We start from the raw sequence: 113529 nt of genomic DNA, 5'->3' as shown, positions 1-113529 counted from the left end.
TAGAGCTATTTTGGGTTTAGAATTGGGAGATACTATGCTTTTACATCCTACCATTATGTATAATATTTTAGGTCCAAAAAATTTTGAAGGTGAATACAGTACATTGAATATTTCTAAAGAAAATGTTTTTCTTAAAATGTATGGCAAAAAAATTTCTAAACCATTAAGAAAATTAGGTCATTTGAATATTGTTGGAACAAATAATCAGACTATTGATCAACTATTGAATGAATTATCTCAGATCAAAGACAAAGTAAAAGTAAAATCTATCTGATTGGTTTAAATGTTGTAAATGGCGATTTCCAACATGGCAATAAAAGTAGCAATGATAATAACGGGAATATCTATTGTATTATTGGCGTTATACGGTGCAGACGTTGCAGTTTCAATGGGCAATGCAGATCGTGATGGATTTTTACCATTAAATGATATGCAACGAGGCATGGGACTAGGAGGTCCAGCAATAATTTTACCGATCATAGCATTTTTCATTACTCTTAGAGAAAAATCAAAAGGATTGGGCGGTCTAATAATTATCTCAGGAGTTTTAATTCTAATTGGTGGGTTAGCAATGATATTTACTCCTGCTCCTGAAGGAGTAGAAAGAAATCCTCTTATGCTATTTGCACCAGCAATTATTCAAATTGCATTAGGTGCAATTAAGATAGTGAAAAACTAGAGGATTATAATTATGCCAATTTGCGCAAAATGCAATAACGATGTATCGAAGGTTTATGATTGTGATCATACAAATGATCAAGAATATTGTACTGAATGCTATACTGAACTGCATTATTATTTGACGGAAGAAAAATAATTTGAATGAAATAAACACATTCATTCAATGGATAGTTTCACTAGTTGCTGAGAACCTTTATCCTGGTGTATTTCTAGCTGCTTTGTTAGAAACAGTTTTTCCACCAATTCCAAGTGAGGCAGTATTTCCTTTAGCAGGATACAGTATACTAAAAAATGATATGAATGTATTTCATATTTTTGGAGTCGGAATAACTGGAGGATGTGGTGCAACAGTTGGTGCTTTTGTAATTTACATGATAGCAAAAAAAGTGGGGCGAATTGGATTGATAAAATATCTCAAATATGCAAGAATCAAAGAAAAAAGTTTAGAAAAAGCTGATAATTGGTTTGCAAAATATGGTGATAAATCTGTCATCATAGGGAGATTGATTCCAGGGATTCGTGAACTGGTATCGATTCCAGCTGGAATTTTCAATATGCCTCCATTAAAATTTCTTATTTTCACTTTGATTGGGTCATGCATATGGAGTACTGCATTAACGGCAATCGGATATTATTTTGGAATGGCCACGTTTGATTTTTTCCAATATGTGACAATACAAAATCATGTGAATTGAATAAAATAACCAAAATTCTAAAAACATCATAGTTATGGAAAAATCCAAAAATCATACACGTCATTATTGGATTAGACATAAAGATGGGTATCTTTTTTGTGGAATTTGTAAAAAGAAACGATACTATACATCAAGAAAAATTTTAAAAAAATGATTTAACAGGTCCAATTAAAGTTATAACGTCTATCTTATCATGACACTTCAATGCATGCAATAATTTTGGCTGGTGGAAGAGGAAAACGTTTACGACCTATTACCGATTATGTTCCAAAACCCCTTGTGCCTCTAAATAACATTCCAATCATAGAATGGCAAATATCATATCTCAAAAAATTCGGGGTAAAAGAAATTACAATTTGCACAGGTTACAAGACAGAAATGATTCAAAATTTTCTTGCAGTAAAAAATAATTTAGATGTAAAGATAAAATTTTCAGTAGAAAAGACACCATTAGGGACAGGCGGAGCAATTAAACAAGCAGGATTATCAATAAAAGATAAATCATTTTTTGTTTTAAATGGTGATACAATCACAAACATTGATCTTGGAAAATTAGTAAAAAAACAAAACTCAATTGCATCAATTGAATTAAAAACAAAATTTGGAGTTGTGGAGATAGATGGAGACAAGATAACACAATTCAAAGAAAAAAAAGAGATTCCTAACGTATGGATGAATGCAGGAATATATCATTTACAAAAAGAAATACTACAAGATTTGCCAAAAAAAGGAGATATAGAAAAAACAGTTTTTCCAGATTATGCAAAAAAAAGGAAACTATCAACAGTAAAATTCAAAAATGTAATATGGCATTCTATTGATTCATTCAAAGATATTGAAGAATGTTCATTAGAGATAAACAAAATAATAAAATAATTAATTTCTTTATGCCCCAGTTCTGTGAAGTGTTACCATCATGTATGCTATCTCACTTACAAATGACTCATCTACATTTGCAGACGCAGCATATTTTGTGGCATCGTCCCAAAATGTTCCTTCTGAACTAGGTTTTTCTTCGAAAATTTGCTCACTCAACGATTATGATTAGAAATTAATTTCATAATAAACAACCTCAATCATAATTAACACAATGCTAAAAGAGTTGGACAAAACATTAGTCACAAAACTTTAGGCTCATGAATATGATGTTAACTGTTGTGCTTAAATCCAAATTATGCAATAAGCATTGTAGATGATGTGCAATTGTCCGTTTTGCAGTGAGCTGGAAAACTCAAAAAAAGAGTTCCTAGAAGCATCTGAATACGAAGAGTGACCAAATTTTCTAAAATATCGGAAACACTAGAATATCCAATCGTATGAGTTAATCCATGCGTATAGCATATAGTTTAGGCTCTCTTCTTACAGTAAATCAAGTCTTAGAATGCTCAGAAATACTATCACATACTGATGTAGATACAATATGGATTCCAGAAACATGGGGGATGGAGAATTATTCAATGTTAGGTGCAGTATCACAAAAAGCATTGAAACCAAAAATAGGCTCATCAATAATTAATATTTTTTCTAGGAGCCCATCGTCTATTGCCATGGGTGCTGCAACTGTGGACACATTATCAAAAGGACGTTTGATTTTGGGTCTTGGAACAAGCAGCACGCCAATTGTAGAAGGTTTTCACGGATACAAATTTGAAAATCCTGTTTTAAGAATGAAAGAATATGTCGAAATTATAAGACTTGTTTTATCTGGAAAACAAGTTAATTATTCTGGAAAGATATTCAATTTGAAAAACTTTTCTTTGCTGATAACACCACCAAGAAATAAAATCCCAATATACCTGGCAGCAGTTAATCAAAAAATGATAGAGTTGACATGGGAGATTTCAGATGGAGTAATTTTTTATTTAAGACCACTAAATGAGATGAAAAAAACAATTCAAAAAATGCAATCAAAAAGAAAAATTGATGTAACATGTCAAATTATTACTTGTGTATCTCACGATGAGGAAATTGCAATAAATAGAGCTAAACAAACTCTGGCATTTTACATATCTGTTGGAAAAATTTATCGGGAATTTTTATCAAAAAATGGATTTGAGAGTGAAACTAAGAACATATATGAAGAGTTTAAAAAATCTGGATTTAAAACAAATCATGAGTTGGTCTCAGATAGCATGCTAAAATCATTAACAATTGCAGGCACTCCTGATCAATGTCTATCGCAACTGCAAAAATTTAGAGATACTGGAATTAACTTACCAACAATACAATTCAATCCTGTCGGTGATGTAATTGATTCTTTTAAATTATTTACAACTACATTTTCAGAGGAAAGATGATGTCCAAAGTAGGAATTGCATCATACGGATTAACAAAATTCTCAAAAGACGACTCAAAGATTGAATCCGTGCTTTTACAATCTACAAAAAAACTATTTGATGTCAGTCCTAATTTGAGTAGAAATGACATTGATGCGGTATTGGTTTCTACTAATAATAACTCAAAATACCTGTCTGCAGTTTTATCAGAAATGTCTGGAATTGAGCCTAAAATTGCCCATTCTGTAGAAAGCTTGTGCAATTCTGGAACAAATGCAATCGCATCTGCATATTCTTACATCTCAGCAGGATTGGCAGATGTGGTTTTAGTGTGCGGTGCTGAAAGATATGACAGTCCTGGGCAAATTTTGGAATGGGATAATTCAAGAGGAGAGTTTAAACATCCAATTTTTTGGGCAAGTATATTTACAAAAGCATACAAAAGAGAATTTTCTATTACTGATGAAGATTTAGCAATCGTGCCAGTAAAAAATCACAAACAGTCAAAGAATAATCCAAATGCACTTTCAGAAAAAACATATTCGTTAGATGAAGTAATAAATTCTAAAAAATTAACTGATGATCTTAGATTACATGATTGTTCAAGACCATGTACAGGAGGGGCATCAATTTTACTTGCATCTGAAAATATATGTAAAAAATATACTGATACACCTATCTGGATTTCAGGAATTGGGCAAAAAACAACCTCAGCTGGATTTACAAAAAATACAACGTTTAGCTCAATGGAATCATCAAGGATTGCTGCAACATCAGCATTTCAAATGTCAAAACGAAGTGTAAGAGATGTAGATGTGGCAGAAGTTCATGATGCATTTTCTGTTTGTGAACCAATGGCTTTAGAATCGCTAGGCTTTACTGATAAAGGAGAAGGAATGAACATGATAAAAGAACTACATACAACCGATAATTTTAAAATAAATCCAAGAGGTGGTTTAATTGGGGCAGGACATCCACTTGGAGCAACAGGGATTGCACAAACAATTGAAATAACACAACAATTGCAATCATCTGCAGATAAAAGACAGGTAAACAATGCAGAGATAGGTCTAGTTCACAACATGTCTGCAGCGTCAACATCTTCGACTGTTCTGGTATTGGAAAGATGAATTTTGATGCTGAATTAAGAAACGGAAATTTTATGGTAGCAGAATGTAACCATTGTCAAAAAGTTGTATGGCCTCCATCTGATTTTTGCAACAAGTGTTTTAGAGATGTATCATGGCGAAAAGGAGCCCATGAAGGTAAAATTATCGAATTTTCAAGGAAAAACAATTCTTATTTTTGTCTAATTGAAATAGAAAAAAGCATCAGAATAATCGGAAAACTATCTAGAGGGATTCCTGTAGAAGGCCAACATATAAAGATAGAAAAATGTGGAATTGAAAATAATAATTATAATTTTGAAATCTCTTTAGTATGATTAATTAAATTTTGTATAGATGTACGGAGTATCTGACATCTGATCAAAAGTCCAAATGGTTGGAAGTAAAACCGTTTTAATTACTTGTAAACGGTGACTGTCAATCAATGAACTCCATCCCCCTATCGATTGGTTTCCTGAAAGTTGTCTTTTTGAATGCGTTCCAGCAAAAACAATGCATGTATTTTTTTTAAGGTTTGTAGTGGATATTTTATCAATGATGTTTTTTGCTAAAACATCACCTCCCATCTGAGGTAGTCCTCCAATAAAAAATACTGGAAATGATAAATTTAATGCAGAATAATCAAATTCAATCGCATCAGCACATACTGGATTGAAATTAATGTTTGTTGAAGATAAAATATTATTTTGTAATTCCACCAACACATCATCAATTTCAATACTAGTTGCTTTCAAATCTAAAATTTTTGCACAGTATGCAATTCTGCCATCTCCTGAACCTATATCGATTAGTTCTTTGTATTGGAGAGTTTTTGCAATTGATGTTGCAATGTATGCTGAAATAACCCATGTTGGATAAAATGGCTGGCAGCTAGACCCATGTTTGATGCTGTTAAGCCAATATTCGTTAATGTCTCCTTCATAAACTGTACATAATGTGTCAGCAATTTTTTTTTCATAAGAATTATGATAGATTGGATTTTTTTCAATAAATTTATGCAATAATTTTAAATGAAATTCATCTATTGGAAAAAACTCTGATGAACAGCTAGGAATTATCTCTTGAATGTGACTGTGACCATCATATGTTTTTACAAATTCTTGTTTTAATATGCCTAAATTTTTGGCCAGTCTATCTAGCATGTCAAATATCTCTAAAATGGGATTCTTAAACTCATTGCGACTTAATTAAAAATAAAAAATAGTAATTTAACACTTGTAATGGTTATTGATTTTCAAATAATTTGTCTAGTCATCTTATAATATATGTGAAAATGATTAACAGTATGTTCCTTAATCTTTACGGAGTATTTTTACAATCAATCCAAAAAATTGATACTCCTACATTAGCAGTAATAATTAGTTCAATTACTGCAACAATCTTTGTAATTACACTGATTTTAACTTGGAGAAACCTCCGAGAAAATACCAAAGTAACATATTCTCAATTACTGAGAGGGTTTCACGAGGATCTCACAAATAGACTAGATAAAAATTCAATTCTAAAAACTACAGAAGACTGCCACAGATATGCAAATGATTATCTAAACACTGTAGATGAGATTGCGTTTTTAGCATTACAGAAAAAAATTCCTGTAGGCATTGCTCAATATCTTAATCGGTTCTTTGCATATGGTTTGACAATAATTGATTGGTATGATCATATGATTGGTGAGGATTTCAAAAGAATAGCAAAAAATAACTGGCCAAATTATTTTACGTATTGCCAAAAACACAGCATAACCCCAAACCCTGACGACAAACTGCCAAAAATAATGTTGGATTATAATCAATTACGAGATAAAGAATCAAAAGACAGTGCCAAAAATTCTTGAGATTAAACAACGTTACAACCTAAAAAAATCTTGTTTGAAAATATTCATCAATTGTTACATTCTTCTTTAGCATATGTGTTCAATAATTTATAATTGAAAATAGTCACATGATGCTTTGTAATGGTTATTTTGTAATTACCTACTTTACTATACCCAAATTATGTACAAAGAAATATGAGTAGTAAATTGACTTCAATTTCAATAATAAAACAAAAACAGGCTAAAGACAATAAAAAAATTGCACGTACACGTAGACAACGAGGGTATAATTGGGAAGATACGCTGGTAAAAAGGTTCAACTCGGTAGACCACTGGAAAGCATTCAGATTAGGATCACCAAGTATCGCATTACCTGATGTCTTGGCAGTAAACACTCAATCTAGTATGATTTTTAGCATAGAGGCAAAGTCTGGAACAAGTACATCCCTTCCTGTACCTGCAGATCAGATTGAGAGATGTCAAAAATGGATTACAACATTTGACATATACAAAGAAAGAAAAGTCATATTGGCATTCAAATTTCTTTCAAAAAAAAGGATTGGGCAGGGACTGTATGAAAATAGGGAATTAAGAGAATTTTACAAGATTTGGGATGAGTCAAAAAAAATAACAGATTGTGTTTGTACATATGATGGTGAAATATTTGCAAAAATTGACGGTAAAAGAACAAATCTTCATCTTGAAGAACAAACGATGCCATTTAAGAACAAACATAGAACTAGTGCCTAACTGACAAATTTAACAGCACAGCGTTTTTTAATGATTGATGGTAATTCATAACATGACAGAAGATAGTGTTGAAAAATCACAATCGGATAATGATGAAAGTGAATTTCAATCAAAATCATTATTGGAAACTGTATCTGAAGCAAAGGCAACAAAATCACGAGTAAGTTTTGAAGAATTTACAGATGAAAGAACTTTGATCAGCTATGATGCATTTGGAAACAAACAGATGAAGATTAAAGTTTTAGAAGTTTCTGATGAAAACCCTCCATCAAAGTGGAAATTTGGTGATCGAGTTAAAGTCAGTAAAATACTAGTCACAATAAAACACCTTTCTTCTCAAGAAGTAGAAGAAGGAGAGTTTGACATAGAAGCAATAGAACGAGAATTAGCTGAGAAAAGACACTATACTTCAACAAACAGATGGGTTCCAGCAAACGATATCAAGAATGGTTATGTTTTAGGTTCAAGACACACCACTCTGATTAGCGATGCGGCAGCTTTGGACTATATTGTATTCTAGTATAATGAATTGACGCACCAAACATCAACATATTTCAACTAAAAACCTTTAAGGAACAGAAATTGAAATCTGAACTATGATTACTAAGATTATTGAAGTTAATGGAACAGAGTTCCGACTCACATTAACGGATCAAGTAGTAAATCATGTAAATAACCTCAAGAGCCTGTATAATGCAGCATACGAAGATCCAGAGAGCTTTGAGGAAGTTAGTGCTGAAATTTCAAGTACCATCAACGATATTGCAACTGCAGTTGACCCCGAACCTTCAGACAGTGATCTTGATGGGTTAATACAAGAGATCATCAAAGTGGTTGACAATAAAGCCGCAGAGATGGAAAAAGAGTTGGAAGGTAAACCCGATAAACCTACAACAAAAAAACAAAAGTCAAAAAAATAAGAACCATTTGACCTGAAAATCAGAAAAATTTGCAGTATTAGTTATATTGTAAATATGTTATAGAAATGCATGGCAAGCGGTTGTGAATGTGGGATATGTGATCACAGAACAGAAGAAGAATGCAGAAAAAAAGAATGCAAATGCTGCTTAAATTTCCACGAAAGATCAGGCCCTAAAAGAAAATAGCAATTAATTATTTTTTAAATCAACTTTCAACATGACAACTGCATTTTTTTGCAATATGACGCGAACATCCGATTAATCGATGATCCTTACACCCACATAAAATACATTTTTTATCTTTTTTTTCCATGTTTTAGATTTTATCTAAAATATACTCTATATCATCCATTAATTTTTTGTCTGATAGTGATTCTAAAATTTTTAGTCGCATGTTTTTTAATCGATTAGAATCATTGGCATATAATGGAGCCATAGTTTCTATCTCCTTTTCAAATGAATATGTATCCAGATAATACTCAAACTTGGATTTTAGTTCTGTAAAATCAGATATTTGATTATTTTCGTTATCGGTTTTAGTAACAAAGACCTGAAAGAATCCCTTTATCTTTGATATTTCTTTTTTAATGGTGTCAAGATCACCTGGTTTATCCTCGAGTTTTTCAAGTGTACTATATGCAATTTGGACCTTTTCTAGTATCCCTTTCAAATAGTCATTATAAGTTACCATGATTAATTTTCGATTGCATTAATCTAATCTAAAAGTTTAGAATCTAAGATTATACTCTTCAGCTTTTTTTAATTCTTCTTTTGTAAGAGCCGGAATACCAACACGATGTATTGGTATTATTCCATGACTAACAAGAAGTTCACGGTATTGCTGAAAATATCTGCCTAGTTCCTCTTTTAAAAATAAAGCATGATCTTCAAATTGTTTGGATTCGGCAATATTGAGCTCATTTCTTAGCCTTTGGGATTTGATTTCTACTTCATTGATAATTTTTTGTCTTCTTTTAAATCCGGTAATGATAAAGTTTGAAGAGGTCATCAAAAATCACTAATTTTCTTCAAAAATAATAAAATTAAAGATTTACGCAGAGTTTTGAATATGAGGATTGTTTTTAATAATTTTGCTGATTTTCATCAGTTCTACAATCTTCACAAGGACAATGCCAATGACACTGAAGATTCTGGCGTTGTTTCAAATCCTTTTTCTTTCGTGCCATGATTTTAATCTAAAATCTACGAACTTAAGCTTGTTGGAATTTAGAAATCAAATTAATTTCCACTATGAAATCCATTCTTAACTTTAAATTATCACTGATTCCGCTAACTGACAATGCAAGGTGACGCATATCTCAAGTGTATTGACCCTCATTGTGGATTAGAATATCCTATAATGAGTACTAATGTAGAATGTGAAAAAGGTCATCTATTAGATGTAAAATATAAAAACAAACCTTCAGATCAACTAAAAAAAACATTTTACCAGAGGCGAGACTCTCAAGAAAATATATTTAATGAAAGTGGAGTTTGGCGATTTAGAGAACTTCTTAATTTTTGCCAAATAGACACAGAAAATGTTGCCGAGTGTTCAAAGTATTTAGTTTCACTAGACGGTTCAGAAGGAAGACAATCAAAGCCTTATCAAATGTCAAAAGCAGCAGAATTTGTAGGGATTGCAAATAACAAATTATGGTTGCAGCCAGAAGGATACAATCCAAGTGGGTCATTCAAAGATAACGGAATGGCAACTGCAGTAACCCATGCAAAAATGGTGGGAGCAAAAAAAATTGTTTGCGCATCAACTGGAAATACTTCCGCATCTGCTGGCATGTTTGCTGCAAATGAAGGAATCAACTGTGACGTATACATCCCATCAGGTCAAATTGCTCCAGGTAAGCTAAGTCAAGCGTATCAATTCGGAGCTCAAATTATTCAGGTAGATGGAAATTTTGATGATGCGTTAAAACAATCTCTTGATGACGCAAAAAACCATAACGGATACACAGTGAATTCCATAAATCCATTTAGAATAGAAGGGCAAAAAACAATTCCGTTTAGAGCTTTAGAATATCTGAGATGGGAAGCTCCGGATTGGATTGTATATCCTGGCGGTGCACTTGGAAACACATCTAGTTGTGGAAAAGCATTGATGGAGTTATACGAATGGGGATGGATTAAAAAAATACCAAGAATTGCAGTGATTAATTCTGAAGGTGCAAGCACATTATCTGATTTGTATAATGGGAAATTTGAAGGAGAAGAACTACGTTGGAATAAAGGAAATACAAACACAGAATTGATTTCAAGATATTATGATCATTTAGACAAAGAAGGCATTAGGCCGAAAACTAAAGCTACTGCAATTCAGATTGGAAGGCCTGCCAATATTCTAAAAGGATTACGTGCATTAGAATTTACAAATGGTGTTGTAACAACCGTCTCAGATTCGGAGATGTTAGACGGCATGGCAGTAGTAGGTTTGAATGGATTTGATTGTGAAATGGCTTCAGGGGCATCAGTTGTAGGAATTAAAAAATTGATAAACGAAGAAATTATCAAAAAAGATGATGTGGTAGTAGGCATTCTTACAGGCAGGCAAAAAGATGCAATGCTTCCAGTAGAATATCACAATAATCCAAAAAATAAATTTGCGATTCCACCTAAGAACTAGCCTCAATTAAACAATTTTTTTATTATTTATGCTGTTTAGACATTAATCCTTAAAAGAGGGGTTTACAAAATATTATCAACCAAGAGATGGTGCATAAAAAATAAAATGAAGAACAAATATTGTTCTAACAAGATTTTACGGGGTATGAAATGGTAGAACTTTGGGTTGAACTTACAGCGTTAGCTGCGCTAATAGGATTATCTGGATTTTTCAGTGGTCTGGAAGTTGCGTTAGTAGGAACTAGAAAGTCAACTGTCAACCAACTACTAAAACAAAAAGTAAAGGGGGCTAATGCACTTTACAAAATAAAATCTAATCCAGGATGGATGATGTCAAGTGTAAATCTAGGAAATAATATAGTAAATGTGGGGTCTTCGGCATTTGCAACCAGCATTGCATTAAGAGTATTTGGAGATAATGGTCTGGCAATAGCCGTTGGAATAATGACATTTCTTATTTTGGTATTTGGCGAGATTACCCCTAAAACATATTGTAATGCAAATGCAACAAAAGTGGCTCTAAGATTTGCACCGGTTTTGCTGATTTTTGGCTATGCGTTTTGGCCAGTTGTTAAAATGTTGGAAATAATTACAGTGTCGATAGTAAAATTAACTGGTAGTAGTCACCATGGTCCGTTAATCACCGAAGAAGAAATTAGAGGCATAGTTGAACAAGGATTTGCAGACAAAGCATTAGAAAAAGATGAAAGTGATTTGGTTCACAGTGCATTAGAGTTTGATGATACCGTAATTAGGTCAGTGATGACCCCTAGAACAAAAATGTTCTCACTTCCTGCAAAGATGTTATTAGTTGATGCTCTTCCTTTAATTAATGAAAACCCTCATTCAAGAATACCGATTTTTGGAGAATCTCAAGATGATATTGTAGGATTTGTACATGTAAGGGACATACTGACACACATTGAAAAAGAAGAAAGGATGGTCACATTGGAACAAGTTGCAAGAAAGCCAGTGTTTGCTTCTCAAGAAAAAATGGTAAGTGCTTTACTAAAAGAGATGAAAGGCAGAAAAACACACATGGCAATCGTGATTGATGAACATGGTGGGGTAGAAGGATTGGTCACGTTTGAAGATCTAATCGAGGAGATAGTGGGCGATATTGAAGATGAAACAGACAACATACCACCAAAAGAATTTGAGTCAATTGATAAAGAGACGATAATTACAAACGGAGACATTGAAATTTACAGACTAAATCAAATTTTCAAATCAGATTTGCCTGAAGGAGACGATTACTCTACACTGAACGGGCTTTTACATGAAAGATTACAAGACATTCCTCGAGAAGGAGATAAACTTGAATTTGAGGATGTTAGAATAGTCGTTGAAAAAGTAATTAAAAACAAACCTGTAAAAATCAGAATAGAAAAAATAAAGAAATAAAATTAATTTTTTCTTGCAAAATGAGATTCTAGTTTTTGTTTTCTTTCTTTCATGTTAAATATTGATTCAGTATGAGAAAATGCATTCTTGTATGATTTTCCAAACAGCATTGCCTGCATCAGCATATGATTTTCAGGAATAACAATTCCTGTTTGATCATCAGAATACATCATTTGAACTGTATCGCCAATTGATACTGTCATGTTTGCATGAATGTGAATCATGTTTGTGTCTGTAAAATTAAATCCCATGTTTTGGGCATAATCCCTAATGTCCTTTGTTCCCTTTGCAGTCCATAAAACTGCCACACCAAATTCGTTTGTAAAAATCTCATGAATTTCTGAAGGAGTTGGTGCTTTATCATTAAAACGTATATCCATAATGTGAAGATGCATTTGCCTGGTTGGAACTTTAATTGCACGGACAAATAACGGGGCATCTTTTCCAAAATACATTTTTACATCATCACCGTGATGAGGTTTTTCAGTCATTTCGATAGTATCGATTACTTGTTTATCTGTTTGTTCAATGTCTGCCCATCTTCTAACTAACGTAACATCAAATCTGACTAGTTTGTTTGAAAATTTGTTTCTTAACGGTTCCAAAATGCGTCCCATGCCAGTAACGTTGCAGCTGCCCTGCATGACATGTTTTTTTCCAATGGCCAAGTCATAATTTGCCCTTGAGTTAAACAACAAATCAGAAACTGCCTCATCACCCATAGTAGTCTCACCACCTTGATAAATTACTGATAGGTTTTTTGGATCATAGAGATTTTTTTTATTCTTGTAACCATGGCCTCCTGGAGATGCATCTATTACTAGATCACAGTCGTTAAGAGCTGACTCTATGGTTCCAGTAATTTTGAAATTCTTAAAATCGTTTAATTTTCTTTCTGGTACATAGACGTTTAACCCACGAGAAATTGCTATATTGACATCATCATCGGGGGAATACTTTCCCACGCCAATCACTGAGATTTCAGGATCATCTTTTAGAAAAGATGTGATTCTGCTCCCAATAGAACCATAACCATTAACAAAAACTTTCTTCATATTTTTTCTAAGAATGCCCCATTTATTTAGATTTGACCACGATTAGACATCATAAAACCATAAGAAACTTACTTTACTTTTAGAATTTGTTGCTCAATTAAGAATTTCAAAGCATTTGATGCCTCTGTTTCAGAAATTCTATTTTGTTCATACCATAAAAAAATATTTTTTATCCAATCTTGATTTTTAGCCATTTCAAAATTAAAATCTTTAAGAATATTTTTTTGCGGTAAATATAACATATTATCTACAACACATACAGAATAGTCATCACCTGTGATTCTAAATGCTTCTTTTCTAGCATCTAGTCCAACACCAGTATACACATCAATATGCTTTCCAATAATGGCCGGACCTACATCATTTGAACTAAACACGATTTTATTCCAAGGGGAAGGAGAGTTTGGAATTGTGATTTTTGAATTCATTTTTATAATTTCAGGATCAACTGCAACAGTACCAATAATCAATTCATTATCGTTTGCATCCAATGGAATAGGATTAAAATAGAATTTTTGTTCATTCCAACCTAAAAAATCTCCAAAAACTGTTTTCCCCCATCCTTGAACCTTTACTTCGTTCAAAAAGTCAATTGGAAACCCATACCACTTTCCATCAATATTGACAGGAGTGACATCTGATGAATATTCAGTTTCTAATGGAAGAAAATATCCTGTCACATACCACCCATCAGTGCAATTCTCTGTCTGAATTTGTAATGATTCATCTTGAATTAAAGTTGGGAGTGAAAAAGATACAGGGATAATTGAAATTACAATTAAAACAACCATTAAAGATGTAAAAATAACTTGCATCGGAGTTATTTTTGATAGCTAACTTTGTTATTAAAAATTATTGAAACAGATGTGAGAAAAATTTAAGACTTGTGCATGGATAAAATGGACAGTCAAATTTTTTACTATTTGTAAAAATATTTTTTATTGCGAAAAAACTTCTAAAACCTAGTTTAGATACAGGCTTGAATAGAATGAGAAATTAACTAAAAAAATAGACAGATTAGAGAATAAACATGACAAGTTTACATTTAAGAGCAAAAATAGTCTAAACAAATTAACAGAATTGGACAAAAATTACATTATTTCAAAACTCAGCTATGCTATTACAAATAACATAGGAGATTTTGGAAGAAACCAATATCTTCTAAAAAGGATCAAAGAAAAAGAAATTATTTTTGAATCCGATAAGAAATACCTAAAAAAAATTTTAGGAATAGACAGTATTGAGATAAAAAAAGATAAACAAACAGATATGCTAAAAAAAGAATTATCAGTATTCCTAAATCCAAAGCTAACTAAATGCTCGCTATGCAACAGAGATATTCAATTAAATGAGAAATCTACAAGACAAGATAAAGAATGGTTTCATTCAGATTGTTTTAATGCTCTCTCTAAAGTTAAAGAGGAAAAATCACACATAAAAAACACATATGAAAATACAGAGAGTACATCTAACGTACCATCTAAAATAAAAAAAGACCCTGTACAAATTCTACTAACAGCTACAATCTTTATTTTCTTAATTGTGACAGTCTATTTTCTTTTAGGACCAATAAGCATGATTGCTATGGGATTGGGTGGATTCATCACACTATATCATGTTCTTGGAGCAAGTAAAAAGTTATACTCTAAAAATATTTCAGGAATGCGTGCACCGTCAATATTTTTAATATTCTTACTTGGTTCTCCGTTTCTTATTGCAACATTGATTGCATATGAAGGATACACATTACTAGAATCCCCAATCAGAATAATTTTACTGTGGGCAATGACAATTTCATTTTGGTCGACAATGTTGTTTGTGCCAATGGCAGTTCTAAGTAAGCACAGAGAGAATAACCAGGCAGACATAAAGGAATTTCCCACTATCTCAATAATAATTCCGGCATATAATGAAGAAAAAGTGATTTCACACACAATAGAAGGACTGCTAGAAACAATCTATCCGAAAAAAGAGATCATATTTGTCGATGATGGAAGCAAAGACAAGACATTATCCATTGCAATGGAATACAAAGACAAGATCAAAGTACTGCATAAAGAAAATGGCGGAAAGGCATCTGCGTTAAATTATGGTCTAGTGTATGCAACTGGAGAGATTATTGTAATAGTTGATGCAGACACAATTATTGGAAGGCATTCCTTAAAAGAAATTGTAAAAGGATTTGAAATAAACGAACACGTTGCAGCTGTTGCAGGTAACATCAAAGTAAGAAACAGGGTTAATTGGATTACAAAGTGTCAAGCCTTAGAATACATCACTGGAATTCAAATAGTTAGACGAGCTTTTGATGTGTTTGGATCAATTACCATTGTTCCGGGAGCATTAGGTGCTTTTAAAAAATCATATCTTGCAGAAGCTGGAATTTATGGCAAAGAAACAATAGTTGAAGACTTTGATCAGACAATTAAATTATTAAAAGCAGGTTTGATTACTCAGGGAAGCTCAAAAGCTACTGCATATACTGAGGCACCAAATACTCTGCATGATTTTGTAGCTCAAAGAAAAAGGTGGTATCGTGGAAACATCCAGGTCTTGAAGAGACATTCAGATGCATTGTTTAATCCGCGATTTGGATATCTGCAAAGATTGTCGTTGCCGTATCTGTTTTTGGGGATGGTAATTACGCCAATTATTGGGTTTACGGCTACCGCAAATGCGATTTTGGGAATAATCTTGGGGGATGGATTGTATGTTTTGCAGGTATCTTTGATTTTTGTCGTAGTTCACTATCTAATGTCTGCGTTAGCTATTAGGATAGATGGTGAAGACCCTAAATTGTTATGGCATGCAGGCTTTTTGGTTTTTGGCTTTAAACAGATAATAGACTTTTTGCTACTAAAAGCAATACTGGAACAACTACGAAAGAAAAAGGCCACATGGACAAGCGCTAAAAGAATAGGCGTGTAAAAAAATACCGCGTATTTTCAAACCAAAATAATAATATCATCTAGATTTATTGAAATTATATCTAATGTATGGTGAAATTAATTTACAACTATATTAATACAAAACATTAAACAAATAATCAATATCCATGCAAATCAATCTAAAAATTTTAATATTGTTGACAATATTTTTGGCATCATTTTCAATATCTATTGAACAAACATTTGCAGAAATCACTGGAAACATTGATCTTTTATTAAAATACGATAATGGAAACAAGGCAAGCATCGAATCAACATCATTAAAAATCTACAAAGATTTTGATAAAAATCCAATAACCGAAATTCAAGTACAAAGTAATCCAGTACAAATAACAAATCTACCATTAAACCACAAATACAAAATTGAACTGTATTACAATGATCATTTCCAGAGTGTAGATTATTATGATCTAAAAAAGACAGCCAACAATTTTGAGATGAATGTAAAATTACCTGGAGGGATAAAATTAGGAGTTTTTTACCAAGATGGGCAGACTCCAATATCTGATGCCAGCATATTTTTTAAAACAATGAGTGGAAAGATAGTAGGATTTGATCAAACAGACTTTAATGGGGATACTGTCCGTTTTTGGCTTCCACAGACTATCAATAATGATTATTATACCGTAGAAGTAGTAATAGATCCTCAATTAAAATACACATATTCCCCGTTACAAATACAGTCATCACTTTCCAAAGACATCAAAATAGTAACAAAGTGGCCAAAGATAATCAATTCAGCAATAACAGTAGAAGTGTATAAAGATGAAAAGACCAAAGTCTCAGAATCTGATGGATCACTTACAATCCAAGTAAATGACAAAAAGAAATCAAAAGTAATAGAGTCTCCAGTATCATACAAAGGAGATGCGGTATTATCTAACATTCCTGTAGGGACATACGCATTTCATGTTGTTTCAAAAAACACTGGCGAGATTATAGCGTCAAAAAAAGTGACTCTGTCTGGAAGTCATGCACCAATAAAGATATTTACAAACGATCCTCAGCTGAACTTTGAAGGGTCATATTGCAACTGTGTTGCATTTAGATTCGATGACGTACAAGATTATTTTTTGAGCAATTCACAAATTCAAATGATGAAATTGTTTGAAGAAGAAGAAGCAGGACTCACTATTGGAGTAATTGGCGGGGTAACAGGCAATGATCCTAGGATAGTTAATGCAATCAAGGAGCAATTGCAAGCAAACCCAAGATTTGAGATTGCAAATCACAGTTGGAACAATAGGGTAATGACTAGTTTATCTTCTGAATCACAAGAAGAGCTAATTAAAAATACAGACACCAAAATTCAAGAACTATTCCAAGTAAAACCACACACGTTTATTCCACCAGAAAACATTTTTGAGGATGAGACAATAACGTATTTGAAAAAATACGATTATGATAATCTTAGTGCATCAATTCAAACAGACGTTCCATCAAAATTTGTCAAATCTGATTTTTATCACTTTAACACAGCAGTATCAACTGCAAAATTAGACCCTATCGCATCATATTGGAATCATAATTCAAAGGAAAAAATATTGGAATTGATAGATGACAGTCTTTTTGATTATGGTTATGCTGTAGTAATGATGCATCCCTATGAGTTTTCAAATTATGACGGTGGGGCATACATAAATGAAGCAAATCAAACCAAATTTGAAGAATTAAAAGCAGTTATTTCAACGCTGAAATCTAAAGGATATTTGTTACTACCTGTAGGAAAAATAGATGAATATAATTCGGTAATTTTTGAGAAGATTATAAAAAACCAGACAAATACAAATGAGAATGTAAATTGTAACTGTGTTGCATTTAAAATTGACAACGTACAAGATTTCTGGTTAAATGATGTCCAAAATAATTTGATAAACACATTTTCAGAAAATAATGTTCCAGTAACAACAAGTATTATTGGTAAATTTTTTGGAAGTGATCCTAAGACTGTTGATTTTTTAAAACAACAAATTCAAGACAAGAAAATAGATGTAGCGGTTAGGGGTTGGGAGTTGGTAGACCATTCATTGTATGAAACAGAAGAACAATCATCCAGCATTGAACAAACAAATAATCAGATATCTAAAAAGTTAGGGATACAATCAGAGATATTTTCAGCTCCATTTGGCAAATTCAACAATAACACGATAAACGCATCAAAACAAAACAACATAGCATATGTTAGTGCAATGACTACAACTGATACGCTAAATGTCAAATCTTATCCACGCCACATTCCTGAAACATCATACTTGCCAAATCTTTTAGATGATGATCCATTTCTTCAAGGAACTATAGTTGAAAAAATGCTGACTAAAATAAAAGATCAGCAAAAAAAATACGGATATGCGTTGATCAGCACACAACCATCTGACTTTGCAATACGTGATGGTGAGTTTAAAAATCAAATAAACGAAGACAAAATGAAACTGCTCGAAGAACTAATCAACGCTTTAAAGAAAAACAACATCAAAATGATATCATTAACAGACATTCCTCAAGAATCTTTATTTGAAAAATATCCCGCATGGATTAAACATGTCTACGTCTGGTACGAACAAGGAAAAATCACAGATGTAGAATTAGAAAATGCAATAAACAATCTCATATCCAGAACAATAATTATTCCTCTATAATTTAGACACATGTCATAATGCTAATTACAAATTACGTGGAATTTGTTTTATAAAATGGACTAGTCTTCCATTTACATTCATCTAGACTGAATTTATTTTGGCATTTTAAACAAACATAATCAGTTGATAATTGAGGAAAAAAATTTGAACAGTCATTGCATATGTAGTGATTTTTCATCACACGATAATCTACACCAAGTGCCTTGATCAATTTTTTACAGCTAGGACATAGATCATTTACATAAGTATTGTCTTCTGAAATATTTCCACATTCATAATGTTCAATGAGTTTACCTGATCTAAATTTTGAACTCTTACAAGAAGGACAGTAAAAAATCTGAGTAATCGATGTAGAATCGCATCTATTACATGCAATTTCTTTTTTATCAGATAGACGAGTAATCTTTCCTTGTTGCTCTAGTTCTTTTAGATATGTAGAAATGTATTCATTTGAATCATTAAATAAATTTTGTAAAAAACTAAGACTAAAGGTAGAAGTTGATTGAAGTGTCATGTCAACACGATAGCGGATTTTACTTTCAAGATCTTCAATTTGTTTTGATATAATATCGACTTGAGACGATTCTTTTTTGAAAAAATTATCCTCTTCTTCAATAGTTTCAAAAGCAGATTTTATGTGTTCAAAACGGATTGGTTTTTGTAAATACTGGTATGCACCTAATCGGATCAAATCTTTGACCCCTTCGTCATCTTCCTCAGTTGCTGTTGCCAATAAAACTCGGATGTCTGGCTTTACTTCAAACATCTGAGTTAAAACTGAACGTGCATCAGTATCTGGAAGCATATAATCAAGCAAAACAATTGGATCTTTCTTATTTGATATAAGATCTTTGAATGTCGTGATGCCACTTGCACCATTTGAACAAATGTGAATTTGAGTATATCCTAATTTTTCAAGATAATTTTTCAATAACATTCCTATTGCCGGACTATCTTCAATAATCAAAACATCGTTTTTAGAACTCATGAATTACCCTGATTAATTATTTGAATAATCATCTATGTTATTAATAATTCATTTAACATGTTGAAATAATTGTTCAAAAATATTTATCAAGATGTGGTTTTAAATCAGGTGTACAAAAGACTAAATGTCGTAAAAATCGACAATTTTTCATGATTCATGTCCCATCTTTGGCAATAGGGGCCGGAATTGCATCAATGGTAATAATTGCAATGTTTTTAGCATTTAACTTGTCAAATAATGAATCAGAGTTAGAAATCGCGCCCACCCCTGTAATCGAAGAATCAGGACCTGCACAGATTACAAGTGCAACATTTTTTGAGAACGGTTCACCAGTTCTAGGCAATCCCAACGCCCCAGTAACATTGATAGAATTTGGCGATTATCAGTGTTTTTACTGTAACCAGTTTTTCCATAAGACGGAGCCCAAACTATTCAAAAACTATGTCGAAACAGGAAAAGTCAAAGTAATCTTCAAAGATTATACAATAATTGGTCCAGATTCAGTCTCTGCAGCTCATGCAGCTCATTGCGCTGATGAACAAGAGATGTATTGGGAGTATCATGATACATTATACAACAATTGGAATGGCGAGAATAATGGATGGGCATCATCTGAAAACCTGCTTGGGTTTGCAAGAGATGTTGGATTAGATATTGATATGTTCTCCAAATGCATGATAGAGTCAAAACATACTGAAATTATTGCAAATAGTAATCAGGACGCTAAAGACCTGGGATTAACTGGAACTCCTGCATTTTTTGTCATTGGACCAGACAACAAGGTGACAAAGATTGGTGGAGCTCAACCATATGATGTTTTTGAGAGAATTTTCAATTCAGAGTTGGAAAAATAGAAAAATCATCGATCAATTTGTAAAAAGTATATAAAAATTTGTAAAAATTCCCTAATTAGTAAGATAGAATTAGCTCAATATCCTTATATGAGTACAGAAGGAGGCAAGCTACATGGCAGCTGGAATAGACGATATTGCAATTTACATACCACGGCTATACATAGATGCAGCAGATTTTGCAAAAGCCAGAGGTCTAGACCCTGAAAAACTCCAGAAAGGATTGGGAGTATCTCAAATGGCAATAGTTGATACAAACCAAGACCCTGCATGTCTTGCAGCAAATGCATGCTTACAAATTATGCAAAAAAACAAGCTTTCGCCAGAAGATATTGGAAGACTGTATGTGTCCACGGAATCTTCATTTGACGAATCAAAAGCAATGAACTCTTATGTCATTGGCATGTTAGAGCAGGTTTATGGTCAAGGAGCGTTTGAGCATTGTGGCGGAGTAGAAACAAAATTTGCTTGTGTAAGCGGGTCGTATGCACTTTATGATAATACAAATTGGATTAGAGCAGGAGAAGCAGAAGGAAAGCATGCACTGGTAGTTGTTTCAGACATTGCAAAATACGATATGGGTTCTAGTGGTGAAATGACACAAGGAGCTGGAGCAGTTGTGATGCTACTCAATGACGAACCAAGATTATTGTCATTTGATCCTAAAGTAACAGCCACATCAATTAAAGATGAATACGATTTTTACAGACCATTTGGAAAAGAGACACCAATAGTACATGGTCAATATTCCAATCTTCTGTACATGATTCAGGTAAGAAAGGCACTTGAAACTTACAAGAAAAAAGCAATATCATCAGGACTTATGAAGTTAGAACCAGGAGAGACAATTTTAGATCATATGGATTATCTTAACATGCACTTGCCATACAGCAACATGGGCAAAAAAGCTCTTGCATATTTGGTAAGACATGAATGGCGCCAACTTCCAAGATGGAAAAAAATAATCCAAGAGATAGGGATACAAGAGCCAATTCCAAAAGATCCACGTGGAACAATTGAATCAGTATTAGGAGATGAAGAGTTCATGGCAAAAGATCACGAGTTTACAAAAGCATTTACAAAAACACGAGAGTTTCAAGAAATCTATGAAGCAAAATTGGCAAGCTCATTGGTGGCATCAAAGATGATTGGAAATCTCTATACTGCATCATTGTATTTGGGATTTAGAAGTTGTCTTGAATTTGAATATCAAAAGGGAATTGATTTGAATGGAAAACGTTTCGGATTTGGGTCATATGGTAGTGGAAGTAGTGCCATGGTGTTTAGCGGCACAGTTCAACCACAATACGAAGAAATTGTTAAAAACATGAACTTGGAAGCAGAGCTTGCACCAAGGCGAAGACTCACATTAGATGAGTATGAGACACTACATGAAAACAAGCTTTCCCCAGAAGAGTCAATACTTCGTACAAAAAGAGAGTTCATCTTAGTAGATGTCAACACCACGACAGAATCAAGGGGCGAAAGACGATACATATTCAACGAATAAACAAATGTCCGAAGAGTCAAATCCAATCAAAGAGTATCTGTTTGAATATTTAGAATCTAAAAAAATTCAAGAGTTAGCATCACAATCAAAATTTCCTGAATTGATCAATGATGTTTTAGAAAATTGTTTTGACAGAGTAATTTTGATGGGAGAAAAAGAAGAGAGCATAGCGATATTTGCGACAGGACTACTGCATTATCTATTGACAAACGCATTGATTCCAAGTCAAAGAAAGATAGAACACAAAGGTGTCAAGATAGACATCGTAATACCAAATTTAAAAACGCTAGAAAATGATCCAGGTAAAGCTCTAATAATTTACATACCAAAAACAATGGATATCAACGAAATCAAGCAAAAACTTGACAGTCTAAGAAAAATACAACCAAACAACAAAAATATTTGGTTGGTGCTTTCAAAGAAAATAGATTCTCAAAATAACACATACATAATTGAAAAGAAGAACCCATCATTTTTAAAAATAATTGTAGACATTGGACAGTTTGCAAATGTTCAAGGACAAAACAAATTCAAAATACTACGCATCTGAAATTTAATTTAGTAATGACTCAAGGTCAATATTTTTTTTAAATATTCTATAAAGAGAATGGTCACTCATATCATCAATGAACGGAACAGAGCCCAATACAGATACACGAGTTAAATTTTCCAAATCGCGTTTTAATTCCTTAACACGATACCCATCAACATCAAAATTGTTTATTATGATTCCTTTGATTGGAATTTTGTATTTTTCACACATCTTACAGGTCATTATTGCGTGATTGATGGCGCCAACTCTTGTCCTAGTGACAATAATTGTGGGTAATTTCATATCTTTTATCAAATCTGTGACAAAATAGTTCTGAAGTATAGGGGTCATTATTCCTCCCATCCCTTCAACAAGCAGCATTGAATGTAGTTTTGATAATTTTTTAAATTGTTTTAAGATTAGTTGAATGTTTGGTTTAATTTTTAAATTTTTTAATGCTGTATAAGGCGATGCCATTATTGGAAAAAACTGTGGATTCAAAAGCAATTCAGGATCAGTTACTTGAGCTGCAGTAGCTAAAATCTCCACATCTTCAGATTTGAATCCCTTTCTTTGAGGAACTCCAGCTGCAAACGGCTTCATCACACCAACATCTATTCCCATCTTACGAAGTGCGACAGCAAGACCTGCAGCAACATATGTTTTGCCTACATCAGTATCGGTTCCTGTGATAAAAAGAGATTCTGGCAATAGTCTAGTCAATTATGAATAAACCATTAAATTTTTCTCTTCAAGCATGCTGTGAATTTGGTTGACAGAACGGTGTATGTCTTTTTCAAGTTTAGCACCGACGCAGACTAATTTACCTGAAGCAAAAATCAGAATCACAGTTTTTGGATCAAGCATTCTATGAATCAATCCTGGAAATTGTTCTGGTTCATACATGCTTCTAGGTAATGTTCTTGCAGCTTGTTCCAGATTTACTCTTCCCCCAAGATTAATTGATGAAACAATATTTTGTATTGTAACTGTAGCATCATTTTTAATTTTGATTTTACCCTTTCTCAATATTTCAACGACTTTGGACACTGCATCTTCGGCCAACTCTTGTGACTTTGCACCAGTACAGACCATCTTGCCAGAACTAAAGAGAAGTGTTGCTGTTTTTGGGTTTTTGAGTCTAAAGACGGCTCCTGGAAATTGTTCTGGATGATATTCCACGTCTGGAAATTTTTTTGTAATATCTACAAGGTCTAGTTTTTGGTCAATTGTTGCAGAGGCTACGACATTAACTATTGCTATTACTGGTTTTGTTTCTGTCATATTTTCTACTCTATATCATAGATCAGTTTGGTCTAATCTTAAACCCTTGTATCTATTTCTTATTGTTACCTCAGTTACACTTGCAGCTTCGGCAATATCGCGTTGAGTCATATTTTCACAGTTATTTACGCATGATAGGTATAGTGCAGCTGCAGCAAGCCCCATCGGATCTTTTCCTGCAGATTCTTCATGCTCTTGTGCTGTTTTTAGAACTTTGACAGCAAAACGTTTTGTCTTTTCTGAAATTCCAAGCTTGCTTGCAATTCTTGCAACACATTGGATTGGGTCAACTACTGGCATCTTTAGATCTAGCTCACGATGTAACAATCGATAGCATCTTGCAATGTCTTTTTTCTTGATATTTCCTGCATCAGAAACATCTTTTAGAGTTCTAGGAGTTTCTGTATCCCTGCATGCTGCATAAAGTGCAGAAGCAATCAGGGCTGAGATCGAACGTCCCCTCACCAATCCTTTCTCTAATGCTTTTCTGTAAATGTAAGCAGCTTTTTCAATTACAGCATCAGAAAGTGAGAGTTTGTCCTTTAATCTAGATAGTTCACTTAATGCTTGTCTGAGATTTCTGTCAGCAGATTCGTGAACCTTACTTCGACTATCCCATGTACGTAAACGTTCAATGGTGCTCTTCATCGATGATGATAACGGTTTTCCAGAAGAGTCTCTGTTTATTGGATTGATAATTGTTGCAAGTCCCCTGTCATGAATAGTAAGTGATGTAGGTGCGCCAGTTCTAGTAGGATCTGCTCCACCTTCTTTTGAAAATGATCTCCATTCAGGACCAGAATCTGACAGTACTTCGGTAATTACATATCCACATTTTCCGCAAAATCTTTCTCCAGTTACATTGTCTGTCAGCATTCCCTTTTTTCCACAACGACCACATGTGGTGTCAGTATTGATAATTTGTTGAACCAAAAATAAGATCAATATAGTTTAATTTTGTTACTATATGAACCGGCCTATTTCAAGAATTTTTAATGAAAATAATCAATATTGAGTACAATTAGTGAATTAGAATAAGGCAATTTAAAAATCAGTATTTTTTTGGAGGCAAATCATGAATGACACACTCGATTGAAAAACATCGAAAGACACGATAAAATGCATAATCTCAGAGATAGGCACAAGACACTTGTTTCAATAACTTAGGCCTCAATCCAATGCATCTGTTTTTGAATCATCGGTTGATTATTTTGAATGAACAAGCAATTGGGTGAGTCGATTGAAACATACGCAAAGTTGGATACACGTAAATTTTACCAAAAGCATGTTTTTATTGACAGATAATTTCACTTTTCTGTTTACCATCATACAATCCAATTATTCCCTGAACATCACATGGCGATATGTACGGGTAGTTTGTTCTGATTTCAGGGTACATTAGATCATTTGAATTCTGTGATTGTTTGTATCTGCAACATAGATGTTACCTGATGCGTCAAGTGCCACATCTTCAGGTGATCTAAATTGTCCATTTTTGTTACCTGAGCTGCCAAATTGTGACAAGTATGTACCAGATGAATCAAACTTTTGAATTCTATTGTTGTTTGTATCTGCAACATAGATGTTACCTGATGCGTCAAGTGCCACATCTTCAGGTGCCTTGAATTGACCATTTCCAGTACCTGAGCTGCCAAAATTAAAATCAAAAACAGGTTCAGCATAAATCAGTCCAACAGATAGAGCCATAAAAAATAAAATACTCAAAAATATAGGATTATGCAAAATCAACTTCAATCCCTTTTGAGTCATAAATATAGAAAACATGGCCAATAAGAAATGTTTTGATTTTTTATATTATAAAATAACGGAGATTATCAGGTATGAGTACTTCCTTTATGGAACAAACAATGTGAAGCAATGACATATGATTTTATCAGATTCTAGAGCCCATTATGAGATTTTCTAAAATCGTGTCATCGTGTATGGATTTTGTATTTTTCCATTAACACTTTTTTTATCTCACTTTGATCAAAGGGCTTGCAAATTATTGCTGTAACATTAAGGTCTTCTAGTTTCCGATAAGTTTCATATGAGACATCTGCAGTTATTACAACAATCTTAGCATCAGGATCAAATTTTTTAATTTTTTCAATGCCGTAAAATCCGTCATATTCTGGCATCATTATGTCTGTAAAGATAAGGTCAGGACAATGCTTTTCATATAGTTCAGCTGCCTCTTTGCCGTCATATCCGCACGCTAAAATGTTTAATCCCATAAGTTCTAAAATATCTGAAAACACCTTTGCGATGTTATAGTCATCATCAATTACAATGCAATTGATCATAAATGTAGCCATTTGTATTATTATATAAACAAGAGTTTGTCACCAGCAAGACAAGGGTGGATTCATTTTTTATAAGCAAGACTTGCTAAAAACTGTATGAATTTCAGTTACAAGTCAAAACTGGTCATAGGATTTTTAATTATTATATCAGTTATTGGAATATACGAACTGTCAGTATATGAAATAAAAAAACTTCCTTTAACTTATGAATTGATCTCAGAACACGAGGGGGAAGATCGTATACTTGAAAGCATTGATGGCGAACTATCAGACACATTTTTGATTCGAGAAACTCTACGACAGTATGTGATAGATGTTAACAATGACATATTGGAAATCAAGGCAACCATTGTTGGAATAGACCCGACAACAAACAATGTGGTTTTTAACAATGACCAGACTTTTTTTGTTGATAGAAATACTCGAAAACACGCGCAGTCAAACGAGTATTTTGCTTTTCCACCAAACGTACAAAAACAAAACTATGAATTCTTTCATCCAATGATATTTACATCTACAACATTTGTTTTTGAAAAAACAAACAAGATAGATGATCTTGAAGTGTATGACTTTTCATGCAGATATACTGGTACCGATGTATCTTCTGCTTTTCCACAATTTCCATCAAAAAAGATACTCTCTGATGGAAAATGCATGGTGTCAGTTGAACCGGTAACTGGCATGGTTGTAACTTTTTCTAAAGAGTGGGACGACTATTTTGTAGATAATGGAGTACGAGGCGCTCAAGTTGAATTGGGAGGTAAGCACACAACTGATTACTCGGAGTCAATTCTGGTAAATGGCGCCAAATCTGCAAAATCGCTTTATTATTTTTTTGATGTTGTACTTCCAATATTGATCACTGTAATTGGAATTATCATATTGTTAGTAGTAATATTATTTGAAAAGACAAAAAATCAAACAAGATTGATAATTCAGGCTCAAAATGACCTGATAAAAAAAGAAAAACTTTCCACTATTGGGGAGCTGACTTCAAGAATATCTCATGACTTGAGAAATCCGCTTGGTCTGATCAAGCTCACAGTGGATTCCATTGAATCAAGAATTAACAAAAAGCTGGATCCAAAATTAGATGAATATATTCCAATTCTTAATGATGCAATATATAGAATCAATCATCAAATAAATCAGGTTCTAGGTTTTGTTAAGACTATCCCTCTTGATCTAAAACTAGTTTCACTTTTACAAATGTTACATGAATCCATTACAAACGTAAATGTTCCAAAAAACATCAAAGTCATATTACCAAAACATGATTTTTCGTTGATGGCAAGTAAAATCCAGTTAGAAGCTGCGTTTGGAAATCTATTATCAAATTCAGTCGATGCAATTGGTCAAAATGACGGAAGCATAACCATACGAGCAAAAAGTGAAAAAAACAATCTACTCATAGAATTTGAAGATTCTGGAGAGGGCATACCAAAAGAGAACATAGAAAAAATATTTGAGCCATTATTTACTACAAAACAGCAAGGAACTGGACTTGGGCTGGCAAGTGTAAAGTCGATCATTGAGGCACATGGCGGGACGATTACTGTGACATCACCTCCAACAATTTTTACAATAACACTTCCAGAAAATCCAAAAGACAACAGTTCTCAAAAGGACTTACAGTAACATCAGATTTTTGACTTGTAAAGAAGCGACGCAAGAAATGAACTTTAATGATTATCATTATCATATTTGTTAGAAAATTAAACTATATGTCATCTACCTATTTCCCACACTAACAGATCTTTTTCATATAGGAAATATGCAATCGGACACATATATAGGCACAAAAATAATTAAATAAATTTTAAAAATATACGCATGACACAACAAAAAACATGCATAAATTGGTTCCAAATATTTATGACAAAACTTTAAGTTTGGACACACAGTAAAAACATCATGGGATTACTAAACAGTCTAAGCAAGTACTGCATTATGAAAAAAGTCAGAGATAAAGCAAACAATGCAGAACAAAATGAAAATAATGAAGAATCTAAATAGCAATAATTAGTAAAAGACATCAAAAGTCAGAATTATCAAAATCTCATTAAAAATTCTATTCATGGTTTTCTGTATTTAAGAAACATAATTCATGGCATCATAGTTTAATTATTAAGTTCAAATTAATTACAGAAATCGTTTGAAAAAGAAAAGCTTTGTCTGGCATCCTAATACGCAGATGAAAGAATGGGATTCATTTAACGAAATTGTAAAATCCAAAGGGATGTATCTAATTGATTCTGATGGAAATAATTATTTTGATGCGGTTGGATCAATGTGGTGTAATGTTTGGGGTCACTCAAAACCTGAATTAACCAATGTAATAGCTAGACAATGTAAAAAACTTCAACACTCTTCAATGTTTAACCTAACAAATGAACCTGCAGAGAAACTAGCAGAAAATTTGATAAGAATATCTCCAGGGATGCACAGGGTGTTTTATTCTGACAACGGATCTTCAGCAATGGAAATTGCAATAAAGATGGCATTACAATATTGGAATAACATAGGAGAAATAAAAAAGACAAAAATTGTAACATTAGAGAACGGTTATCATGGGGACACATTTGGAGCAATGGCTGTTGGTTATGTACCAGAATTTTTTGGCAAATTTAAAAAACAATTATTTCCAACAATACAAATTCCAGTACCAAACAAATACAGAATTCCTAAAGGATATGACTATTCAGAGTATCAAAATTTTTGTCTAGATAAAGTTGAAAAGAAATTTTCTAATGATGACAAAATTGCTTCGTTTGTTATGGAAAGTGGAGCACAGGTAGCAGGTGGAGTTATCATATTTCCAAAAGGATTTCAGACGAAGATAAGTAAATTATGTAAAAAATACAACGTATTACTAGTATTAGATGAGATAGCAACTGGTTTTGGACGATTAGGTTCTATGGTTCAATATACTGAACAAAAAAGTATTCCAGATATCGTGTCGTTTGGAAAAATGTTAACAGGAGGCTATCTAACAATGGCTGCAACTTTAGCAAATAAAAAAATCTATGATTCGTTTCTAGGCGAATTTAATGATTGGAAGCATCTGTTTCATGGGCACACATACACAGGTAATCCAATATCTGCAGCGGTTGCAAATGAAAATCTGAAATTATATCAAAAAAATAATTTAATTAAAAAAATTCAAAAAACATCAAAAATTTTTGAAGAGTATTATGACAAAATATCAGAAATAAAAACAGTTGGCGATATCAGGCATAAAGGAATGCTCATGGGAATAGAATTAGTCAAGGATAAAAAAAATAAAACTCCGATTAATCCAAAAAAATCAATAAACAAAATATTTTTTGAAGAAGGCAAAAAACATGGAATTTATCTTCGTACGCTTGGAAACATAATCATGCTTGTACCACCGCTAGCAATATCTGAAGAAGAGTTAGATTTCTTGCTAAACAGAACCATTGACACAATAAAATCCGCAGAAAATAAAACGATATGGTAAACGCAACAACATCAAGAAAATTGAATTTTAATTTTCAATCAGGCATACAAAAAATAACCATGTAATCACGCATGAAAAGTCAATCTTTAACTCACTAATCTTTTTTAATAGAATTCATAGTGAAATATCATGAATAATGTCTTGGAATTTATCAAAGAATGCCAAGAAAATGTATTTTCAGGCATTGGAATAACAAGTCAAGACGCTGAAAAACTATTCAACATACCAGATGAGAATGTTCCAGATCTAGCTAAAGCTGCAAATCAGATAACTAGAGATTTTAATGGAAAGAAAGTAGATGTTGAACAATTAAACAATATTAAAAAAAATGCTTGCAGTGAGGATTGTTCTTTTTGCGGGCAGTCTGCATTTTTCGATACAGGAATTGAAACCTATCAACTACCATCAGCACAAGAAGTTGTAATCAAAGCAAAAAAAGCAAAAGACGAGGGGGCAGAATCATACTGTCTTGTAGCTGCATGGAGAGAACCATCTCCACGAGATTTTGACAAAGTATGCAACATCATAAAAGAAATCAATGACAAGGTAGGCATTAATGTAGAATGCAGCCTAGGCTTTCTTACACCAGAGCAAGCAAAAAAACTCAAAGAACTCAACGTGAAAAGATACAATCATAATTTAGAAACATCAAAATCAAAATTTTCAGAGATATGCACTACACACACATATGACGACAGACTAAAAACATTGCAAATTGCTCGCGACGCTGGGTTAGAATTGTGTACGGGTGGAATAATCGGTTTGGGGGAGACAAGAAAACAAAGAATAGAGTTGGCCAATGAATTAGCTGCGCTTTATCCTGAAGAAGTTACAATAAACATACTAGTACCAGTACCTGGAACACCGTTAGAGCTACAAGTAAAATTAGAAAATTTGGAAATTGTAAGAATGTTTTCAGTAATACGATTCCTATTACCAGAATCAGTGATAAAAATTTCTGGAGGAAGAGAAACAAATCTTACTGATTCAGGAGAGCAACTATTGCAAAGCGGTGCAAATGGAATAATTACATCAGGATATCTTACAATGGGTGGAAACGAATCTGAAAAAGATTTCAATATGATTAAAAAAATCGGATTAGAGGCTTGACAAATTTTTTACAAATGATTTTGTAAATTCATAATCCTTGATTCCCATATCTGGGAAATTTTCATGATGATTGTAGATACAGTAATGTTCAGACTAAAATTAATTTTAAAAATCATATTGTTACAAATTTTAAAAAAAATGAATTAGGGCTAAATCGGCACATAGATCAGCTAATTAGTTCCAAAAGAGAACACGTAGATTGAAGAAATATCCATTGTGCCTATTAAGAAAAACATTATTGAGTAATTGAAGACATGAGCACTACACATGAGATAACACTTTTTGACAATGACTCAGAAACTGAACTGTATAAACACAAAATTACGCTTGAAAGAATCAAAAACGAACTGATCAGTTTTGGTTTAACTGCAAACCAAAGCAAAGTTTTCATCTATCTTGGAAAGTATGGTTCCAAATCTGCTTCAGAGATTGCAAAAGCATTGCAAATGCCAAGAACAGAAACATACCATCTTGTGAATTCCCTACAGAACATGGGATTGGTAACAGCTGAACTTGTACACCCTACAAGATATTCTGCAATGGAGATGAAACAAGCAATTGAAACGCTAGTAAAACAAGAACAACAAAGAATCAATACACTTGCTGGAAAAGAAGAATCACTTTCAAAGCTATGGAAAGAGGTTCCATTTTTTGTAGTTGAAACTGACGAATCAAAATCAGAAAAAATGCAGTTGTTACATGGCATGGGACCAATAATTAACAAAATAAAAGAAATGACCGAGACTAGCACAGATTCGATTAAAATCTATGGCAGTATGCCAGATGTTTTAAGATTATATCATTCAGATGTATTTGATTGGATAAACGAATCGACATCTGAACTACAAATGGTAATTTCACCTTTAAGTAAAACTCCAGAGTTTATTTCCGAGATAGATTCAAAAAAAATAAGAGTCATTGCATCAGATTCAGATAAAAAATGTTTTATCATTAATGATGCAAAAGAAATCTTAATTTTTATGAGAAACGCCAATCATGCAACACGACAAACATTTGCATGGTGGTCTGATTCTGAAACTCTTGTAGACATGATGAGTTCGCTATTTGATTTATCATGGGAAAAGGGGGGTTCACTATATTGAGCAATATGACATACGAACAATTCCAAGATATTAATCACATAGCAGTTACAAATTATGAAATAAAACATCTAATAGAATTAACGAATGAATTTATTGTGAAAATAAAAAATCAAACATACAAAAATAATATTGAACCAGAAATGAATGATTTATTGCGTTCAACAGACCGATTTCTTTATAGAATAAAATTAATGCAAGTGGCTAAAAAATGAATATTTGCGATGAAAGGCATTGTCCAAAATACAAAATAGTTTACAGAGGAGCAAAAAAAAGTAATTATACTCCTAATTGGTTTGTATGTTCAAATTGTTTAGAAAACAAACATTATTTTTATGATGAAAGCGAGATTATAAAAATAATACAGATTGAATCATCATAAACAAATTTGAACTGATGGTTTTTTCGTTCTTTGAAATTTTAGTTTCTTAATAGCTAATTGTAATTCAACTATATTCCTTTGATCTTCCATTATTTGTTCAATATTTGTAATCATGCCAATAATATCACAAAAATTTACAATATAAAAGACAGGGTGTTATAATTAAACAACACTGCAAATTCAAAGCCAATAATATGGTCAACATCTAAGATTAGCAAATTAACAACAATGAGAAAAGAATTTACGCATGACGGATTTCAGTGTTGAAAGTGAACAATAAATTAAATTTTGCAGATATAGAACTAGAACAAATTAAAGAAAATAACCTGTACAGAAAATTAAGAGACGTTAAAGTAAATAACGCATACATAACAATAAAAAATAAAAAACTGCTGAATCTTTGCTCAAATGATTATTTAGGCATACCAATTACAAAAATAAAAATAAATCAGATGCAATCAAGTTCAAGATTAGTTTCAGGAAACGATGAGATATATAAAAAATTAGAAGACAAACTTTCAAAACATAAATCAAAACAAGCAAGTTTGGTTTATCCAACAGGGTATATGGCAAATTTAGGGACAATCACCACAATTGCAAAAAAAGGAGATTTAATTTTAAGTGATGAGTTAAATCATGCAAGCATAATAGAATCATGTAGACTTTCAGGTGCAAAAATTTTAGTTTACAAACATAACGATATTGAAGACTTGACAAAAAAACTCAATCAACAGGGCAAAAATAAATTTATCATTACAGAAGGTATTTTCAGTATGGATGGAGACTTTTCAAAGTTAAAAGAAATTACGGATGTTTCAGAAAGATCAAATGCAATCACAGTACTAGATGATGCACATGGAGATTTTACAGTTGGAACAGACGGGAAAGGAACCCCAAATCATTTCAATGTTACAAAAAAAATTGACATATACATCAGCAGCCTTAGCAAAGGGTTAGGATCTTTTGGAGGATACGTTTCATCACAAAACAATGTAATAGATTTATGCATAAATAAATCAAAATCATTCATATACACATCTGCACTTCCATCATTTTTAATTCAGTATTCATTAAACAGAATGCAAATCGACAGAGAGAAACAACGAAAGAGACTAGCAAGAAATACTAGCATCTTAACAAACGGGTTAAAGCAATTAGGATATCAAATTAGTTCAAAGACACACATAATTCCTATCGTTATTGGCAATGAAAAAACAGCCATGGATTTTGGAAAATTCCTTCTTAAAAAAGGAGTGTTTGCGCAGCCAATTAGATATCCAACAGTGCCAAAAAATAAAGCTAGATTAAGAATTTCAGTCACAGCATGGCTATCTAAAAAGAACATTAACGATGCTTTGAACATTTTTGAACAGGCTCAAAAAAAATTCAAAATATGAATAATGTCGACACACATCCAAAATATTATATCATAACATTGGACAAATTCAAAACGAGGCCATACTTCTAAATTTGGAAAGAAACGAAAAAAAAATAGGCATTAATAACAAAATTATATTTGGTTGCATAATTTTTGCACTAGTTTCGTTATACGGTGTCAATAATGTAGTAAGCATTAAATATTTTTCAGAGTATATCTCATTACCAATCTACACTATAATTACGGGAGTTCTGATAATTATGGCCATATGGGCATTATCAAGTGCTGACAGAATAAACGAAATTAGTAAAAAATCACTTGTTTTCCTAGTTTTATCATTTTGTTCATGGTTTGCAGCAGAACAGACATGGAATTTGCATGAACATGTTTTATTTATTGATCCCTATCCATCCATTGCGGACTTTTTCTATATCATAGCGCCAATTTTCATGTTTATCTCATTAATGATTTTCTTGAAACCATTACGTGATCACATAAAGAAAAAACACATAGTATTTGCCATCATAGTATCAGCATCAATTTTAATTCCTATTTTAGCAATTACTTTTCAGGCCAATATAGAAACTGAATTTTTTGAAATTGCAGTTGCGTTAATTTATCCAATTGTAGATGCGATTTTATTAATTCCTGCAATAATGTCAATAATTTTATCATTCAAAATTAATAAGAATTCTTTTTGGACATTAATTTTAATCGGGATTGTAAGTTTCATAATAGCTGATAACATATATTTGATTTTAGTTATTGATGATGCGTATTTTGATGGACATCCAATAGATATTTTGTGGTTAATTAGTTATGTGGCATGGAGTTTTGCAATGTATAAATTAATTCAAAGTTCCAAAAGAAATAAACCCAAAAAATATCAAAACAATGAGGAACCTATCACAGCAAAAAACATTGCAACATATGGAATTAATCTAGTACTTGTTTTGATAATTGTTACAACAATCGCAGTTTTGTTTGCATTAAACTATTTTTGGAGTATTGAACAGAGTGGAAATTTCATGATGTTCTTTTCGCTAGTCCTAATAACATTACTAGTCGTATTTTCAAGCATAATTGTAATCCTTAATTCAAAACTAACCAATGCGCTTGATACAAAAAATGTAAAAATAGACAACCTAACAAACGAATTGATTAAAGCAGAAAGATTATCCGCAATAGGAGAACTTGCGGCTAGATTATCCCATGATTTAAGAAATCCGTTAAGCGTAATTAAATCATCAGTGGAAATAGCACTAATACGAAATAAAGAGTCACTATCTTCAAAAGATCACGAGAGTATACAACGAATTAACAATGCAATACAGCGAATGACTAATCAAATTGAAGATGTTTTAGATTATGTAAAAACAACAGAACTTCAAAAGAAACAAATGTCAGTAAAATCTTGTCTTACAAACATTGTTAATGAGCTACAACCAAATAAAATCAACATCAAGATTCCAGATAACGACATAACGGTTTTAGCAGATGAAGGGAAATTAGAAATTGTTTTTTCAAATCTAATAAAAAATGCAATGGATGCAATCGGAGATAATCCAGGAAATATAGAAATCAAATTCCATGATGAAGAAAAGAATGCAGTCATAGATGTAATCGATTCAGGTTCAGGAATCAATGAATATGATATGAATAAAATTTTTGAGCCACTCTACACCACTAAGCAAACTGGTACGGGTCTAGGATTGGTAAGTTGTAAAAATATCATAGAACAGCATGGTGGAAAAATATCAGTAAAAAACAATCCAACTACATTTACAATAACATTACCAAAATGATTTTTCCATAATCAGTTTAATTAGTTCATCAACATCAATAGGCTTAGCAATAATTTTCGTATTTGGATATCTGTAAATTTTATCACGTGTTGTTTGTGATTGATCTGCAGTTATCATTATCACTTTGGCACTTGAATCAATATTTTTAATATGTTCCAAACCATACATCCCATCAAAATTAGGCATCATCATATCCATCAATACTAGATCAGGTTTATGCTGAGAAAATTTTTGTACAGCGTCATGCCCATTAATTCCCTTTGCTAAAACTTCAACCCCCTTTAATTCAAGCAGATCAGATAAAGCATCACGACTGTCAGGATCATCATCAACAACAAGAACGCTAGGCAACGAAATGGATGATTTGATTGTACAATAATAATTTTAGTTAAAAAATTTTTTTAATATTTAATTGAAATATAGATAATTGTATTAACGAAGCGAATCAAATCCACCGATTGCAGGAGATCCAATTAATACGGCAAGAGTAACAATAATTCCTAAGGCAATACCCACAAGAATGAATCGCTTGTTCATAATAAAACAAATTTCATCTTAGATAAAAATGAAATGTACCAGCAGATTTGGAACAATCCTTTAAAAGAAAAATTACCAAATTAATTCATGGTAGAAGTTACACTTGCAGTTGCAGCATTGGCAGGGTTAGCCTCATTTGTTGCTCCATGTATACTACCTATGATTCCAGCATTTCTAGCATATATTTCAGGAACTACACTAAGCGATCTTAATCAAAATAAAGGAAGCAAAACAGTTACAATTAACAGAACAAACATCATACTGAATTCAGTATTTTTTGTTCTTGGATTTTCAGTTGTGTTTTCTACATTAGGGGTAATAATTAACAGTATATTAGCAAATACAGTTGGTGAAGTAATCGGAGTATTAAATCAGGTAGGCGGAATTATTATTGTAAGTTTTGGAACTTTTCTGATATTATCTACAAAAATCAGTAAACTAAATGTTGAAAAAAAGTTCTTACCTAAACGAACTAGAGCAAGCTTTCCACTTTCTTTTGTGTTTGGATTAGCATTTGCTGCAGGTTGGACTCCATGTGTAGGGCCTATTTTGGGGACTATTCTAACTCTTGCAGCAACAACACCGTCAGTTGCTTTCAATTTACTGTTAGTATACTCTCTAGGGTTAGGCATACCATTTATCCTAATGGGAGTATTTTATTCAAGAGCAAATAAAATAATAAAAATTATGAGCAGACATTTAAAATTCTACAACATAATTTTAGGTTCATTCATTATACTTTTGGGAGTCTTAGTATTTACAAATCAATTGGCATACATTGCTAATTTTCCATTACTCAATGAGTTATTACTTTGGAGTTAATTAGATGAAATCAGAAATTAAAACTGCAATCATTTTTGGGATGATCATAATAGGTATTGTAGGAACAATCAGCGTACTACTGTCTTCAATAAATTCAGACATAGAAACATCAGATAGTTCGCTTGAAACAAATGCTGTAAACAACATAGACAAATCAAAGTTTAAAAAAGCACCACAGATTGTAGGAATTGCAAATTATTTTAACACAACACCGGAAGAGTTGGCAAAAGAAATGAAAGGAAAAGTTGTGCTGTATGACATATGGACGTATAGTTGCATTAACTGTGTGAGAACCCTACCATACATTGTTGCATGGAATGAAAAATATTCAGATGAAGGATTATTAATAATAGGAATTCATTCTCCTGAATTTGAATTTGAAAAAATTCCTGAAAATGTAAAATCTGCAATCATCAAACATGGAATAAAGTATCCAGTTGTAATGGATAACGATATGGCAACATGGAAAGCATTTGAAAATCGATATTGGCCCAGAAAATACATTGCAGATGATGAAGGATACATAAGATATGATCATATTGGAGAGGGAGATTACAAGGAGACAGAAAAAGTAATTCAATCATTACTAAAAGAAAGGGCAATAAATTTAGGATTACAAATTAATTCTACTGAAAAACTAGTAGACATTAAAGAATTTGAGCATTCAAATTTCAGAACACCGGAATTGTATTTTGGATATGACTTTGCTCAAGGCAGAAATCAGCTGGGAAGTAACGAAGGATTCAGCCCAGAAAAGACAGTAACATATTCTGAACCAAATAATATCGAATTACACAAATTTTATCCAGTAGGAGAATGGAAAAACCTAGAAGACAGCATGGAGCTAGTTTCAAGCAACGGTTCAATCAAACTGCATTATAATGCAAAAGAAGTAAACATCGTTACATCTAACATGGCAAAATTAGAGATACTCCTTGATGGGTTGCCTATCTCAAAAGATTATGCAGGTACTGATGTAAATGAAGAGGGCAAAATTACAGTTTCAGAAGCAGGACTGTACAATATTGTAAACAGCAATGAGCCTTCATCGCACATACTAGAAATCAAGATAAACGAACCAGGATTTCAAATATACACATTTACGTTTGGATAATGTGTAACCCAAGTCCCATGTTACCATGGATACACATAGAAGAGTGACAAATTCATTTAAAACAAAAAACTACACCCATAATGGGGAAATGAAGATTTGATAAGTAACTCATGGAATAAAACCGAAGGAGAAAGTATTTCTCAACGAGTAATGGGAAAAGTAAGACCAGATATTCCATTAAAATCTAGAATTGAAGAAGCACAAAGAAAATTACAATTTCAAATAAGTAAATTAGAAGGGATTAATGAAAAACTACAAAAAAAACACGACGGAATTTTTGAGAAAGTAGTCAATGCACAAAAAACACACAACAATGCATATGCACAAGCATATGCAAACGAGCTCGTCCAAGTTAGAAAAATGAAAAACATGGTAAGCGGGGCAAAATTATCAATGGAGCAAATTCAATTAAGGCTCAATACAGTGTCTGAACTTGGAGATGTGGTAGTTACACTTAGTCCATGTATGTCAATAATCAAAGGATTGAGTCCTTCACTAAGTGGTATCATGCCAGAAGCAACATCATCTATGCAAGACTTGTCACAAATATTGGGAGATGTAATGAGTGGATCATCGATGGAAGGAAATGATTTGATGAGCCTTGGAAATACAAATAACAACGCAGACACATTGGCAATTCTTGAAGAAGCACATTCTATAATTGCAGGACAAACCAAATCATCAATACCAGATATTCCAGACACACTAAAACAAGGCACACCCCAAAGAAGAACCTCAGATGTTTTAATCTAAAAGTTAAGCATTATTTTATTTTCTTTTTACTTTTTTGAATTAAAATTTTTTTGATTCTAGATATGGTCGGATAACTGTATCCTCTACGACGATAATTTGCAATCATCATCTTCCAATTTTTTAATCTCCACTGGGCCTGTTCAGAAGTAACAGAATGTACCTCTTTTTGGATAATACTTTTTCTGCCAACTTTTAACGTCCCAGAGTCTTTAGCAGACCATCTGTTTTTAGCGAATTTTAGACCAGATAGAATATCATTGATTGGCATTTCTTTGAAATATTCTCTTATTTTTTTTAGCTCAACTTCAGTTAGTTCCTCAGATGTTTGTAATTCAATCACAGGTTTTTGCATGAAGTCTGTAAGGACGGGTAGTTTATGAAATCCATGCTAAATCAGAATTAACTAAAGTAGAAAATAATTGAAAAACAAGACCGCAAATTAGCAGTCAATCACTGCCAAGCTAGAGTTTTTACAAATTTCCATATATAACGCGGTTCCAAAAATTATTGTACCAAATACTATCAGAGGAATTAGGATGAAAATTTTTGTTTTTAGACCCATGTATTACGTTAAATTAATTCATATAAAATTGTCACATGTTTAATCGATCATTATTGTAAATGTGCCCCTAGTGTTAGGGTTTTGTAATAAAGAGATCATCTCTCTGGGCAGAAGATCCGATGCCTTGTCGCACTTTACAGCCAATGTTCTTGGACAGACAAAATTACTTTTTCGTATTACAATATCTTCATGATGAGTAAGAATTAGATCCTCATGACCTCTTCCTTCGACAACAAATTCATGTGAACCTACTTTAATTGAAAAGTTAACTTTTGAATTTGGGTTTTGTAATTTTTTTTTAATTGAATCAGGCAAATCAGCACAGCTAGCAGAAGCATTGACACCAATGATACAATCACCGCTTGGAGTGAGATGGGATTCTTTTGTAATTTCAATTGTTTTCTGATGATTTGATCGTATATTTTCATGACCAGAAAATTGAATCTCAAATCGCATGGGAAGAGAGGGCACCAAAGCTTAAATTAAACTTTCAAAGCATTGAAATCAAATGCTTCCTGCACAACAAGGCTACGATAGAGCCATTACAGTATTTTCACCAGACGGCAGACTATACCAAGTAGAATATGCTATTGAGACTGTACGTAGAGGAACTATCGCAGTTGGGATAAAATCTAAAGAAGGAATCGTAATTGCAGTAGAAGAAAAACCAAGAAAATTACAGATTACAGATGTTGCACAAAAAATATTTCAAATTGATGATCATATAGGAGTAGCAGCAGCAGGATACATTCCAGATGCTAGAAGTCAGGTAGATAATGCTAGATTCTTTTCTCAAAGTAACAAGATGATTTATGATGAATCTGTGGAAGTTGAAACAATTGCAAAACATTTAGCTGATCAATCTCAACAATATACACAGTATGCAGGTGTAAGACCATATGGTGTTGCATTAATTTTGGGAGGAGTTGTAAATAACAACGCACAACTTTACCTCACAGATCCAAGTGGAACATACATTTCATACGATGCAATTGCAATTGGATCTGGTTCTGATCAAGTAACAGACTTTTTAGAAAAAACATACAATCATGAACTGTCAATAGAAGATGCATCAGTATTAGCATCTGCAGCAATTTATCTATCTAGTGAAGACAGAGAAGGAACAAGTCATATCAGAATGGCACAGATTAAAACCAAAACAGAGACATTTGAACTAGTCTCAGATGAACAGATTGCAAAATATGCAAAAACTGCCAAAGAGAAATATCCTCACGAAAAAAAATAATCATAGTCACATGTGAGATTTAATTACGTTGAAAATTTCTGTTGCAATCCCTGAATCAGCATTATCTGATGAATCTTTAAAGCTGGATAAGACACGAAAAATATCTGTACTTGCAAGAGCTTGTGCAATTTTTAAAATCGATACAATTTATGTTTACCAAGAAGGAAATTATAGAGAAGACGGAAATTTACTTGTAACAATTTTAAGATATCTTGAGACCCCTCAATTTTTGCGAAGACGATTATTCCCAAAGATGAACGAGTTGAAGTTTGCAGGTGTGTTGTATCCGTTAAAAATTCCTAGTCACTCAACACCAGCAAATTCTAAAAAAATTAACGTTGGAGATGTAAGAGAAGGAGTAATAGTAAGTTTAAAGGGTAAAAAATTCATTGATGTTGGAATTAATGAATTAATACCATTTTTTGGAAAAGAAAATGTCGGTAAAAGAGCAACCGTCCAATTCAAGACAGGATATCCAGATTTTTCAGTTAAAGAAATTCAAAGAAATGAGACCTCGTCATATTGGGGTTATGCAGTTAAAGAGAGAGCAAGCTTATTTTCATTGTTAACTGAATGGCAAGGAAACATCATAATTACTTCAAGAAAGGGTAGAACGGCAACAAAAGAACAATTAACAAAATATCTAAGCTCAGATCTTCCTCTTTTAGTGGTATTTGGTTCGCCTGAAAAAGGAGTTCATGAAATATTGGGAGGTAAAATGAAAAACGTTCAGAATGCAAGAACATTGAATTTCTTTCCAAACCAGGCAACTGAAACTGTACGTCTAGATGAAGCACTTTTAGGAATATTATCAATAATTAATGCATACAAAATAGGTTAATACAAAATGGCAGAAAAAAGAAATTTCTTAATTTTAGCAATGGGTTTAGGAGCAGTAGGAGTAATCATCGGAGCAGTAACAATTTGGAATTACGCAAGTAATTTGATATCTCCTTGATCATATTAGAAATAGTTCGTTAACCACTTAATTTTTACAAGTTAACGATGTCTCACAGGGTTTATTAGACGGTTGAAGACGACTTCGATTTAACCATGGGTCATCGAAAATACGCGCAACCACGTAGAGGTAGCGCAGCATACTATCCAAGAGGACGTGCCAAAAGTATGGAGGCACGTATCAGAACATGGCCAAAAAACAATTCTGATGAACCAAAAATTTTAGCACATTGCGGTTTCAAAGCAGGCTGTGTTCAACTAGTTACCATCGATGATCGTGAAAAGACTCCAAATGCAGGAAAACAACTTGTAAGTCTTGGAACAGTGTTAGTAACTCCACCAGTTTCAATATTAGGAGTTAGAGGGTATTCAAAAGATCATTATGGATTACATGCAGAATTTGACGTATATGCAAAAGAATTTCCAAAAAATATCTCTAAAGAAATTAATTTTAAAAATAAAGAAGGTGCAATGGAAAATGCAGAAAAAATACTTGGCAGGGTCAAAGAAATTTTTGCAATAGTTGCTGTATCTCCACGTGATGCGGGATTAGAACAAAAAAAGCCATACATCTTTGAAGCATTAGTTAGCGGCGGTGACATCAAAAAACAATTTGCACATGTAAAAGAACTGTTAGGAAAAGAAATTAAAATTGATCAAATTTTTGAAACAGGAGCAACAATCGATGTCGCAGCAATTACAAAAGGTAAAGGGTGGCAAGGAGTCATACAAAGATTCGGAGTAAAGAAAAAACAACACAAATCAAGAAAAACAGTTAGAGAAGTTGCATCACTAGGTCCAATTTCACCAGCTAGTGTCATGTATTCAGTTCCAAGAGCAGGTCAAATGGGATTTCATCAAAGAACAGAATACGACAAAAGAATAATGGTAATTGGCAATACAGAAAATAATCAAATAAAAATAAATCCAGACGGGGGTTACAAACACTTTGGTTTAGTAAAAGGAGATTTCATTATTCTAAAAGGCTCAGTTCCAGGAACATATAGAAGATTAATCAAGCTAAGAAGTCAAATTAGAAACGCACCAGTAAAAATCACCAAGCCAAATATTTTGGAGGTAGTAATCTGATGAAAACATCATTATTAACAATAAAGGGAACCAAAGATAGTGAAGTTGAATTGCCACTAATCTTTTCAACTCCATTTAGAGCAGAGCTTATTCACAAAGCATTTACAAATTTGACTTCACATAAATTCCAACCACAGGGAAGACATCCAACTGCAGGTATGGATGTAGTAGCAAGATCAAACGATCCTCCAACAGGACAGCACCAAGCACGTATTGCAAAGATGAAAGGTGGCGGTGGTGGAAGACAAGGTCAAGCAGGTGGTGTTGCTTCAGTAAGAGGTGGTAGACAAGCTCATCCTCCAATAGTAGACAGAGTGATTTTTAAGAAATTAAACAAGAAAGAAAACAAGCTAGCATTTTGTTCTGCAATAGCTGCAACTGCTTCAAAAGATTTGGTAAAATCAAGAGGCCACAAAATAGAAGGCATCGAATCATTCCCAATTGTTGTTACAAATGACATTGAATCAATTTCAAAAGCAAGCGATATTTTCAAAGTGTTAGAAGATCTAAAATTAATGAAAGACGTAGAAAGACTTCAAGCAAGAAAACCACGTACTGGAAAATCATCACTTAGAGGCCGAAGTAAAAAGGTTGGAAAGAGTGTATTGTTTGTCACAAAAGATGCATCAAAAATAAGCAAAGCCTGCGGGGCATTACCAGGAGTCGAAGTAAGATCTGTAAAAGAATTAAGCGTATTAGATTTGGCACCAGGTTCCGATCCAATTAGATTAACAGTGTATTCAAAAGCAGCAATTGAAGAGATTGCAAAGATAAAATCAACACATCTAGAATTAATGGTGAAAGTAAGATGAATGTAGATCAAGCAAGTAAAATTATTTTGAAACCATACATTACTGAAAAAACATTTGCAATGGTAGAAAATGAAAGCAAAATTTGCTTTATTGTAGATAGATCAGCCAGCAAACCACAGATAATTGAAGCTGTAAGTGCATTATACAATCAAAAAGCTACTCAAGTAAACACAGCAAGAACAATTTACGGTAAAAAGGCATTTGTTCAATTTGAAAGTACAGAAAAAGCCAGAGACTTGGCCACAAAGATAGGAATGCTATAATATGGACAATAAGGCTTCATCAATACAAAGAGAGGATAAGTAAAATGGTCAAAGAATTTCTATATCGAGGATTACCAAAAGAGGAGCTAGACAACATGTCACTAGAGAAATTATTTTTAATATTTAATTCCAGACAAAGACGTTCACTTACACGTGGAATTACAGATGACAAGAGAAAACTTATTGAAGAAATAAAATCCGCAAAAGCTGGAAAAACAAAAAATCCAATCAAAACTCATTCTAGAGATTTAATTATTCTACCATACATGGTAGGTGTTACAGTAAATATTTTTTCAGGAAAAGAATTCACTCCAGTTTTAATTAAAACTGAAATGATAGGACATTATCTTGGAGAATATGTCATAACAAACAAAAGAGTTCAACATGGTGCACCAGGTGTCGGCGCATCAAGATCCAGTCTCTACGTACCATTAAAGTGATTGTCATGGGCAGATTCAAATACGCATTCCAAAATTTTGACGCAACTAAACATGTTCGTTCTTCACTAAGAGAAAAAGACATTTCACATAAACATGCACGTGAAGTAGCTGTTGCAATTAAAGGACTTTCAATTGAAAAAGCCAGAGATTATCTTCAAGCAGTAGTCAATAAAGAAAGAGCAATAGCATTTAGAAGATTCAACAATCAAGTCGGTCATAGATCAGATCCAGGAATGATGTCTGGTCGTTATCCACAAAAAACAGTAAAAGAATTCATCAAAGTATTAGATAATTTAGAATCAAATGCAGAATACAAGGGAATGGATTTAGATAGATTAAAAATTGTAAACGCAACAGTTCACAAAGGTGTGATTGTAAAACGATTTATTCCAAGAGCAATGGGAAGAGCCACTCCAAAAAATAATGTGTTAACACATGTAGAATTGGTGGCGCAGGAGATATAACATGTCAGCTGTAAAAAATGTAATTAAAGACAACTACAACATGATGCTTCTCAAAGATTACTTGAGAGTAGCAATTAAAGATGCAGGATTTTCACATGCAGAAATTTCAAAAACACCAATGGGAACAAGAGTCGCATTACATGTAACACGACCTGGAATAGTTATTGGAAGAAAAGGTTCTGGTATTAGAGAATTAACAGATAAGCTTGCAACTGATTTTAAATTAAAAAATCCACAGATATCAGTAGTTGAAATAGCAAAACCAGAGCTATCACCAAGTGTAATGTGCAACAGAATGGCATCACATTTGGAACGAGGTACTGCATTTAGAAGAGCTACAATGTGGACATTAAAACAAATTATGGATAATGGAGCCATGGGAGTTCAAATTACAATCTCAGGAAAACTACGTGGGGATCGTTCAGCATTTGAAAAACACAGTGCAGGAATTTTACCAAGAGCAGGACATCATGCAGAGGTAATTGTTGATGAGGATATTGCACACGTTAAAACTGCAATGGGGTTAATCGGAATTAGAATAAGAATTGCAATTAATGAAAAATTCGTTCCAGAATTTGAACTAAAAACACAAAAACCAAAGAAAGCAAAACAAATCAAAGATAAAGACACCGGAAAGATGAGAGACGAAACAGAAGTAGAACGCAAAGCAAGAACAGAATCAGAACAAATTGCAATTGAAGAAGAAAAGATGAAAGAGCTTGAAACACTAGAAGAAGAGGAGGCAAAACTACTATGACTCGACTATCGATGAAAACAATCAGAGAGTTAAATGAAAAAGATCTTAAAAGTAAAATTCAAGAAACAAGAAGTGAACTTGCAAAACTAAGAGTAGACGGTTCAAAAGGAACATTAAGAAAAGAAAGTGGAAAATTAAAACCATTAAGACACGACATTGCAAGAATGATGACTAGAGTAAATGAGTTGAAAAAGAAATGATTACAGAGCAAAACATAACATCACATGAATTAATTGGATTACACACAGAGATCATTGAATCATCTAATTCACAAATTATAGGATTAAATGGAACAATTACAGATGAAACAAAATCAATGATAATAATGGATACCAAAAATGGAACTAAAATGATTGCAAAATCCAACAATAGTTGGAAATTTACCTTAGACGGCAAAGACATCATTGTAAACGGCATGCAAATTTCAAAAAGATCATTTGATAGAATAGGAGGAAGGGCATGACATTAAACATTGGATTAAAAGTAAAGGCTCCAAGCAGAGAATGTACAGATGCACATTGTCCATTTCATGGAAAACTATCAGTTAGAGGAAAATTATTTGATGGTAAAGTTACAAGCAACAAAGCAAAACAGACAATCACATTACAAAAAGAATCACCAATTTACTATCTAAAATTCAAAAGATATGCAAGAAGTAAAAACACAATTCATGCACATGTACCAGAATGCATCGATGTTCAAACGGGTGATCATGTATTGACTGCAGAATGCAGACCAATATCAAAATCAGTATCATATGTAGTAGTAGAGGTTAAAGCATAATGGCAAAACAAGCAGGAAAAGGGGTATCAGAATTTCGTCCTCGAGTAACAAAAGCAATTCCAATAGGAGCACAAATAGTATGTGCTGACAACACAGGTGCAAAAATTCTAGAAATTGTTATGGTACAAAGACATCATACAAGACACGCGCAATTAGCAGCTGCGTCAGTTGGAGACTTTTGCAATGTTGTTGTAAAAAAAGGTCCTGCAGAATTAAGAAAGCAGGTATATGGTGCAGTAATAATTAGACAGAAATATGCAGTTCGTAGATTAAACGGTGTAAGAGTGTGCTTTGAAGACAATGCAGCAGTTTTGATTACTCCAGAAGGAGAAGTCAAAGGAACTGACATCAAAGGACCAGTCGCAGCAGAAGCTTCAGAAAAATGGCCAAGAGTAGCTAATTTGGCATCAATGGTGGTATAAAATGAAACCAACAAAGATGCGTAACAGCTTGATTTACAGGGCAACATTCCATACTAGAAGTAAACAACTTGGAAGTCAATTATCAGATGATCTTCGTAAAAAATATGGTAAAAAAAGTGTCAGAGTAATTGAAGGTGATAGCATAAAAATTGTAAGAGGAGAGTTCAAAGGAGTTGATGGAAAAGTATCAAAAGTTTTTACTAAGAAAAGCAGCGTAGCTATAGAAGGAGTTAAAAAAGAAAAGACAAAGGGAGATAAATTTGATGTCTACATACATACATCAAATCTTGTAGTTACAGGATTAAACACAGATGACAAATGGAGAGTTGCAAAATTAGAAGGCAAAAAACCAACTGAAAAACCAAAAGCAGTAGAAGAAAAGCCTACAAAAAAAGAAGAGACGACCGAAAAACCAAAAGCAGTGGAAAAAACAAAGAAAGAAGAGACAACTAAAGAAACATTAGTACCTAAAAAAGGAAAAAAGGAAGTTGAAAAATAATGGTTAGCATATCTGGAAGTAAAAAACTCAAAAGACAAATGGCTCCTCAATTCTGGGGAATTAAGAGAAAAGACAAACGATTTGTAATTACAGTTAGACCAGGACCACATAAAAAAGAATATTCAGTACCAACTGCAGTATTTCTAAGAGACGTATTAAAAATTGTAACAACATTAAGAGAGGCAAAAGCAGCAATCTATTCTGGCAAAGTGAAAATCGATGGAGTTGTTAGAAAATCGCTTCACCATGCAATTGGATTAATGGATGTTGTAGAGTTAGAAAATGTTCCAGAAGTTTATCGTCTAGTTCCAATGGAGGGAAAGTTACTAAAACCATTACAGATTAAAGAATCAGAAAAAACAAAAAAGCTAGTCAGAGTTACAAGTAAAACAACAATTAGCAAGGGCAAAATGCAAATAGGATTTCATGACGGTCGTTCAACAATTTCAGATATCAAAGTAAATGTTGGAGACACATGCTTAATTCAAATTCCAGATCAAAAAATTCTTGAAGTTATAAAATTGGAAAAAGGTGCACATGCTTTGGTTACTCGTGGGATTAACGCAGGACAGATGGGAACAATTGAAACCATTGAAGAAGGAACTTACATTTTACCTAAACGTGTAGTGCTAGTTTTAGGTGATAGAAAGATCGAAATTCCAACAGACATCATACTATTAGTAGGAAAACAGGAGCCTCTAATTCAAATAAAGTGATCATATGTCCCAAATATCAGAATCCCCAATGAAGAAAATAACTTTAGAAAAAGTTGTCCTAAACATGGGTTTAGGAAAATCGGGTGATATTATCGTAGTAGCAAAAAAAGCACTGGATCATATTTCAGGTAAAAAATCATCTGCACGTGAGGCAAAAGAAACACAAAGAGAATGGGGAGTCAGACAAGGAGAACCAATCGGAGTTGCAGTTACAGTAAGAGGACAAGATGCACGTGATTTGTTAAAACGATTACTTGATGCAAAAGCTAATCAGATAAACGGCAAATCATTTGATAATTTCGGAAACTTTTCATTTGGAATTAAAGAACACATCGACATACCTGGAGTAAAATATGATCCACAAGTTGGAATTTTAGGTCTAGGAGTTTCAGTGACTTTAACAAGACCAGGATATGGAATTAGAAAAAGAAGTAAACACAAAGCAAGTGTTGGAAAATCACACACGATTAAAAGTCAGGAAGCAAAGGATTATCTAGTTAAGGAGTTTGGAGTCACGATAGTATAATGGCAAAAGACAGATCATATGAAGCAACTGGAAGAAAGAAACACGATTTTGGAAGAGGTTCTAAGTGGTGTAAACGATGTGGAGATTATACAGCTGTAATTCAAAAATATGAGTTAATGTTATGCAGACGATGCTTTAGAGAAGTAGCAACATCTTTAGGTTTTAGGAAAAATATGTGATATAAATGCCAGCACAAAACATCTTAGCAAATCTATTTGTAACTTTATACAATAATGAAGCAAGAAGAAAAAGCAATTGCATAATTCTTCCAACTTCAAAGTTAGGAATTGAAGTACTCAAAACACTTCAAAAAGACGGATATATTGGAGAGTTTGAACATATTGACGATAAAAGAGGCGGAAAATTCAAAATTGAATTGTTAGCAAAAATTACAAAATGTGGCGCAATTTCACCAAGATTCAAAGTAAAAAATACAGAGTATAATGACTGGGAGCAACAATACTTACCAGCTTACAACAGAGGAATGCTACTAGTAACAACAAATCAAGGAGTCATGTCACACCATGATGCCGTAAACAAAGGATTGGGAGGATTTTTGATAGGATATGTCTACTGAGCAAATTGAAAAATTCCAAGAAGTGGTAGATATACCAGCAGGAGTAAAAATAACATTAAAGAAAAACATGATGCATTTTGAAGGCCCACTAGGTAAAACTCACAAAAACTTCAGAAACATTCCAGTAAACATTGAAATCAAAGAAGGTAAAGTCATACTAAAATCACAAGGGTATAGAAAAAGAGATTATTCCATACTACATACTGCAAGATCAATTATCAGAAATCTTTGTGAAGGTTTGGTAGTTGGATATACGATTAAAATGAAAATAGCATTTGCACACTTTCCAATCACGGTAAAGGTACAAGACAGAACTGTTTTAATTGAAAACTTCCAAGGAGAGAGATCATCTAGAATTACAAAAATCATAGGAAACACAAAAGTAGTTCCAAAAGGAGAAGACGTGATTTTAACAGGAGAGGTATGGAATCACATTACTCAAACAGCTGCAAACATAGAACTTCGCAGCAAAGTAAAAGACAAAGATCACAGAGTCTTCTTAGATGGCGTTTACGTATATGAGAAGAAAAAAGGAATAGAAAAGAAATAGATTTTCAAATATTAATTATATCTCATGACCCTTGATCCTGAATTTTCAAAACAAACTTCATCATTAATTGAACAAACTTTAGAGTTATACAAAACAGCTGGCGCATCACCAAGAGTAGGAGAACTTTGGAATTGTCAAAACGTTGGAGATTTTCTTTGTGGGTTTTTTGTTGGAGAGATGGTAGGTTCTGCACTAAGTGCATTTCAAATTGTACATAAACGTGAACCAACAGCAGATGAACACATGGAGATAATCGAATTAGTTGAAAATCATTCCAAAGAGATTAAAGAATTCTTTGCAAAATTCAACTAAAGACATTCAAGTTTAAGATAAATTCGATGGGCGCAAGGATTAAATCGCTTTTACTAAGGTACAAACTTGTGCCTCCCTAGCTCAGCGTGGTAGAGCATCCGACTGTTAATCGGATGGTCATCAGTTCAAGTCTGATGGGAGGCGCTTCTTATCTCTAGTCTCAAATTTTGAAATCTATTGCATCATATTATGATAAAATAACACATATCATTTACAATGTTTCTAAATTCGAATTTAGAAACATTGATCGATTGACACTATTTGGTTTACTCTATTAGACAGGTTAGATCTAATAGATGATCGCATATCTAGTATAATGCAGGAGGATTACATTGGTCAGAACTAGAAGGGCCAACAGATATTGTGTTGACTGTGGGGCCAGACTGGTGTATTATCCAAGATTATCTAACCCAAAAGCGCCAAATGAACACAGAGTACTAGTATATGCATGTCCTGATTGTACCGAGGATTTTGAAAAACCAAAAATGTTCTCAATTAGACGAAACCAGGTAGACGATCCTCTTGAGACAGTTGAGATAGAGATAACTCAAATCCAGAAAAAAACTGGTTGAAAATGAAGGAATTTTATTAGCAGATTTACAAGGTTGAAAACAAAATGGAAAATGTAAAACCTAGAAGCAACGGATGGTATGCTTTACCGGTATTCTTAGGATGGATTGGCGGATTAATTGCATATTTTATTTTGCGACGCGATGATCCTAGAAAAGCAAAAAATTGCTTGTATTTGGGGATAATTTTAGGAATTGTTGGATTAATTCTCAACATCATAATCATTGCACAGATGCCAGAGTTTACGCCATCTTTTAATGCCAATATCTAAAAAATATGCGTAGAATATCCATTGCAAACAGGCATAGATTTTGATTATTTCTAAATTCGAATTTAGAAATATTGTAAATTCAGACAGGCAGATATTAGAATTTAGAATCATATAGAACTAGTCGGAGATATGAAATGATGGGCACCTCAAGAATGCGAGATAATGTGGAAAGATGGTTAATTCATGAAGGGCTATCATTTGAGGATATGAAAAATACCGAAAACACATTTCAAATCCTAGTAAAGCATGCAGGAAAATACGGAATTCCCGCGGAAATTTTTGAACCAAAATCTCAACCAGGGATAATCGTTGTAGGTGCAAAAGTGATAATGAAAGATAATCAAATTTCAAGATACTTGGGATTTACAGAAGATGAGAAAGAAAAATTTGAGAGAAGAGTTGCAGAATATTGTAACTCGATACAAGCAATTAATCGAATTGTTACTGAAGATGGTAAGCAAAAGGTAGGGGTATTTGTCGTATTAGATGACAAAGATAACATAAACCAGCAAACTGTCTTAGATGCACTAAGTAGAGTATCAGAATTGCATGAAAAAACATCTAGATTTTTGATGAAAACTTTCTAGTCGAATCATCTTTCAAGATGTCAAATAGATGATTTTTAGACAAATAATCTCATTTAGACTACAAAATTAAAAAATTACACAAATTCTTGAATTTATCAAAATTACGCCTACGCGTTAAACCCCCCTTGAAAAATAGTATGTTTAGTCATAACGTGATTTTATCAAAAATGGTCGTTTTAATGGGGGGGTTAACACTTGTGCCTAGCGGAGAAAAGCAACCACAAAACCACCTAGATGTCCCACCTAAACATGTGCCATCTTTTATTGTCGTGCGTAAAAGCTAAACCCCCAAAAATTCATGCTAAAAACAGAAAAAAATGGTTGAAAAAAGGACCAATTCCTCAGAAATGAGAACAAAAAAATCCCAAGGTCTTGATCATTATACCTATCATAAAATGACAAATAATCATGTGTATGTAATCGATAAAAACACTCAATCATTGAATCGATACAGCAAAAATTAACGGGACTGCAATTATTCCAAAAATTACTGCAATTTTCACATAGTCCTTCTTTTCAAGGGGCTTGAACCTTCCCATAATATCCACTCCATTCTAGCATATTTTTAATTCATGTGGTAAATTCCAGAGAATATGCCAATCTTGATCTAATTAGGGGGGGTATTTTCGACATTTTACGCTGCAACTATATACTAAATTTTTATAGATTACATAATGGCCCGAATTGGCATCATTATCGTGATTGTGGGAATTATAATTTCGATGGGAGCTGCCATGTACATGTATACTCAATATCAGACCAATTTCATCATTGGAAAATCAGGTGAAGCAGTGACAGTAGGACCTGTCGAATATATTGTAACTTTTGATGGAACACATGAAGGAAACAAGGAAAGAATACCTGAAAATACATTTGTGAAGATCAAAATTATTGCAAAAAACATTAGCAATGAAGACACACGAATTTCAGGAGGTCAATTTTACATTGTTGATGAAAAACAACAAAATCACCGAGCAGTATATGGAAAGTTTTCTGCAGATGATCTGCTAGATCACATATTAGAGCCAAACAAACCGGTAATGTTCACTACACAATTTGACATTCCATATGATGAACAAAACCAATACAGCATAACAATTCGTCCAACAAAAATACAATCAACAACAGATACAGCTGTGATTTGCATCACTAATTGCTGATCGCAAAAAAAATATTGTCAAATTTTACTAGCACTGAGGTAATAATGTGTGACTTTAACCATATAACATCTATGAAAAAAGAATCTAGTCATGGCCACATCCAAAGCCAAAAGAGCAGAAGCAGCTAAAAAAGCAGCACGAACAAGAAAAAGAAATGCCGCTAAAAAAGCAGCTGAAGTCGCAAAAATGGCAGCAAGAAGAAAACGAAGCAGAGCTGCCAAAAGAGCAGCCGCATCTCGTAAGAGAGCAGCTCCAAAAAGAAGAACTGCCGCTAAGAGAGCAGCTCCAAAAAGAAAAGCAGCTCCACGTAGAAAGGCAGCTTCAAGACGTAAAGCTCCAAAAAGAAAAGCAGCTAAACGAAGAGCAGCTCCAAAAAGAAAAGCAGCTAAACGAAGACGATAGTCTGCTTTCTTACCTTTTTTCCATTTTATTTTGATGTCAAAACAAAATGTTTCTAAATTCGAATTTAGAAATATATAATTTGTTACTCGTCATTCATTTTTAATTCAGGCAAGACAAAAACACGTTCTGGTTTTATTTTAAGAATAATTCTTTTTTCATCTTCTCTTTTGAATGGATAGTGAGTTTTCCCCATGTATTGCTGAGTTAATTTGTCTGCATGTACATAATCATAATCAGGAATTATTTTTTCAACTTTTCCGCGAATTGTTGTCATGTCAAGTGGATTGTTACTTCCTACAACAGATACTGCAACTCGAGGATCACGCAAAACATTTTTGTGTTTTACTCTTCCCTCAGCAGTATTAACATAAACATAATCAGAATCGCAGTTAGCCCACACAGGGGAGAGTTGAGGGGAACCATCTTTCATCAAAGTTGCAATAAACACGATATTTTTTTGCTGAAATAATTTTACAACTTTTTCTTCCAATTTCATCTCAATTTCACTGATTTATGTTGATCCTTATCATAGTTTTTTGATCGACTCTTCAAATTACCGCAAATAGTTGGAAAGTCATTGTACTATTCATGATCCTTGCTAGAATTCTCCATGATGTTAGTCATCGCACGATTCATGATTTCCATTACCAGGTACTGTGAATAGTCAGCAGAATTTCCACCCTTGGCTTTTTTTGTTTTTGCGGTCTTTGGAGTAATAGATCTGAGAATTTTTTCAATCTTAACAGATGTGTTGTCAATAACCTTTGAATATTTTGAATCAAAATCATCAGGGGCTGCATATCCCAATAATTTTGTAGAAGTGCTGTAAAATTTTGTGATAGCACCACGTGATTCCTCAATCTTGGCAATTTCAATTAATCCGGCTTCTTTTAGAATATCAAGATGATGACGAACAGTTGTCAGGGCTTTTTTGTATCCTGTCTTTTTTAGCTCACTTGAAATCTGGTCTGCAGATAATGCACGATGGTACAGAATTTCAATGATTTTCGAGCGTGCAGGGTCTTCAATTGCACGTGCGTGTTGGACGCTTGTTGTAAGAATTCGATTTACTTTGATTTCCTTCTCTAGTAGTGTAGACATGCTGTTTACTCCTAATACTTTGATCTAAAAGATCCACGTATCATATTTTTTTGTCTAATCGCATCAATTTTTTTTTGTTATCACAATAGTGATACTCCTACCATAAGACAATGACCGCTATCAGATTTACTGTAGCATATACAAAAATATTGTTAGCACTACAACATTTATCATTACCACTACTATCTAGATGATATCGGTATCATAATTATAACACCACTACAAATATTTTAAAAAAATAGCAAAAATAAAAAATTTGAAAAAGATATGTCAGAAACATGTAGAGATATGACAAAAATGAATATCTGTAAAATCAATCAAGTAGTGAATTCGAGTTGGGAGTTAGGACATAATCAATATCCAGTCACAATAAAAAAATTATTTGTGTTATAGAGAATGGCCAGTTAATTTTTCATATGCCATGACGTATCTGTTTGTCATCTTTTGAATAATCTCAATTGGTATTGTAGGAGGCGTTGGTTCTTTACCTGCATCTCTTGCATTGTCGAATTGTTTTTGGTATCCATTTTCAGTTAACCAGTCTCGCAGTATCTGCTTGTCAAATGATTCTTGGGTTTTACCAACATGGTATGTCTCCTTTGGCCATAAACGGTATTCATCAGGACCAATAGAATCACCCAATGTTATTTTTCCATCCAAAATTCCAAACTCTAGTTTTAGATCAGCCAAAATAAATCCAGACTTGTCTGCTATCTCAGACATTTTTTTGTAAATCTCAATTGATGTTTTTTCAAGCCAAGAGTATTGTTCTTCATTTACTAGATTCATTTGCAATGCTTTTTGCTTATCAATTGGAATATCATGTTCTGATTTTGTGGTAGGATCAAAAATAGGCTCCAAGAGTTTAGCAGCAAGTGTAGTATCAGTGCCATTAGGTAATTTCACCTCGCCTTTTTTCCATCTGTTTATCAGACTGCCATAAAAATAGCCTCGAACAACACACTCTATTGGAAGCATCGTCATTTTTTTTACAAGAATCTCAGTGTCTGATTGTTTTTTTATAAAATGATTAGAAACAGGAAGTGCATTAAACCAAAATTCTGCAAATTTGCATAAAACCTCACCCTTTTTAGGAATATTTTCTTTAAACTTTACATCATATGCTGAAACCCTATCTGAGAACTTGAAGAGAAGGGTGCTTTCATCGACATCATACAGATCCTTTACCTTTCCAGATGTCAGAAATTTCACAGCCAGACTATATTTCGATTGGATTTAACTGCTCTGAATTAAGAGCCCATCATACCTACCATTTTTGGTAGTTCTCTATACGCCTTGCTTACAAAAATGTCATTATCTGCGTTTATCATTACAAACTGCATCGAGTTATCAGACGGAGGAGAAAGTATGATCTTTTCGCCAGGTTTGAGAGATTTGATATCAAGTGTATCACCATCTCCAAAATTCACATGAAGGTTAGTTAGTTGTTTTGAGCCAGTATTTTGAATAGTTATTCTGCCAGTTACAAAGAGACTTTGTTTGTCAATAATTGGATCCACATAGAGACTATACTCTTGCGTTGATATTGACAGTTTTCCAATATCTAATCCAAAAATTATTGCCATGATTCCAATCGAGCCGCCAATTATGGCAATCAAAACAGTGTATGATTTCACTGAAGATGTATTGGTTTTCTAATAATTAAGATTATTTTATCTCAACACCGTTCCAAAATGCTACCATTCCTTTGATCTTTTTGGCAGCGTCATTTGGATTTTCATAATACCATGCACAGTCTTTGTTAGTTTTTCCATTGATTGTTACAGAGTAATAATTTGCCATTCCTTTCCATCCACAAAAAGTAGTCAATTCTGTTTTTTTGAAATATTCTGATTTTATCGAACTTGATGGAAAATAGTGATTTCCCTCAACTATTACAGTATCATCACTTTCAGCAATTACAACATTATTCCATATTGCTTTCATGATATAATTTCATTAAAAACAATATTTAAAGAAAGACCAAAATTATTTTTTGTCTTGTTCTGGGATTACTGACAAAGTAGTAGTAGAAATTACGTGTTTTACTTTTCTAATATTTTTTGTAATTGTGTCTTCTAGTTCTTTTGATGTCTTTGCCTCTACTTTGACAAAAATATCATAAACACCAAATGTTCCTCTTGCCTCTTTTACATTATCAATTTTTAGCAACTCACCCATTACGTCCATCTCATGGGCTACCTGACTTTTTACTAGAACATATGCGGTTTCCAACTTATTCACCCTTCATCTCAAGACGTGTTTTAAACTCTGGCGTAATTCCTAGCGAGTCATAGTTTCCAGACGAGCATGTAAAACACATTGAATCTTTAGGGATTCCAACTGCCGCTGCTAAATTTTCAGCATCATTATACCCCAAAAAGTCAGCACCGATACTTTTTCGCACCATTTCAGTCAATTCAACATCATCCATCTCCTTTCCGTCAGAAAATGTAGCCAACTCATCTTGAGAGGGAAAGTCAATTCCAGCATAACATGGAAATTTGATTGGAGGGTATGTAATCACCATACTGATTTTTTTTGCACCAGCTCGTCTTAGTGCTTGAATAATTGCCTTTGAGCTAGTTCCCCGGACTAGACTATCATCGATTACTACTACATGTTTTCCTGCAATGATTTCTTTAATTGGAATAATCCATCTGTTAATTTCAATTCTATCGCTTTGGTGTGGTTCAATAAAACTACGAAGTGGTCCTTTCTTGCTGTATCTGTCTTTGAGTAATCCTTCATCAAAAGTAATTCCCAACTCTTGAGCATATCCCAAAGCTGCAGGTCGTGCAGAATCTGGAACTGGGATTACAAGGTCTGCATCTCTTATTGGAAATTTCTTTGCCAAAAATCGTCCAATATTTTTTCTAGATATGTAGATGTTTGCACCTTCCATGTTACTTGAGGGATGTGCAAAATATGTAAATTCAAAAGAGCAGTGAGCCCTTGACGTGTCTTCTGAGAACCTCTCAGTCTCTAATCCGTTTTTGCTAAGTTTGATAAGCTCACCTGGAATTACATCGCGTTGCATTTTTGCACCAACTGCAGAAACCGCAGATGATTCAGATGCTACAATGTATGTGTCATCTGATTCTTTGTACCCCAAAACCATTGGTCTGAATCCTTTAGGATCCCTTGCTGCAAATACTGAATTATCATCAGAGATAAATGTAAAACAATAAGAGCCAACCATCTCATTTTTTAGAATCGATAATGCTTTTCCCATCTGGCCATTCTCAGAAATTAATGATACTAGTCTTTGTGCTGCAACCAAAGTATCACTGGCATTTTGTGGAGTAAATGAACAGCCGCCTACCAAATTTGATAGTTCTTGTACATTTGCAATTGTTCCATTATGAGCTATGCATAGATCCTTTACTTTGAGTGGTTGTGCATTTTCAAGAGTACTTCGTCCCATTGTAGAATAACGCACATGACCAATAACTGCAGGAGAAGCATATTCCTCGCAGATTTTTTTAAACTCTGAAGATGCTCCAGAAACAAGCCCCAATCTTTTTAGCGGTTCTTTGTTTGGAATTGCGATACCCCAAGCCTCTTGACCTCTATGCTGTAAAGCCCTTAGTGCATCAATTGCCATCGGAACAACATTAGTTCCACTAAGACTAAAAATTCCAACTACGCCACAATTCTCCTTAACCATGAACTACCAACTCCCTTAACGAATTAAACCAAGTTTTTTGAGCCTTATCAACTCTTAGATCTATGATCGGTTTGTTTGCTTTGTTTAGTTTGATGTTTTCACCGCCAAATGTTCCAATCATTTTGTAAGATACTTTGCTTTTTTTGAGAATATCATCTAGTTTTTTGAGATTTTTCTTGTCTACAACTAGGAGATATCTTGAATGAGTTTCAGAAAACAATACTCTGTCAACTTCAAGTTTTGGGCCAGGTATCTTTTCAAGTGATACGTTGCATCCAATTTGATAGGTCATGCAAAGTTCTGAAACGGCAACTGCAAGGCCGCCTTTGGAGCAATCATGTGTTGCCTTTAGCAGTCCTTTACCAATCACATTCAACACCACATCCATGTGAGATTTTGATTCTGCAAAATTTACAACTGGACATTTTCCGCCAACAAACTTGTGGACATACTCAAAATATTCAGAGCCACCCATCTCATCTTTAGTATCTCCAATTATCACAAGAGTATCACCAGCATCTATCTTATGAGAGAACAGTGGTGCCTTGTCAATCAAGCCCAAGATTCCAATTATAGGGGTAGGCTTTATCGGACCAGTTGGAGTCTCATTGTACAGACTGACCTTTCCGCCAACACATGGAATTTCAAAGTATTTTGCAAAATCAGTAATTCCTTTTAATGATTCTAAAAATGTCCAAAAGATTTCAGGATCTTCTGGATTTCCAAACTGCAAATGATCAAGCATTCCAATTGGTTTTGCACCAGTACAGACAACATTTCTGCATGCTTCTTCAAAGCACCCGATGGCACCCTCCCTTGGATTGATGTAGCAATGCTTTGGATTTCCATCAATTTTTGCAGACAAAAATTTACCATTATCTAATCTAAGAACAGAAGCATCCTTGCCAGGTTTTACAACAGTTCTAATTCCTACCTCATGATCATATTGGCCATACACCCAAATTTTGCTAGCAATGTTTGGAGATGCAAGAAATTTCATCATCATTTTTGAATAATCAGAAATTGGTTTGAGTTTCTTTTCTTGTTCTATCTTTTCTAGATATGCGGGTTTTTTTGATGGTCTGTCTAAAAGCTTGGCATTTGCAACAACGTCAGTTGGAAGGTTTGCACATGTCTTGCTGCCTTGCTTTACATGCATCATATTATCAAAAGTTACATGACCAATTACAGAACAAGATATGCGAAATTTCTTGCAGATTTCTTGCAGTTTTTTTAGTTTCTCTTTATTTGTAACAATTAGCATTCTCTCCTGAGATTCAGATACCATTATCTCATCGGGGTTCATGTCAGACTCTCTGGTGTGAACCTTGTTTACATCCATCTCAATTCCAATAGATAGGGCATCGGCAGTTTCAGAAACTGCACATGACAGTCCACCGCCACCAAGGTCCTTCATTGCATGAATTAGTTTCTGATTTCTTGCCTCAAGAATTGCCTCAATGATTAATTTTTCAATAAATGGATCTGGGATTTGTACTGCTGATCTGTTTTCAGACTCTAAAGAATCAGATGCAAACTGAGAGCCGCCTATTCCGTCTCGTCCAGTAGAGCCGCCAAGTAATACGACAATGTCGCCTTTTTTGGCATGATTTTTTATCAGATTTGATTTCTTGCCAAACCCAATTGCTGCAACATCAACTAGGGCGTAATTTGTATAGCATTGATCAAATTCAACCTCACCACCAATTGTTGGAATTCCAAGACAGTTTCCATAATCTGCAATTCCGGTAACTGCATTTTTAAAAAGCCATCTTGCTTGCAAGTCTTTTTCAATGTCTCCAAACCTCAGACCATCAAAGATTGCAATGGGTCTGGTTCCAGCAGACAAGATATCTCGGATAACACCACCAACACCAGTTGCAGCACCACCATAAGGCTCAACTGCAGATGGATGGTTGTGACTTTCAATGTGAGCTGTAATTACATAGCCATCTCCAACATCAAGAACTCCTGAATCATATCCCTTTTCAGAAATTACTAAAGGTCCTTTCATTGGTAACATTTTGAGATGTTTCTTTGATGACTTGTATGAGCAGTGCTCTGACCATTCAGCAGCTACAATTTGTAATTCTGTGGATGTCGGCTTTCGTCCAATCTTAGATGTAAGGTCATCTAGTTCTTGGGGTTCTAGACTCAACTTTTAACACCAATTGTTTTAATCAGTGATTCAAAAATTAGAGAAGACGGTTTATTGTCAATTGGATTAATTGCAGATTCTGCTGCTCTTTCTGGATGAGGCATCATGCCAACAACATTTCCATCCTCGTTGCAAACGCCGGCTATTCTATCAGTTGAGCCGTTTATCACTTGCTCGTATCTAAAAACAATTTGATTATTTTTCTTTAATTTTTTTAGCGTATCATCATCGACGTAATATCTGCCCTCGCCATTTGCAATTGGGATGGGAATCTTTTGATTTAGTTTCAATTTGTTTGTAAATGGAGTCTTGTTGTTTTCAACTATCAAATTAGTCCAGCCACACATAAAATTCAGCGAAGTGTTTTTGAGCAATGCACCTGGAAGCAAGCCTGCCTCAACTAGAATTTGGAATCCGTTGCATACGCCCAAAATAGGGATTCCTTTGTCAGCCATCTTTCTCACATCATTAATTATAGGACTATGAGCTGCAATTGCCCCAGACCTTAACCTGTCACCATAAGAAAATCCACCTGGAAGAATTACAGCATCAATGTTTTTTGGCAATCCTTTTTCATGCCAAAAATACTGGGCATCCAGATTAAAAACATCAGTTAACACATGATACATGTCACGATCGCAATTACTTCCTGGAAAAACTATTACCCCTACCTTCACACTTTGATTTATCGACAGAGATATTTAATTTGAGTCTAGTCAAAAAACCCAAAAATCAACAATTAGTAGATCGCTGTTTGCAATTTAGGATGCATCAAAGACATCAATTGTGACTTTGCTTACCATTGGATTGTAGATTCTTAGTTCGTCACATATTTTCTGAACCTTTGATTGTGCAGATTTTTTGTCTTTTTCTTTAATTGTAAATTTTAGCATCTTTGCAGTCTTTATTTTAGATATTGAAGAGTCCCCGCCTTTTAGTACCAAGTCATTTAGAATTGTCTCACCCTCAGGATCGCTGATGCCGGGTTTGTTTTCAATTGTTACATGAACATTAAAGACAGCCAACACGTTGGAAAATCAAAAAGAGGTTAATCTATCTTCCTACAAGATTTCAAGGAATCGTTTTTTCAGCTTCTACAGCTGTCTTGTTTTCTATTACCGGTTTTGGGGTTGGCTTTTCTTTGGCATCAGATAATTTTTGTTTTGACTCAAAATCCTCAAATGCGATTTCAGCTTGATATGTCACAATTTGATGCAGTCCTGCCAATACTCCCAAAATAGCGAGTGCCCCAAGAACATACACGATAACTGTGGCTGATTTCAATAATTTTTTAAAAAAGTGTATGAACTTAAGGGTTTATGAATAATGATCGCATGCAAAAAAATCCCAATTACGGGAATTTCTAAAATCGTCTGTGACTATAGAAAATGACATCTAGTTAAATGCCGATACTCACCATACTAAAGTATGAGCTATTCGTTTGAAAACGATTCATTAAGAAACGAGGAACTATCAAGATCACTTGATTCCATTGTAAAGTGTTACAAATGTTTATCAAATGAGAATCTTTGCTGGTTTCATTCAGAATCTGTAAAGACAGTTCTGATTGGAGAAACTAAAGCAACAATATTCAAATTAAAAAATAACAGATAGATTATATCATAAAGACAACAATACTATGGTATTGCAAACTTACATTTTGCTTACTTGCAACCCAGGACATGAAAAGGAGGTAATCACTCACCTAAGAAGCATAAAGGGAGTAATTGAAGTAAATGGCATTTGGGGCAAATACGATATTTTTCTCAAAGTAGAACATGATGCAGAATTTGGACTAGATAGATTTGTAGAGATTCTAAGAAAGATGGAAAATATTACAAGCACGTACACCATGCCAGTCTTGTTCGGACAGGGCGGAAGCATAGACGATTAAAAAAAGAAAAAAAGTTAGTTGCTTCCAATTAGGAAGACAACGTTTACACTTGTATTGACATCTTGGTCAGATGAAAATATTGGTGTAGGGGCTGAGGATTTTGCAATTCCCTCACCATATGCCATGTCGTACATTGGCATTGGGTATGGTATTGAAAATTCAGATAAAGAGACTGCCTTTACTCCAATTATCTTGTAATTTAGTGGAGCGAGTGCCATTTCAGCTTTTGACTTTGCATTGAGAACTGCTTCTTCTAAAAGTTCATCTTTGAGATTTGATGCAAGTTCTGGAGATAGTGAAAAGTATACGCTATCTACTCTGTTCACACCTGCCTCAACTGCGCTGTCAATTATAGCAGCTAAACTGTTAAGCTTCTGAGTTTCAACATGAACGATGTTGCTTACTCTATATCCAATTAGTTCTTGGGTATATCTTCCAGTCTCCTTGTCCTGATAATTATCATATACAGGATAGATGTTAAACTGGGATGTACTGATCTCCGAATCAGTGATTCCTACTTGTTTTATTGCAGCAATCACTTTGTTCATCAATTCAGAATTTGAAGCCAGTGCATCTTTGGCAGTTTTTTCTTGAATTTCAACACCAAAACTAATGTTTGCAAGGTTTGGCTTTACGCTTGAGATTGCATTACCGGTAACTGAGATCACTTTTTCCCTTGATGGAAAAGGAGTGACTTCTTCTTGAGCTACTGCATTTGGGGTAACAGAGATTGCACCCACAGTAACAGAGACTACCAGTACAGCAATCATGGCTGTAAAGATTCGTTTTGAATGTTTCATGATTATACAATGAATAATTTTGTAGATAAGGTTTGATTAAATTTCAATTTAACGACAAGCATTATTAAGAGATTCAAAATTTTATTGGTTCAATGAAAGACGAAACTGGAGATGCTCTAAAAGATACTGAGGGAGATACAATAGGTATTGCAGACAGAGTCGAAATTTTATCCACCGAGGATTCAAAGCTAAAATCAATTGGCGAGATACTCAGCTCAGATTCTAGCAGGGCAATTTTAAAAATTTTATTTAATGATTCCTTAACTGCAAATCAAATATCACAAAAGACAGAAATCTCATTGCCACTTGTAATTTATCATTTAAAAAAGATGCAGGATGCAGGAGTAGTAAAGATTACCAACATTGGAAAAAACACAAAGTCTCATGACATGAAATTTTACACCGTGGACAAGCTTGCAATAGTCATCTTGCCTGCAATGATGTCAGAGCCTGCAAAAAAGAGCAAATCACTGTTTAATTCATTTACTAGAATTCACAGACTGGCAACACTTGGTGGCGCATCAATTGCTGCATGGTTTTCATCTCAACTAATTCAAAAAGGAAACGTGATGCCAGATGGAGATATGTCGGCAAATACATCAATGCCGCCAGATGTTCCAGAGATGGCATTCAAGTCAATTCCAGAAGAGTCTGCAGACGTAGCAATGGAATCAGTACCAGTAGACGAGATGGCAAGAATGACAGGAGAATCTGCAGATACAATGATGAAATCATCACCAATGATGGACACTACACCTATGACACAAGCATTTGATCCTATTGTCCAGATACTTTGGTCTGCAGTTACAGTTCTGATTGTAGTGGTTGCAGGACTAGTCATCGAAGTTATAATTACTAAACGACGCAAAAACATCGCCAAACATTGAAATTTATATCAGATTAGAAAAGCATACCACAGATTGTCAAGATCAAGATATTGGAAGATTACTCCAGACGAGATGGAGAAATTTGTATACAATGAAGAGAAACTGCTAAACTGGGAGATAAAGTGTGTAAGAGAGCCAGAGGTACAGGCAATCTTCATCGGTCTTTTCATGTATAGAAACGGTACGCCATACGATTATGAGTCAGTCAAGGGAATCACCTACTATCACAACAATATTCCAAGAAAGGAATTGCCATCAATTACCAGTTTTCTTCACGAAAAATTTGGAGGAAAAGAGATGGAAAAAGGTGAGAGAATATTTCTTAAAGATTCAAAGGAAATCTATTCTAGCAAAGACATTGCAGCTTTGGCAAAAAGCATGGAGCAGAAATTCAAGACAAAGGCAATCATATCCTTAGAGTTCCAAGACTTGAGTCTAGAGGAGCTCAAAAACGCAGGATTGCCTGAAGCAAAACTACTTCCAATTCCAGGCAAATAGATACATGTCAGTCTAGACGAAGACAGGTATGTCAGACATTCAAGAGATTAATGAACATCTAAAACAACTAAGAAAGATAGTTTTACGAATTGCAATATCAGTAGGTGTGATCACAATGTTTCTGATATCATTTCATGCAGAGCCAATTCAAATTAACGGAATTCAATTGTATTATCCAACTCCAGATCCGCTAAACAACATTGCAGCTCAGATAACAAATCACATGAGAGAAACTTTGGTTCCAGCAGATGTGCAGTTAATTCAGACAGCGCCAGGCCAAGCGTTCTTTGCTCAGATATACGTTGCAGCACTTACAGGAATTGTATTAAGCATGCCAGTTATCATTAGAGAGTTTGTTGCATTTATCACACCGGCACTAAAAGAAAAAGAGATCAAGATAGCAAGAAACATCTCGCTGCCTGCTTTGTTGTTATTTGTTGCAGGATGTATTTTTTCATATATTTTTGTAATCCCATACATCTTGGACTTTCTTTACACATACGGAGAGTCTGCAGGACTAGTTACGTTTCTAAATGTGATTGATTTTGTAACATTTGTTTTACAGTTTTTGTTGGCATTTGGCGTATCATTTCAGCTTCCACTTGTAATGTATGCCGTATCACGCATTGGAATAGTTGATTCAAAATTTTGGCGAAGTAACATAAGATATGCAATTGTTGCAATTGTCATATTTGGAGCTATTATCACTCCAGACGGAAGCGGTGTTACGATGTGGTTTATTGCAGGACCAATGATCGCATTGTACCTCATAGGCATGGCAGTAATTGAGCGCAGTGAGCGCAAAATGTCGAACATTTAAATCCAAAATCAACAATCAAGAATCAGAATGCTTGAAGGAGTTTCTAATTTCATCCAAGGTCAAGAATGGATATTTATCATAATTATTGCAGTAGTGTTTATTTTCGGTGCCAAAAAAATTCCCGAGCTTGCAAAGACTTTTGGAAAAGCAAAAGGGGAATACGAGAAAGGAAAGATTGAGGGTGAAAAAGAACTAAAAGACCTCAAAGATAAAGAAAAACTAGACTAGTTCTCAGCAATAATTGCAAGTTCATCAATCATTTTAGAATATTCTTTTGGAATCTTGTCTTTACCAAAACCAAGTTTTTTTATTCCTTTAAACTTCCAATCAATCTCCAAAATTAATTTTGTTCCGTTTGGAAGCTGGTCGTATCTTGTTGTGATATGAGTGCCCTTTGCATCCCCGCCAACAATGAATAGTTCGTGCAAAATTGGTTCGTCAGTTACATGCTTTGCCATGATTACAAATTCTTGCCCTCCAAGCATCAAGTGCTCTTCTACAAGGGAATTATTTCCCCTAACCGAAATGGTTCTAGTTGATGGATAGTATTGTGGAAGAATTTTTTGGAAATTTTCATAGTTTGTTGTAATGTCAAAAACTTTTTTTCTGTCAGCCTTTATGATCTTTTCAAAAACAACTCTTGCCAATTATAATTTGAAAGTACCCCAACGAGGGTATAAACCGTGCTCCAGATCAAACTGGTCCAAACACTTTCCAACTCCGTGATTTACGATATCGTCGATTGTTTTTGGTTTTGTATAAAATTCTGTCACTGGTGGCAGTATTACAACTCCAAGTCTTGACAACTTTAACATGTTTTCAAGATGGATTGCAGAAAGCGGGGTTTCCCTAACCATCAAAATTAATTTTCTAGATTCCTTAATTGTCACACCTGCTGCTCGTGCCACCAATGTGTCATCGTATCCATTTGCAATTGCAGACAATGTTTTCATGCTGCATGGTGCAACAATCATTCCGTCAACCTTGTGAGTTCCACTGGAAACGCTTGCTGCCATGTTTGATTCATCAGAAATCGTGGTTGCAAGTGACTTTACATAGCCAATCTGAAATTCTGTCTCCATTGCAAGACACTTGATTGCCCACTCTGACATTATCAGGTGAGTCTCGACTCCCAATTTTTTTAAGACTTCTAACAGGCGAACACCATAGATTACACCAGTACTGCCAGTAATGCCAACTATCAGCTTCATCGTAAACTATCTAATCGTTCATGGTATTTTATCTATTAGATAATACGATGATTTTAGCACTAGTTAGTCGGTGCCTCATCTGTAGTATCTAGTTTTTGCTGCTCTCGTCTTCTTTTTATCCACAAGGAGATTCCTCCAACTGCCATGGCAGTAAGCAAGATAACTCCAGCCATTTGCAATTCAACGGAATAAAACATACCAGTATTGTAATTGGTATCAAGAAAAATCTTGTGATTGGATAATTTAGGTAATAATTTAAAAATTAGCTATATTAGTTCCCGTATTCTAGTTATCTTATGATTAGTTCTTCTGAGATTAAAAAAATTGTAAACGGATATTCTGATGTAAAGATTGGCGTTATGGGAAGCCACTCTGCACTTGAAGTGATGGATGGGGCAAAAGATGAAAACTTTCAGACTCTAGTGTACTGTCAAAAAGGCAGAGAGGGACCATATCAGAGATTTGGAAGGATAGCAGATGAGATTGTTGTGCTAAATAAATTCAAGGACATGGCATCTGCTAAAAATCAAAAAGCAATGCGTGACTCTAATGTAATAATAGTTCCCCACAGATCACTGACGGTATATCTTGGATACAAAACCTTAGAGAACTCGTTTAAAGTTCCAATATTTGGAAATAGAAAATTATTCCAAGCAGAAGAGAGAACCGTAAAAAGAAACCAGTACTTTCTTTTAGAGAAGGCAAGAATAAAATTTCCAAAGTTATTCAAAGACCCAAAAAACATCAACAAACCATGTATCGTAAAGGTACAGGAATTAAAAAGGCCATTAGAGCGGGCATTTTTCACAGTATCATCTTACAAAGACTATAAAGAAAAATCAGAAGCAAAAATAAAACAGGGACTAATCTCAAGAAAGGGCCTAGAAAAAGCCAGCATTGAGGAACTTGCAATTGGAACATACATGAATTTTAATTTCTTTCACACTCCAATATCAAAGCAAGTTGATTTTATTGGAATTGAGCGAAGACTGCAGACAAATGTTCATGATTTTAATGCACTTCCCGCAAAGCAACAACTGGACATCAACATTGACTTGCAAAACATCGAGGTAGGTCACACTCCAGCTAGCATCAGAGAGTCATTGCTTGAAAAAGTAATCAAGATGGGCGACAAGTTTGTAGCTGCAGTCAAAAAGGAGTATGCACCTGGAATTATCGGACCATTTTCGTTGCAGAGTGTAATTACTAAAGATTTGGAATTGGTAGTGTATGATGTGTCACTGCGAGTCCCCGGAAATCCGATTGTTGCAACTACTAGCCCGTACACAAAATATCAGTATGGCAAGACATTTGGAATTGGAAAAAGAATAGCCATGGAGATAAGACAGGCCCAAGAAGAAGGCCGTCTAGATGAAATAGTTACCTAAGCAATTACTGTAATTTCTGGAATTGATGAACCGCCATAACCGGGATCGATTCTCTGTTTTGGATTCAATGATGTATCATGATGACATGCCTTGTTGCAAACCGGGCAAAACTTTCTGTCAAGTACAATGCACTGACAGATGTGGTTTTTTACATATGCTTGTGCTGCCTGATTCCATTCCCCAGTCCCATTACAATAAACACAATCATGTGAAGATATTGAGCCTAACCCTTTGCAAAAATCACAAATATCTTCAGTCATATCTATATCTAATAGATAAACTAATTTTTAAATCAATATAATTGAAATGCCCAAAGACATATTTCAACGAGGATATAAAAATTATTGTTGATTGGCTAGATTGAGAAATATATCGAATACTCAACGGTTTTGGTTCAAATAATTTTAGAACGGTTTTATTTGGACCAGAATTGCTGGATGCCAATTGACATAATCCAAACTCTTTTCTGTCAGAGAGATATGAAATGACGTGTGTCAAGAATCATCTACATCAAAGAGATAATCACAATTCTAAAAGAGCCAAAGCTTTGTCCTAGGTGTCAAAAAGACGACAGACTAGAAAAAAATATTGTCTTTGAGCGAAGATCAGACGGTCAGACAATACTTTGTTCAAGATGCGAGGCGCTAACTGTAATTACAAATCACAATCTAAAGGAAGTTGAATTGTCAGCTGCCAAAGACTATCAAGTAATGCTGAAAGAGCCGCACTTGATTCGTAAAGTAACATACTAAATTATTCTAGCAATTGTTGAATGACATAGGTTCTGACATGTGCAAACTCCCATTCTTTTAGGTCTGCGTTTTTGCATTCTTCTTTTATTATTAATCCGGCAAGCCCCTTACTCCAGATGTGTCTGTTTACATCATATACTTCAATTATTTTTCCATGTTTTGTTATTTTGATACTGCCATGGCATCTTTGAATTATTTTTGCTGCAACGCTTCTGTACAGCTTGTCCATGTTAGCCATGAAGAAAAGATAGTTTTTGGGATATCAAAAGTTATGGTTTTAGTAATAATACCAATATATCACTGAAGAGGAATTATCAATTGCTGATGATTAAGAAAGCTATGTCTGAATGGTGAAGAGTTTGCCGAATTATGAAGCGTTTATAATTTTTAAAAAATACCATTTATTACCATTTAATTGAGCCTAAAAAATATGACATAAAAGAATTAAAATTTAAAAAATAAAGTCTCGTTGAAACATTCCCCGTTGCAACGAGTCATACGAATTAGGACAATTTACTTGCGTAAATTAGAAACTTAAGAACAGTGGAATTTTTTGAGAAATACCATATCCGTTTTGGAAAAATCAGTACAATCTGTCTAGTTTTTTATCCAATAGTTCGACTTGTCTTTTCATATCATCTACTAACGAATAAAGAGCGTTAGTAGAATTGTCAGTTGATTTTTTTCCGCCATTTGACCAGTCAATCATTGCCTCAAGCATACTCATTACCTGCAAGGAATAATCAGTAAGATCCTTTATGCTAAAATGTTTTTTCAGATTCTCATCATTTGGGTAAATTACAAGATCGTCATTTTGATAGATTCTGTACTGCTGAGAAAGTATTGCGTTTCTAAATCCAAGCAAAAACATTCCACGTATCGAGTTTTTTAGCTTTTCAGAATACTGCATCTTGTTGCAAATCTTTGTAATCATCTGATAAAGCGAAGTGTGTTCATCAAATCCGCCCTTTAGTTTGGCAGGATTTACAATAATTTTTAGAAACTTGTTTATCACATCAAGATGCGACATGATAAAAGACATCTCTGAATAAATTGCAAAGACCATTGTCTCTTGGTTTTGAGAACCAAGGTTGCGTGCAACACTATGAAACGAATTTGAAAAATCTTTTTCAAATTCGAGAAAATTTTTAAAAAATTCCTCATCACAATAATCAGGATTAAACTGAACCAGTCCGTGTGACTCGATATCGTTTAGGATTACCAAAGTGGCTCGATAGTTTGCGTCACTCACAGTCAATAGGCACAAATATCAAACTTAAGCATATCTTCAAAGTTAAACCTCTACATACCGGGAATAAATCAAAACCGCATGGAAGACAGTGCAGACATTATACTAAAGGCAAAAAAACTTGCACATGAGAAACACAAAAATCAAAAACGAAAAGACGGAGTCACGCCATACTCTGATCACTTGGAGGGAGTTGTAAACAGACTCAAAAATTTAGGAGTCACTGACAAAAATATTCTTGCAGCTGCATGGATGCACGACATCATAGAATATACTGATGTGACATTTGATCAGATAAATGAAAAGTTTGGACGGGAAATCGCAGTAATTATTTTATCTTTGACAAAAGACAAAAACGTTGCAAAAAAAGAGATCGAGCAGCAGTATGTCACGCAATTAAAAAATGCATCAATGGATGCAAAATTAATCAAGCTGTGCGATATATCTGCAAACCTAAAGGATTTATCAAATGCGCCAATATCAAAGAATCAGAAAAATAAGCAAGTAAAAAAAATCATCCATTACATGAGAATTATCAAAAATGACATTTCAGAAAAGCAGTCAGAGTATCCAAAGATTGCAGAAATAATAGATGGTATCAACACCATCTGCATTAAATTTCATCAAAAGCCGTTTACAGTTTGATCATGTCTTTGGATCAACGACGTTTACTGTCATAAGCAAAGGAGCAGACAGTGCTTCGGGATTATCAATGCTCTTCCAGACAAAGACCTCAATTGTATACATGCCGGTTTCAGTTGATGTCCATGATTGTGCAGGTGAAAACGACTGACGGGGTGAAAGAGAACCAGTAAGCCAAGACAAAGACACTACAGTGTTATCTGAATTTTTCACCTGAGTAATGTACACAAATGGCTGCTGAGTGTTGAGGCTGTTTGTAACGTCGGCAGTAATCATGATTTGGTTTCCAACTATCAAAGTGCGAACGTCACTTTCTGCAAAGGCAAGCCCTGTAAATGAAAACATTATCATAAAGAATATCAAAAATTTCATAAATATTACCGGCATTCATCATTATTTAATCCATTTAAAATGACAGAACTTCCAGAAAAATTTCCCGAGTACATAATGATGTACAAAACGCTCACAAAGAAGATTGAGGAACTAGACTCAGAAACAGACAAGGACAAAATAAAAAGATACGAAAACGAGAGGACAAAAATTAGAAACATGTTTCCAGAGAACTTTTTTGATAATTCAGAGGAATCATTATAATAAGTGAGAAATTTCAATTACTCTTGACTGGAGAGTGTTCGAAAGAACAGCTATTGTATAGTCCAAGCAGTGATTATTCAGTAGAGGATCACTCCAGTCATTTTAAAAAATAAGAATTAGAGATTCACAGTTATTCGTGTTGATGACCACAACCGCATTCATGATCATCGCCTTTTAATGACATTAATTTTTCAACCATATCATCACGAAGTTTGAGCAAATCGCCAACTTGTTGTTTCAGACTACCTGAATCCCAGTTAGATTCCTGAAGTGCCCGTACACAGTCAATTATCTCAAGATCTACGTTTAGTAGATTATCCATAATTTTTTCTTGTTCACTCATGTATAAGATACGAAAAGATGCCGTTTAATACTTTATCAACAGTTGCAACTTGGTTTTTTCTTTGTATGAGCTTTTATCATATGACGCAGCATTCTTTCTGGTTCTGAGAACTCCATGTCACATTCTCTGCACTTTGTGTCAAGTATGACTTTTTCTTTTCTGAAAAATCCCATGTTTTGCAATTTTTGATTTGACATTAAATATGTTTAGCAAAAATAAAACTGACAGTATTATTCTATTCTACTAAATCCTTAAGTTTTTAGAAAATCAACAAAAACATTGAAAATCATAATCATACTGTTTGCAATAGGCTTTCTTTTGAGCATAAATCTTGTACATGACTCGTTTGGATATAATATCGAATACAAAATATTTGGCAGACAGTTCTTTGACACACCACTTGTCTGCACGTATCAACCAACACTAGAACAGGATCCATATCTAAAACAGTGGGGTGTTGACAGACTAGAAGAGTCTGCAAGGCTTGCAGTCCAGGACTGGCAATCTGCATTACAAGTGCAAGAAGGAAAAAACACTAAAGATAACTGGAAGATAAACTACAAACTACTAACAGAAAAAGATGCACAAAACAATCTGCAAAAAGATTGCAATATCATAATTGAATTTCATCCAATGCCAACAGAGAAAAACGAGATGTATCGTGTACTTGGAGTAACATATTCAAATGATTCTAGTTTTAAATTAATTAAAATCTATTACAGAGACATACAAATCTGCAAGACAAGTGATGAGAAATACATCTACTATAGCGCATGTTATGGAGAGGACATGTTAATGTCAGAAAAACTTCGAACCACAATAACTCATGAGATTGGACATGCACTTGGATTGGGTCACTATCAAGCAGATGATCCAGAAGTAAATTCAGTCTGGGCAAAAGGACTAGTTGATGCAGAGTCAATCATGGCAGTATTTTCACATGAGAACTCGAAGCTAATGAAGATAAAACCAATCGATGTACAAAAAATAAAATCGATTTACACGCCAAATGGATTCAAACCAATCAATACTACAGTTGCAGAGACACCTCAACCAATCTTTGAACCGATATCAGAAAAGCCAGCAGAGCAAGGCATACCTGAATGGATAAAACAAAATGCAAAGTGGTGGTCAAGTGGAACAATTACTGACAGAGATTTTGTAGTTGGAATCCAGTATTTGGTGCAAAAAGACATCATCAAGGTTAGTCAAGTCAGAGAATCTACGGGTATCTTTACACAAGAGATACCATCGTGGGTAAGAAACAATGCAAAATGGTGGTCAGAAGACAAGATTACAGAGGCTGACTTTATCAGTGGAATAGAACATCTAGTAAAGATTGGAATCATCAAGATAAACTAGTTATTCATCAGACTCTAGTTTGCGAATTATCTCCTCAATTGCGTAGATTCTGCTTATCTCCATGTCCATAAACACTTCATATGTTCTTTTGATCTCACCATCTTCTTTATTCGCTATTTGCTTTTCAAGCTCAGTTATTGTAGAACGGATTGTATCTGCAAAAATGTTTAGCATATCTAATGCATCATCTATTTTAGTCTCAGTCACTTGATTTGGATAGTTTGCACTTGTAGATTAATTTTATTTCAGAGTGATCAGATGTCACTTATGCTTCCATGTGTTCTTTTAGCAGATTTTTGCGTACTAGAATTGGAATGTTATACAGAGCTCCTAATGCCATGGCATCAGATGCACGATAATTTCGCAGCACAAGATCCTTTTTTCCAGTAAAGTATAGATTTGCGCGCAACACTTCACCGCTTTCATAAATTTTTACCTTGACTAGTATCAGTTCATTTTCTTCGCAAATCTCCTCTATCATTTTGTAAACTGACGGAACTGATTCAGCAGAGCTGTCAACAAAACTGGATATGTGTCTTGCAACCTCGCCAGAAAATGCTCTCATGTGAAACTCTTTGTCATCATCGCCTTTGAGGACAAGCATTCCTTCAACTGCATAAGGATCTACAAATCCAACATAGTCGATTTTTACTGATTCATAATCTGGTTCTTGTGCTTGATCAATTTCCATTGTTATGCAATTTACATTTCGATTCACTGCTTATAAAGATACTAATGATAATCATTTTAACTTGTGATAGTTTTCCACGACTTTATAAAAAATATTTGAAAATAATTTTTCTCAGATCCAGATCACATACAATCAAAATGATATATCAAAACAGATGACAATTAAAATTTCAGATACAAATTCATGCGTAAATTACAGCCAAGATCAATGCAAGCAAGAGAATAGAATTAATTCATAAACAAATTACAAAAAAAATGTTGGAAGAGAAGTATCCCAGTAGTGGAAAAAAGCTAATTGTTTTAGGATTTGCAGTAATGACGTTCATATTTGTAATTTATTCAAGATACCAAAACCCCGAAGTGTTCACACCAGATGCGATGGATACGATTCAAAGAATAGCATATGGGTTTTACATCATACTGCTTGCAGCGTTTGGAGCAATAGCATACGGGCTGTACATGTATCATAAAGAAAAAGTGCGAAAAAATGGAACTGACATTTTGTCAATAATTGCAATTACCACGTGGAATTCCAAATCAAGAAAAATTTTTCTAGTTACATTTATCGTGTATGGAATTTTCTTTTCTTTGATATCAGGAACTCTTGTGTATCAGCCAGAAGTAAATTTCATCACACATTATGGTGCAACCATACCTTCAGGGTTTGTTGCTCCTTGCTGTGATCAATTAGGATACATGCCCAAAGTCATAATATATCTAACAGAGCATGTCGGATTGCAAATTCTACCAATCAACTTGGTGCTTCAACTAGTAGTGTCATACTTGGTTGGGCTGAACATGTCAATTGCAGTTAGCGCGTACACCATATCAAAAAAAGGAAGAGGCGCAAGTACAGTTGGAGCAGCTGCAGGATTGTTCATTGCATGTCCAACATGTGCAGGTACGTTTCTATCAGTATTTGTCGGAACTGCTAGTGGCATTGCACTATCCATTGCATTGTCACAGCTGCAAACATTTTTCATTGCAGTATCCATCCCAGTGTTGTTTGTAACGCCGATAATAATGGCAAGAAAACTCAGAAATCCAGACGGCAGCTGCAAGATAAATTCTACGAAATAAATTTTTTCACTTCAGGAATTTTATGATTCCCAATGTCGTATCCGTCTCGTCGGAGATACTTTAATGTCAGTTTGTAAATTAGTTCGTCATGATCAACTTTTTCCAAAATTTCAGTCCACAGAACTTTTCCATTTTTTTCAATATGTTCTTTAAATGATGGATTCATCGACTCGGCGATTTCTCTGCATTCTGCAAAAGTTTTTCCATTTTTGTATGCACGAGTGCGAACATCGCATGTGTCCATAATACATTACAGGTGAAATTGTAAATAAACCTGTCATATTGTTGCAATTAGGCGTATGAAAAATAAAAAAGAAGACATGACTAGTCGGCAATTTTTTCATTTAGATAATTTAGTCGCTCATTAAGATGACCTATGTACATGTGCAAATCTTCTATTCTCTTTTCTAGTCGTTCAATTTTTCTGTCAGTTGATTCCCTTAGGGAATTTACAACGTCATATTCCAATTCAGACATAACAATAGGAAATATTTCACAAAGATAAGATTCTGTGTGTTTTTCATAGTACACATAGATGTATCATTAACCTCAGAATTTAGAACAATAAATCAAATAGTAGAAAAAATCACCAAAAACATGGGCATAAAGACCACAAGCGATTATGTAAAATTTTACGTTAACTTGGATATACAGGGCAAAGTTAGCCTTTTGAGTTTCATACACAATGAAAAGATGGTACTAAAGCAAAAGCTAGAAAACAAAAAACTAGACAAAGAGCCAATCATAAACGGGATTAAAATTTTAGAAGATCTGATTGAAGAGTTAAAAAAAGACGGCGAGTTCAAGGTTTTAGAAAAGTACAACAGATGATCATAACCAGATAGCCACAAAATTCACTTGTACGTTTAAGTGAATGAGTTTGATACAAGAAAAATATGGATTCTGACATTATTAGAACTGAAATTTTACGTGTGCTAAACGAGAGTGGAAAGATTCGCGGAAATGAGCTTACAAGCAGAGTGATAAAAAGAGTTGGAAATGAAAAGATGGTTCACCGTGAAATTAGTTTGCTTGTAGAATCAGGAGAGGTGGAAAAAAAGATGTACAGCAAATCCCATATTGAATATCAAATAATCAACATATCAGAGACTGTAAACAATCAGCTCAAAGGCGTGCATAAAGAGATCGAGATAATCTTTGAGGACATAAAAGAGTTCAAACAAATAATTGAGCAAAACAAATTAGAGTTTCAAGAAAGACTGCGAACAATAATCCATCTTATCCACATTGTACAATCAATTGACGGAGTGATGAAACTATTGTCACACTATCCCACATTTAAAAAAGACAGAATGTTCTCACAGATTACAAGAAAGATAAGCGATTGTTGGGAAGGAATGATGGAGATAATTGTGCATCAGCCAGAAGAAGAGTTTCTAAATGAGGTAATAGGAAATCTAAGGATATCTCAGATAGGAACAGAGAGCGTAAACTGATCAAATATTTTTTAATTTCTCAACTACTATCTTGAAAATCTCTTCATTGTCAAGTAGTATGAACGGCAAATCATTTTCTTCACATGCTTGACCGCTTTCAGTATCGCGTGTAATTAGGATCATGCCGTTTTCTTTTGCATAATTTATCACAGAATAATCGGTACGCAGTTTTAGGCCGTCACTGCGAAGCTTCTTTACGCTGTACGCGTCATAGCCCAACTTGCGCAGCTTGTCGTCCCAACCGTCATCCATCTCGTCAATTAAAATCTTAATTGGTTTTGACATGAGTTGCTCTTACCAAATTTCAATATTAGTGTAAATAATCTATCCGTGATAATTCTGAGATATGTCGTATAGTTTTTCACAAAATAAAACCAACCTGTCAGGCAGGACGCCATCAAACCAAGACAGTTCTTTATTGATGCTGCTTCCACTAAACGAATTTTTTGGATATGACTGCAAAAACAAAACCTCGTCATCAAATAATTTCTTTAGCTGCTTTTCCCCGTCAGCTGTAAACTCGTAATCACATGGCATCATGTCGATTTGGACATGGTAATTTCCGTTTATTGGATTTATTTTGGCCTTGATAAACGGCTGGTTGCTCTGCTGACATTCCCGGTAATGGCGGTCATATTCAAACATCTTTGAATCTATGATGTATTTTTTGAGAGTCATTTAGCAAAATGCAAACGTACTAAAATTAAAGATGAGCTGTGATTTTTTTGATTTTTGTGATGATTCGGATTTTAGTGTTAGTTGGCATTTCAGGCTCCATTGTAAAATATACGATATTTCTTCTGGTGTAAGTTACCATCTGTGTTACTTTTTCTCTTTCAACGTGAACGTATCGAACCTTTCCCAAAGTTCGATTAAATTCCTGCCTCATCTTTCTTCTTTGAGCAACCTGTTTGCAAAAATGCTCCTCTTCTTTTTGGGTTTTTAGTGAGGTCTTTCCACTCTTCATTATTGCTTCTCTGATGTTTCCCTTTTGATCAATGATTGCAGCAAATCGCATTTTTGGATCCAAGTTAATCATTGATTCAACGATTTTTAGCAGATTTTGTTTTTTAGCAACCATTATGATGCCAAGTTAGTTTGGCAAATATAAGCTATTGAAGTGTTTTAGATTTTGATAATACCTGAGGTCACTAGAAATGCAATGCTCTTTGCAAATTCTTGATCTGTGATTTCACCATTTACCCAGAATTTTGCATTATTTTTGATCCATCCTGGAATTTCAGTCACAGGCGAATCAGAATTAGGCAAAACAGGAATTACAATAATATTTTCTCTTATCATGTATTGTAAGGCATTTTTAAAATCATAATCGGTAATTTGGTTTTTAGACCACCAGTCAGCATTGTTTCTGACCCATTGAGGAATTGCAACTGTGTCTTCAATGTTTTTAGATTTGTACATTGGTTTTTCTAGTGTTTCTGCAAGTACGTCAAAAGTTTTTGTTGCAATGTTTGGGCCATACACAAACTTGGCAGTAAAAGTTCCAATCTCAGTAGTTACATCTTCATATTTTATTCGATTTAATGGAGCAACTGGAGAAATAGTTGTGGTGTTTGTCTTTCCAGACGGATATGTTATTGTCAAAACTCCAGAATTTAGTGAAATCTCAGGCACGACTATGTTGATTTCAACTGGGTCACCAGGATCATAGAGGTTTTTGTCGCTGCCCATGAAGATGTTGGTCTCTGCGTTTACACTTGAAGCAACAAATGGTACATCAACTTCTACTGAATAATATTTTGCAACTATGTGATAAGTTCCAGAAGGATTGTGTTTTAGCAAATTATCCATTGAAAAGTACTCTATGATACTTGCTTGCGATACTTTGGTGTTATATTCCTCAACTAGTTTTGCAGGAGAACCATTATCATCTAGAATTTTTACATGTAAGGTTTCAGCTTTTGATGCACTTGACTCGTAATAGTTTGTAGAAAATGCTACAATTGCTTTATCAAATTTACTATAGATATCTTTGTCAGTAGTGATTTTTACTTCCAAGGGTTCGACAAAAACGCCAACTGTTTTTTGAGTGTCTTTGTAATTGTACTGAATTGTCCAATTACCAAACTGATTATCAAATGCTGTTCGAATAATGTTGTGTGTTGCCTTTGATGCTTGCAAGCTTGGAAGAGAGCCAGCAATTACTTTGCCATCTGGTTGAGTTGCAGTCCATTCAACAGAACCGCCAGCATATCCGTCAACAACTACAAAAACAGTAATCCAGTCATTAGGACCAAACACTTCCATTTTAGGAGTGCCAGTAATTTCAGAACCGTATGCAACAGGAATTATGCTAAACGACAAAAATACCAATGCGGCAAGTAACTTCATTTTACAAAAACAATTCAAAATTAGTTTAATTCAAAGAAGTGATTAACAATGAGCGACATGATTGTGAATCTTCTGGACTAGATGCAGACAGTCTAGGCAGAATCCATATTTTCAGCTTTTGCTATTTTAGGCTCAGAATTGGCAGATTTTGCCTTTGATTTTTTACTAGATGCTCTTGTTTTTGATTTTTTGATCTTTTCTTCAACTTTTTTGCGTTCTTGTTTTATTTTTTCCAGCTTCTTTTTTTCAGACGCTAGCTGTTTTGCAAGGACGCTTTGCTGCTTTAGTTTTGCCTGTTCCTCTTTTGTTTTTTTGGCAATGGTTTCTTTTTCTTTTGATATTATCTGGTTTATCTTTAGTCGTTCTTTTTGTGCTTTTATCAGATCTTTTTCCTGAGTGGCAATTAGTTTTTTTAGTTTTTCACATTCAACTAGTTTGCTTTTTTCAAGGTTTACCTGAGATACGATTTCTTCATATTCTTTTTTGGTTTTTTCCAAATATCCTTGCTTTTCATTTATTTCACGTGCTATTTTGGATTGTTTGAGCAGGTTTGATTTTTGTTCTTCAGCCATTTTAGCAAGCTGAATCTGCTCATCTTTTATCTGCTTTTCAATCTCTTCTTGCTCTAGTTTTGTCTGGAGGAGTTGTTTCTTTTGAAACTCTAAATCTTTTGCTATCTTTTCTTTATCAACTGAGATTTTCTTCATCAATTCATTTCTTTCAGATTTTACTTTTTCTAGTTCTGCTTTCTGTGAAAGAATTTGCTCAGATAGTTTTGTCTGATTTTGAATGCTGAGATGTTCTTCTTTTATTTGAGATTCAAGCAGAGTTTTTTCAAGTAAGACCTGTTTTTCATAATCTTTTCTGTTTAAGATAATCTGAGATAGTTTTGAGCGTTGCAATTGGAGTTGATCGTGTTCTTTTTTCTTTTCTGCAAGCAATTCTTCTTCTGTTTTTATTTTCTCATATATTCCAGTCAACTCGTTTGAATTTTTTTCTGGAGGAGACCAGTCCTTTGGCATTGAGCCTCGAAGTTTTTGAACTTGAGGCTTTGCAGGAGGCTTTGTCTCAAAAACTGTCTCTTTTTTTGCAGAATGACGGTTTTTAGAATATTCAAATTTTGTAACTAGATTATTCTCAGGGGGATTCTGTACGTTGAGTTTGTTTTCAAGGTATACTTGGTCAGAATGATAAAGTGGTTTGTTTTGATATATCATGTCATAGATGTGCTGCAATCTTCCAGGGTCGCCTGTTTCAGCGTTTATCAGCAATTGAATCTTTGAGAGGACAGGATTGTCGGTTGGTTTTTTCTCATCAATTATTTCAAAAGATACATTAAGCTTGCTTTCCAAATAATTTTTGTCAGATTGGTAAAGGGGTTTGTTTTGTTTGAAATGTTCTAAAATGTGATAGAGCCTTCCCACATCACCTTTATTGGTGTCTATAAAATATTGAATTTTTTCAATGATTTGGGAATTTGTGAATTGTTGGATATTGCCAGTGCTTTCCAATCACTTTTGAGATAGTTTGCTAAAGTATAAAAAAACAGGTAAACAAATTTCACATTTTCATAAATTTAAAATGATTCCGATCAGAGTTTTATTTTAAATCCAGATTTTTGGCTTGCAAACATGATAATCGTGGTAGCAACTGCAAGTATTACAATTGACATGACTCCAAATTCAGGTACAACAGACGTTCCTATTATTGTGAGCAATTTTGCATCATTTGGCAGCACAACAGTTACCGTGGAGATGTCATCTTCATTTGTATCATCAAAGTCGGTGATCTTTTTTCCGTCAATAAAAATTACAAACGGACCATCAATTAGATCAGAATGTAATTTAATTTTCAATGTTCCATCGTCGGATTTAGCGTTTCCAATTATCTCAAACGTGATTGATTTTTGGTCCTCGTCAATTGCACTCACAGTAAGAAGTCTGTCAGAAAGATACTCCACGTTAAATGTCGTAGAGCCATCACCTACTGTCTTTCCGACTTGGTTAATTATTTTGGTCCCATCTGTGACAAAGACTGTTCCAGTCATCCAAGGATGAATCAGACAATAGTACGGGAATTGACCGGTTTGTGTAAAAGTAAATTTGTATGATTGCCCAGGCGAGATAAAATTTGAGCCACCAAAGATGCCATCAGGCCCGTCCTCGACAGTTCCAGATGTAATGGTATGTTTTGCAGTATCTGCGTTTTGCCATACAACAGTATCTCCAACAGAGATATCAATGTCACCAGTAGCTAATCCAGATTTTTCATTTTGCCAAAAAAATGGGGCGTCAGGACTTGCAGAGCCAGTCGGCATGTTGATGTCATAACTTGCCGCAAATGCTGCACTACTAAAAGACACAGAAGATATCGTCAGAATAAAGATCAAAAACAAGACATTCATACAAGACAAAAGTTGTTTTGAGTTAAAGGGATTACGGTGTATAAAATCAACCACATTTTTTTGGAAAAATTTGAAATAAAAAATATCGATATTTATTAGATGGAACAAGGTTTAGAATTTAATGAAAAGCGGGACTGTAATCGTTATTGCAGGTGGAGTTATGATTTTGTTTGGTTTGATATTGTTTTATGGAATGCAAGGTGTAACAACTACAGATCCTGATGAGAAAAAATTCTTTTCTGCAATAAAACACACAGGGACATTTACCGGGTTGCTTGGGATAGGCGTATCCATAGCAGGATTTTTGCTGTATCTTATGAATAGAAAGCCGGCTCCAATCATTGAAGACTATGACGAACATCCCAACTTACAAGATTAGAATTATTTTCTAGTTTTAGCAGCTAGCCAATATATTTTTGAATTCCTCTACGGGAACAATAAACTTGCACTGTTTGCAAAATAATACTTCCTTGTTTGCCATTTCTTTTATTGCAGTTGGTATCTTTCCACAGTAAAGAGCAGAGCCATTGCAGTTAGGACAGCATGCAAGCAGTTGGATCATACCAAATTCATTTTTGATATTCATAGTTCAATTACGTGATTCTGATATATTAATAGAAAGAAGAAATCATACTAGTGCCAATCATCCAAAAATAGTCAGTTCAAAAATTATAATAGGACTGCGATTTAACTTTAAAAATTGTCAGACAAGATTTGGCTTGGTGCAATTTATCTCAAAGACGAGGGAGGATACGAAATTATTCTAAGATCATTGAATCATTATAAAAAAAGACTAAAAACTCTTGGGAGCAGCCCTGAGTTAAAGGACTCATCAGCAATGTTTGGCTCACTGCTTCAGCAAGAAGCCATGAAGACAATTCCAAAGATAGATGAGATGACAAAAAAGATCAAAGATGCGCTGTCAGATGATATGGTTCTAAACTCGCTAAGTGAGGACAGATCATTTCTTGTAAAGGCGCTCTCATGTTACGAGTCAGATATCAACAAGGCGCAAAATACCGGACACGAGTATTTTTTAAAACTGGTCGGAGATTTGCCGTTTGTAAAAAAAGACCTAGACTTAGTAAAAAACGCACTAGATAAAATCAACCAATTTTCAGATTAGGTATTTCCTTGAACATACCAATCAAGGTAAGGCATCAGGGTCTTGCAGAACTTTTTCTTTTCAGCCTCATCAGTCATGCCTAAAATACCATTAATCTTCCCTTTTAGGTAGTCTTGGGTAATTTCACTTTTAAGATGGGGTTGAATCTGGTTTAGAATATCTATGATTTTATCAGATGAGACATTATCAAAATTATTTAGAATCTCTTTGACTTGATCTTGCAGCGACATTATTCAAACTAGAACAAATCCCATTATTACTTTATTGCTTGTTTTCCAAAATGAGATCGTTGTCATCCCAAGTTAGACGGAATTTTCCAACTACTCGAAATATCTGTATTCTACCGCCTTTTCTGAATTTTAGTTTGTATGAATTTTGAGACGTGTCATAAATCTCCAGAGAAACACCGTCTGCAATAGTTTCAAAAATTACGGGATTGCTTGATAATTCTTTCCACTCTGTTGGTTCAAAATCAATATAGAATTTAGTGTAAAGAAGTCCCATTTTCACAGATGGTTAAACACTCCAGAATAAAAACGAGTCTCAAGTTATTCTACTTCCTGATAGCTTTTAGGCATACTTGAATAAAGATAGCTCATCACTGTTGGAAAAATTGTATCGTGATCTTTATCATTTTGAATTATGTCAAAGACATGATGGATTAGTTGCTGGATTTCTAGATGCTCATCACGGTATAGAGTTTTTTTTGGATTTTTGTTTGAATCCAAAAGTGTGAATCCGTTGTCAGTTTGCAGCAGGTTTTTCAGTACAGAATTTGTAATTTTGATCTTTTCGTTTACGTCTTTGTGGCGGTAATCTTCGTCTAGTTTTTTTATGTAGTTTTTAAGATTGTGAAATGCAGTGTTTGTAATCCTTTCAACATGTTGCTGAAATTTTGTAGAATAGTTTGATGTTGGAACATAAAATTTCATGTTTGCCTTTTTCTCTACAAAGATAATCTCTTTGTCAATTAGCGAATCCCTGGTCTTCTCAAAGGTTGTTTTTGCCATATACTCTGGCACAATCTTCTTTAACAGAGCATTATGGTGCATTTCAGGGTTGTTTTTTATGCATTCAAAAATTATCCTTTCACGCTCGTATAATTCCAATGTAGGCTCAACATGAGTTATCATCACTAGGTCGACCTAGTATATACAGGTCATATATTTATCATTATCTAAAAACCAATCATCCATCATAAAATGGCGTGATCAAACAAGAGAATCTTGAATCTTCTTTGTGTCAGTGAATTGTCTGAATTGAGTAATTTTGTTGTCTTTTATCTGGTAAACGTGTGAAAAGGGAACATCAAACTTGTTGCCTTTTTTTGAGATGCCTTGATACCTTCCAATGACTATAACGTTATCAACAGCATCCAAAAACTGTTCAGCAACTGCATGAAATTCTGAAAAATTTTTCAGCATACCAGGAAAATAATCTCCAAAGATTGCTTCTAATCCGACATATTTTCCGCCGTTTGGCATCCCATCCATTGTTATCCATTCTATTTTTTCATTACAAAACAGAGGGTACTTTTCAGTGTCTTTATTTTTAAAAGCGTCATAGAATTTTTTTATCAGCTCAATGTGTGACATGTTGTTTTAGGTTTTCATATTTTCATAAACGTTACGAAAATATAAAATATCAAGTCATGTCTTTGTTTTTAGAGTCTCTTTCTGAAATTAAAAATTCCAGCTTGTAATGCAGATCATCCAAGTTACGTTCTAGTCTTCTTAGAGTTTCAACCAAGGAATCAGATCTAGATTCTTCAAGTTCTTTGGTTACAGATTCCTTATGTTTCTCAAGCTTTTTGATTCTTTGCTCTGTCTCAAGAATAGCAGTTTGTAATGCCTCTAAATCATTTTTAAAATCCAATTAAGTAATTTTTGGAAAATTCGAGACTTAAAGATTTTGCAATTATTGAAAATTATGTCAAACGATCAAATTCAGAAAACATTATCATGATAACTCCAATAACGATATCAATGATAAAATGAATAACGCCAACAATGAGACAGTTTTTTCCTAATTTTGGATCATCCTTTTTTACAATAAAGTACGAAACTAGACCTCCAATAATTCCAAAAACAATTGGCAAAACATACCATGCCTTTGATCTTCGTTGAGGCTCATTCAATGAGACGTAAAATAATGAAATGAACTTAAGGGTTTGGTTGCTCAGATCGAATTAGTTGGATAAGACGTTCGATGTTTTTGATGTCATTTAATTCATTATTTAGTAATGATTCGTATCTTCGCATCTCAACTAAAGAGGTGATGTTTCTTAGTGCTTCTTGAAGCTCGGTAATTTTTGTCCTGGTGACGTCAGCCCAAGTTGCAAGCATCTCTAGTGCCTCTTTGACATCGGCTTCTTTCATAACGATTATGTTATGAAGGATCTTTTAGATTAATTTTATCATCATACCCTAAAACAATTTTGTATCTGACTTTGTTTTTCATATTTAAACTGGGTGTTGTTTTTTTCAAAAAAATCTAGGATTTAATCAGTGTTACAAAGTAATTACTAGTTGCAAATAGAACATTTGCTTTTAACACTTGTACTTTCTCTAGCGTTAGCTCGAATACTAGGGGAATTATTCCGTCGGATGAAACAACCCTCCCTTGTTGGAGAATTGCTGGCAGGAGTAATTTTAGGACCATCTCTTTTGGCAATTCTTTCACCTGATGATTCCATGACAATTCTCGCAAATGTTGCCGTGTTTTTCTTGATATTCATGGCAGGTCTTGAATTGAATCTAAGTGAAATTCGAAAATCAACTAAACCTGCGTTTTTACTTGCCATTGTTGGATTTACCATCCCATTTGTGTCTGGATATTATACAAGTCTATTTTTTGGTCTAGGACAAATACAATCACTTTTTGTAGGTTTACTGTTATCAATTACAGCAATTCCAGTAAGCTCGATGATACTTATGGAATTTGGAATCTTGAAGAGTAAAATTGGAACAACGGTGATCACTGCAGCTCTAATCAACGACATCATGGCAATGATTGTGTTTTCTTTAATTCTCATTTATCCAACAGGCACACAGACTTCATTTGATTATTATGAAGTAGGGTTAATGGGTGCAAAAATTACTATCTTTTTTGCAGTGCTTGCAGCAGTAGTTTTTGTCATGAAAAAGACCAACATTACTTCTCAAAGAGTTGAGCCATTTATTGAAAAACTAAAAACAAAAGAAGCAAGTGTTGGAATTCTTTTATCGCTTGGAATTTCAATTGCATTGTTTGCGCATTACTTTAATCTTCATTTTATTATTGGTGCATTTTTTGCTGGATTAATTTTTGGCAGTAAATTTTGGGGAGAAAAGATACACCATCATAATTCTAAATTAATCTCTGGAATTACCTTTGGCTTTTTTGCGCCTCTTTTCTTTGTCTTCATAGGTTTAGAGTTTGATCTTATGTCACTAACAGATTCTGCGCCACTCTTTCTTGCGTTATTTTCTGTGGCAGTTGCATCAAAAATTGTCGGCGGATTTCTTGCAGCAAGAATTACAAGATTTTCAAATAACGAAAGCGTTGCCATAGGCTGTCTTATGAATGGAAGAGGAATGGTAGAGATGGCTATTGCGTCAATTGGGTATTCCTTAGGACTAATTGATACAGCGTTGTTTTCAGTTGTAATTGCAATAGGTTTTCTTACTACAATAATTACTCCGGTAATTGCTAAACCATTTATCTACAGAACATTATCTAAACATGGACAAGATTCAGAAATAAAACATCAGATATCTGAACCAAAGAAAAATTTCTCATCTCACAACATAACTTATCGTAAATTTCATAATCTTATAGATAAAATGTATTTTGAAAAATTTTTAGGTCATAAAACAAACTGAGATTAGCAAAAAGATTTACGAATAATATTTCTAAATTTTTAATCAGAATCTAACGGTTGAGTATAATCGTCTTCGGTATTTACACCTTCAGATTTTTTTCCATTTCTTCGTGAAATTTTTTGAAAATGAGGGATACGGGGAGTAAGCGCACATACCACAATTCCAATAATTGCAAGAAAGTAATATTCAAATCCAATAGCCATACCAATGGAGGCTGCAAACCATATGCTTGCAGCTGTTGTGAGATTGTAGATGTCTTTTCCTCCTTTTATTATCATGCCTGCCCCCAAAAATCCTATTCCGCCAACAACATATGCTGCAATTCTTGTTGTAGATGCAGGATCAACCTGTGAGGACAAAAATGTGAATACCATTGAACCGCATATTACAAGAGTGTGAGTGCTTATGCCAGCTGGTTTGCCACGACTCTCTCTTTCAATACCTATTATTACTCCTGCAAGCAATGAAAAACCAAAACCAATTAAAATTCGAATCTCAGTTTCGGTGATAAAATCTTGAATCAACTATCTCCGATTCGAATTGATTGAGGATAAAAAATTTACTGAATTTAAATTGTTACAGGATATATTAAAAAAGTAACTTGATAATTACTATAAATCATAAACTCTTTCCAACGAAACATAATTCATCATAATTTTAGTCAAGCGCATGTTTTTGCGAGTAAACAGTGGGTGTTCTATTTTTATTCTCTATCGATGTATTCTTCGATTCCAGGAGGATTTGGTGCAAGTCCTTTTCTCTTTCTGATTTCTGCAATTGCAGTTGCAGCAATGGATTTTGGTAATTCAGTCCATGCCTTAAAGGATGTATTCCATGTTGCACGTCCTGCTGTTTGTCCTCTCATTGCTTCAGATAAAGTAAAAGTCTCAGATGCTGGGATTTCGCCAACGATAATACTTGCAGCGCCTTTTTGTTGCATGTCAAGTACCTTTCCACGTTTGCCAGAAAGAACTGTTGCTACGTTTCCTACCAAGTCAGTTGGAACCCTTACCTCAATTGCAAGCATCGGCTCTAAAATCGTAGTTCCTGCAGTTAGTAAAGCTCCCATACATGCACGTCTAGATGCAGGTCCTAGTTGTGAGAGACCACGGTGTGCAGTATCTTCGTGAGGTACAAAGTGAGTAAAGATGAATTTGCAGTCCCTCATCTGCTCTTTGCAAAGCGGGCCTTCTTTCATTACTTCCTCAAATCCAGAGTTAATAGAATCAGTTGACTCTTGAATAAACTGGACACCTTTTGTTCCGTTAATCATTACGTTTCCACGTGGGTCTAGTTTCATAATTCTCTTAATTGTATCAGTATCCCATCCTGCACCCTTTAGAAGGTCAGCTACTACTTTCTTGTCTTTCATGTCGCTGATTTCACCAGTTCTAAGCATGTGTGCAATTGCTGGCTCCAATGGCTCTACTTTCATGAAAATCTTGTTGTGTCTGTTTGGAGATTTTGACATGATTGGCTCACATGTTCCTTTTACGGTTTCTCGGTAATTGATAAGTGGCTCAGATGTGATGATTTCTACTTTGGCGTCTTGAATTCTATGTGTTGCAACATCAAGATGTAACACACCCATTCCAGCTACAAGTGTTTCGCCAGACTCTTCATCAATTTTCACTACAAGGTTAGGATCCTCAATTGTTAGTTGTTTGAGGACCTCGACAAGTTTTGGCAAGTCCTTTGGATGTTTTGGTTCTATTGCAACTTGCACAACAGGTTCTGATACATACTTGACTCCTTCAAACATTGGAATTCCTTTGACAGACGAGATTGTATTTCCTGCTCTAGCTTCAGTTAATCCTAATAATGCCGGAATATTTCCTGCACCAAGCTCACCGACTTGTTCTCTTTGGTTTCCCATGAAAAAGTTTACAGATTGAACTCTTCCCTCTCTTTTTGCATCAATGATGTTTACTGTTTGTCCATCTTTTATTGTTCCAGAAAATAATCTACCAATTGCAACAGGACCTGCTGCAGGATCCAAGACCATGTTGACAACCATCATGATTGTTGGTCCGTCATCACTGCATGCCAAGAGGGCTTTACCAATATCAGAATCAAGATCACCTTTCCAAATTTGCGGAATTCTGTACTTTTGAGCAACGTGTGGTGGTGGAACGTGTTTTACTACCATTCCCAATACTGCATCAGCCAAGGGAGCTCGTGCTACCAAGTCTTCTACTTTTTCATTTTTGTAAGCATCAATGACATCTTTGAATGTAATTCCTTTCTCTTTCATAATATCTACGTTAAATGCCCATTTGTCTTTGGCAGAACCAAATGTAACGCTAGCATCCTGGATAGATACTTTCCATTTGTCTTTGTATTCAGGTTCAGCATAAGTATCAACTAGCTGATTAAAGCTAGACACTACACCTGCAAGTGTCTCTTGCATTTTTTCTGGTGTCAAACGTAATTCTTTGATTAATCTATCTACTTTGTTGATAAATAAAACAGGGCGTACTCTTTCTTCAAGGGCCATTCTTGTTACAGTCTCAGTCTGGGTCATGATTCCCTCGACTGCATCACAGACTACGGTTGCACCGTCGATTGCCCTAAGACTACGAATTACCCTTCCACTGAAATCCACGTGTCCAGGTGTATCGATCATGTTAATGACATATTCTTTGTCTTTTTGTGTAAAGTGTAAAGTTACGTTTGCTTGGTAAATTGTAATTCCTCTTTCTTGCTCTTCTTTATCAAAGTCCATTGCAAGTGCCTTTCCAGCTGCAGATGGGGCAATAATTCCAGAAGCTGCCAACAAGCTGTCACTCATCGTAGTCTTTCCGTGATCAACGTGAGCAATCACACTAAAGTTTCGAATCTGTTCTTTATTCTTGATGATTCTCAAGACTTCAGTCGTTGACTTGAATTTTGCCATATTCGCAAACCCAATTATTCAGCTAATAAATCTATACGAAACAAGATTATTCAGAATAGGAATCATAAGGCATATTCAGAGATGAAATATACATTAATGATCTAATTGAGATGTATTAGATCTTATTTTAGACAAGATTATGATTGATTATTGTCAGAATATTATTTTTCTTTAGATATTATCTGTTTTATCATTCTTTTAATGGCAATTCTATAAAAAATGTAGAGCCTTTTCCAATTCCATCAGATTCTGCCCATATCTTTCCTCCGTGAAGAGCAACAATCTCATTGCTTACTGCAAGTCCCAATCCAGATCCCCCATAGTGGCGTATCGTATTATTTTTGATCTGATAAAATTTTACAAATAACTTGTCTAATTGATCTTTTTCTATTCCCAAGCCATTGTCCCGTATTGTAATTTTTGCTGTATGATTATTTGATTCTAATGAGACAGAAATTTTACCTATTTTTTCTGAAACAAAATCCAGTGAGTTAAGCAACAGATTTGAGATTACTTGTTCTATGCGTATTTTATCACAAATACATGAAACATCATTTACAATATTTGTTTCTACAAGAATTTCTTTTTTGTCCATATCCATCTTAAATTTATTTAACGTATTTTGAAGAATTTCAGACAAATTGTTTTTTGATAGGTTTAGATGAAGTTTGCCAAGTTCTGCTTTTTGTGAATCTAGCAAATCCTGAATTAGATTCTGTAGCGACATGGCACTGGATTTTATCATTTTTATTCTGTCTACCTGTTTGGAGTTCAAGTCACCAAGCATGTTTGAAAGCAATATATCTGAAACAGACAAAATTGGAACAAGTGGATTTTTCAAGTCATGAATTATCATTGTGACAAACTCGTCTTTTGATTTTTTGATTTGTTCAAGCTCAGTATTTTTTTTACTCAAAACACTATTTGAGATATAAATCATAATTGGGATAATCCCTGAAGCGATAACCCCAATTATTAAAAATAAATTAGCGAATGTATTATTTGGTTCAAAAATTTCAGTCCAAATCAAATATTTTAAAACATATTCTTTCTTTATCGTATGACCATATAGTTCTGTTTTAACATTAACATCAATACTATTTTTCAATTCTTTTTCTGAGAATTCTACATTACTGGTGTTAATTACACCGTTATTGACAAATATTTCGTATAATCTTAGATCATTGTCAAGCGGACTGGATAAAATTAGCTTAAAGGTTTGGCTAGGAATAGTATCAGATGAGATAAAATAATCAAAAGGTACAGAGACTATTATTTTACGAAGATCACTCATATTGAATTCAAGATTCATTGTGTTTATGCCATTTATTTGAGTAGGATGAGATGGAAATAAGACATCAAAATTTTTTCCAATCATCTCAGAGTGAGGGGTTGAATAGAGTATCGTTTTATTGTCATCAAGTATACTAATATTCACTAATTCGGAATTGGCATCAAAAAGCCTAGTAGAAAAAACTTCAAATTCGTATGGAGTTACTTCTTTAGAACCTTCAAAAAAACCAATTATGCTATTACTAATTGTCTGTAAACGACCTTCTCTTCGGTCTATAATCTCTTCAAAAATTCTACTAATTTCATTTTTATATGATTGAGATAGTTGTTTTTCATATTCGTGTATTTGTAAGTATACAACAACAGTACCAAAGATAATACCTAATCCTATTAAGAGTGGGAATAAATATCGAGATTTAGAGGTAGTCATAAGTTTACTTATCAGCAAACACAATTAATTTTAAATTTAATTGATTCGTCAAGCATACATAATTTCATCCAGATATTAAATTTTATGAGCAAATAGTCAGTAGATCATTTGATTACTTGCGTTACGAAATTTTTTTGCTAAAATAAAATGACATTCTTTTTTTCTTTGTTTTTTAGCATCAAAAAGAGGAAGTAATTGAGACATATACACATAGTAAAGAAACTGAGAAATCTTGTCTTTTGATTCAAAAATGGGGTGAAGTACGTTTAATCCGACACTTTTCAAATTTTTTGTAAGCTGTTTGTTGTGAGAATTTTTTTCGTCAAAGATTATCACAGTGTCGCCTTTTTTTATACAAAACAATTCCATATGTGAAAACTGCTCTATTCTCTGAAAATGAACACCGTATCCTAAAATCTCATAAAACTTTGCAGCGCAATACATCGCAATGGGATATGTGTATTCTGAACCTAAAACAAAGATTCGCTTTCCAGTTTTTGATTTTTTTGCATCAGATAATGCTTTTTTAAAGATTTGAGGATTTTTCGGAATTGATAAGGACGTAACTAGAGAGATGCATGTCAAGGCAGTTTCCAAAAAGGTAATGCTTCCGGCAGTAAAGACATCAGAGGTAATAGATTTCATAATTATTGAACCATTGCAAGATTTTGCCAATCTACTTTGAGGTCTAGATGTGATAGCAATTGATTTTTTTGCAATTTTTGCAGCCTTGATATTTGATATAGTATTTCCAGATACTGAAACAAAATAGGCAGTTTTATTTTTTGCAATGGTTTTGTTTTTTAGCAAATCAAGCGGATCAAATGACCTTACCTGATAATTCGAAAAAATTTCGGCCAACATTGCAGATACAAAAGAATCACCAGTACCAGAAAATATGACATTTTTTTGCAACATTTTAGAAATGGGTTTTTGGGGGCAAAATGTCTCTAAAAACTTGATTTGATTAAAGACATCTTTTTCATACGCTTCTATTGTTTTCACGAAAATTGTAAAACAATTGCCACATATTAGAAAAACGATCTAGTTTTGATTTTTATAACGACTGTTAAGGAATAAAATGTGGAAATTTCTGTAGGACACACTCCGGATTCAGATGATGCATTCATGTTTTATGGAATGTTTACAGGCAAAGTTGCATCGCAGGACTTTACAGTAAAACATGTCATCGAAGATATCGAAAAGCTAAACAGAAAAGCAACCAACCCAGAGCTTGATGTTACTGCAGTTTCTGTGCATGCATGCGCTTACATTCCAGGGTATACTATTTTGAGAAGCGGTGGGAGTTTTGGAATAGGATATGGTCCAATAGTTACTGCAAAAAAGCAGATGACATTAGACGAAATTAAAAAATGCAAAATCGCAATACCGGGAAAAATGACATCGGCATTCTTGTTGCTTCAGCTGATGATAGGCAAGTTTGATTATGTTGAAATGAACTTTAGCGATATTCCAGAGGCAGTAAGAGATGGAAAGGTAGATGCGGGATTGGTAATTCACGAGACCCAATTATCATACCAACAAGAAGGAAATATCAAAATCGTAGACGTTGGAGAGTGGTGGGATAAAGAAACCGGAGGACTGCCAGTTCCATTAGGAATCAACGTTATGAAGACGAATTTGGGGATGGATACAATTCAGAAATTTGACAGATATCTGCAAGAATCGATTCAATACGGACTAGATAATCTTGATGTGGCATTAGATTATGCAATGCAGTACAGTAGAGGAAAACCAAGAGAGTTAATTGAAAAATTTGTAAAAATGTACGTAAACAAAGTCACTGTAAATATGGGAGATAAAGGAGAAGAGTCAATCAGAAGACTCTTTGAGATGGCAAAACAAAAAAACTTGGTACCAGAATTCAAACTTAGCATAGCCATCAAGTAATTATATTACAAAAAATTTCATAATACAATGGGAGATGGGATAGGCGGACCTGTTATCAGATGTCTGTCAAATAATACATTTGAGATGCTCATAACACATTTTCGTAAAGACAACAAAGACGAATATGCAAAGACGGAAAGAATAATCATTGCAAAGATTGACAATCCAGATGAGCCAGAATACAAGGAAACAACAAAGACAGATTTGGAAATGGCATTAACAGGAAAATTTGTCTCATGTAATGTACAATACAGAGATTCAAAGACAGATGCACTTGTGTGCAATGTGTTTGTTCAAAAACCTCCAGAAGGATTTGTCTAATTCCCTTTATACCCCCACTTCACGTTCCTTAATTCATGCGTAAAAATTCACAGAAAATAGAAGTTCATCCATTTGAAAAAAAGATTCAACAATCTTATGATTTAGCAAAAAAAATAATGTCTACTAAAAATTTTGATTTGTTTCAGAGATATGATATGGCGATGATTGGTGATACAATTGCAATAGCTACAAGGCATCATCAGTTATCAATGATAATACATCTCACAAAACAGATCAATAAAGACTGGGAATCAGTAACTAAAGATGAAATTGACAAGCTAGTATACAACATAATGAAAAAGAATTCTCCTGATGGAAAAGAGAACTGGACAACTTGGGATAACAAGAAGATACTACGTGTCTTTATGAGGTGGCTCAAGTTTGGAAATAGGAATATCAAAGAAGTGGGAGACCCCGATATAACATCTGGAGTTAAGATGAAAAAAGTCAAAAATAAACTAGTCAGAGAAGACTTGTTAACTGATGAAGATATTTCAAAAATAATTAGTGCCACAACCAATCCAAGAGATAGGGCATTACTAGCAGTTCAAGCAGAAGCTGGAACTAGACCTGGTGAAATCTTGTCATTACGAATTAAACATATCAAGATTGATCAGTATGGTGCAAAGATAGCAGTAGATGGAAAAACAGGGGCTAGAGCAGTAAGAATTGTAAAATCAGTCCCAGACTTGATGCATTGGATTGATATTCATCCATTCAAAGACGATGGAGAATCACCTTTATGGATTGTATTACAACAAGGTGAAAGATATGGTAAGGCACTTGATTGGTCTAGTGTCAAGTCGATATTAAATTACGCAGTGAAAAAATCAGGAATTAAAAAAAGAGTATATCTTAATTTGTTTAGACATTCATCAGCTACAAAGTCAGCTCAGTTCATGACAGAGAGTCAATTAAGAATGAGACAAGGATGGACTCCATCTAGCACAATGCCTGCCACATACGTTCACATGATTGGCTCTGATGCAGATAACGCATACCTTCAACACTTGGGAATCAAAACAGATGAGAAGAAAGAGCAACTGCAGAGACCAAAAATGTGCTATATCTGTAAATATCCAAATTCTATCGAATCAGAAATTTGTCATCAATGTGGCAAACCATTAGACCTCGAAATTGCTACAAAACTAGATGAAAGAAATCAAAGCGAATTAGGTGAAATGATTAAACAGGCCGTTGCACAAGAGATACAGAGAGAAAATCACTATCTAAGAAACAGAGTCAAAGAGTTGGAATCTAAGAATATCTAGTTTTTATAAACATGTTTGATATGTTCTGAAAACTTTGATTTTTATGATTGCTAATATCTTTGAGATTGTCTTGAATTATTTTACTGACTGTCTCATTTGAAGTAATTATTTTTAGAATTTCTTTATTTTTCTTAACTATCGCCTTCTGTAATTCCTCTACGTTTCTCTTTACTTCTGGATCTATTTTCACAGAAAGATTTTGCAACTCTATAATTCTTTTATCCATTTTCATTTTATCCAATACGATATCTAATGGAGTTATTTTTGAAAAAATCATTTGAAATGAAATGTCTGTTACTAGTTGGATCAAATTATAATAAAACAAAAATGTTATTCTATCAATTATGCTAATTTCTAATTCATCAAAATTTTTAGTATAATATGTCATATTTTTACTTAATTTTTTAAATTGAACTGGGTCAGCTACACTATACCAACGGCTAAGGGAAGTCTCCAAGTCTCCATCGTCTGCGGATAATTCTATTCTTTCTTTAACCAGTTTTGTATATTCTTGAAATACATCAGATTTTTCTAGATGAAAACTATCTAATGCGATTTTTAAAACTCCTGTTGAAAATTTGTTTGTGTATTTCATATATTGATGATCAATTTGTTCAAAAATCATATCTATTGAGGAAAGTTGAATATTAGGAAATAACTGGGTGATGATTTCAATATTATCAGAATCTGGAAAATATCTTAGCCATGCAATTTGACCAATAGTTGTGATTGTAAAAGGGATGCTAGGTCTCTTCCCTGTCATTTTTTCATTTAAACGCATGACAAATAGATTTTGTTCCAAATATTTGACAGCATCATTAAAGGTAGTTTTGGGTACTCTCAGTGGTTTAGGAATTTTTCCAACACAATCGTACTCTGTAGCACCTTTTTTCTTTGATTGATACTCTTGATATGCAATTGCACGAAGAACTTGTGCTCGTGCTTTGGTAATTTTCAATAGGTCGTCTTTCACAAAAAATGGACGCATTTGTTTTATTTAATTTATTATAAAAATTTCCGAAGATTTGGAATTTAATGGAATAAAAAAATGTTGCAAAAATGAGTCTCAATTTGTGATAACATATTTGTCTGACACTACTTGGATGGTCTGCGATAAATGCATTTCTGAGCAATATTTTGCACAAGGAATAAAAACAAAGAGGAGTTTGAATTGAGATATAAAAATTATGGAACCTCTTGTCAGGGATGCAGTAAAGAATGTGAGAGGAATAATGAATTTATCACCTACAAGCATCATGCTCCTTATCGATTAGGTTTCAAATATTGCAAAGTTTGCTCCATAGCAATCAAAACAAATGATCTAAGATGTTTTTGCTGTCATCAACTAATGAGAACTAGAAGAAGAGAAAATTACAAATATGTCAATTAAAGATTCAAACAAGACACCATTTTCTAGCCAATTAAATTCAAACTGTCATACTTTTGTCACGGATTTATGTCATACATACAACATTCAATTTACGCCAAGAGAATTAAAATTCATTGAAACAGCGTATGACAAACATCACTTAACAGGGGAATATTTTTCTAGTCACGACTTTCCACATCTAACTCCAAATAACTTTAGTCAAATAGTACACAGAATAAACAAAAAATATGATTTAATTTTAAAGCAGGTTGGTGGTAGGTCACCAATGTTTTCACTAAAGGGTTTTTACTTAGATCAACCTGTAAGAGAAAAGGGTACGGGGGTTAACACACCTTTTATCAACCAAAAGATAGCTCAATTATACAATTTAGCAAAGAAACAACCTCCACAGATGCATGATATCAAACTGTCATCAAGGACTTCACAGCTATACTCAAATCTGCTATTACAACCAGATCTTTCCATTCACACTAAAAATAAGCAATTCGTGATTCCAATTCTAGCTAATCCTAGATTTGATTCTAAAGCACAAATATCTCAAAATGGTAGGCTGGATTTACACATTGGTTGCTCTCAAAATCCTCTTTTTTGCTCTATTGAGGGTTTTACAGAATTAGCTGAATACATAGGTGAAGTCAAGCATTTTCTATCTATTCGTGCGGGCTCTAGGTTTATCTCTGAGCCATCTCACAAATGGATTTTTCAATATTATCATTTCAACAGAGATACTGAGCCGATAATAGATTCTACTTACAAATTTTCTATCGGTCAACACAATGCCTACGTGTATATCAAAAAATTTGATAACGATACAATCAAAGGAAGATATGAGGAAAAGAGGAATTCAAAGAGAACAGTATTAGAAGAACAAGAGAAAGTAATAGAATCATTATAATTAATGTTCGACAGTGTTAATGTAGCATCATATTCAATATTCCTCTTATACGCTTAGTTTTCCAAAATTAATATGCCTTACAAGTCAATTGCAGTAAAAGAAGAAGTGTATAATTTAATCAAAGAAAATGCAAAAAAAGAACTGCGTGGAATCTCAAATTATCTAGAACATAAACTAACAGTGAGAAAAATTGGATGATGACAAAAAGAGAAAAGAATTAGTTTGTAAAATTAGGGCTTTCTCTTACAGACAGCTGTACAGCCAGTTTGTGATAGAGATTGTTAAGATGGAGTGTGACATAAAGTATATCTTTGAGCTTTTCAAAGAAATAGAAAAATTTGATCTGCTGCCAATTTACAGCGATGGTATGGTAAAAAGCTCAAAGATTCGTTTTGCTCAATTGAAGCACTTGTTAAGAATATTTGAGGAAAAGAGAACAATTCCAGAGGAAGAAGTTGCATATCATAGAAAGCAGATACAAAAATTTGATGATGATTTTGCAGAAATCGACAAGATAAACAGGGAGAGACCAAAAAGTGACTTTATTTGAGAGCACATGAATTTTTGCAAAATCAGCGCAAAAATAGAGATATAAAGTTGCAGATATGAAAAAATCAGAGATTTTTAACAGAAGACAACAAGTATGGCATCTTCACACACAAGGGTATAGTCAAGACAAGATTGCTCAAAAACAAGGAGTTAGTCTAAGAACAATATCTTTGGACCTTGAATATCTAAAAAAAGAAGCAGTAGAGTGGTGTGATAGTCTCCCTGCAGGTCAGCTTCAGGTGTACTGTAAGAGTAACTTTGACACACTTGAGAAAGTAAAATACGAATTGTGGAACTTGTATGAGACTACAAACAGTGAAAAAACAAAGATAAAGATTCTATCCACAGTGGCATTATTAGCTAAATCATCTTCTGAGATGGTACCAACAAACTTTGTGATAAAAGAACTCGAATGGCTTCACAAATCAATTAAAGGAAAATCTGTTTCAGAATCTGTCAGAGAATTTTGGAGAATAAATGAGAGAATAAGTAATTTGGTAAGAAAAGATGAGGAGGAACAAGAAAATTATGAAGAAAATGAAGATGAATTAGAAAATGAAGATGAATTAGAAAATGAAGATGAAACAGCAGAAAACAAAGAAGGAGTATAAATGGGAGTTTTCTTTATTCCATTTTCAATTTCAAAGCAGCTAGAAACAGTACAGTTACTGCAAAAAATTTCATTTTTATCACAAGAGCAAAAGAATTTTCTTTATAATATTGGAAATAATCTAAGAATCAATGTTCCATTATCTGAAAAAGAAAAGCATAAACTGCAAGATGTTTTAATAAAGTTTGGATACATGATAGAATTAAGCAAATAATTTCATCTAAACTTGAGATAGACTCAAACACTTAGATATACACTACAAAAAATAATAGAGAATTATAAGAGAAAATCAAAAATATAATTAATAATTTTTAATTACTTAACATTTAAAATAATTTCCAATTTATTACTAGTTTCCAATCTAACTTTTGAAGAGATGAGAGAGATTGCCAACCAGACAAAATTGCTTCAGCATAATTTATTGCATCGGATTTGGATTTTTTTTTCATTTTTTTTCTAAGAGGGGTATAAAATCTCATCCTGTATTCTTCATAGAATCTACTAAGACCATTTTTAAAACAAGAAAAAGATGGAATAATATATTGAAAAAGACGTAATTCATCTAATAAATTAGATTTTTCAAAACAATCAACATCAGTAATTAATATACCATCATTTTTGAGAAATTTTGAACATTTTTTAATTATATTGTATCTTATTTCTCCTGTTACAAAGATTATGGCTTTACTACAAATTACAACATCAGCTTTTTCATCACAATCGTCAACATGCAACACGTCTTTGTTAATGAATTCATTCAAATTTTTCTTGGCATCATTTACTATATTTTTTGAAACATCAATACCAATAGTAACGGATTTGATATTTTTTTGCTCAAGATAATTTTGTGCATATTTCATGGCAACTCCCTTTGAGCAACCAACATCGATTATGATAAGTTTTTTCTTTGAATTTGTTACATGTTCTAATATTAAATTAGTTATTCCTGTTACTACATATCGATCTGCAAAGGTATGATTTATTGGCCAGTATCCATTTACAGATCTAGTTGTTTTTATCATGAATAATCTAAACTGAAATTACATTTAACAAGATGAGACACTTATGTCCAATTTTCTTAAATAGTACTAGTAGAAAAATTCATGTCTATGGAGGATAACGATGTAGGATTTGAAGAAACAAAATCTACAATTTTAGATTATTTTTTAATGTTTAAAGAAACTAAATGGGTAGTAATTAGTACAATAGGAGTAAGTATCACTATTTTTTTGGTGGTGATTGGTTTATTTAACATACTTTTAGAAACTAGTCATATTTTTTCTCAAACAAATCAATTAGTATTATTATTATTTGGATTAGCTATACTTTTCACATTAGGCTTATGGTTACCCATTTCTAATGGAGGATTATTTTTAAAAATAATTACTAAAGGTAAAAAACAACAAAAAGAACTACTTAAAATTCAAAGTTATTTAATACGTAGATCATATCTAATGAATTTTGAATTAGTAGAACCAGAAATTATTATCAAAGAGGGAAATCCAAAATTAGAAAAAATAATGAATCATCTTAGCTTTGTTTTCCCAGAAATTGACAGAATTAACAAAAAACGAATTAAAAAAAATAAAAGTGTTGAAAAATATAAGAAAAAACAAAAAGGAAAAATACATTTTTTACGAAATTATGATTTAGGGATTAAGACTTCTACAGGATGGTATATAATTCAATTTTATGAAAATTCAGTAAAAATTAGAGATATTGAAGAAATCATTAAAAAATTTTCATTTGAAAAAAATATTGGATTGGAAATTCGAAGAATAATCATTATTGGTAAAATATTTGATAATGCATTTGAAAAGGAAAACATTAGAAGTACGATGGATTTGTTAAAAAGAAAAATTCATGTAGATTTAATATTAGAAAATAATTTTGGATATTCCACAGTATGGATTGATTAAAACTATTCAATCTTTTTAATACTAAGTAAACGCAAACTTACAGAATCTAAACACGAATCCATGATTTTTTTATAAGTATCTTTACCAAGTTGAGTTATTTGATAAGATTCTAAAGTGATACTTTTTACGCTTTCTAGTTTAGTTTTTTTTTGTATGTCTGGAGTTAAAACTGAAAATTTCTGGACTAGTTTTTGATTATCAAAATATTGTAAGGAGCGTTTGACTCGAGCGTAATTATTTGATGTTATTCCAGCCTTTCCTGTAATCTCATTTATATTCCAATAATCAACAGAATGTTTATTTAAGAAATCTAAAAGAAACATATTCAACGTTTGAGGACTAATTTCTTGATCTTTTTCTTGTTCAATCACTAAATGTATAATTTTCTTAGATGAAATAAAAACTATCTATTGATAAATTATTTTATTTATACCTAAAGAAGTTCAAATATGGAATGAATGTCAGATTCAGTTAATCTAGAATATAATCGCAAGGCGTAGCTATCAGTCATACCTGCAATATAATCACAAATCACTCGTTCTCTAGAAGTTTTTCCATCATTAAGAATTTCTCTAAAATCTGTGGGAAACATTTTGTTAGTCCAATTATCTTCTTCTAAGAATATATCAAAAAGTTCAGATACAATTAGTTGGCCTTTTTTTTCTAAAGTTGCAACACGTGGATCATCTAAAATCATACTCCAAACTAATTCTTTTAACATGTTACATTTTATCTTAATTTTTGGATCAATCTCTAAGGTATAATGATATCTAGAGGCAAAAGAAGAAGAATTTGGTCTAGGTATAACTTTTGTTTCAGCAATGAATTCATGTATTAACTGTGCAATTAATTCAATACGTTTAGCTTTTTTATGATGTGGTGTTTTTGGTAATGCAGTTAATGTTTTTATCACATTTTTGACATCGCTCCAAATATCTTCATTCCATTTATTTTCAGCAGATAGTTTTTTTCTGATTTCAGGTTCTAATTGATCTAATTTATCGGATGAAATCATGCCTGATTTTATTCCATCTTCTAAATCATGTGTAGAATATGCAATATCATCAGACCAATTCATAATCTGGCATTCAATAGATTTATCATCTTTACTAGGTGCACCTGATTTTGCCCAATCAACTAGAGGTTGATCATCATCATAAAAAAATTTCCATTGTGCAGGATTTTTTTCTTTTACAGAAGAATAATTATCAGAATATTTTAAGATAGAATCAATAGATGCACGAGTAAAATTTAGTCCACGACATTTTTCATATTTTGATTCGAGAAAATTAAGTATTCGTAAATTTTGCGCATTTCCTTCAAATCCCCCGCAATCCTTCATTAATTCTTGTAACTTATGTTCTCCAGCATGTCCAAATGCAGGATGTCCTATATCATGAGAAAGACAAGCTAATTCAACAAGATCTGGATCTGCAACTTTATGATTCAATGCTAATCCTTTTCCAATTTGAGCTGCTTCTAGACAATGTGTTAGCCTAGTTCGAAAAAAATCTGCATGTCCTGGTGAAAATACTTGTGTCTTACCTTGTAATCTTCTAAAAGCAGTAGAATGAATTATTTTTGAACGATCTTTTTCAAACATAGAACGTGAATCATTGGTTCTAATATTGGAAATATCATGATAGAAAAATTCAGTTTCGGTAGGATCATATGATGAACATGATTTTAATGACACGTAATGATAAGAAACTCATAATATACTTGAATGTTATGTTTGAATCATCTTGAGAAATTTTCCATAATATCCTTTTTCAGGAAATATATGCCTAATTCCACCCATGGGTGATTCTATGTCGTTTTTCCTACGTGGAATTAAATGAATGTGGCAGTGAGGAATGGTTTGTCCTGCATCAGTTCCATCATTAATTCCTAAATTAAATCCTGAAATGGTTTCATCAATGGTACATAATTGTGATTTAACGTGATTTGCAAGAGTAATACAATCTAATTGTTCTTTGACAGTTAGATTAAAGAAAGAAGGTACATGTCGTTTTGGAATAATTAGAATATGGTATTTGGTAACGGGGTATTTATCAAAAAAAGATATTGCTGAATCATTAAAATATTGAATTTGATCAGAATGTGAACAAAAAAGACATTTATCAGTCATTATAAATTTTAATACAAATTACATAATAATTTAATGTTATTATAAAATAACCAGCATGTGTAATTATTTCAGATATAACGAGCTATTATTTTGAAATTCTTCCATCCAAATCCATTCTTTATCAGGATTATCATGTTTCATATCGATGACTCTTTGAATTTGTGCATCTATATCATCAATTTTAGCAAAAGCAATAGCTTCTGGAAAACATGGTTTTACAGGAGAGCCTTTTGCCAATTCTCCATGATGACTTAAAATCATATGAATTATTTTTAATTTAATTGATTCAGGAAAATTTTCCAAACTACTGATTTTATCACTAACCATTTTTTGTCCAATTGAAATATGTCCTAACATTCTTCCTTCATCAGTTATGTCAATTAAAGTAGATACTTGATATTCTACAATCTTTCCAATATCATGTAAAACACATCCAGCAATAAGATAATCTTTATCTAACTCAGGATGTTTTTCAACAACTTTCAAAGAAAGGGCTAAAAGACTAATGACATGTTCTAACAAACCTCCAATTTTAGCATGATGTAATTTCTTTGCAGCAGGAGATGATGTGAATTTTTTCATAAATTGTTCATCTTCAACAAAAGCATTTAGCAAACGTTTGATGTCATGATTAGAAATAGTTTGGATAGTTGTTTTTAATTCATCTACCATGGAATCAATATCTTTATCAGTTTTAGAGACAAAATCAGTTGGATCATATTCGCCAATATTTTTTTTAGATATTCCACCAGGTCTAATTGAGATAGAAGGAGGGTTATTTTGATATGATTCTACTTTTCCAGAAATTTCTAAAACATCACCTATTTTTAATGAGGAACATAATTCAGCACAGTCAATAGAATTCATATCAGCACCCCAAAATTTTGCTTCAATATGTCCTGTTTTATCAGAAACTTTCAGAGAAAGCCAAGAACCAGATTTATTATTCTTATATGGAATTGGGGAACTAATTTCATTTAAAACATAGATTCCATGCACATCATTTCCTACTTTTAATCCAGTAATGTTTTGACTACTCAACAATTAGATTTAGAATTCATCATTTATGAATCATCTTCTTGTCTCTTTAATCGTCATGTGTAAAAAACCTAAAAACATACTTTTAGGATTTAGTAAATTAATCATTCCACTCAAAAATAGTAATATCTATTCCTTCAAGGTTTGGATCTTGTACAAATTTCTTGTATGAGTAAATCTCAGATACTTGATTATCATTTCTGATTATTCCTAATCCAAATTCACGATTTTCAGTTTTATTATCCATATAATCAGCAAGAACATCAAGTACAATTTTTAAAAGATTATCCAAGTCTTTACAAAATCTAGATGTGTCATTTTTCTCACCATTATACAAATTAAAACAAACTTCAACAGATACAGTTTTGATATCTTTACAAGAATTTTTAACATCAGATAGATTAGAGATATTATCTATGATAAAATCTCGTAAATCTTTTTTTCTTGTAACTTCTTCTTGCGACTTTGCAGTCATGGGTTGAAATGGTTTAACTATTAGAGTTCCAAGGTTTTTAGATTTCATATTTTTTATTTAGTTCCACAATAGTGATTTTGTTTGTCACTCGAACATACTCTGTTGGATACTCTGTATGAACTGGAAATAGCATTTTAGCATCAATCTCTTTTACCATACTCATCAAGTCCTCACCTTTTGCATGACCTGAGCAATGAATTTGATGATGTTCCATTTGGAACTTTTCAATCCAATTTTTGAGCCTCTTTGTGCTTAAAACTTGCTCTTCATTGTATGCCTCACTAGCTGAATGAATGTAAATTGCACCTGCTTTTGGTTTCATATCAATTAAAGCATTAAAACTAAAAAATCCCATGGCACATAGATATTTGTCAGGTCTTGATGCGATTTCAGCAGCAGTCAATGCGTTTGGTGCTGTAGCAAATGTTCTGTCTTCACCAACATAATCTGAATCCAAATATGTGCCAGTACGATATTTTGCTTTGTAAATTGCAATGTTTTCATCATTCCAATTTGGTAAATTCAAATTTGGATCAGAAGATAAATGTTTTAAAAAATATGCGTCTTTGATTTTGATTACTAGTTTTCTATTATTTTTCTTTGCTACATTGTAAAATGTTTGTACTCTATCGACATCTTTGAAATTAAAATCAGCAAAAATCAGATTGCCAGTATTTGCAACTAATTTATCTGATTGGTCATACACTAGTTGTTCATTTTCATTAGTTGGTACATCTTTGATTCTTGTTCCTTCAGCAATTAGAGCTATTGGTTTTACAGACTTTGCTTTTGCAATAAATTCTTCAGTCATTTGCGGCTTTGAGCCATGACGTCTCAAATCACCAGTGTATACAATTGGACCTTCACTTGTGTAAATTACAAAACCATAGGCCCCAGGAATGGAATGATCAACATGAATCGGCTCAATTTCTAATGAACCAATCTTAAATTTATCACCTGAACGAAATGTGTTAATTGTTCTTGCAATCTTTGGGTCACCTCTTTTTGCACCAACTAGTTTGAATTCTAGGATTTCTCTATCAATTGAACCACTAGAGCGTTCTTGAATTGCTTTTATCATATTTTGAGTGGTTTGGCCCATGTATAGTGGAATGTCTCTGTGCAAAAATGATGCATAATCTACATGATCTGCATGTGCATGAGATATCAAAACTGCATCAACCTCAGGCTCTTTTAGTTCTCTGCCTGCACGAAACATCAAGTCATCTCGATATATTCCTGGGATATCAGGCACTAATCCCATTGTAATAAAATCTAAAATTCCATTTGAGGAACGTGGTGCGAGATATTCTTCAAAGTAATTTGATAGTCCTGTGAATCCTTTTCCAAAGTCTAGAAATATTTTTGTATCTTTGTCTTGCAGCAGAATTTTATTTCCTCCAATTTCATTTACACCACCATAAAATGTAATTGAAGTCATGTTATTTCATCCAATTTGGAAATCGATCCTTACAATGTTTAAGAAAATCTTCATGTGAGAACTTTTCAGAACTTTTTTGTATTCTAACATATACTTCTTGCCCATTTGAAGTGTTAACAAAAATTGGTTCATTTGATTTTGGCACTTGAATTACTAAATATTGTTTATCTCCATTTGTAGCAAATTCAAATTTTAGTTTAGAAATAAATGCATTATTTTTTATAAATTTCTTTAAAGAATCAGTAAATGCTAATGTAAATTTATCAATACTATTTGAATATACTCTTAGATCACGTTCTAGTCCTAAAATGGTAGAATCATTATTTACTCCAACAAATAATCTGCCACCTTCTTGATTTGCAAAAGCAGAAATTGTTAATGATATTTCTTTTTGTAATGCATCTTTGATTTGTTTATAATTATTTTGTCGTGCATTAGCTTCAATTATCTTTCCAGATTTTCTTAAATTTTCTTCATCCATATCGTATTGAAATGTAGATTTGAATTCATTCCATGTGTCTTCATCTTTTGGAATATTGGTATTTTGCTTAATTACAACACTAGATTTGGATTGAGTTAAAGTAAGATTGTTTTTAGTTGCTTTAACATCAAAATTTTTTAATTTTTTATAAATTTTTGAGCGTATTTCTTTTGAACTTTGTACCTCTGAAATATTTTTTGATAGTAATTTTTTGACACGTCCAATATTACCATCTGCTAACTCAACCATGATTCCATGAGGATGAAAATTGTCAGATGTTAGAATGGTTTTTACAATTCCTTCAAAAAGTTTTCCTGTTCCCTGATCTTTTTTTAATTCAATTGCTACTTTACTACCCTTTTTGATTTGTTTTTTAGTAGGAAATTCAGGCATGTTTCATTAAACTTTTGTTAGTTTTAAAAGATAGTGGCATAAATTATGAAATTCACAATATGTCAAAACCCTATAGTTTTTATAATTTCAAAGAAAGTGATGTTAGATGGCATTAGAAGATGCAATACCACCATTTTCACCAAGATTATTACTTTCATTAAGAGAATCAGGTTACAAATTTGAAGATTCTCTGTGTGAAATCATTGACAATTCCATAGGTCACGGAAAAGCAAAAAATATTCAGATAAAATTATTCTGGGAAGAAAGTAGGAACAGAACAGATCCAGATAGACTCAGAGAAGTTTTTGTTGCAGATGATGGAATCGGAATGGACGAAAAGGATCTGTCAGGTTCTTTAACTCAAGGTCAATCAAAAACATATAACAACAGAGAATCAATTGGGCGTTTTGGTTGGGGGTTGATTGCAGGTACTGTTAATCAATGTAGAAATCTTGAAATTTATTCAAAAGAAAAAGATGGAGACTGGAGACATGTATCTTATAATGTTCTTGATGTGTCTGAAGGTAAACCAATAAAAAAACCGATTTTAAGATCACCTCCTGAAAAATATACAGCAATAATTAAAAAATCTGGGACGATTGTTATTTGGAAAGTTTTTGATGCCGCAGATGATTTTAAAGAAGATTGGGAAATATATAACACACAGGGAAGTAACAAGGGAGACCTAGGAGTTCTTTTTCGTAATTTAGGTAGAATTTATCGAAAATTTATCGGAGATGAAATAATTACAACTGGACCTGAAAATCGTTCACAAGCAGTACCGAATGAGAATATTTGTACAATTACGCTAAATGGAAAAAAAGTAACTCCTGTAGATCCACTATATATGACAAAAATTCCAGAATTTGAAAACGAGCCAAAATCTACACCATTCACAGAAAAAAAGATCAAAGTTAATCTTCATCCATTTGATCAAAAAGAACTTGGAAAAGAAAAAGATGACGTGGTAATTAGAATGTCATTACTAGATAAAAAATACAGACCACGACCAAAATATAAAAATGAAGAAAATTTCAATTTACATATTCATAAAAATGAAGGTCTTAGTATTTTAAGAAATGGTAGAGAAGTAAACTACTACATAGATAGAAGAATAATTACAGATGCAGATCATCCAGATCGTTACTGGGGTATGGAGATAGAATTTCCAGCTACATTAGATAAAAGATTTGAAATAAAAAATGTCAAAGTTGGAGCAATTCCAGATAATGCTCTTGCAGAACAAATATCAAAAGAAGTGTCACATACAATAAAACAAGCTCGTAGAAAAATTAAAGAAATTTGGGATACAGACGATGCTGTAGAAAAATCTCAAAAATCTGAGAGTTTAGATGTCAATGAAAGATCATCAGAAAGATTCGAAGAAACAGGAATTGGTCAAGATGAAATAACCACAGAAAAAACACAGGCAGAAATAGAAATTGCTGCAAATGAAATTGCAGAAAGATATAGGCAGTTTGGACAACAAATAGATCCAACCAAGCTATTAGAACTCCATGTTCAATTTAGAGACAATCCAAATTTACCAGAAGAAAGTCCATTTTTCTATATCAATTATGATTTAGGAACAAATTTCATAGAATATAATCAAAAACATCCATTCTTTGTTCTGTTAGATTCAGTGTATAAAAAAATACGAGATTTATCAGATGTTGGAGAAATTGAAAAACTTCTAGGACATCCGCTATCAGAGGAACTAATAGATAGAAAAAATGAATTTGAAAGAGAGATTTTAAAATCAAGATATCTGTTTAATTTAATGATTGGGTCTTTTGTATCAGCCAAGACTCAGACTGAAGTTTCATTTAAAGACACACCACAAGTACCAAGTACAACAATGAGATTAGTCATTGGAGACTGGACAAAATATCTATACATCTTATCAGATGATAAGAAATTTGACGATAGAGTAAATGTCTAGATTTAACTTATCTCCAATCATTTCTAGTAAAATATTTCTAAGTAAAGAAGAAAAAGATGAATTCAATGCTATCAGAAATTTATTAAAAAATGATACAGTAGATATTTTACTAGATCCAGAAATTTGTGAGGAACTTTATTTAAACTTAAATCCAAAAAAATTCAAAGATAAAAATTTCAGAATTAAATTACTAAGAGGAGCATTTGGAAATAAACAGTTTAGCAATTTTGTCTCAAAATCAAATTTAAAAATGATTTCTAAAACATCACCAACAAGTCAAAAAGAAAAATTTGTTAATAAAATAGCCATGTTTCAATGGGGCGATAATGATATAACAAAAGCCTTTGTAAATGCATTTGAATTAGATTTAGGATTAATTCCAGAAAATAATGAACAAAAAAAAGACTATGAATTTTTAGAAAAACCTATCACGAGTTATTCGCCGCTATTTAATTATCAATTTAAAATCTATGATGAAGCAAATGAGGAATTAAAATATGATTCAAGTCGATTTTTAATTCAAATTCCTACAGGTGGCGGAAAAACAAAGATCGCAATGGAGATTGTGACAAATTTTCTCAATACACATAATGATGCCATAGTGATTTGGTTAGCAGATAAAAAAGAGCTGTTGGAACAAGCAGATATTGAATTTAAAAAAATTTGGGCACATAGAGGTACAAAAGATCTTCATTTAAACAGAGTTTGGGGAGACAATTATAAATTTAAAGAAAATATTGAAGGTTCTAAAATAATAATTTTTGGAATAAGTAAACTAATGAATTTTTTGAAAAATAATAAAAAAGTAAAAGCTGATCTAATTATTTTTGATGAAGCGCATCATGCTGCAGCTAAAAAATACAATAAGGCATTAGAAGAAATTGGAAAATTTGAAGCAAAATACATCGGATTGACTGCAACACCAGGAAGAGGTCAAGAAGAGGAAAATAAAAAACTCGCTGCACTTTTTAACGATAAAAGACTAACAATCAATACAGATAACTATCAAAGCCCCATTTCATATCTACAAGAACTTGGTGTTTTATCAAAACTCTCATTCAAAAAACCCATCATAATACCAGAAATTGATTTTGAACTAACAATTTCAGAAATGAAAGCAGCAGGAAATGTACCAGAAGAATATGATGAAAAATTACTTAGAAAAATTGGTCATAGTCATATTAGAAATGTACGAATAATAAAAAAAATATTAGAATTAAACGAACAGAGAAAACAAATTCTGTATTTCGGACCTAGTGTAGAACAGTCACGATTAATGTATATTTTGTTAAAAGATCTTGGAAAAAATGCAGAGTTTGTCGATTCACACACACCTCCTGAGTTAAGAACGGAAATAATTACAAAGTTTAGAGAAAAGAAAATAAACATTCTTTTAAATTATAATGTCTTTACGACAGGTTTTGATGCGCCAGTAGTTGACACCGTGTTTATTTCTAGACCAACCAAATCACCTAATACGTTACTACAAATGATAGGTAGAGGTATGAGAGGTCCAAATGTAAAAGATGGGACTGAATTCTGCGATATTGTTTATGTACAAGATGAATTTTTAGCTCAATTCCAGAACTTTGAAGAATTATACAGAATTTATGATCAATATTATGAAAGAGAATAAACAAATAATCAGATCACCTTTATTTGAAAAGATTAGAGATTACATTATTCAAGCAAAAGAACATGAACAAATTTTTCTTTATGTTCCATATATCAAGACAAAAATATTATCGAACCTTTTAGAAAATGTAAATAATAAAATAATAATTATAACAACATGGGAACCAAATGATATTTTATCAGGTTCATCTGAATTGGAATTATATCAATATTGTAAAGAAAACAATATCACGTTATACATAAACAACAAGATTCATCTAAAGATTTATTCAATAAATTTTGATACAATAATTATTTCATCTGGAAATATTTCTCAAAGAGGATTAATGCCTGAAGGAAATTATGAGATAGGATGTTTATTAGAACAATTAACAAGCGAAGATAGATTATATTTTGAGAAGATTAGAAATGAAGCAATACTAGTCAATGATGAAATTTATCAACAATTAAAAAAATGGTATGATAAACAAATGAAGGAAATTCCAAAACAAATTAAATTTGAAGATATAGTAATTTCACAAAAAAATAATTTTTTAATATCATCTTTGCCTATGACAAAAGACATCGATAAGCTTGTCGAAGGTTATGAAAGAATCAGGTCCAACAGATCACCTTCAGATGATCCTGAAACAAATGCATGCATATTTCACGATTTAGCAAATTACGGTATAGAATTAGGGTTATCAAAGGAAGGATTTTTAAAAAAATTAAAGATTCAGTTTTTTGCTCATCCATTTATCCAAAAAATAGATGAATTTATCAATCCAGAAGCATATTTTGGTAGAATAAAAGAATGGATTCAAGACAATTGTACTGACGTTCCAGTTCCAAGTAGAAGAGAACTTACTGGAAATGTACAAGTGTTGTATGAATGGTTTGAGAAATTAAGTGATGGCAAATATGTTAGAGACAGACCTCAGCACTCAGAGCGTCTAAGAAAAATTAATTAAAATAAATTTCCAGTTGATCTAAATTAATTTGTTTTAATTCAACATTTGTGAATATTTCTACTCCGATATTATATTCATAAAGATATTCAGCTAATTCTTTTCCATTAATCAATCTGATCAGTGGTTCTTTTTCCATTTCTTCTATAGCATCTTTTGAAAAATCTGATGTGGTTACAAATATTCCTGAAACTTTATCACGGGAACATTTTCCAGAAAAAGAGTATATTTCATCAGATGGAATTGTTCCTTCATATTTTTTAGTTTGAACATAAATTTGTCTTAAACCTAACTTATCTTCAGTAATAATTCCATCAACACCACGATCACCTTTTCTACCAGTATGTTTGGATTTTCCATAACCCATTTCTTCAAATAATTTTAGACAGAGCATTTCAAATCCTTTAGCAGAACATTGATTTTTTATTTGTTCTAAGAGTTCTATTTGAACTCTTTTTGCAAGTTGTTCTCCAAGAACATCAAATTCTTCTTCCTCTGATTTTTCAGTATCACTTGTTATGTTTTCTGTTTGATTTTTTTCTAGTAAGGAATATTCACCAAATTGTTTTAGAATTTTATTAGTAATTTCATCATGATTTTCTTCAAGTAGTTTTAAACCAGAATTACTGATCTTAAAAGATGCCATTCCAGGTTTAATTTCATCGTCAATTAATTGTGCAATTCTAAAATCAGATACGACGTAAGTTACCATTTTTTTAAAAATTGGTCTTTTTTGATTTCCTTCATATCTTTGATTCAGTTCTTCATCAGTCAGAGAAAAATGATTTCCAAGATGAGTGACACATTCATCTAATGAGTGATATTGTCTATCTTTTCCAAGATATTTCAATAATGGTTTTCTAATCTTTGTAATTGATGGTAAAGCCAATGTTATACAATTTTTAAAGTAAATTGAAGTATTAAATATTAAGAATCAAACATGAATTTTTGCTAATGATTTCACACAAGAATAAATCTCATCAGCAGCAATTCCTATTTCCTCATCAGTGTTAAATCTACCACAGCCTATTCTAATTGATGAATGAGCCTGATCTTCTGTTAAACCTAATGCCAACAACACATGAGATGGTTCTACGAATTGAGTAGTACAAGCAGAACCAGCAGAGATTGCAAGTTTTTTTGATACTGAATTAATTATTGCTTTTCCATCAATTCCATCAAATCGTACATTGAGATTATGAGGGAGTCTTTTCTCAGGATGACCGTTTAGTTTTGCGCCAACTAGGGATAGTTTTTCCAACATGCTATCTGTCCATTTTTTAAATTTGATGTTTTCTTGCTCCAATTCTTGTTGAGAAATCTCTATTGCTTTTGCAAATCCAACAATCCCTGGAACATTTAAAGTTCCAGACCGAAGTGCACGTTCTTGTCCTCCTCCAAACACAAGTGGACTAATCTTTACTCTAGGAAATATACCTCTAACATATAGGGCACCAATTCCTTTTGGACCATAGATTTTATGAGATGAAAATGACATCAGATCAATATTTAATTTTTTAACATCGATTGGAATATGACCTACTGCTTGTGCTGCATCTGTGTGAAATAAAACATTATGTTCATGTGCAAGTTTTCCAATCTCTGATACATTTGCTATTGTTCCAATCTCATTGTTTGCAAACATGATAGAAATCAACACAGTTTCATTTGTAATAGAATTTTTTAATTTCTCAAGATCGATTAGACCGAATTCATCAACTTGTAAAAATGTAACTTTGTATCCAATACTTTCTAAATGTCTTGCAGTGTCAAGTATTGCTTTGTGTTCTGTAACACATGTGATTAGATGATTTCCTTTAGATTTGTTTTTCTCCATTACCCCAATCAACGCTAAATTATCAGACTCTGTTGCCCCTGATGTAAAGAAAATATCATCCATGTTTGCTCCAATTGTCCTTGCTATTACTTCACGAGATTGCTGTACAGCAATTGATGCATCATATCCATAGGAATGATCCAAACTTGATGCATTACCAAATTTCTCTATAAAATAGGGTTTCATCTCATCAAAAACGCGTGGGTCTACAGGTGTGGTAGCATGTGAATCAAGATAAATTGGAAATCTAGACATTTCGTTCCTCTTTGACTAGTTCATAAAAATCTGACAAATCCTTGATTCTTGGGCTTAAAGCAATTGCTCCTCTGTTTAAATGAGCTCGCATCATTTCATTTAGATAATTTTCAGGATCTAACTTATCTTGCTTTAAACGATTAAGAATTAATGCCATGTAGATTTCCTCATATTCACCAAACAAGACATTTGGTGCAATCTCTGATCCTTCTTCATTAAACTCATCTGGATTTGGAATTGATTTTTCCTTTAGAGATATGCATATTGCAAATCTTGCTAAAAGATTCGGGGTAAGACCAGTATGAGATTTTATTTCACCAAATGTACGTTGACTACGACTGCTAATCCTTATTCTACTAAACTTCAATTATTTTTTCTCCCTTTTCATTGAAAAAATATCCATCGTATTTTACAGTTTTTCCTTTAGATGATTCATACTTGATTACAAATGAATTTGCAATAAACGATTCTAGTTTTTTATAAAAATAAAAATTAATTTCAGAATTTGTAGAAAATATTATAGTTTGATGAGATGCCAGAGGATAGAAATTTTCTACTACGTTTTCTCGGTGTTCATCATCTAATCTTGCAAGAGGAGTATCTATCATAAATGGAAGTGGTCTGTCAGATGTTTTTGCCAGTCCCCATACAACAGCAGTTGCATACATTTGTAGTTCACCTTTAGATAACATCTCTTTTGTAATCTCATCTTCTCCTTTGTATAGAGTAATTTCAAATGATTCTCTATCAATTGATACTTTATCGATAAAATCTTTTTTGTGTAATAATATATCCAAACCTTTTAAGATATTTTCTTCAAGCAGTTCGAGTTTTTTGTTTCGAAGTAAATTAGAATATTCTTCAAGTACATCTTGTACGCTAGGCCCAAGCTCTAAACTTAAGAGTCTTCTTTTGTCTGCTTGTCTTTTTGTAAGTATATTTCTAATCTTTGCATTTAAGATAGTGATAAATGATTTTTCTTGAGATTCAAGGGTCTTCAAATGATTCATTTCATTTTCAAGCTCTCCTAATTCACGATTAGTTTGAGTTAATTTTGAAAATATAGTACCAATTTCATCATCTTTAGGAGTACTTTCGAGGCTAACATTAATCAAATTTAGCGAGTTTAGGATAACATTATGAGATTTAGCAAGTGATTCAATTTTTGCCTCAGATGATTTATCAACTTCATCAATTAATTGAATTATTTGATTCATATCATTTTGTGATAGATTAAATGTTGTTTTATGAATATTAGAAATAGATTCTAGTTTATTTTCTAAGAGTTGTATAAGTTGTTTGCTGAAATTTTCTTTAACTGTATCATCATACATGGGCAAAAATGATTTAGAGTTTATTTTTTCTAGTAAATCTTTAAAAGTATTTTCTAAAATATTTTTTTCAAAACTATCTTGTATTTTTTTCTGATCAGCTAAAAGTTCTGATTTTAATTGTTTCATTAAATTAGGTATTAAACTAAAAGGTAAAACACCAGAACATAGATCTCTAATTTCTTTTTCAACATTTTCTAATTTTGATTCCAATCTTGCTTTTTCAATTTTTAATGATTCTTTTTTATTTGCAAAACTACCACCTATTTTTTTGAATTGTTCTTCTTGCTCTGATGCCTTTAGCTGTAAAATTTTAATTTGTATTGCAAGATCACCTTGCTTATCTTGAAGTTTTCCTAATTTTTCTTCTGCTTCATTTTTATCATGTGTAAACTTATCAAGCTCCTCAAGAAGCTTTTTTGTTTCTCCATCAGAATTTCTCAATAAAGTAAGGCCAATATCATCACTTAGTTGTTTTACAAGATCAAGCCCAAGTAAAACATCAAAAGAAGACTTAATGTGTCTTGCTTCATCACCAGAATCGGCAATACTTTGAATTTTTTCTCCATCAAAAAAGAACAGTGATGTAATTCCTTTTGGGAGTAATTGATCGATGAAAGTTTGCCAATCAGATTCTTCCAAATCTAGTTTTGAAAAATTTTCTTCATCAATCTCTTTGTTTTGAATTAATAATTTCTCATCTACTTTACCATCATTGTTTTGCCACATTCGCAATACCTGGTATTCAGTAATTTTTCCCTCATGGGCAAACTGAAATTCTACTATTATTGATGCCTCATCTGCAGATTTTTTTGTGCCTAAATATCGATGAATGGACCTCAAAATTGATGCATGGTATTGTTTGAGAGTGATTTTTTGCTCAAAAGAGTTCTGACCATACAAACATAGCATGATGGATTCAAAGAGAGTCGTTTTT

151 protein-coding genes and 1 tRNA gene (1 of these 152 only partly in view) are annotated in these 113529 nt (G+C 33.3%); 81 read left to right on the top strand and 71 right to left on the bottom strand.

Annotated features, from left to right (window positions below; translation table 11 throughout):
* The 4 genes from K5782_RS00760 to K5782_RS00745 form a co-directional block, all read left to right on the top strand.
* Positions 1–274: the end of a 5-(carboxyamino)imidazole ribonucleotide synthase gene (locus K5782_RS00760; RefSeq protein WP_297463141.1), read on the top strand. Its footprint begins 869 nt before the window's first position; only the last 274 of its 1143 coding nucleotides appear in the window; the start codon falls outside the window, past its left edge; the stop codon is at positions 272–274.
* Positions 275–307: 33 nt separating this feature from the next.
* The gene (locus tag K5782_RS00755; protein ID WP_297463139.1) at positions 308–679 is read left to right on the top strand and encodes a hypothetical protein; all 372 of its coding nucleotides are present in this window, start codon (positions 308–310) and stop codon (positions 677–679) included.
* A gap of 139 nt (positions 680–818) precedes the next feature.
* Positions 819–1376, top strand: a complete 558-nt coding sequence (locus tag K5782_RS00750) for a DedA family protein (RefSeq protein WP_297463137.1) — start codon at positions 819–821, stop codon at positions 1374–1376.
* 204 nt (positions 1377–1580) lie between these two features.
* The gene (locus tag K5782_RS00745; RefSeq protein ID WP_297463135.1) at positions 1581–2252 is read left to right on the top strand and encodes a nucleotidyltransferase family protein; all 672 of its coding nucleotides are present in this window, start codon (positions 1581–1583) and stop codon (positions 2250–2252) included.
* 9 nt (positions 2253–2261) lie between these two features.
* Here the strand turns inward: K5782_RS00745 and K5782_RS00740 are convergent, their stop codons facing one another.
* Positions 2262–2411 (bottom strand): hypothetical protein, encoded by a 150-nt coding sequence (locus K5782_RS00740; RefSeq protein ID WP_297463132.1) that lies wholly within the window; start codon positions 2409–2411, stop codon positions 2262–2264.
* A 293-nt stretch (positions 2412–2704) separates the two neighbouring features.
* On the opposite strand from K5782_RS00740, the gene K5782_RS00735 reads away from it, so the two are divergent.
* Genes K5782_RS00735 through K5782_RS00725 form a run of 3 tightly spaced genes read left to right on the top strand, consistent with a single transcriptional unit; the run spans position 2705 to position 5096 of the window.
* Entirely contained in the window at positions 2705–3673 is a 969-nt protein-coding gene (locus K5782_RS00735; protein ID WP_297463130.1) for an LLM class flavin-dependent oxidoreductase, read from the top strand.
* On the top strand, positions 3673–4782 hold the full coding sequence (locus K5782_RS00730) for a beta-ketoacyl synthase N-terminal-like domain-containing protein (protein WP_297463664.1): 1110 nt from the start codon (positions 3673–3675) through the stop codon (positions 4780–4782). Before K5782_RS00735 ends, K5782_RS00730 begins: the two co-directional genes overlap by 1 nt.
* On the top strand, positions 4779–5096 hold the full coding sequence (locus K5782_RS00725; RefSeq protein WP_297463128.1) for a zinc ribbon domain-containing protein: 318 nt from the start codon (positions 4779–4781) through the stop codon (positions 5094–5096). The genes K5782_RS00730 and K5782_RS00725 overlap by 4 nt, the downstream gene beginning before the upstream one ends.
* On the opposite strand, the gene K5782_RS00720 is transcribed toward K5782_RS00725, so the two are convergent.
* Positions 5097–5921 carry a hypothetical protein gene (locus K5782_RS00720; protein WP_297463125.1) on the bottom strand — a complete coding sequence of 275 codons (825 nt, stop codon included), beginning with the start codon at positions 5919–5921 and terminating at the stop codon, positions 5097–5099.
* A 143-nt stretch (positions 5922–6064) separates the two neighbouring features.
* Between K5782_RS00720 and K5782_RS00715 the strand changes: the two genes are divergently transcribed.
* From K5782_RS00715 to K5782_RS00700, 4 genes are all read left to right on the top strand, one after another.
* Positions 6065–6613, top strand: coding sequence for a hypothetical protein (locus K5782_RS00715; RefSeq protein WP_297463123.1), 549 nt, complete (start codon positions 6065–6067; stop codon positions 6611–6613).
* 174 nt (positions 6614–6787) lie between these two features.
* On the top strand, positions 6788–7342 hold the full coding sequence (locus K5782_RS00710) for a resolvase (RefSeq protein WP_297463121.1): 555 nt from the start codon (positions 6788–6790) through the stop codon (positions 7340–7342).
* A gap of 52 nt (positions 7343–7394) precedes the next feature.
* On the top strand, positions 7395–7862 hold the full coding sequence (locus tag K5782_RS00705) for a hypothetical protein (protein WP_297463119.1): 468 nt from the start codon (positions 7395–7397) through the stop codon (positions 7860–7862).
* A gap of 76 nt (positions 7863–7938) precedes the next feature.
* A complete protein-coding gene (locus tag K5782_RS00700) occupies positions 7939–8262 on the top strand; it encodes a hypothetical protein (RefSeq protein ID WP_007550502.1) in 324 nt (107 codons plus the stop codon).
* Between the two features lie 316 nt (positions 8263–8578).
* On the opposite strand, the gene K5782_RS00695 is transcribed toward K5782_RS00700, so the two are convergent.
* Both K5782_RS00695 and K5782_RS00690 read right to left on the bottom strand, forming a co-directional pair.
* Positions 8579–8953 (bottom strand): hypothetical protein, encoded by a 375-nt coding sequence (locus K5782_RS00695; RefSeq protein ID WP_297463114.1) that lies wholly within the window; start codon positions 8951–8953, stop codon positions 8579–8581.
* 36 nt (positions 8954–8989) lie between these two features.
* Complete coding sequence (locus K5782_RS00690) at positions 8990–9271, bottom strand: hypothetical protein (protein WP_297463112.1); 282 nt, start codon at positions 9269–9271, stop codon at positions 8990–8992.
* 291 nt (positions 9272–9562) lie between these two features.
* Here K5782_RS00690 and thrC point away from each other — a divergent pair, with 291 nt between their 5' ends.
* Together thrC and K5782_RS00680 are read left to right on the top strand one after the other, a co-directional pair.
* Positions 9563–10900 carry a threonine synthase gene (gene thrC, locus K5782_RS00685; RefSeq protein WP_297463110.1) on the top strand — a complete coding sequence of 446 codons (1338 nt, stop codon included), beginning with the start codon at positions 9563–9565 and terminating at the stop codon, positions 10898–10900.
* Positions 10901–11049: 149 nt separating this feature from the next.
* A complete protein-coding gene (locus K5782_RS00680) occupies positions 11050–12303 on the top strand; it encodes a hemolysin family protein (RefSeq protein ID WP_297463107.1) in 1254 nt (417 codons plus the stop codon).
* Positions 12304–12305: 2 nt separating this feature from the next.
* Here the strand turns inward: K5782_RS00680 and K5782_RS00675 are convergent, their stop codons facing one another.
* Complete coding sequence (locus K5782_RS00675; RefSeq protein WP_297463105.1) at positions 12306–13358, bottom strand: type II glyceraldehyde-3-phosphate dehydrogenase; 1053 nt, start codon at positions 13356–13358, stop codon at positions 12306–12308.
* Positions 13359–13426: 68 nt separating this feature from the next.
* Positions 13427–14173, bottom strand: a complete 747-nt coding sequence (locus K5782_RS00670; protein ID WP_297463102.1) for a 3D domain-containing protein — start codon at positions 14171–14173, stop codon at positions 13427–13429.
* Between the two features lie 265 nt (positions 14174–14438).
* Here K5782_RS00670 and K5782_RS00665 point away from each other — a divergent pair, with 265 nt between their 5' ends.
* Both K5782_RS00665 and K5782_RS00660 read left to right on the top strand, forming a co-directional pair.
* Positions 14439–16286, top strand: a complete 1848-nt coding sequence (locus K5782_RS00665) for a glycosyltransferase (protein WP_297463100.1) — start codon at positions 14439–14441, stop codon at positions 16284–16286.
* Positions 16287–16455: 169 nt separating this feature from the next.
* A complete protein-coding gene (locus K5782_RS00660) occupies positions 16456–18942 on the top strand; it encodes a polysaccharide deacetylase family protein (RefSeq protein ID WP_297463098.1) in 2487 nt (828 codons plus the stop codon).
* Positions 18943–18973: 31 nt separating this feature from the next.
* On the opposite strand, the gene K5782_RS00655 is transcribed toward K5782_RS00660, so the two are convergent.
* Positions 18974–19930 (bottom strand): response regulator, encoded by a 957-nt coding sequence (locus K5782_RS00655; protein ID WP_297463095.1) that lies wholly within the window; start codon positions 19928–19930, stop codon positions 18974–18976.
* 149 nt (positions 19931–20079) lie between these two features.
* Between K5782_RS00655 and K5782_RS00650 the strand changes: the two genes are divergently transcribed.
* The 3 genes from K5782_RS00650 (at position 20080) to K5782_RS00640 (ending at position 22841) form a co-directional block, all read left to right on the top strand.
* Positions 20080–20784 (top strand): DsbA family protein, encoded by a 705-nt coding sequence (locus tag K5782_RS00650; RefSeq protein ID WP_297463093.1) that lies wholly within the window; start codon positions 20080–20082, stop codon positions 20782–20784.
* A gap of 112 nt (positions 20785–20896) precedes the next feature.
* Positions 20897–22291, top strand: a complete 1395-nt coding sequence (locus K5782_RS00645; protein ID WP_297463091.1) for a hydroxymethylglutaryl-CoA synthase — start codon at positions 20897–20899, stop codon at positions 22289–22291.
* A gap of 4 nt (positions 22292–22295) precedes the next feature.
* Positions 22296–22841, top strand: a complete 546-nt coding sequence (locus tag K5782_RS00640) for a hypothetical protein (protein WP_297463089.1) — start codon at positions 22296–22298, stop codon at positions 22839–22841.
* 3 nt (positions 22842–22844) lie between these two features.
* On the opposite strand, the gene bioD is transcribed toward K5782_RS00640, so the two are convergent.
* The 5 genes from bioD to K5782_RS00615 all read right to left on the bottom strand — a co-directional run bounded on the left by bioD (position 22845) and on the right by K5782_RS00615 (position 26413).
* Complete coding sequence (gene bioD, locus K5782_RS00635; protein ID WP_297463087.1) at positions 22845–23534, bottom strand: dethiobiotin synthase; 690 nt, start codon at positions 23532–23534, stop codon at positions 22845–22847.
* 12 nt (positions 23535–23546) lie between these two features.
* Positions 23547–24107, bottom strand: a complete 561-nt coding sequence (locus K5782_RS00630) for a TATA-box-binding protein (protein WP_297463085.1) — start codon at positions 24105–24107, stop codon at positions 23547–23549.
* Between the two features lie 15 nt (positions 24108–24122).
* The gene (locus K5782_RS00625) at positions 24123–25040 is read right to left on the bottom strand and encodes a TFIIB-type zinc ribbon-containing protein (RefSeq protein ID WP_297463084.1); all 918 of its coding nucleotides are present in this window, start codon (positions 25038–25040) and stop codon (positions 24123–24125) included.
* Positions 25041–25505: 465 nt separating this feature from the next.
* A complete protein-coding gene (locus K5782_RS00620) occupies positions 25506–25814 on the bottom strand; it encodes a 6-bladed beta-propeller (RefSeq protein WP_297463081.1) in 309 nt (102 codons plus the stop codon).
* 227 nt (positions 25815–26041) lie between these two features.
* Positions 26042–26413 carry a response regulator gene (locus tag K5782_RS00615; protein WP_297463079.1) on the bottom strand — a complete coding sequence of 124 codons (372 nt, stop codon included), beginning with the start codon at positions 26411–26413 and terminating at the stop codon, positions 26042–26044.
* A 96-nt stretch (positions 26414–26509) separates the two neighbouring features.
* Between K5782_RS00615 and K5782_RS00610 the strand changes: the two genes are divergently transcribed.
* From K5782_RS00610 to K5782_RS00585, 6 genes are all read left to right on the top strand, one after another.
* A complete protein-coding gene (locus K5782_RS00610) occupies positions 26510–28051 on the top strand; it encodes a porin PorA family protein (RefSeq protein ID WP_297463077.1) in 1542 nt (513 codons plus the stop codon).
* A 517-nt stretch (positions 28052–28568) separates the two neighbouring features.
* A complete protein-coding gene (gene bioA / locus K5782_RS00605) occupies positions 28569–29894 on the top strand; it encodes an adenosylmethionine--8-amino-7-oxononanoate transaminase (RefSeq protein ID WP_297463075.1) in 1326 nt (441 codons plus the stop codon).
* A 129-nt stretch (positions 29895–30023) separates the two neighbouring features.
* A complete protein-coding gene (bioB, locus tag K5782_RS00600; protein WP_297463073.1) occupies positions 30024–31004 on the top strand; it encodes a biotin synthase BioB in 981 nt (326 codons plus the stop codon).
* A 254-nt stretch (positions 31005–31258) separates the two neighbouring features.
* On the top strand, positions 31259–32107 hold the full coding sequence (locus K5782_RS00595) for a helix-turn-helix domain-containing protein (RefSeq protein ID WP_297463071.1): 849 nt from the start codon (positions 31259–31261) through the stop codon (positions 32105–32107).
* Positions 32108–32755: 648 nt separating this feature from the next.
* On the top strand, positions 32756–33883 hold the full coding sequence (locus K5782_RS00590; protein ID WP_297463069.1) for an aminotransferase class I/II-fold pyridoxal phosphate-dependent enzyme: 1128 nt from the start codon (positions 32756–32758) through the stop codon (positions 33881–33883).
* Between the two features lie 73 nt (positions 33884–33956).
* A complete protein-coding gene (locus K5782_RS00585) occupies positions 33957–35669 on the top strand; it encodes a HAMP domain-containing sensor histidine kinase (protein ID WP_297463067.1) in 1713 nt (570 codons plus the stop codon).
* On the opposite strand, the gene K5782_RS00580 is transcribed toward K5782_RS00585, so the two are convergent.
* Positions 35658–36020: a response regulator gene (locus tag K5782_RS00580; protein ID WP_297463066.1), complete on the bottom strand. Its 363-nt coding sequence runs from the start codon at positions 36018–36020 to the stop codon at positions 35658–35660. The genes K5782_RS00585 and K5782_RS00580 overlap by 12 nt on opposite strands.
* A gap of 273 nt (positions 36021–36293) precedes the next feature.
* Between K5782_RS00580 and K5782_RS00575 the strand changes: the two genes are divergently transcribed.
* The 3 genes from K5782_RS00575 (at position 36294) to K5782_RS00565 (ending at position 38895) form a co-directional block, all read left to right on the top strand.
* The gene (locus K5782_RS00575) at positions 36294–37028 is read left to right on the top strand and encodes a cytochrome c biogenesis protein CcdA (protein WP_297463063.1); all 735 of its coding nucleotides are present in this window, start codon (positions 36294–36296) and stop codon (positions 37026–37028) included.
* Positions 37029–37032: 4 nt separating this feature from the next.
* Positions 37033–38142 carry a redoxin family protein gene (locus K5782_RS00570; protein WP_297463060.1) on the top strand — a complete coding sequence of 370 codons (1110 nt, stop codon included), beginning with the start codon at positions 37033–37035 and terminating at the stop codon, positions 38140–38142.
* Positions 38143–38238: 96 nt separating this feature from the next.
* A complete protein-coding gene (locus tag K5782_RS00565; protein WP_048109676.1) occupies positions 38239–38895 on the top strand; it encodes a Snf7 family protein in 657 nt (218 codons plus the stop codon).
* A 10-nt stretch (positions 38896–38905) separates the two neighbouring features.
* On the opposite strand, the gene K5782_RS00560 is transcribed toward K5782_RS00565, so the two are convergent.
* On the bottom strand, positions 38906–39247 hold the full coding sequence (locus tag K5782_RS00560; protein ID WP_297463057.1) for a hypothetical protein: 342 nt from the start codon (positions 39245–39247) through the stop codon (positions 38906–38908).
* A gap of 249 nt (positions 39248–39496) precedes the next feature.
* Complete coding sequence (locus K5782_RS00555) at positions 39497–39913, bottom strand: DUF371 domain-containing protein (protein ID WP_297463054.1); 417 nt, start codon at positions 39911–39913, stop codon at positions 39497–39499.
* A 52-nt stretch (positions 39914–39965) separates the two neighbouring features.
* Between K5782_RS00555 and K5782_RS00550 the strand changes: the two genes are divergently transcribed.
* The 25 genes from K5782_RS00550 (at position 39966) to K5782_RS00430 (ending at position 52860) form a co-directional block, all read left to right on the top strand.
* Entirely contained in the window at positions 39966–40703 is a 738-nt protein-coding gene (locus tag K5782_RS00550; protein ID WP_297463052.1) for an archaeal proteasome endopeptidase complex subunit alpha, read from the top strand.
* Positions 40704–40731: 28 nt separating this feature from the next.
* Complete coding sequence (locus K5782_RS00545) at positions 40732–41544, top strand: putative RNA uridine N3 methyltransferase (protein ID WP_297463050.1); 813 nt, start codon at positions 40732–40734, stop codon at positions 41542–41544.
* 212 nt (positions 41545–41756) lie between these two features.
* On the top strand, positions 41757–42749 hold the full coding sequence (locus K5782_RS00540; protein ID WP_007550459.1) for a 50S ribosomal protein L3: 993 nt from the start codon (positions 41757–41759) through the stop codon (positions 42747–42749).
* A complete protein-coding gene (gene rplD / locus K5782_RS00535) occupies positions 42749–43561 on the top strand; it encodes a 50S ribosomal protein L4 (RefSeq protein ID WP_297463046.1) in 813 nt (270 codons plus the stop codon). Before K5782_RS00540 ends, rplD begins: the two co-directional genes overlap by 1 nt.
* Positions 43558–43824 carry a 50S ribosomal protein L23 gene (locus tag K5782_RS00530; RefSeq protein ID WP_297463044.1) on the top strand — a complete coding sequence of 89 codons (267 nt, stop codon included), beginning with the start codon at positions 43558–43560 and terminating at the stop codon, positions 43822–43824. The genes rplD and K5782_RS00530 overlap by 4 nt, the downstream gene beginning before the upstream one ends.
* Positions 43821–44264 carry a 30S ribosomal protein S19 gene (locus tag K5782_RS00525; RefSeq protein WP_366069270.1) on the top strand — a complete coding sequence of 148 codons (444 nt, stop codon included), beginning with the start codon at positions 43821–43823 and terminating at the stop codon, positions 44262–44264. Before K5782_RS00530 ends, K5782_RS00525 begins: the two co-directional genes overlap by 4 nt.
* 5 nt (positions 44265–44269) lie before the next feature.
* Positions 44270–44728: a 50S ribosomal protein L22 gene (locus tag K5782_RS00520; RefSeq protein WP_297463042.1), complete on the top strand. Its 459-nt coding sequence runs from the start codon at positions 44270–44272 to the stop codon at positions 44726–44728.
* A gap of 1 nt (position 44729) precedes the next feature.
* Positions 44730–45485 carry a 30S ribosomal protein S3 gene (locus K5782_RS00515; protein ID WP_007550453.1) on the top strand — a complete coding sequence of 252 codons (756 nt, stop codon included), beginning with the start codon at positions 44730–44732 and terminating at the stop codon, positions 45483–45485.
* Positions 45482–45685: a 50S ribosomal protein L29 gene (gene rpmC, locus K5782_RS00510; protein WP_007401547.1), complete on the top strand. Its 204-nt coding sequence runs from the start codon at positions 45482–45484 to the stop codon at positions 45683–45685. The genes K5782_RS00515 and rpmC overlap by 4 nt, the downstream gene beginning before the upstream one ends.
* A complete protein-coding gene (locus K5782_RS00505; RefSeq protein WP_297463041.1) occupies positions 45682–45948 on the top strand; it encodes a ribonuclease P protein subunit in 267 nt (88 codons plus the stop codon). The genes rpmC and K5782_RS00505 overlap by 4 nt, the downstream gene beginning before the upstream one ends.
* Positions 45945–46268 carry a 30S ribosomal protein S17 gene (locus tag K5782_RS00500; RefSeq protein ID WP_007550450.1) on the top strand — a complete coding sequence of 108 codons (324 nt, stop codon included), beginning with the start codon at positions 45945–45947 and terminating at the stop codon, positions 46266–46268. The genes K5782_RS00505 and K5782_RS00500 overlap by 4 nt, the downstream gene beginning before the upstream one ends.
* On the top strand, positions 46268–46690 hold the full coding sequence (locus K5782_RS00495; RefSeq protein ID WP_007550449.1) for a 50S ribosomal protein L14: 423 nt from the start codon (positions 46268–46270) through the stop codon (positions 46688–46690). Before K5782_RS00500 ends, K5782_RS00495 begins: the two co-directional genes overlap by 1 nt.
* A gap of 1 nt (position 46691) precedes the next feature.
* Positions 46692–47189, top strand: coding sequence for a 50S ribosomal protein L24 (rplX, locus tag K5782_RS00490; protein ID WP_297463038.1), 498 nt, complete (start codon positions 46692–46694; stop codon positions 47187–47189).
* On the top strand, positions 47189–47905 hold the full coding sequence (locus K5782_RS00485; protein ID WP_297463035.1) for a 30S ribosomal protein S4e: 717 nt from the start codon (positions 47189–47191) through the stop codon (positions 47903–47905). Before rplX ends, K5782_RS00485 begins: the two co-directional genes overlap by 1 nt.
* A gap of 4 nt (positions 47906–47909) precedes the next feature.
* Positions 47910–48431 (top strand): 50S ribosomal protein L5, encoded by a 522-nt coding sequence (locus K5782_RS00480; RefSeq protein ID WP_297463033.1) that lies wholly within the window; start codon positions 47910–47912, stop codon positions 48429–48431.
* Positions 48431–48610: a 30S ribosomal protein S14 gene (locus K5782_RS00475; protein WP_007550443.1), complete on the top strand. Its 180-nt coding sequence runs from the start codon at positions 48431–48433 to the stop codon at positions 48608–48610. Before K5782_RS00480 ends, K5782_RS00475 begins: the two co-directional genes overlap by 1 nt.
* 5 nt (positions 48611–48615) lie before the next feature.
* Complete coding sequence (locus tag K5782_RS00470; RefSeq protein WP_297463030.1) at positions 48616–49008, top strand: 30S ribosomal protein S8; 393 nt, start codon at positions 48616–48618, stop codon at positions 49006–49008.
* The gene (locus tag K5782_RS00465) at positions 48998–49558 is read left to right on the top strand and encodes a 50S ribosomal protein L6 (RefSeq protein ID WP_297463028.1); all 561 of its coding nucleotides are present in this window, start codon (positions 48998–49000) and stop codon (positions 49556–49558) included. Before K5782_RS00470 ends, K5782_RS00465 begins: the two co-directional genes overlap by 11 nt.
* A 24-nt stretch (positions 49559–49582) precedes the next feature.
* Positions 49583–49870 (top strand): hypothetical protein, encoded by a 288-nt coding sequence (locus K5782_RS00460; RefSeq protein ID WP_007550440.1) that lies wholly within the window; start codon positions 49583–49585, stop codon positions 49868–49870.
* Between the two features lie 70 nt (positions 49871–49940).
* A tRNA-Asn gene (locus tag K5782_RS00455) sits at positions 49941–50014 on the top strand.
* Between the two features lie 188 nt (positions 50015–50202).
* Complete coding sequence (locus tag K5782_RS00450; RefSeq protein ID WP_048109673.1) at positions 50203–50442, top strand: hypothetical protein; 240 nt, start codon at positions 50203–50205, stop codon at positions 50440–50442.
* 44 nt (positions 50443–50486) lie between these two features.
* Positions 50487–50711: a hypothetical protein gene (locus tag K5782_RS00445; protein ID WP_297463026.1), complete on the top strand. Its 225-nt coding sequence runs from the start codon at positions 50487–50489 to the stop codon at positions 50709–50711.
* Positions 50712–50848: 137 nt separating this feature from the next.
* Positions 50849–51298 (top strand): DUF2299 family protein, encoded by a 450-nt coding sequence (locus tag K5782_RS00440; RefSeq protein WP_297463660.1) that lies wholly within the window; start codon positions 50849–50851, stop codon positions 51296–51298.
* A 674-nt stretch (positions 51299–51972) separates the two neighbouring features.
* Positions 51973–52458: a DUF4352 domain-containing protein gene (locus tag K5782_RS00435; protein WP_297463023.1), complete on the top strand. Its 486-nt coding sequence runs from the start codon at positions 51973–51975 to the stop codon at positions 52456–52458.
* Positions 52459–52548: 90 nt separating this feature from the next.
* Positions 52549–52860 carry a hypothetical protein gene (locus tag K5782_RS00430; protein ID WP_297463021.1) on the top strand — a complete coding sequence of 104 codons (312 nt, stop codon included), beginning with the start codon at positions 52549–52551 and terminating at the stop codon, positions 52858–52860.
* A gap of 82 nt (positions 52861–52942) precedes the next feature.
* On the opposite strand, the gene K5782_RS00425 is transcribed toward K5782_RS00430, so the two are convergent.
* The 11 genes from K5782_RS00425 to K5782_RS00375 form a co-directional block, all read right to left on the bottom strand.
* Positions 52943–53350, bottom strand: a complete 408-nt coding sequence (locus tag K5782_RS00425; RefSeq protein ID WP_297463658.1) for a PPOX class F420-dependent oxidoreductase — start codon at positions 53348–53350, stop codon at positions 52943–52945.
* Between the two features lie 92 nt (positions 53351–53442).
* On the bottom strand, positions 53443–53961 hold the full coding sequence (locus tag K5782_RS00420; protein ID WP_007550433.1) for a winged helix-turn-helix domain-containing protein: 519 nt from the start codon (positions 53959–53961) through the stop codon (positions 53443–53445).
* 387 nt (positions 53962–54348) lie between these two features.
* Positions 54349–55173 carry a phosphoribosylaminoimidazolesuccinocarboxamide synthase gene (gene purC, locus K5782_RS00415; protein WP_297463017.1) on the bottom strand — a complete coding sequence of 275 codons (825 nt, stop codon included), beginning with the start codon at positions 55171–55173 and terminating at the stop codon, positions 54349–54351.
* A 38-nt stretch (positions 55174–55211) separates the two neighbouring features.
* Positions 55212–55598: a hypothetical protein gene (locus tag K5782_RS00410; RefSeq protein ID WP_297463015.1), complete on the bottom strand. Its 387-nt coding sequence runs from the start codon at positions 55596–55598 to the stop codon at positions 55212–55214.
* A 31-nt stretch (positions 55599–55629) separates the two neighbouring features.
* Positions 55630–55908 carry a DUF427 domain-containing protein gene (locus tag K5782_RS00405; RefSeq protein WP_297463013.1) on the bottom strand — a complete coding sequence of 93 codons (279 nt, stop codon included), beginning with the start codon at positions 55906–55908 and terminating at the stop codon, positions 55630–55632.
* Between the two features lie 42 nt (positions 55909–55950).
* Positions 55951–56205, bottom strand: coding sequence for an Lrp/AsnC ligand binding domain-containing protein (locus K5782_RS00400; RefSeq protein WP_297463010.1), 255 nt, complete (start codon positions 56203–56205; stop codon positions 55951–55953).
* On the bottom strand, positions 56198–57631 hold the full coding sequence (locus K5782_RS00395) for an amidophosphoribosyltransferase (protein WP_297463008.1): 1434 nt from the start codon (positions 57629–57631) through the stop codon (positions 56198–56200). Before K5782_RS00395 ends, K5782_RS00400 begins: the two co-directional genes overlap by 8 nt.
* Positions 57624–59789: a phosphoribosylformylglycinamidine synthase subunit PurL gene (gene purL, locus K5782_RS00390; protein ID WP_297463006.1), complete on the bottom strand. Its 2166-nt coding sequence runs from the start codon at positions 59787–59789 to the stop codon at positions 57624–57626. Before purL ends, K5782_RS00395 begins: the two co-directional genes overlap by 8 nt.
* Positions 59786–60466 (bottom strand): phosphoribosylformylglycinamidine synthase subunit PurQ, encoded by a 681-nt coding sequence (gene purQ, locus K5782_RS00385; protein WP_297463004.1) that lies wholly within the window; start codon positions 60464–60466, stop codon positions 59786–59788. The genes purL and purQ overlap by 4 nt, the downstream gene beginning before the upstream one ends.
* Positions 60467–60550: 84 nt before the next feature.
* Positions 60551–60814, bottom strand: a complete 264-nt coding sequence (gene purS / locus K5782_RS00380) for a phosphoribosylformylglycinamidine synthase subunit PurS (RefSeq protein ID WP_297463656.1) — start codon at positions 60812–60814, stop codon at positions 60551–60553.
* Positions 60815–60860: 46 nt separating this feature from the next.
* A complete protein-coding gene (locus tag K5782_RS00375) occupies positions 60861–61073 on the bottom strand; it encodes a hypothetical protein (RefSeq protein ID WP_297463002.1) in 213 nt (70 codons plus the stop codon).
* A gap of 144 nt (positions 61074–61217) precedes the next feature.
* Here K5782_RS00375 and K5782_RS00370 point away from each other — a divergent pair, with 144 nt between their 5' ends.
* Both K5782_RS00370 and K5782_RS00365 read left to right on the top strand, forming a co-directional pair.
* Positions 61218–61403, top strand: coding sequence for a hypothetical protein (locus K5782_RS00370; protein ID WP_297463000.1), 186 nt, complete (start codon positions 61218–61220; stop codon positions 61401–61403).
* Between the two features lie 25 nt (positions 61404–61428).
* Positions 61429–61683: an Lrp/AsnC ligand binding domain-containing protein gene (locus K5782_RS00365; RefSeq protein WP_297462998.1), complete on the top strand. Its 255-nt coding sequence runs from the start codon at positions 61429–61431 to the stop codon at positions 61681–61683.
* Between the two features lie 14 nt (positions 61684–61697).
* On the opposite strand, the gene K5782_RS00360 is transcribed toward K5782_RS00365, so the two are convergent.
* Positions 61698–62483, bottom strand: coding sequence for an SIMPL domain-containing protein (locus tag K5782_RS00360; RefSeq protein WP_297462996.1), 786 nt, complete (start codon positions 62481–62483; stop codon positions 61698–61700).
* A 92-nt stretch (positions 62484–62575) separates the two neighbouring features.
* On the opposite strand from K5782_RS00360, the gene K5782_RS00355 reads away from it, so the two are divergent.
* Genes K5782_RS00355 through K5782_RS00340 form a run of 4 tightly spaced genes read left to right on the top strand, consistent with a single transcriptional unit; the run spans position 62576 to position 64916 of the window.
* Positions 62576–63370 (top strand): winged helix-turn-helix domain-containing protein, encoded by a 795-nt coding sequence (locus tag K5782_RS00355; protein ID WP_297462993.1) that lies wholly within the window; start codon positions 62576–62578, stop codon positions 63368–63370.
* Between the two features lie 33 nt (positions 63371–63403).
* Positions 63404–63868: a hypothetical protein gene (locus K5782_RS00350; protein WP_297462990.1), complete on the top strand. Its 465-nt coding sequence runs from the start codon at positions 63404–63406 to the stop codon at positions 63866–63868.
* A gap of 28 nt (positions 63869–63896) precedes the next feature.
* Positions 63897–64688: a twin-arginine translocase subunit TatC gene (gene tatC, locus K5782_RS00345; RefSeq protein ID WP_297462988.1), complete on the top strand. Its 792-nt coding sequence runs from the start codon at positions 63897–63899 to the stop codon at positions 64686–64688.
* Positions 64689–64715: 27 nt separating this feature from the next.
* Entirely contained in the window at positions 64716–64916 is a 201-nt protein-coding gene (locus tag K5782_RS00340) for a twin-arginine translocase TatA/TatE family subunit (protein WP_297462986.1), read from the top strand.
* Here K5782_RS00340 and K5782_RS00335 read toward each other — a convergent pair.
* From K5782_RS00335 to K5782_RS00325, 3 genes are read right to left on the bottom strand one after another with little or no spacing between them, the layout of a single operon-like run.
* Positions 64913–65335, bottom strand: coding sequence for an SRPBCC family protein (locus K5782_RS00335; RefSeq protein WP_297462984.1), 423 nt, complete (start codon positions 65333–65335; stop codon positions 64913–64915). The genes K5782_RS00340 and K5782_RS00335 overlap by 4 nt on opposite strands.
* Positions 65336–65899 carry a UbiX family flavin prenyltransferase gene (locus K5782_RS00330; RefSeq protein ID WP_297462981.1) on the bottom strand — a complete coding sequence of 188 codons (564 nt, stop codon included), beginning with the start codon at positions 65897–65899 and terminating at the stop codon, positions 65336–65338. It abuts the gene before it with no gap.
* A 59-nt stretch (positions 65900–65958) separates the two neighbouring features.
* A complete protein-coding gene (locus K5782_RS00325) occupies positions 65959–66096 on the bottom strand; it encodes a hypothetical protein (protein WP_297462979.1) in 138 nt (45 codons plus the stop codon).
* Positions 66097–66195: 99 nt separating this feature from the next.
* Between K5782_RS00325 and K5782_RS00320 the strand changes: the two genes are divergently transcribed.
* A complete protein-coding gene (locus K5782_RS00320) occupies positions 66196–67287 on the top strand; it encodes a formate--phosphoribosylaminoimidazolecarboxamide ligase family protein (protein ID WP_297462976.1) in 1092 nt (363 codons plus the stop codon).
* Here the strand turns inward: K5782_RS00320 and K5782_RS00315 are convergent.
* A complete protein-coding gene (locus tag K5782_RS00315; RefSeq protein WP_007550404.1) occupies positions 67284–67547 on the bottom strand; it encodes a hypothetical protein in 264 nt (87 codons plus the stop codon). The two genes, K5782_RS00320 and K5782_RS00315, sit on opposite strands and share 4 nt — an antisense overlap.
* 231 nt (positions 67548–67778) lie before the next feature.
* Between K5782_RS00315 and K5782_RS00310 the strand changes: the two genes are divergently transcribed.
* A complete protein-coding gene (locus tag K5782_RS00310; RefSeq protein WP_297462974.1) occupies positions 67779–68039 on the top strand; it encodes a hypothetical protein in 261 nt (86 codons plus the stop codon).
* Position 68040: 1 nt separating this feature from the next.
* Here the strand turns inward: K5782_RS00310 and K5782_RS00305 are convergent, their stop codons facing one another.
* Both K5782_RS00305 and K5782_RS00300 read right to left on the bottom strand, forming a co-directional pair.
* Entirely contained in the window at positions 68041–68277 is a 237-nt protein-coding gene (locus K5782_RS00305) for a hypothetical protein (RefSeq protein WP_297462972.1), read from the bottom strand.
* Positions 68278–68622: 345 nt separating this feature from the next.
* A complete protein-coding gene (locus K5782_RS00300) occupies positions 68623–69291 on the bottom strand; it encodes a hypothetical protein (RefSeq protein WP_297462971.1) in 669 nt (222 codons plus the stop codon).
* A 78-nt stretch (positions 69292–69369) separates the two neighbouring features.
* Here K5782_RS00300 and K5782_RS00295 point away from each other — a divergent pair, with 78 nt between their 5' ends.
* Positions 69370–69933, top strand: coding sequence for an HD domain-containing protein (locus K5782_RS00295; RefSeq protein ID WP_297462968.1), 564 nt, complete (start codon positions 69370–69372; stop codon positions 69931–69933).
* Here K5782_RS00295 and K5782_RS00290 read toward each other — a convergent pair whose 3' ends face one another.
* Complete coding sequence (locus K5782_RS00290) at positions 69934–70302, bottom strand: hypothetical protein (RefSeq protein WP_297462966.1); 369 nt, start codon at positions 70300–70302, stop codon at positions 69934–69936. It abuts the gene before it with no gap.
* A 39-nt stretch (positions 70303–70341) separates the two neighbouring features.
* On the opposite strand from K5782_RS00290, the gene K5782_RS00285 reads away from it, so the two are divergent.
* Entirely contained in the window at positions 70342–70524 is a 183-nt protein-coding gene (locus tag K5782_RS00285; RefSeq protein ID WP_297462964.1) for a hypothetical protein, read from the top strand.
* Positions 70525–70654: 130 nt separating this feature from the next.
* Here the strand turns inward: K5782_RS00285 and K5782_RS00280 are convergent, their stop codons facing one another.
* Both K5782_RS00280 and K5782_RS00275 read right to left on the bottom strand, forming a co-directional pair.
* Positions 70655–70867: a hypothetical protein gene (locus K5782_RS00280; protein WP_297462962.1), complete on the bottom strand. Its 213-nt coding sequence runs from the start codon at positions 70865–70867 to the stop codon at positions 70655–70657.
* Between the two features lie 35 nt (positions 70868–70902).
* Positions 70903–71040: a hypothetical protein gene (locus K5782_RS00275; protein ID WP_297462960.1), complete on the bottom strand. Its 138-nt coding sequence runs from the start codon at positions 71038–71040 to the stop codon at positions 70903–70905.
* 106 nt (positions 71041–71146) lie between these two features.
* Here K5782_RS00275 and K5782_RS00270 point away from each other — a divergent pair, with 106 nt between their 5' ends.
* Positions 71147–72229, top strand: a complete 1083-nt coding sequence (locus tag K5782_RS00270) for a hypothetical protein (RefSeq protein WP_297462958.1) — start codon at positions 71147–71149, stop codon at positions 72227–72229.
* Here the strand turns inward: K5782_RS00270 and K5782_RS00265 are convergent, their stop codons facing one another.
* Both K5782_RS00265 and K5782_RS00260 read right to left on the bottom strand, forming a co-directional pair.
* The gene (locus K5782_RS00265; protein ID WP_297462956.1) at positions 72230–72436 is read right to left on the bottom strand and encodes a hypothetical protein; all 207 of its coding nucleotides are present in this window, start codon (positions 72434–72436) and stop codon (positions 72230–72232) included.
* A gap of 58 nt (positions 72437–72494) precedes the next feature.
* On the bottom strand, positions 72495–72920 hold the full coding sequence (locus K5782_RS00260; RefSeq protein ID WP_297462953.1) for a bifunctional nuclease domain-containing protein: 426 nt from the start codon (positions 72918–72920) through the stop codon (positions 72495–72497).
* A gap of 254 nt (positions 72921–73174) precedes the next feature.
* Between K5782_RS00260 and K5782_RS00255 the strand changes: the two genes are divergently transcribed.
* Positions 73175–73999, top strand: coding sequence for a hypothetical protein (locus K5782_RS00255; RefSeq protein WP_297462951.1), 825 nt, complete (start codon positions 73175–73177; stop codon positions 73997–73999).
* Here K5782_RS00255 and K5782_RS00250 read toward each other — a convergent pair.
* The gene (locus tag K5782_RS00250; protein ID WP_297462949.1) at positions 73989–74243 is read right to left on the bottom strand and encodes a hypothetical protein; all 255 of its coding nucleotides are present in this window, start codon (positions 74241–74243) and stop codon (positions 73989–73991) included. The two genes, K5782_RS00255 and K5782_RS00250, sit on opposite strands and share 11 nt — an antisense overlap.
* 80 nt (positions 74244–74323) lie before the next feature.
* Complete coding sequence (locus tag K5782_RS00245) at positions 74324–74476, bottom strand: hypothetical protein (RefSeq protein WP_297462947.1); 153 nt, start codon at positions 74474–74476, stop codon at positions 74324–74326.
* Positions 74477–74596: 120 nt separating this feature from the next.
* Between K5782_RS00245 and K5782_RS00240 the strand changes: the two genes are divergently transcribed.
* Positions 74597–74830 carry a hypothetical protein gene (locus tag K5782_RS00240; protein ID WP_297462945.1) on the top strand — a complete coding sequence of 78 codons (234 nt, stop codon included), beginning with the start codon at positions 74597–74599 and terminating at the stop codon, positions 74828–74830.
* A 65-nt stretch (positions 74831–74895) separates the two neighbouring features.
* Complete coding sequence (locus K5782_RS00235; RefSeq protein WP_297462943.1) at positions 74896–75456, top strand: hypothetical protein; 561 nt, start codon at positions 74896–74898, stop codon at positions 75454–75456.
* On the opposite strand, the gene K5782_RS00230 is transcribed toward K5782_RS00235, so the two are convergent.
* From K5782_RS00230 to K5782_RS00205, 6 genes are all read right to left on the bottom strand, one after another.
* Positions 75457–75741, bottom strand: coding sequence for a DUF5615 family PIN-like protein (locus K5782_RS00230; protein WP_297462940.1), 285 nt, complete (start codon positions 75739–75741; stop codon positions 75457–75459). It abuts the gene before it with no gap.
* Between the two features lie 39 nt (positions 75742–75780).
* On the bottom strand, positions 75781–76134 hold the full coding sequence (locus K5782_RS00225; protein ID WP_297462938.1) for a hypothetical protein: 354 nt from the start codon (positions 76132–76134) through the stop codon (positions 75781–75783).
* 25 nt (positions 76135–76159) lie between these two features.
* Positions 76160–76537 (bottom strand): DUF6659 family protein, encoded by a 378-nt coding sequence (locus K5782_RS00220; RefSeq protein ID WP_297462936.1) that lies wholly within the window; start codon positions 76535–76537, stop codon positions 76160–76162.
* Between the two features lie 44 nt (positions 76538–76581).
* A complete protein-coding gene (locus tag K5782_RS00215; protein WP_297462934.1) occupies positions 76582–77808 on the bottom strand; it encodes a hypothetical protein in 1227 nt (408 codons plus the stop codon).
* Positions 77809–77900: 92 nt separating this feature from the next.
* Positions 77901–79319 (bottom strand): chromosome segregation protein SMC, encoded by a 1419-nt coding sequence (locus tag K5782_RS00210; protein ID WP_297462932.1) that lies wholly within the window; start codon positions 79317–79319, stop codon positions 77901–77903.
* 80 nt (positions 79320–79399) lie between these two features.
* The gene (locus K5782_RS00205; RefSeq protein WP_297462930.1) at positions 79400–80170 is read right to left on the bottom strand and encodes a PEFG-CTERM sorting domain-containing protein; all 771 of its coding nucleotides are present in this window, start codon (positions 80168–80170) and stop codon (positions 79400–79402) included.
* 163 nt (positions 80171–80333) lie between these two features.
* Here K5782_RS00205 and K5782_RS00200 point away from each other — a divergent pair, with 163 nt between their 5' ends.
* The gene (locus K5782_RS00200; RefSeq protein ID WP_297462928.1) at positions 80334–80591 is read left to right on the top strand and encodes a hypothetical protein; all 258 of its coding nucleotides are present in this window, start codon (positions 80334–80336) and stop codon (positions 80589–80591) included.
* 15 nt (positions 80592–80606) lie between these two features.
* Here K5782_RS00200 and K5782_RS00195 read toward each other — a convergent pair whose 3' ends face one another.
* Positions 80607–80798: a hypothetical protein gene (locus K5782_RS00195; RefSeq protein ID WP_297462926.1), complete on the bottom strand. Its 192-nt coding sequence runs from the start codon at positions 80796–80798 to the stop codon at positions 80607–80609.
* 114 nt (positions 80799–80912) lie between these two features.
* Between K5782_RS00195 and K5782_RS00190 the strand changes: the two genes are divergently transcribed.
* Positions 80913–81338, top strand: coding sequence for a hypothetical protein (locus tag K5782_RS00190; protein WP_297462924.1), 426 nt, complete (start codon positions 80913–80915; stop codon positions 81336–81338).
* On the opposite strand, the gene K5782_RS00185 is transcribed toward K5782_RS00190, so the two are convergent.
* The 7 genes from K5782_RS00185 to K5782_RS00155 all read right to left on the bottom strand — a co-directional run bounded on the left by K5782_RS00185 (position 81335) and on the right by K5782_RS00155 (position 83716).
* Positions 81335–81568: a hypothetical protein gene (locus tag K5782_RS00185; RefSeq protein WP_297462922.1), complete on the bottom strand. Its 234-nt coding sequence runs from the start codon at positions 81566–81568 to the stop codon at positions 81335–81337. The genes K5782_RS00190 and K5782_RS00185 overlap by 4 nt on opposite strands.
* 31 nt (positions 81569–81599) lie before the next feature.
* On the bottom strand, positions 81600–81842 hold the full coding sequence (locus K5782_RS00180) for a hypothetical protein (RefSeq protein ID WP_297462920.1): 243 nt from the start codon (positions 81840–81842) through the stop codon (positions 81600–81602).
* A 44-nt stretch (positions 81843–81886) separates the two neighbouring features.
* Positions 81887–82471, bottom strand: a complete 585-nt coding sequence (locus K5782_RS00175; RefSeq protein WP_297462918.1) for a hypothetical protein — start codon at positions 82469–82471, stop codon at positions 81887–81889.
* Between the two features lie 78 nt (positions 82472–82549).
* Positions 82550–82933: a nuclear transport factor 2 family protein gene (locus K5782_RS00170; protein ID WP_297462916.1), complete on the bottom strand. Its 384-nt coding sequence runs from the start codon at positions 82931–82933 to the stop codon at positions 82550–82552.
* A 49-nt stretch (positions 82934–82982) separates the two neighbouring features.
* A complete protein-coding gene (locus tag K5782_RS00165; RefSeq protein WP_297462914.1) occupies positions 82983–83213 on the bottom strand; it encodes a hypothetical protein in 231 nt (76 codons plus the stop codon).
* A gap of 52 nt (positions 83214–83265) precedes the next feature.
* Positions 83266–83475, bottom strand: coding sequence for a hypothetical protein (locus tag K5782_RS00160; protein WP_297462912.1), 210 nt, complete (start codon positions 83473–83475; stop codon positions 83266–83268).
* Positions 83476–83500: 25 nt separating this feature from the next.
* Positions 83501–83716, bottom strand: coding sequence for a hypothetical protein (locus tag K5782_RS00155; protein WP_297462910.1), 216 nt, complete (start codon positions 83714–83716; stop codon positions 83501–83503).
* A gap of 150 nt (positions 83717–83866) precedes the next feature.
* On the opposite strand from K5782_RS00155, the gene K5782_RS00150 reads away from it, so the two are divergent.
* Positions 83867–85201 (top strand): cation:proton antiporter, encoded by a 1335-nt coding sequence (locus tag K5782_RS00150; protein ID WP_297462908.1) that lies wholly within the window; start codon positions 83867–83869, stop codon positions 85199–85201.
* 38 nt (positions 85202–85239) lie between these two features.
* Here K5782_RS00150 and K5782_RS00145 read toward each other — a convergent pair whose 3' ends face one another.
* The 4 genes from K5782_RS00145 to K5782_RS00130 all read right to left on the bottom strand — a co-directional run bounded on the left by K5782_RS00145 (position 85240) and on the right by K5782_RS00130 (position 90825).
* Positions 85240–85725: an MgtC/SapB family protein gene (locus tag K5782_RS00145; RefSeq protein WP_297462904.1), complete on the bottom strand. Its 486-nt coding sequence runs from the start codon at positions 85723–85725 to the stop codon at positions 85240–85242.
* A 179-nt stretch (positions 85726–85904) separates the two neighbouring features.
* On the bottom strand, positions 85905–88097 hold the full coding sequence (locus tag K5782_RS00140; protein WP_297462902.1) for an elongation factor EF-2: 2193 nt from the start codon (positions 88095–88097) through the stop codon (positions 85905–85907).
* A gap of 190 nt (positions 88098–88287) precedes the next feature.
* Positions 88288–89820 carry a HAMP domain-containing sensor histidine kinase gene (locus K5782_RS00135; protein ID WP_297462900.1) on the bottom strand — a complete coding sequence of 511 codons (1533 nt, stop codon included), beginning with the start codon at positions 89818–89820 and terminating at the stop codon, positions 88288–88290.
* Between the two features lie 96 nt (positions 89821–89916).
* Positions 89917–90825, bottom strand: a complete 909-nt coding sequence (locus K5782_RS00130; RefSeq protein ID WP_297462898.1) for an SIS domain-containing protein — start codon at positions 90823–90825, stop codon at positions 89917–89919.
* Positions 90826–90903: 78 nt separating this feature from the next.
* Here K5782_RS00130 and K5782_RS00125 point away from each other — a divergent pair, with 78 nt between their 5' ends.
* Genes K5782_RS00125 through K5782_RS00115 form a run of 3 tightly spaced genes read left to right on the top strand, consistent with a single transcriptional unit; the run spans position 90904 to position 93323 of the window.
* Positions 90904–91731 carry an MqnA/MqnD/SBP family protein gene (locus K5782_RS00125; protein WP_297462896.1) on the top strand — a complete coding sequence of 276 codons (828 nt, stop codon included), beginning with the start codon at positions 90904–90906 and terminating at the stop codon, positions 91729–91731.
* Between the two features lie 27 nt (positions 91732–91758).
* Positions 91759–92052: a hypothetical protein gene (locus K5782_RS00120; RefSeq protein ID WP_297462894.1), complete on the top strand. Its 294-nt coding sequence runs from the start codon at positions 91759–91761 to the stop codon at positions 92050–92052.
* Between the two features lie 35 nt (positions 92053–92087).
* On the top strand, positions 92088–93323 hold the full coding sequence (locus K5782_RS00115; RefSeq protein ID WP_297462891.1) for a tyrosine-type recombinase/integrase: 1236 nt from the start codon (positions 92088–92090) through the stop codon (positions 93321–93323).
* On the opposite strand, the gene K5782_RS00110 is transcribed toward K5782_RS00115, so the two are convergent.
* Positions 93310–94296 (bottom strand): hypothetical protein, encoded by a 987-nt coding sequence (locus K5782_RS00110; protein ID WP_297462889.1) that lies wholly within the window; start codon positions 94294–94296, stop codon positions 93310–93312. The two genes, K5782_RS00115 and K5782_RS00110, sit on opposite strands and share 14 nt — an antisense overlap.
* Before the next feature lie 406 nt (positions 94297–94702).
* Between K5782_RS00110 and K5782_RS00105 the strand changes: the two genes are divergently transcribed.
* From K5782_RS00105 to K5782_RS00085, 5 genes are all read left to right on the top strand, one after another.
* A complete protein-coding gene (locus K5782_RS00105; protein WP_297462887.1) occupies positions 94703–95608 on the top strand; it encodes a hypothetical protein in 906 nt (301 codons plus the stop codon).
* Positions 95609–95680: 72 nt separating this feature from the next.
* The gene (locus K5782_RS00100) at positions 95681–95806 is read left to right on the top strand and encodes a hypothetical protein (protein ID WP_297462885.1); all 126 of its coding nucleotides are present in this window, start codon (positions 95681–95683) and stop codon (positions 95804–95806) included.
* Complete coding sequence (locus tag K5782_RS00095; RefSeq protein ID WP_297462883.1) at positions 95799–96158, top strand: hypothetical protein; 360 nt, start codon at positions 95799–95801, stop codon at positions 96156–96158. Before K5782_RS00100 ends, K5782_RS00095 begins: the two co-directional genes overlap by 8 nt.
* 55 nt (positions 96159–96213) lie before the next feature.
* A complete protein-coding gene (locus tag K5782_RS00090; RefSeq protein WP_297462881.1) occupies positions 96214–96768 on the top strand; it encodes a hypothetical protein in 555 nt (184 codons plus the stop codon).
* On the top strand, positions 96769–96981 hold the full coding sequence (locus K5782_RS00085; protein ID WP_297462879.1) for a hypothetical protein: 213 nt from the start codon (positions 96769–96771) through the stop codon (positions 96979–96981).
* Positions 96982–97093: 112 nt separating this feature from the next.
* On the opposite strand, the gene K5782_RS00080 is transcribed toward K5782_RS00085, so the two are convergent.
* A complete protein-coding gene (locus K5782_RS00080) occupies positions 97094–97789 on the bottom strand; it encodes a class I SAM-dependent methyltransferase (RefSeq protein ID WP_297462877.1) in 696 nt (231 codons plus the stop codon).
* Between the two features lie 81 nt (positions 97790–97870).
* On the opposite strand from K5782_RS00080, the gene K5782_RS00075 reads away from it, so the two are divergent.
* Positions 97871–98686 (top strand): hypothetical protein, encoded by an 816-nt coding sequence (locus K5782_RS00075; protein ID WP_297462875.1) that lies wholly within the window; start codon positions 97871–97873, stop codon positions 98684–98686.
* Between the two features lie 2 nt (positions 98687–98688).
* Here the strand turns inward: K5782_RS00075 and K5782_RS00070 are convergent, their stop codons facing one another.
* From K5782_RS00070 to K5782_RS00040, 7 genes are all read right to left on the bottom strand, one after another.
* Positions 98689–99057 (bottom strand): hypothetical protein, encoded by a 369-nt coding sequence (locus K5782_RS00070; RefSeq protein ID WP_297462873.1) that lies wholly within the window; start codon positions 99055–99057, stop codon positions 98689–98691.
* 62 nt (positions 99058–99119) lie between these two features.
* Positions 99120–100382 (bottom strand): dGTP triphosphohydrolase, encoded by a 1263-nt coding sequence (gene dgt / locus K5782_RS00065; protein WP_297462871.1) that lies wholly within the window; start codon positions 100380–100382, stop codon positions 99120–99122.
* 33 nt (positions 100383–100415) lie between these two features.
* Positions 100416–100817, bottom strand: coding sequence for an HIT family protein (locus K5782_RS00060; RefSeq protein ID WP_297462869.1), 402 nt, complete (start codon positions 100815–100817; stop codon positions 100416–100418).
* Positions 100818–100880: 63 nt separating this feature from the next.
* Positions 100881–101858: an HD domain-containing protein gene (locus K5782_RS00055; protein WP_297462867.1), complete on the bottom strand. Its 978-nt coding sequence runs from the start codon at positions 101856–101858 to the stop codon at positions 100881–100883.
* A gap of 97 nt (positions 101859–101955) precedes the next feature.
* Complete coding sequence (locus K5782_RS00050; protein WP_297462865.1) at positions 101956–102378, bottom strand: RusA family crossover junction endodeoxyribonuclease; 423 nt, start codon at positions 102376–102378, stop codon at positions 101956–101958.
* The gene (locus tag K5782_RS00045) at positions 102368–103771 is read right to left on the bottom strand and encodes an MBL fold metallo-hydrolase (RefSeq protein WP_297462863.1); all 1404 of its coding nucleotides are present in this window, start codon (positions 103769–103771) and stop codon (positions 102368–102370) included. The genes K5782_RS00050 and K5782_RS00045 overlap by 11 nt, the downstream gene beginning before the upstream one ends.
* Before the next feature lies 1 nt (position 103772).
* A complete protein-coding gene (locus K5782_RS00040; RefSeq protein ID WP_297462860.1) occupies positions 103773–104645 on the bottom strand; it encodes a YwbE family protein in 873 nt (290 codons plus the stop codon).
* 106 nt (positions 104646–104751) lie between these two features.
* Between K5782_RS00040 and K5782_RS00035 the strand changes: the two genes are divergently transcribed.
* Genes K5782_RS00035 through K5782_RS00025 form a run of 3 tightly spaced genes read left to right on the top strand, consistent with a single transcriptional unit; the run spans position 104752 to position 109172 of the window.
* On the top strand, positions 104752–106587 hold the full coding sequence (locus K5782_RS00035) for an ATP-binding protein (RefSeq protein ID WP_297462858.1): 1836 nt from the start codon (positions 104752–104754) through the stop codon (positions 106585–106587).
* Positions 106580–108223: a DEAD/DEAH box helicase gene (locus tag K5782_RS00030; protein WP_297462856.1), complete on the top strand. Its 1644-nt coding sequence runs from the start codon at positions 106580–106582 to the stop codon at positions 108221–108223. Before K5782_RS00035 ends, K5782_RS00030 begins: the two co-directional genes overlap by 8 nt.
* Positions 108210–109172 carry a phospholipase D-like domain-containing protein gene (locus K5782_RS00025; RefSeq protein WP_297462853.1) on the top strand — a complete coding sequence of 321 codons (963 nt, stop codon included), beginning with the start codon at positions 108210–108212 and terminating at the stop codon, positions 109170–109172. The genes K5782_RS00030 and K5782_RS00025 overlap by 14 nt, the downstream gene beginning before the upstream one ends.
* Here K5782_RS00025 and K5782_RS00020 read toward each other — a convergent pair.
* The 4 genes from K5782_RS00020 to dndD all read right to left on the bottom strand — a co-directional run.
* Positions 109165–110058: a restriction endonuclease gene (locus K5782_RS00020; RefSeq protein ID WP_297462851.1), complete on the bottom strand. Its 894-nt coding sequence runs from the start codon at positions 110056–110058 to the stop codon at positions 109165–109167. The two genes, K5782_RS00025 and K5782_RS00020, sit on opposite strands and share 8 nt — an antisense overlap.
* A gap of 45 nt (positions 110059–110103) precedes the next feature.
* On the bottom strand, positions 110104–111261 hold the full coding sequence (locus tag K5782_RS00015; protein ID WP_297462849.1) for a cysteine desulfurase family protein: 1158 nt from the start codon (positions 111259–111261) through the stop codon (positions 110104–110106).
* The gene (dndE, locus tag K5782_RS00010) at positions 111254–111628 is read right to left on the bottom strand and encodes a DNA sulfur modification protein DndE (RefSeq protein ID WP_297462845.1); all 375 of its coding nucleotides are present in this window, start codon (positions 111626–111628) and stop codon (positions 111254–111256) included. The genes K5782_RS00015 and dndE overlap by 8 nt, the downstream gene beginning before the upstream one ends.
* On the bottom strand, positions 111618–113529 hold a 1912-nt coding region (gene dndD / locus K5782_RS00005), incomplete at its 5' end, for a DNA sulfur modification protein DndD (RefSeq protein ID WP_297462843.1). The genes dndD and dndE, both read right to left, overlap by 11 nt.

It is taken from the genome of Nitrosarchaeum sp., assembly GCF_025699065.1.
In the GTDB taxonomy this organism is placed as follows: Archaea; Thermoproteota; Nitrososphaeria; order Nitrososphaerales; family Nitrosopumilaceae; genus Nitrosarchaeum.
The sequence above is the reverse complement of the archived record's forward strand: the minus strand, read 5'-3'. Positions and strand labels throughout refer to the sequence as shown.

Coding starts and splice junctions, on each gene's coding strand:
- K5782_RS00285 (WP_297462964.1), top strand. CDS start 70,342: ATGACAGAACTTCCAGAAAAATTTCCCGAGTACATAATGATGTACAAA.
- K5782_RS00570 (WP_297463060.1), top strand. CDS start 37,033: ATGAAATCAGAAATTAAAACTGCAATCATTTTTGGGATGATCATAATA.
- K5782_RS00700 (WP_007550502.1), top strand. CDS start 7,939: ATGATTACTAAGATTATTGAAGTTAATGGAACAGAGTTCCGACTCACA.
- K5782_RS00650 (WP_297463093.1), top strand. CDS start 20,080: ATGATTCATGTCCCATCTTTGGCAATAGGGGCCGGAATTGCATCAATG.
- K5782_RS00225 (WP_297462938.1), bottom strand. CDS start 76,134: ATGACTCTCAAAAAATACATCATAGATTCAAAGATGTTTGAATATGAC.
- K5782_RS00290 (WP_297462966.1), bottom strand. CDS start 70,302: ATGAAATTTTTGATATTCTTTATGATAATGTTTTCATTTACAGGGCTT.
- K5782_RS00080 (WP_297462877.1), bottom strand. CDS start 97,789: ATGATAAAAACAACTAGATCTGTAAATGGATACTGGCCAATAAATCAT.
- K5782_RS00725 (WP_297463128.1), top strand. CDS start 4,779: ATGAATTTTGATGCTGAATTAAGAAACGGAAATTTTATGGTAGCAGAA.
- K5782_RS00255 (WP_297462951.1), top strand. CDS start 73,175: ATGTTGGAAGAGAAGTATCCCAGTAGTGGAAAAAAGCTAATTGTTTTA.
- K5782_RS00170 (WP_297462916.1), bottom strand. CDS start 82,933: ATGTCACACATTGAGCTGATAAAAAAATTCTATGACGCTTTTAAAAAT.
- K5782_RS00215 (WP_297462934.1), bottom strand. CDS start 77,808: ATGAAGTTACTTGCCGCATTGGTATTTTTGTCGTTTAGCATAATTCCT.
- K5782_RS00520 (WP_297463042.1), top strand. CDS start 44,270: ATGGGCAGATTCAAATACGCATTCCAAAATTTTGACGCAACTAAACAT.
- K5782_RS00655 (WP_297463095.1), bottom strand. CDS start 19,930: ATGAGTTCTAAAAACGATGTTTTGATTATTGAAGATAGTCCGGCAATA.
- K5782_RS00470 (WP_297463030.1), top strand. CDS start 48,616: ATGCCAGCACAAAACATCTTAGCAAATCTATTTGTAACTTTATACAAT.
- thrC (WP_297463110.1), top strand. CDS start 9,563: ATGCAAGGTGACGCATATCTCAAGTGTATTGACCCTCATTGTGGATTA.
- K5782_RS00610 (WP_297463077.1), top strand. CDS start 26,510: ATGAATTTCAGTTACAAGTCAAAACTGGTCATAGGATTTTTAATTATT.
- K5782_RS00180 (WP_297462920.1), bottom strand. CDS start 81,842: ATGGGACTTCTTTACACTAAATTCTATATTGATTTTGAACCAACAGAG.
- K5782_RS00100 (WP_297462885.1), top strand. CDS start 95,681: ATGCCTTACAAGTCAATTGCAGTAAAAGAAGAAGTGTATAATTTAATC.
- K5782_RS00105 (WP_297462887.1), top strand. CDS start 94,703: ATGTCAATTAAAGATTCAAACAAGACACCATTTTCTAGCCAATTAAAT.
- K5782_RS00715 (WP_297463123.1), top strand. CDS start 6,065: ATGTTCCTTAATCTTTACGGAGTATTTTTACAATCAATCCAAAAAATT.
- K5782_RS00315 (WP_007550404.1), bottom strand. CDS start 67,547: ATGACTGAAGATATTTGTGATTTTTGCAAAGGGTTAGGCTCAATATCT.
- K5782_RS00555 (WP_297463054.1), bottom strand. CDS start 39,913: ATGCGATTTGAGATTCAATTTTCTGGTCATGAAAATATACGATCAAAT.
- K5782_RS00340 (WP_297462986.1), top strand. CDS start 64,716: ATGCTTGAAGGAGTTTCTAATTTCATCCAAGGTCAAGAATGGATATTT.
- K5782_RS00295 (WP_297462968.1), top strand. CDS start 69,370: ATGGAAGACAGTGCAGACATTATACTAAAGGCAAAAAAACTTGCACAT.
- K5782_RS00515 (WP_007550453.1), top strand. CDS start 44,730: ATGTCAGCTGTAAAAAATGTAATTAAAGACAACTACAACATGATGCTT.
- K5782_RS00015 (WP_297462849.1), bottom strand. CDS start 111,261: ATGTCTAGATTTCCAATTTATCTTGATTCACATGCTACCACACCTGTA.
- K5782_RS00305 (WP_297462972.1), bottom strand. CDS start 68,277: ATGGCTAACATGGACAAGCTGTACAGAAGCGTTGCAGCAAAAATAATT.
- K5782_RS00035 (WP_297462858.1), top strand. CDS start 104,752: ATGGCATTAGAAGATGCAATACCACCATTTTCACCAAGATTATTACTT.
- K5782_RS00475 (WP_007550443.1), top strand. CDS start 48,431: ATGGCAAAAGACAGATCATATGAAGCAACTGGAAGAAAGAAACACGAT.
- K5782_RS00045 (WP_297462863.1), bottom strand. CDS start 103,771: ATGACTTCAATTACATTTTATGGTGGTGTAAATGAAATTGGAGGAAAT.
- K5782_RS00175 (WP_297462918.1), bottom strand. CDS start 82,471: ATGATAACTCATGTTGAGCCTACATTGGAATTATACGAGCGTGAAAGG.
- rpmC (WP_007401547.1), top strand. CDS start 45,482: ATGACTCGACTATCGATGAAAACAATCAGAGAGTTAAATGAAAAAGAT.
- K5782_RS00395 (WP_297463008.1), bottom strand. CDS start 57,631: ATGGTTAAGGAGAATTGTGGCGTAGTTGGAATTTTTAGTCTTAGTGGA.
- K5782_RS00495 (WP_007550449.1), top strand. CDS start 46,268: ATGGCAAAACAAGCAGGAAAAGGGGTATCAGAATTTCGTCCTCGAGTA.
- K5782_RS00260 (WP_297462953.1), bottom strand. CDS start 72,920: ATGGAAATTGATCAAGCACAAGAACCAGATTATGAATCAGTAAAAATC.
- K5782_RS00085 (WP_297462879.1), top strand. CDS start 96,769: ATGGGAGTTTTCTTTATTCCATTTTCAATTTCAAAGCAGCTAGAAACA.
- K5782_RS00695 (WP_297463114.1), bottom strand. CDS start 8,953: ATGGTAACTTATAATGACTATTTGAAAGGGATACTAGAAAAGGTCCAA.
- K5782_RS00155 (WP_297462910.1), bottom strand. CDS start 83,716: ATGAAAGAAGCCGATGTCAAAGAGGCACTAGAGATGCTTGCAACTTGG.
- K5782_RS00360 (WP_297462996.1), bottom strand. CDS start 62,483: ATGAAACATTCAAAACGAATCTTTACAGCCATGATTGCTGTACTGGTA.
- K5782_RS00550 (WP_297463052.1), top strand. CDS start 39,966: ATGCTTCCTGCACAACAAGGCTACGATAGAGCCATTACAGTATTTTCA.
- K5782_RS00250 (WP_297462949.1), bottom strand. CDS start 74,243: ATGGACACATGCGATGTTCGCACTCGTGCATACAAAAATGGAAAAACT.
- K5782_RS00630 (WP_297463085.1), bottom strand. CDS start 24,107: ATGACAGAAACAAAACCAGTAATAGCAATAGTTAATGTCGTAGCCTCT.
- K5782_RS00745 (WP_297463135.1), top strand. CDS start 1,581: ATGCATGCAATAATTTTGGCTGGTGGAAGAGGAAAACGTTTACGACCT.
- K5782_RS00405 (WP_297463013.1), bottom strand. CDS start 55,908: ATGAAAGCAATATGGAATAATGTTGTAATTGCTGAAAGTGATGATACT.
- K5782_RS00355 (WP_297462993.1), top strand. CDS start 62,576: ATGAAAGACGAAACTGGAGATGCTCTAAAAGATACTGAGGGAGATACA.
- K5782_RS00730 (WP_297463664.1), top strand. CDS start 3,673: ATGTCCAAAGTAGGAATTGCATCATACGGATTAACAAAATTCTCAAAA.
- K5782_RS00050 (WP_297462865.1), bottom strand. CDS start 102,378: ATGAAATCTAAAAACCTTGGAACTCTAATAGTTAAACCATTTCAACCC.
- K5782_RS00025 (WP_297462853.1), top strand. CDS start 108,210: ATGAAAGAGAATAAACAAATAATCAGATCACCTTTATTTGAAAAGATT.
- K5782_RS00595 (WP_297463071.1), top strand. CDS start 31,259: ATGAGCACTACACATGAGATAACACTTTTTGACAATGACTCAGAAACT.
- K5782_RS00615 (WP_297463079.1), bottom strand. CDS start 26,413: ATGATCAATTGCATTGTAATTGATGATGACTATAACATCGCAAAGGTG.
- K5782_RS00530 (WP_297463044.1), top strand. CDS start 43,558: ATGAATGTAGATCAAGCAAGTAAAATTATTTTGAAACCATACATTACT.
- K5782_RS00320 (WP_297462976.1), top strand. CDS start 66,196: ATGATTAGTTCTTCTGAGATTAAAAAAATTGTAAACGGATATTCTGAT.
- rplX (WP_297463038.1), top strand. CDS start 46,692: ATGAAACCAACAAAGATGCGTAACAGCTTGATTTACAGGGCAACATTC.
- K5782_RS00445 (WP_297463026.1), top strand. CDS start 50,487: ATGGAAAATGTAAAACCTAGAAGCAACGGATGGTATGCTTTACCGGTA.
- K5782_RS00710 (WP_297463121.1), top strand. CDS start 6,788: ATGAGTAGTAAATTGACTTCAATTTCAATAATAAAACAAAAACAGGCT.
- K5782_RS00575 (WP_297463063.1), top strand. CDS start 36,294: ATGGTAGAAGTTACACTTGCAGTTGCAGCATTGGCAGGGTTAGCCTCA.
- K5782_RS00330 (WP_297462981.1), bottom strand. CDS start 65,899: ATGAAGCTGATAGTTGGCATTACTGGCAGTACTGGTGTAATCTATGGT.
- K5782_RS00420 (WP_007550433.1), bottom strand. CDS start 53,961: ATGTCTACACTACTAGAGAAGGAAATCAAAGTAAATCGAATTCTTACA.
- K5782_RS00040 (WP_297462860.1), bottom strand. CDS start 104,645: ATGCCTGAATTTCCTACTAAAAAACAAATCAAAAAGGGTAGTAAAGTA.
- K5782_RS00645 (WP_297463091.1), top strand. CDS start 20,897: ATGGCAGCTGGAATAGACGATATTGCAATTTACATACCACGGCTATAC.
- K5782_RS00705 (WP_297463119.1), top strand. CDS start 7,395: ATGACAGAAGATAGTGTTGAAAAATCACAATCGGATAATGATGAAAGT.
- K5782_RS00675 (WP_297463105.1), bottom strand. CDS start 13,358: ATGAAGAAAGTTTTTGTTAATGGTTATGGTTCTATTGGGAGCAGAATC.
- K5782_RS00505 (WP_297463041.1), top strand. CDS start 45,682: ATGATTACAGAGCAAAACATAACATCACATGAATTAATTGGATTACAC.
- K5782_RS00240 (WP_297462945.1), top strand. CDS start 74,597: ATGGGCATAAAGACCACAAGCGATTATGTAAAATTTTACGTTAACTTG.
- K5782_RS00230 (WP_297462940.1), bottom strand. CDS start 75,741: ATGTCAAAACCAATTAAGATTTTAATTGACGAGATGGATGACGGTTGG.
- K5782_RS00370 (WP_297463000.1), top strand. CDS start 61,218: ATGAGCTATTCGTTTGAAAACGATTCATTAAGAAACGAGGAACTATCA.
- K5782_RS00325 (WP_297462979.1), bottom strand. CDS start 66,096: ATGTTTTATTCCGTTGAATTGCAAATGGCTGGAGTTATCTTGCTTACT.
- K5782_RS00365 (WP_297462998.1), top strand. CDS start 61,429: ATGGTATTGCAAACTTACATTTTGCTTACTTGCAACCCAGGACATGAA.
- K5782_RS00735 (WP_297463130.1), top strand. CDS start 2,705: ATGCGTATAGCATATAGTTTAGGCTCTCTTCTTACAGTAAATCAAGTC.
- rplD (WP_297463046.1), top strand. CDS start 42,749: ATGAAAACATCATTATTAACAATAAAGGGAACCAAAGATAGTGAAGTT.
- K5782_RS00030 (WP_297462856.1), top strand. CDS start 106,580: ATGTCTAGATTTAACTTATCTCCAATCATTTCTAGTAAAATATTTCTA.
- bioB (WP_297463073.1), top strand. CDS start 30,024: ATGAATAATGTCTTGGAATTTATCAAAGAATGCCAAGAAAATGTATTT.
- K5782_RS00120 (WP_297462894.1), top strand. CDS start 91,759: ATGGGAGATGGGATAGGCGGACCTGTTATCAGATGTCTGTCAAATAAT.
- K5782_RS00480 (WP_297463033.1), top strand. CDS start 47,910: ATGTCCCAAATATCAGAATCCCCAATGAAGAAAATAACTTTAGAAAAA.
- K5782_RS00485 (WP_297463035.1), top strand. CDS start 47,189: ATGGTTAGCATATCTGGAAGTAAAAAACTCAAAAGACAAATGGCTCCT.
- K5782_RS00540 (WP_007550459.1), top strand. CDS start 41,757: ATGGGTCATCGAAAATACGCGCAACCACGTAGAGGTAGCGCAGCATAC.
- tatC (WP_297462988.1), top strand. CDS start 63,897: ATGTCAGACATTCAAGAGATTAATGAACATCTAAAACAACTAAGAAAG.
- K5782_RS00195 (WP_297462926.1), bottom strand. CDS start 80,798: ATGAATATCAAAAATGAATTTGGTATGATCCAACTGCTTGCATGCTGT.
- K5782_RS00670 (WP_297463102.1), bottom strand. CDS start 14,173: ATGCAAGTTATTTTTACATCTTTAATGGTTGTTTTAATTGTAATTTCA.
- K5782_RS00090 (WP_297462881.1), top strand. CDS start 96,214: ATGAAAAAATCAGAGATTTTTAACAGAAGACAACAAGTATGGCATCTT.
- K5782_RS00275 (WP_297462960.1), bottom strand. CDS start 71,040: ATGGGATTTTTCAGAAAAGAAAAAGTCATACTTGACACAAAGTGCAGA.
- K5782_RS00115 (WP_297462891.1), top strand. CDS start 92,088: ATGCGTAAAAATTCACAGAAAATAGAAGTTCATCCATTTGAAAAAAAG.
- K5782_RS00680 (WP_297463107.1), top strand. CDS start 11,050: ATGGTAGAACTTTGGGTTGAACTTACAGCGTTAGCTGCGCTAATAGGA.
- K5782_RS00560 (WP_297463057.1), bottom strand. CDS start 39,247: ATGCAAAAACCTGTGATTGAATTACAAACATCTGAGGAACTAACTGAA.
- K5782_RS00430 (WP_297463021.1), top strand. CDS start 52,549: ATGGCCACATCCAAAGCCAAAAGAGCAGAAGCAGCTAAAAAAGCAGCA.
- K5782_RS00060 (WP_297462869.1), bottom strand. CDS start 100,817: ATGACTGATAAATGTCTTTTTTGTTCACATTCTGATCAAATTCAATAT.
- K5782_RS00465 (WP_297463028.1), top strand. CDS start 48,998: ATGTCTACTGAGCAAATTGAAAAATTCCAAGAAGTGGTAGATATACCA.
- K5782_RS00640 (WP_297463089.1), top strand. CDS start 22,296: ATGTCCGAAGAGTCAAATCCAATCAAAGAGTATCTGTTTGAATATTTA.
- K5782_RS00235 (WP_297462943.1), top strand. CDS start 74,896: ATGGATTCTGACATTATTAGAACTGAAATTTTACGTGTGCTAAACGAG.
- K5782_RS00185 (WP_297462922.1), bottom strand. CDS start 81,568: ATGTCGCTGCAAGATCAAGTCAAAGAGATTCTAAATAATTTTGATAAT.
- K5782_RS00200 (WP_297462928.1), top strand. CDS start 80,334: ATGAAAAGCGGGACTGTAATCGTTATTGCAGGTGGAGTTATGATTTTG.
- K5782_RS00690 (WP_297463112.1), bottom strand. CDS start 9,271: ATGACCTCTTCAAACTTTATCATTACCGGATTTAAAAGAAGACAAAAA.
- K5782_RS00440 (WP_297463660.1), top strand. CDS start 50,849: ATGGGCACCTCAAGAATGCGAGATAATGTGGAAAGATGGTTAATTCAT.
- K5782_RS00435 (WP_297463023.1), top strand. CDS start 51,973: ATGGCCCGAATTGGCATCATTATCGTGATTGTGGGAATTATAATTTCG.
- K5782_RS00755 (WP_297463139.1), top strand. CDS start 308: ATGGCAATAAAAGTAGCAATGATAATAACGGGAATATCTATTGTATTA.
- K5782_RS00135 (WP_297462900.1), bottom strand. CDS start 89,820: ATGACTACCTCTAAATCTCGATATTTATTCCCACTCTTAATAGGATTA.
- K5782_RS00280 (WP_297462962.1), bottom strand. CDS start 70,867: ATGAGTGAACAAGAAAAAATTATGGATAATCTACTAAACGTAGATCTT.
- K5782_RS00140 (WP_297462902.1), bottom strand. CDS start 88,097: ATGGCAAAATTCAAGTCAACGACTGAAGTCTTGAGAATCATCAAGAAT.
- K5782_RS00245 (WP_297462947.1), bottom strand. CDS start 74,476: ATGTCTGAATTGGAATATGACGTTGTAAATTCCCTAAGGGAATCAACT.
- K5782_RS00500 (WP_007550450.1), top strand. CDS start 45,945: ATGACATTAAACATTGGATTAAAAGTAAAGGCTCCAAGCAGAGAATGT.
- K5782_RS00220 (WP_297462936.1), bottom strand. CDS start 76,537: ATGGTTGCTAAAAAACAAAATCTGCTAAAAATCGTTGAATCAATGATT.
- K5782_RS00075 (WP_297462875.1), top strand. CDS start 97,871: ATGTCTATGGAGGATAACGATGTAGGATTTGAAGAAACAAAATCTACA.
- K5782_RS00460 (WP_007550440.1), top strand. CDS start 49,583: ATGACCCTTGATCCTGAATTTTCAAAACAAACTTCATCATTAATTGAA.
- K5782_RS00620 (WP_297463081.1), bottom strand. CDS start 25,814: ATGGCTCTATCTGTTGGACTGATTTATGCTGAACCTGTTTTTGATTTT.
- K5782_RS00720 (WP_297463125.1), bottom strand. CDS start 5,921: ATGCTAGATAGACTGGCCAAAAATTTAGGCATATTAAAACAAGAATTT.